At 61.2% G+C, this 113,789-nt stretch carries 107 protein-coding genes, 2 tRNA genes and 3 pseudogenes (1 of these 112 only partly in view); 52 read left to right on the forward strand and 60 right to left on the reverse strand.

The genetic code is table 11. The features are described from left to right. Positions 1-45 precede the first annotated feature (45 nt). Both NKH52_RS06260 and NKH52_RS06265 read right to left on the reverse strand, forming a co-directional pair. Positions 46-1,212: a D-alanyl-D-alanine carboxypeptidase family protein gene (locus tag NKH52_RS06260; protein WP_352728653.1), complete on the reverse strand. Its 1,167-nt coding sequence runs from the start codon at positions 1,210-1,212 to the stop codon at positions 46-48. A 103-nt stretch (positions 1,213-1,315) separates the two neighbouring features. Next, on the reverse strand, positions 1,316-2,548 hold the full coding sequence (locus NKH52_RS06265) for a septal ring lytic transglycosylase RlpA family protein (protein WP_352728651.1): 1,233 nt from the start codon (positions 2,546-2,548) through the stop codon (positions 1,316-1,318). 379 nt (positions 2,549-2,927) lie between these two features. Here NKH52_RS06265 and NKH52_RS06270 point away from each other — a divergent pair, with 379 nt between their 5' ends. Continuing rightward, positions 2,928-3,263: a hypothetical protein gene (locus NKH52_RS06270; protein ID WP_352966629.1), complete on the forward strand. Its 336-nt coding sequence runs from the start codon at positions 2,928-2,930 to the stop codon at positions 3,261-3,263. A 467-nt stretch (positions 3,264-3,730) separates the two neighbouring features. Beyond that, positions 3,731-3,820: transfer RNA gene (locus NKH52_RS06275), tRNA-Ser, on the forward strand. A gap of 413 nt (positions 3,821-4,233) precedes the next feature. On the opposite strand, the gene NKH52_RS06280 is transcribed toward NKH52_RS06275, so the two are convergent. Continuing rightward, positions 4,234-4,887, reverse strand: coding sequence for a hydrolase (locus NKH52_RS06280; RefSeq protein ID WP_352728647.1), 654 nt, complete (start codon positions 4,885-4,887; stop codon positions 4,234-4,236). 153 nt (positions 4,888-5,040) lie between these two features. On the opposite strand from NKH52_RS06280, the gene NKH52_RS06285 reads away from it, so the two are divergent. The 7 genes from NKH52_RS06285 (at position 5,041) to NKH52_RS06315 (ending at position 11,672) form a co-directional block, all read left to right on the forward strand. Next, a complete protein-coding gene (locus NKH52_RS06285; protein WP_352728645.1) occupies positions 5,041-5,934 on the forward strand; it encodes a LysR family transcriptional regulator in 894 nt (297 codons plus the stop codon). 188 nt (positions 5,935-6,122) lie between these two features. Next, positions 6,123-6,920: a sterol desaturase family protein gene (locus NKH52_RS06290; RefSeq protein ID WP_352728643.1), complete on the forward strand. Its 798-nt coding sequence runs from the start codon at positions 6,123-6,125 to the stop codon at positions 6,918-6,920. A 98-nt stretch (positions 6,921-7,018) separates the two neighbouring features. Next, the gene (locus NKH52_RS06295; protein ID WP_127297174.1) at positions 7,019-7,717 is read left to right on the forward strand and encodes a DUF2161 domain-containing phosphodiesterase; all 699 of its coding nucleotides are present in this window, start codon (positions 7,019-7,021) and stop codon (positions 7,715-7,717) included. Between the two features lie 56 nt (positions 7,718-7,773). Next, complete coding sequence (locus NKH52_RS06300) at positions 7,774-8,181, forward strand: DUF930 domain-containing protein (RefSeq protein ID WP_032909322.1); 408 nt, start codon at positions 7,774-7,776, stop codon at positions 8,179-8,181. A 173-nt stretch (positions 8,182-8,354) separates the two neighbouring features. Continuing rightward, on the forward strand, positions 8,355-9,017 hold the full coding sequence (locus NKH52_RS06305; protein WP_127297175.1) for a TerC family protein: 663 nt from the start codon (positions 8,355-8,357) through the stop codon (positions 9,015-9,017). A 136-nt stretch (positions 9,018-9,153) separates the two neighbouring features. Continuing rightward, entirely contained in the window at positions 9,154-10,467 is a 1,314-nt protein-coding gene (rimO, locus tag NKH52_RS06310; RefSeq protein ID WP_127297176.1) for a 30S ribosomal protein S12 methylthiotransferase RimO, read from the forward strand. Positions 10,468-10,565: 98 nt separating this feature from the next. Then, positions 10,566-11,672: an acyltransferase family protein gene (locus NKH52_RS06315; RefSeq protein ID WP_352728640.1), complete on the forward strand. Its 1,107-nt coding sequence runs from the start codon at positions 10,566-10,568 to the stop codon at positions 11,670-11,672. A gap of 46 nt (positions 11,673-11,718) precedes the next feature. On the opposite strand, the gene NKH52_RS06320 is transcribed toward NKH52_RS06315, so the two are convergent. The 8 genes from NKH52_RS06320 to NKH52_RS06355 form a co-directional block, all read right to left on the reverse strand. Beyond that, complete coding sequence (locus NKH52_RS06320; protein WP_352728638.1) at positions 11,719-12,786, reverse strand: BMP family ABC transporter substrate-binding protein; 1,068 nt, start codon at positions 12,784-12,786, stop codon at positions 11,719-11,721. Between the two features lie 50 nt (positions 12,787-12,836). Next, a complete protein-coding gene (locus NKH52_RS06325; protein WP_031213469.1) occupies positions 12,837-13,757 on the reverse strand; it encodes an ABC transporter permease in 921 nt (306 codons plus the stop codon). Further along, entirely contained in the window at positions 13,757-14,887 is a 1,131-nt protein-coding gene (locus tag NKH52_RS06330; protein ID WP_352443144.1) for an ABC transporter permease, read from the reverse strand. Before NKH52_RS06330 ends, NKH52_RS06325 begins: the two co-directional genes overlap by 1 nt. After that, entirely contained in the window at positions 14,884-16,461 is a 1,578-nt protein-coding gene (locus tag NKH52_RS06335) for an ABC transporter ATP-binding protein (protein ID WP_352728636.1), read from the reverse strand. The genes NKH52_RS06330 and NKH52_RS06335 overlap by 4 nt, the downstream gene beginning before the upstream one ends. 133 nt (positions 16,462-16,594) lie before the next feature. After that, entirely contained in the window at positions 16,595-17,572 is a 978-nt protein-coding gene (locus NKH52_RS06340) for a quinone oxidoreductase family protein (protein WP_352728634.1), read from the reverse strand. A 59-nt stretch (positions 17,573-17,631) separates the two neighbouring features. Beyond that, entirely contained in the window at positions 17,632-18,450 is an 819-nt protein-coding gene (gene pcsA, locus NKH52_RS06345; RefSeq protein WP_023811884.1) for a phosphatidylcholine synthase, read from the reverse strand. After that, complete coding sequence (locus tag NKH52_RS06350; RefSeq protein WP_352728633.1) at positions 18,447-19,061, reverse strand: DUF1326 domain-containing protein; 615 nt, start codon at positions 19,059-19,061, stop codon at positions 18,447-18,449. The genes pcsA and NKH52_RS06350 overlap by 4 nt, the downstream gene beginning before the upstream one ends. Positions 19,062-19,075: 14 nt before the next feature. Next, positions 19,076-20,014: a DUF2182 domain-containing protein gene (locus NKH52_RS06355; protein WP_352728631.1), complete on the reverse strand. Its 939-nt coding sequence runs from the start codon at positions 20,012-20,014 to the stop codon at positions 19,076-19,078. 71 nt (positions 20,015-20,085) lie between these two features. Here NKH52_RS06355 and NKH52_RS06360 point away from each other — a divergent pair, with 71 nt between their 5' ends. Next, positions 20,086-21,297: a UbiH/UbiF family hydroxylase gene (locus tag NKH52_RS06360; RefSeq protein ID WP_352728629.1), complete on the forward strand. Its 1,212-nt coding sequence runs from the start codon at positions 20,086-20,088 to the stop codon at positions 21,295-21,297. Here the strand turns inward: NKH52_RS06360 and NKH52_RS06365 are convergent. Next, complete coding sequence (locus tag NKH52_RS06365) at positions 21,274-22,236, reverse strand: AEC family transporter (RefSeq protein ID WP_013531656.1); 963 nt, start codon at positions 22,234-22,236, stop codon at positions 21,274-21,276. The genes NKH52_RS06360 and NKH52_RS06365 overlap by 24 nt on opposite strands. Positions 22,237-22,361: 125 nt before the next feature. On the opposite strand from NKH52_RS06365, the gene hspQ reads away from it, so the two are divergent. Beyond that, positions 22,362-22,685 (forward strand): heat shock protein HspQ, encoded by a 324-nt coding sequence (gene hspQ / locus NKH52_RS06370; RefSeq protein WP_023811879.1) that lies wholly within the window; start codon positions 22,362-22,364, stop codon positions 22,683-22,685. 71 nt (positions 22,686-22,756) lie between these two features. On the opposite strand, the gene NKH52_RS06375 is transcribed toward hspQ, so the two are convergent. Next, positions 22,757-23,386 carry an invasion associated locus B family protein gene (locus NKH52_RS06375; RefSeq protein WP_027036590.1) on the reverse strand — a complete coding sequence of 210 codons (630 nt, stop codon included), beginning with the start codon at positions 23,384-23,386 and terminating at the stop codon, positions 22,757-22,759. Between the two features lie 232 nt (positions 23,387-23,618). On the opposite strand from NKH52_RS06375, the gene NKH52_RS06380 reads away from it, so the two are divergent. Then, entirely contained in the window at positions 23,619-25,439 is a 1,821-nt protein-coding gene (locus tag NKH52_RS06380; RefSeq protein WP_352728627.1) for an extracellular solute-binding protein, read from the forward strand. A gap of 17 nt (positions 25,440-25,456) precedes the next feature. After that, entirely contained in the window at positions 25,457-26,137 is a 681-nt protein-coding gene (locus tag NKH52_RS06385; RefSeq protein WP_352728625.1) for a DsbA family oxidoreductase, read from the forward strand. A gap of 33 nt (positions 26,138-26,170) precedes the next feature. Here NKH52_RS06385 and NKH52_RS06390 read toward each other — a convergent pair whose 3' ends face one another. Continuing rightward, complete coding sequence (locus NKH52_RS06390) at positions 26,171-26,608, reverse strand: hypothetical protein (protein WP_352728623.1); 438 nt, start codon at positions 26,606-26,608, stop codon at positions 26,171-26,173. A 599-nt stretch (positions 26,609-27,207) separates the two neighbouring features. Between NKH52_RS06390 and NKH52_RS06395 the strand changes: the two genes are divergently transcribed. Both NKH52_RS06395 and mgtE read left to right on the forward strand, forming a co-directional pair. Then, positions 27,208-29,106, forward strand: coding sequence for an ABC transporter ATP-binding protein/permease (locus tag NKH52_RS06395; RefSeq protein WP_352728621.1), 1,899 nt, complete (start codon positions 27,208-27,210; stop codon positions 29,104-29,106). Positions 29,107-29,599: 493 nt separating this feature from the next. Next, on the forward strand, positions 29,600-30,964 hold the full coding sequence (mgtE, locus tag NKH52_RS06400) for a magnesium transporter (protein WP_352728619.1): 1,365 nt from the start codon (positions 29,600-29,602) through the stop codon (positions 30,962-30,964). Positions 30,965-31,024: 60 nt separating this feature from the next. Here the strand turns inward: mgtE and gor are convergent, their stop codons facing one another. From gor to rpiA, 3 genes are all read right to left on the reverse strand, one after another. Beyond that, positions 31,025-32,416 carry a glutathione-disulfide reductase gene (gene gor, locus NKH52_RS06405; RefSeq protein WP_352728617.1) on the reverse strand — a complete coding sequence of 464 codons (1,392 nt, stop codon included), beginning with the start codon at positions 32,414-32,416 and terminating at the stop codon, positions 31,025-31,027. 142 nt (positions 32,417-32,558) lie between these two features. Further along, a complete protein-coding gene (locus NKH52_RS06410) occupies positions 32,559-33,161 on the reverse strand; it encodes a DUF2059 domain-containing protein (protein WP_352728615.1) in 603 nt (200 codons plus the stop codon). Beyond that, positions 33,148-33,879, reverse strand: coding sequence for a ribose-5-phosphate isomerase RpiA (rpiA, locus tag NKH52_RS06415; RefSeq protein WP_352728613.1), 732 nt, complete (start codon positions 33,877-33,879; stop codon positions 33,148-33,150). Before rpiA ends, NKH52_RS06410 begins: the two co-directional genes overlap by 14 nt. 320 nt (positions 33,880-34,199) lie before the next feature. On the opposite strand from rpiA, the gene NKH52_RS06420 reads away from it, so the two are divergent. Together NKH52_RS06420 and NKH52_RS06425 are read left to right on the forward strand one after the other, a co-directional pair. Next, on the forward strand, positions 34,200-34,883 hold the full coding sequence (locus NKH52_RS06420) for a phosphoglycolate phosphatase (protein WP_127369243.1): 684 nt from the start codon (positions 34,200-34,202) through the stop codon (positions 34,881-34,883). Between the two features lie 139 nt (positions 34,884-35,022). Continuing rightward, positions 35,023-35,097: transfer RNA gene (locus NKH52_RS06425), tRNA-Val, on the forward strand. Between the two features lie 130 nt (positions 35,098-35,227). On the opposite strand, the gene NKH52_RS06430 is transcribed toward NKH52_RS06425, so the two are convergent. The 5 genes from NKH52_RS06430 to NKH52_RS06450 all read right to left on the reverse strand — a co-directional run bounded on the left by NKH52_RS06430 (position 35,228) and on the right by NKH52_RS06450 (position 39,703). Further along, a complete protein-coding gene (locus tag NKH52_RS06430) occupies positions 35,228-35,734 on the reverse strand; it encodes a hypothetical protein (RefSeq protein WP_352728611.1) in 507 nt (168 codons plus the stop codon). A 148-nt stretch (positions 35,735-35,882) separates the two neighbouring features. Beyond that, positions 35,883-36,902 carry a DUF4062 domain-containing protein gene (locus NKH52_RS06435; RefSeq protein ID WP_352728609.1) on the reverse strand — a complete coding sequence of 340 codons (1,020 nt, stop codon included), beginning with the start codon at positions 36,900-36,902 and terminating at the stop codon, positions 35,883-35,885. 41 nt (positions 36,903-36,943) lie between these two features. Next, positions 36,944-38,659, reverse strand: coding sequence for a hypothetical protein (locus tag NKH52_RS06440; protein ID WP_352728607.1), 1,716 nt, complete (start codon positions 38,657-38,659; stop codon positions 36,944-36,946). 334 nt (positions 38,660-38,993) lie between these two features. After that, positions 38,994-39,299 (reverse strand): hypothetical protein, encoded by a 306-nt coding sequence (locus tag NKH52_RS06445; RefSeq protein ID WP_352728605.1) that lies wholly within the window; start codon positions 39,297-39,299, stop codon positions 38,994-38,996. A gap of 50 nt (positions 39,300-39,349) precedes the next feature. Continuing rightward, positions 39,350-39,703, reverse strand: a complete 354-nt coding sequence (locus NKH52_RS06450) for a hypothetical protein (RefSeq protein ID WP_352728603.1) — start codon at positions 39,701-39,703, stop codon at positions 39,350-39,352. A 674-nt stretch (positions 39,704-40,377) separates the two neighbouring features. On the opposite strand from NKH52_RS06450, the gene NKH52_RS06460 reads away from it, so the two are divergent. Both NKH52_RS06460 and NKH52_RS06465 read left to right on the forward strand, forming a co-directional pair. After that, a complete protein-coding gene (locus tag NKH52_RS06460; RefSeq protein ID WP_128303661.1) occupies positions 40,378-40,635 on the forward strand; it encodes a PepSY domain-containing protein in 258 nt (85 codons plus the stop codon). 383 nt (positions 40,636-41,018) lie between these two features. After that, a complete protein-coding gene (locus NKH52_RS06465) occupies positions 41,019-41,501 on the forward strand; it encodes a hypothetical protein (RefSeq protein WP_352728601.1) in 483 nt (160 codons plus the stop codon). A gap of 1 nt (position 41,502) precedes the next feature. Here NKH52_RS06465 and NKH52_RS06470 read toward each other — a convergent pair whose 3' ends face one another. Continuing rightward, positions 41,503-43,392, reverse strand: coding sequence for a L,D-transpeptidase family protein (locus NKH52_RS06470; RefSeq protein ID WP_352728600.1), 1,890 nt, complete (start codon positions 43,390-43,392; stop codon positions 41,503-41,505). 209 nt (positions 43,393-43,601) lie between these two features. Continuing rightward, a complete protein-coding gene (locus NKH52_RS06475) occupies positions 43,602-44,348 on the reverse strand; it encodes a 3-oxoacyl-ACP reductase family protein (protein ID WP_352728598.1) in 747 nt (248 codons plus the stop codon). 98 nt (positions 44,349-44,446) lie between these two features. On the opposite strand from NKH52_RS06475, the gene NKH52_RS06480 reads away from it, so the two are divergent. Both NKH52_RS06480 and NKH52_RS06485 read left to right on the forward strand, forming a co-directional pair. Then, entirely contained in the window at positions 44,447-45,061 is a 615-nt protein-coding gene (locus NKH52_RS06480) for a TetR/AcrR family transcriptional regulator (protein WP_352728596.1), read from the forward strand. A 55-nt stretch (positions 45,062-45,116) separates the two neighbouring features. Continuing rightward, positions 45,117-45,512: a rhodanese-like domain-containing protein gene (locus tag NKH52_RS06485; protein ID WP_352728594.1), complete on the forward strand. Its 396-nt coding sequence runs from the start codon at positions 45,117-45,119 to the stop codon at positions 45,510-45,512. A 13-nt stretch (positions 45,513-45,525) separates the two neighbouring features. Here the strand turns inward: NKH52_RS06485 and NKH52_RS06490 are convergent, their stop codons facing one another. Further along, entirely contained in the window at positions 45,526-46,434 is a 909-nt protein-coding gene (locus tag NKH52_RS06490; RefSeq protein WP_352728592.1) for an alpha/beta hydrolase, read from the reverse strand. A 47-nt stretch (positions 46,435-46,481) separates the two neighbouring features. On the opposite strand from NKH52_RS06490, the gene NKH52_RS06495 reads away from it, so the two are divergent. After that, positions 46,482-46,934: a MarR family winged helix-turn-helix transcriptional regulator gene (locus tag NKH52_RS06495; protein ID WP_352728590.1), complete on the forward strand. Its 453-nt coding sequence runs from the start codon at positions 46,482-46,484 to the stop codon at positions 46,932-46,934. Positions 46,935-46,951: 17 nt separating this feature from the next. Here NKH52_RS06495 and NKH52_RS06500 read toward each other — a convergent pair whose 3' ends face one another. Together NKH52_RS06500 and NKH52_RS06505 are read right to left on the reverse strand one after the other, a co-directional pair. Then, positions 46,952-47,563, reverse strand: a complete 612-nt coding sequence (locus tag NKH52_RS06500; RefSeq protein ID WP_352728588.1) for a pyridoxamine 5'-phosphate oxidase family protein — start codon at positions 47,561-47,563, stop codon at positions 46,952-46,954. Between the two features lie 73 nt (positions 47,564-47,636). After that, positions 47,637-47,990 carry a gamma-butyrobetaine hydroxylase family protein gene (locus tag NKH52_RS06505; protein WP_023813958.1) on the reverse strand — a complete coding sequence of 118 codons (354 nt, stop codon included), beginning with the start codon at positions 47,988-47,990 and terminating at the stop codon, positions 47,637-47,639. A 199-nt stretch (positions 47,991-48,189) separates the two neighbouring features. Between NKH52_RS06505 and moaA the strand changes: the two genes are divergently transcribed. From moaA to NKH52_RS06565, 12 genes are all read left to right on the forward strand, one after another. Continuing rightward, positions 48,190-49,185 (forward strand): GTP 3',8-cyclase MoaA, encoded by a 996-nt coding sequence (gene moaA / locus NKH52_RS06510; RefSeq protein ID WP_031213805.1) that lies wholly within the window; start codon positions 48,190-48,192, stop codon positions 49,183-49,185. 90 nt (positions 49,186-49,275) lie between these two features. Next, positions 49,276-49,710 carry a hypothetical protein gene (locus tag NKH52_RS06515; protein ID WP_352728586.1) on the forward strand — a complete coding sequence of 145 codons (435 nt, stop codon included), beginning with the start codon at positions 49,276-49,278 and terminating at the stop codon, positions 49,708-49,710. Positions 49,711-49,829: 119 nt separating this feature from the next. Further along, complete coding sequence (locus NKH52_RS06520; RefSeq protein ID WP_023813955.1) at positions 49,830-50,189, forward strand: hypothetical protein; 360 nt, start codon at positions 49,830-49,832, stop codon at positions 50,187-50,189. 224 nt (positions 50,190-50,413) lie between these two features. Continuing rightward, on the forward strand, positions 50,414-51,334 hold the full coding sequence (locus NKH52_RS06525; RefSeq protein ID WP_352728584.1) for a DMT family transporter: 921 nt from the start codon (positions 50,414-50,416) through the stop codon (positions 51,332-51,334). 54 nt (positions 51,335-51,388) lie between these two features. Beyond that, entirely contained in the window at positions 51,389-52,015 is a 627-nt protein-coding gene (gene mobA, locus NKH52_RS06530; RefSeq protein WP_352728582.1) for a molybdenum cofactor guanylyltransferase MobA, read from the forward strand. Beyond that, positions 52,012-52,521, forward strand: coding sequence for a molybdopterin-guanine dinucleotide biosynthesis protein B (gene mobB, locus NKH52_RS06535; RefSeq protein ID WP_352728580.1), 510 nt, complete (start codon positions 52,012-52,014; stop codon positions 52,519-52,521). The genes mobA and mobB overlap by 4 nt, the downstream gene beginning before the upstream one ends. A gap of 157 nt (positions 52,522-52,678) precedes the next feature. Beyond that, a complete protein-coding gene (locus NKH52_RS06540; RefSeq protein WP_027036615.1) occupies positions 52,679-53,464 on the forward strand; it encodes an ABC transporter substrate-binding protein in 786 nt (261 codons plus the stop codon). Between the two features lie 80 nt (positions 53,465-53,544). Further along, entirely contained in the window at positions 53,545-54,264 is a 720-nt protein-coding gene (locus NKH52_RS06545; RefSeq protein ID WP_127297297.1) for an ABC transporter permease, read from the forward strand. After that, complete coding sequence (locus NKH52_RS06550) at positions 54,261-55,082, forward strand: ABC transporter permease (RefSeq protein WP_352728577.1); 822 nt, start codon at positions 54,261-54,263, stop codon at positions 55,080-55,082. Before NKH52_RS06545 ends, NKH52_RS06550 begins: the two co-directional genes overlap by 4 nt. A gap of 106 nt (positions 55,083-55,188) precedes the next feature. Further along, complete coding sequence (locus tag NKH52_RS06555; protein ID WP_352728575.1) at positions 55,189-56,058, forward strand: NAD(P)-dependent oxidoreductase; 870 nt, start codon at positions 55,189-55,191, stop codon at positions 56,056-56,058. 9 nt (positions 56,059-56,067) lie between these two features. Further along, positions 56,068-56,772 carry a DNA alkylation repair protein gene (locus tag NKH52_RS06560; RefSeq protein ID WP_352728573.1) on the forward strand — a complete coding sequence of 235 codons (705 nt, stop codon included), beginning with the start codon at positions 56,068-56,070 and terminating at the stop codon, positions 56,770-56,772. 132 nt (positions 56,773-56,904) lie between these two features. Further along, entirely contained in the window at positions 56,905-57,474 is a 570-nt protein-coding gene (locus NKH52_RS06565) for a DUF3299 domain-containing protein (protein ID WP_352728571.1), read from the forward strand. A 20-nt stretch (positions 57,475-57,494) separates the two neighbouring features. Here NKH52_RS06565 and NKH52_RS06570 read toward each other — a convergent pair whose 3' ends face one another. The 4 genes from NKH52_RS06570 to NKH52_RS06585 all read right to left on the reverse strand — a co-directional run bounded on the left by NKH52_RS06570 (position 57,495) and on the right by NKH52_RS06585 (position 59,991). Continuing rightward, positions 57,495-57,986 (reverse strand): Lrp/AsnC family transcriptional regulator, encoded by a 492-nt coding sequence (locus NKH52_RS06570; RefSeq protein ID WP_006205209.1) that lies wholly within the window; start codon positions 57,984-57,986, stop codon positions 57,495-57,497. A 109-nt stretch (positions 57,987-58,095) separates the two neighbouring features. After that, a complete protein-coding gene (locus NKH52_RS06575) occupies positions 58,096-58,776 on the reverse strand; it encodes a uracil-DNA glycosylase family protein (protein ID WP_128303649.1) in 681 nt (226 codons plus the stop codon). Further along, complete coding sequence (locus NKH52_RS06580; RefSeq protein ID WP_128303648.1) at positions 58,716-59,327, reverse strand: glutathione S-transferase; 612 nt, start codon at positions 59,325-59,327, stop codon at positions 58,716-58,718. The genes NKH52_RS06575 and NKH52_RS06580 overlap by 61 nt, the downstream gene beginning before the upstream one ends. A gap of 43 nt (positions 59,328-59,370) precedes the next feature. Then, on the reverse strand, positions 59,371-59,991 hold the full coding sequence (locus tag NKH52_RS06585; RefSeq protein WP_352728569.1) for a thermonuclease family protein: 621 nt from the start codon (positions 59,989-59,991) through the stop codon (positions 59,371-59,373). Positions 59,992-60,066: 75 nt separating this feature from the next. Here NKH52_RS06585 and NKH52_RS06590 point away from each other — a divergent pair, with 75 nt between their 5' ends. Both NKH52_RS06590 and NKH52_RS06595 read left to right on the forward strand, forming a co-directional pair. After that, complete coding sequence (locus tag NKH52_RS06590) at positions 60,067-61,587, forward strand: sensor histidine kinase (protein WP_352728567.1); 1,521 nt, start codon at positions 60,067-60,069, stop codon at positions 61,585-61,587. 175 nt (positions 61,588-61,762) lie between these two features. Further along, a complete protein-coding gene (locus NKH52_RS06595; protein WP_352728565.1) occupies positions 61,763-62,182 on the forward strand; it encodes a GNAT family N-acetyltransferase in 420 nt (139 codons plus the stop codon). On the opposite strand, the gene NKH52_RS06600 is transcribed toward NKH52_RS06595, so the two are convergent. Further along, positions 62,179-63,177, reverse strand: coding sequence for a nicotinate-nucleotide--dimethylbenzimidazole phosphoribosyltransferase (locus tag NKH52_RS06600; protein WP_352728850.1), 999 nt, complete (start codon positions 63,175-63,177; stop codon positions 62,179-62,181). The genes NKH52_RS06595 and NKH52_RS06600 overlap by 4 nt on opposite strands. A gap of 195 nt (positions 63,178-63,372) precedes the next feature. Between NKH52_RS06600 and NKH52_RS06605 the strand changes: the two genes are divergently transcribed. Together NKH52_RS06605 and NKH52_RS06610 are read left to right on the forward strand one after the other, a co-directional pair. Further along, positions 63,373-63,606, forward strand: coding sequence for a DUF1289 domain-containing protein (locus NKH52_RS06605; protein WP_352728563.1), 234 nt, complete (start codon positions 63,373-63,375; stop codon positions 63,604-63,606). Between the two features lie 7 nt (positions 63,607-63,613). Next, a complete protein-coding gene (locus NKH52_RS06610) occupies positions 63,614-64,318 on the forward strand; it encodes a TIGR02281 family clan AA aspartic protease (protein ID WP_352728561.1) in 705 nt (234 codons plus the stop codon). A gap of 10 nt (positions 64,319-64,328) precedes the next feature. On the opposite strand, the gene dusA is transcribed toward NKH52_RS06610, so the two are convergent. Next, positions 64,329-65,327 (reverse strand): tRNA dihydrouridine(20/20a) synthase DusA, encoded by a 999-nt coding sequence (gene dusA, locus NKH52_RS06615; protein ID WP_352728559.1) that lies wholly within the window; start codon positions 65,325-65,327, stop codon positions 64,329-64,331. A gap of 114 nt (positions 65,328-65,441) precedes the next feature. On the opposite strand from dusA, the gene NKH52_RS06620 reads away from it, so the two are divergent. Both NKH52_RS06620 and NKH52_RS06625 read left to right on the forward strand, forming a co-directional pair. After that, positions 65,442-65,615 (forward strand): hypothetical protein, encoded by a 174-nt coding sequence (locus tag NKH52_RS06620; RefSeq protein ID WP_352728557.1) that lies wholly within the window; start codon positions 65,442-65,444, stop codon positions 65,613-65,615. A gap of 188 nt (positions 65,616-65,803) precedes the next feature. Beyond that, positions 65,804-66,502, forward strand: a complete 699-nt coding sequence (locus NKH52_RS06625; RefSeq protein WP_352728555.1) for a site-specific integrase — start codon at positions 65,804-65,806, stop codon at positions 66,500-66,502. A 149-nt stretch (positions 66,503-66,651) separates the two neighbouring features. On the opposite strand, the gene NKH52_RS06630 is transcribed toward NKH52_RS06625, so the two are convergent. The 3 genes from NKH52_RS06630 to NKH52_RS06640 all read right to left on the reverse strand — a co-directional run bounded on the left by NKH52_RS06630 (position 66,652) and on the right by NKH52_RS06640 (position 70,263). After that, a complete protein-coding gene (locus tag NKH52_RS06630; RefSeq protein WP_352728553.1) occupies positions 66,652-67,776 on the reverse strand; it encodes an NAD(P)/FAD-dependent oxidoreductase in 1,125 nt (374 codons plus the stop codon). A gap of 60 nt (positions 67,777-67,836) precedes the next feature. Next, the gene (locus NKH52_RS06635; RefSeq protein ID WP_352728551.1) at positions 67,837-69,378 is read right to left on the reverse strand and encodes an amino acid ABC transporter permease/ATP-binding protein; all 1,542 of its coding nucleotides are present in this window, start codon (positions 69,376-69,378) and stop codon (positions 67,837-67,839) included. A 96-nt stretch (positions 69,379-69,474) separates the two neighbouring features. Then, on the reverse strand, positions 69,475-70,263 hold the full coding sequence (locus tag NKH52_RS06640; RefSeq protein WP_502908009.1) for an ABC transporter substrate-binding protein: 789 nt from the start codon (positions 70,261-70,263) through the stop codon (positions 69,475-69,477). Positions 70,264-70,533: 270 nt separating this feature from the next. Between NKH52_RS06640 and NKH52_RS06645 the strand changes: the two genes are divergently transcribed. Continuing rightward, complete coding sequence (locus NKH52_RS06645; RefSeq protein WP_352728547.1) at positions 70,534-71,634, forward strand: LacI family DNA-binding transcriptional regulator; 1,101 nt, start codon at positions 70,534-70,536, stop codon at positions 71,632-71,634. A 149-nt stretch (positions 71,635-71,783) separates the two neighbouring features. Here the strand turns inward: NKH52_RS06645 and NKH52_RS06650 are convergent. The 10 genes and pseudogenes from NKH52_RS06650 to NKH52_RS06695 all read right to left on the reverse strand — a co-directional run bounded on the left by NKH52_RS06650 (position 71,784) and on the right by NKH52_RS06695 (position 83,510). Next, positions 71,784-72,876: pseudogene (locus NKH52_RS06650) on the reverse strand (ABC transporter ATP-binding protein). A gap of 41 nt (positions 72,877-72,917) precedes the next feature. After that, entirely contained in the window at positions 72,918-74,336 is a 1,419-nt protein-coding gene (locus NKH52_RS06655) for an NAD(P)/FAD-dependent oxidoreductase (RefSeq protein ID WP_352728545.1), read from the reverse strand. Next, entirely contained in the window at positions 74,333-75,196 is an 864-nt protein-coding gene (locus tag NKH52_RS06660; RefSeq protein WP_352728543.1) for a PfkB family carbohydrate kinase, read from the reverse strand. Before NKH52_RS06660 ends, NKH52_RS06655 begins: the two co-directional genes overlap by 4 nt. Beyond that, the gene (locus NKH52_RS06665; RefSeq protein WP_352728541.1) at positions 75,193-76,047 is read right to left on the reverse strand and encodes a sugar phosphate isomerase/epimerase family protein; all 855 of its coding nucleotides are present in this window, start codon (positions 76,045-76,047) and stop codon (positions 75,193-75,195) included. Before NKH52_RS06665 ends, NKH52_RS06660 begins: the two co-directional genes overlap by 4 nt. Before the next feature lie 21 nt (positions 76,048-76,068). Continuing rightward, positions 76,069-76,929: a carbohydrate ABC transporter permease gene (locus tag NKH52_RS06670; protein WP_352728540.1), complete on the reverse strand. Its 861-nt coding sequence runs from the start codon at positions 76,927-76,929 to the stop codon at positions 76,069-76,071. Continuing rightward, positions 76,926-77,888 (reverse strand): carbohydrate ABC transporter permease, encoded by a 963-nt coding sequence (locus NKH52_RS06675; RefSeq protein ID WP_352728538.1) that lies wholly within the window; start codon positions 77,886-77,888, stop codon positions 76,926-76,928. Before NKH52_RS06675 ends, NKH52_RS06670 begins: the two co-directional genes overlap by 4 nt. A gap of 8 nt (positions 77,889-77,896) precedes the next feature. Continuing rightward, entirely contained in the window at positions 77,897-79,219 is a 1,323-nt protein-coding gene (locus tag NKH52_RS06680; RefSeq protein WP_352728536.1) for an ABC transporter substrate-binding protein, read from the reverse strand. A gap of 27 nt (positions 79,220-79,246) precedes the next feature. Next, complete coding sequence (locus tag NKH52_RS06685) at positions 79,247-80,260, reverse strand: SIS domain-containing protein (protein WP_352728534.1); 1,014 nt, start codon at positions 80,258-80,260, stop codon at positions 79,247-79,249. Positions 80,261-80,431: 171 nt separating this feature from the next. After that, the gene (locus NKH52_RS06690) at positions 80,432-81,454 is read right to left on the reverse strand and encodes a LacI family DNA-binding transcriptional regulator (RefSeq protein ID WP_352728532.1); all 1,023 of its coding nucleotides are present in this window, start codon (positions 81,452-81,454) and stop codon (positions 80,432-80,434) included. Between the two features lie 988 nt (positions 81,455-82,442). After that, positions 82,443-83,510, reverse strand: a complete 1,068-nt coding sequence (locus NKH52_RS06695; RefSeq protein WP_352728530.1) for a helix-turn-helix domain-containing protein — start codon at positions 83,508-83,510, stop codon at positions 82,443-82,445. A 459-nt stretch (positions 83,511-83,969) separates the two neighbouring features. Here NKH52_RS06695 and NKH52_RS06700 point away from each other — a divergent pair, with 459 nt between their 5' ends. Together NKH52_RS06700 and NKH52_RS06705 are read left to right on the forward strand one after the other, a co-directional pair. Then, the gene (locus NKH52_RS06700; RefSeq protein WP_352728528.1) at positions 83,970-85,712 is read left to right on the forward strand and encodes a tetratricopeptide repeat protein; all 1,743 of its coding nucleotides are present in this window, start codon (positions 83,970-83,972) and stop codon (positions 85,710-85,712) included. 1,346 nt (positions 85,713-87,058) lie between these two features. Further along, a complete protein-coding gene (locus NKH52_RS06705; RefSeq protein ID WP_352728526.1) occupies positions 87,059-87,928 on the forward strand; it encodes a DUF6065 family protein in 870 nt (289 codons plus the stop codon). A gap of 119 nt (positions 87,929-88,047) precedes the next feature. On the opposite strand, the gene NKH52_RS06710 is transcribed toward NKH52_RS06705, so the two are convergent. From NKH52_RS06710 to NKH52_RS06750, 9 genes and pseudogenes are all read right to left on the reverse strand, one after another. Continuing rightward, positions 88,048-88,434 (reverse strand): DUF1622 domain-containing protein, encoded by a 387-nt coding sequence (locus NKH52_RS06710; RefSeq protein ID WP_352728524.1) that lies wholly within the window; start codon positions 88,432-88,434, stop codon positions 88,048-88,050. Next, complete coding sequence (locus tag NKH52_RS06715) at positions 88,431-89,387, reverse strand: formylglycine-generating enzyme family protein (RefSeq protein WP_502908013.1); 957 nt, start codon at positions 89,385-89,387, stop codon at positions 88,431-88,433. Before NKH52_RS06715 ends, NKH52_RS06710 begins: the two co-directional genes overlap by 4 nt. 293 nt (positions 89,388-89,680) lie before the next feature. Beyond that, complete coding sequence (locus tag NKH52_RS06720; protein ID WP_352728522.1) at positions 89,681-90,553, reverse strand: bile acid:sodium symporter family protein; 873 nt, start codon at positions 90,551-90,553, stop codon at positions 89,681-89,683. A gap of 127 nt (positions 90,554-90,680) precedes the next feature. Beyond that, a pseudogene (locus NKH52_RS06725) lies at positions 90,681-90,797 on the reverse strand (DUF1214 domain-containing protein); the annotation flags it as partial. Positions 90,798-90,913: 116 nt separating this feature from the next. Next, the gene (locus tag NKH52_RS06730; protein ID WP_352728520.1) at positions 90,914-92,512 is read right to left on the reverse strand and encodes an arylsulfatase; all 1,599 of its coding nucleotides are present in this window, start codon (positions 92,510-92,512) and stop codon (positions 90,914-90,916) included. Between the two features lie 32 nt (positions 92,513-92,544). Continuing rightward, positions 92,545-93,024, reverse strand: coding sequence for a YidH family protein (locus NKH52_RS06735; protein ID WP_352728519.1), 480 nt, complete (start codon positions 93,022-93,024; stop codon positions 92,545-92,547). Positions 93,025-93,380: 356 nt separating this feature from the next. Beyond that, positions 93,381-94,172: a hypothetical protein gene (locus NKH52_RS06740; RefSeq protein WP_352728517.1), complete on the reverse strand. Its 792-nt coding sequence runs from the start codon at positions 94,170-94,172 to the stop codon at positions 93,381-93,383. Between the two features lie 154 nt (positions 94,173-94,326). Beyond that, positions 94,327-95,259, reverse strand: coding sequence for a SphA family protein (locus tag NKH52_RS06745; RefSeq protein WP_352728515.1), 933 nt, complete (start codon positions 95,257-95,259; stop codon positions 94,327-94,329). A 156-nt stretch (positions 95,260-95,415) separates the two neighbouring features. Next, positions 95,416-95,676 carry a hypothetical protein gene (locus NKH52_RS06750; RefSeq protein WP_352728513.1) on the reverse strand — a complete coding sequence of 87 codons (261 nt, stop codon included), beginning with the start codon at positions 95,674-95,676 and terminating at the stop codon, positions 95,416-95,418. 521 nt (positions 95,677-96,197) lie between these two features. On the opposite strand from NKH52_RS06750, the gene NKH52_RS06755 reads away from it, so the two are divergent. From NKH52_RS06755 to NKH52_RS06795, 9 genes and pseudogenes are all read left to right on the forward strand, one after another. Further along, entirely contained in the window at positions 96,198-96,986 is a 789-nt protein-coding gene (locus tag NKH52_RS06755) for a DUF2092 domain-containing protein (RefSeq protein WP_502908010.1), read from the forward strand. Beyond that, positions 96,983-97,313 (forward strand): annotated as a pseudogene (locus tag NKH52_RS06760) (hypothetical protein). The gene NKH52_RS06755 and the pseudogene NKH52_RS06760 overlap by 4 nt, the downstream one beginning before the upstream one ends. Before the next feature lie 50 nt (positions 97,314-97,363). Then, positions 97,364-98,332, forward strand: a complete 969-nt coding sequence (locus tag NKH52_RS06765) for an HAD family hydrolase (protein ID WP_352728844.1) — start codon at positions 97,364-97,366, stop codon at positions 98,330-98,332. A gap of 89 nt (positions 98,333-98,421) precedes the next feature. Continuing rightward, entirely contained in the window at positions 98,422-99,768 is a 1,347-nt protein-coding gene (locus NKH52_RS06770) for a DUF1214 domain-containing protein (protein ID WP_352728512.1), read from the forward strand. A 90-nt stretch (positions 99,769-99,858) separates the two neighbouring features. Further along, positions 99,859-100,839, forward strand: a complete 981-nt coding sequence (locus tag NKH52_RS06775; protein ID WP_352728842.1) for a DUF1254 domain-containing protein — start codon at positions 99,859-99,861, stop codon at positions 100,837-100,839. A 137-nt stretch (positions 100,840-100,976) separates the two neighbouring features. Continuing rightward, positions 100,977-103,469 (forward strand): SH3 domain-containing protein, encoded by a 2,493-nt coding sequence (locus NKH52_RS06780; protein WP_352728510.1) that lies wholly within the window; start codon positions 100,977-100,979, stop codon positions 103,467-103,469. A 99-nt stretch (positions 103,470-103,568) separates the two neighbouring features. Next, complete coding sequence (locus NKH52_RS06785; RefSeq protein WP_352728508.1) at positions 103,569-103,985, forward strand: hypothetical protein; 417 nt, start codon at positions 103,569-103,571, stop codon at positions 103,983-103,985. 288 nt (positions 103,986-104,273) lie between these two features. Next, a complete protein-coding gene (locus NKH52_RS06790) occupies positions 104,274-105,362 on the forward strand; it encodes an alpha/beta hydrolase (RefSeq protein ID WP_502908011.1) in 1,089 nt (362 codons plus the stop codon). A gap of 391 nt (positions 105,363-105,753) precedes the next feature. Next, positions 105,754-107,967: a mechanosensitive ion channel family protein gene (locus NKH52_RS06795; protein WP_352728506.1), complete on the forward strand. Its 2,214-nt coding sequence runs from the start codon at positions 105,754-105,756 to the stop codon at positions 107,965-107,967. Positions 107,968-108,209: 242 nt separating this feature from the next. Here NKH52_RS06795 and NKH52_RS06800 read toward each other — a convergent pair whose 3' ends face one another. From NKH52_RS06800 to NKH52_RS06820, 5 genes are all read right to left on the reverse strand, one after another. Beyond that, the gene (locus NKH52_RS06800) at positions 108,210-108,428 is read right to left on the reverse strand and encodes a hypothetical protein (protein ID WP_352966664.1); all 219 of its coding nucleotides are present in this window, start codon (positions 108,426-108,428) and stop codon (positions 108,210-108,212) included. A 142-nt stretch (positions 108,429-108,570) separates the two neighbouring features. After that, positions 108,571-109,200, reverse strand: coding sequence for a L,D-transpeptidase (locus tag NKH52_RS06805; protein ID WP_352728840.1), 630 nt, complete (start codon positions 109,198-109,200; stop codon positions 108,571-108,573). 80 nt (positions 109,201-109,280) lie between these two features. Continuing rightward, positions 109,281-110,246 carry an ABC transporter substrate-binding protein gene (locus NKH52_RS06810; protein ID WP_352728502.1) on the reverse strand — a complete coding sequence of 322 codons (966 nt, stop codon included), beginning with the start codon at positions 110,244-110,246 and terminating at the stop codon, positions 109,281-109,283. Between the two features lie 998 nt (positions 110,247-111,244). Next, on the reverse strand, positions 111,245-111,670 hold the full coding sequence (locus NKH52_RS06815; protein WP_352728501.1) for a response regulator: 426 nt from the start codon (positions 111,668-111,670) through the stop codon (positions 111,245-111,247). A 4-nt stretch (positions 111,671-111,674) separates the two neighbouring features. Continuing rightward, on the reverse strand, positions 111,675-113,789 hold the 3' portion of the coding sequence (locus NKH52_RS06820) for a PAS domain S-box protein (protein WP_352728499.1). Its footprint extends 288 nt past the window's final position; 2,115 of the gene's 2,403 nt are visible here — the last part of the coding sequence; its start codon lies off the right edge, out of view — the gene reads right to left on this strand; it ends in the stop codon at positions 111,675-111,677.

Below are 113,789 nucleotides of genomic sequence, written 5' to 3' on the forward strand. Positions count from 1 at the left end.
TGTGCAGTCGCCCCCAAAACCATGGCTGGTTTTGAGTGATATGCGTTAGCGCAGCCAGCCGACCGCCAGTTCCTTGACGGCATCGAGTGCGCGCTGCGGCAGCGTGCCGACGCCGATCGATTCGGCGGCGAAAAGCGGTGTCTCCTGGCTGAGCGTATCGCCGATCCAGACGCGCAGCGCACCCACCGGCTGCCCCTCCTCCACCGGTGCAGCAACCGGGCCGTTGTAGACGATCCTGGCCGTCAGCTTGTCGCGGTTGGTGATCGGCAGGAAAATGTCGATCGGACCCTTGGCCTTCAGCGTTACCCCGGATTTCGCTCCGCCGAAAACCTGGGCTTCTCCAACCACCTCGTCCTTGGCGAAAATTTCAGTCTTCTCGAACGAGCGGACACCCCAGTCGAGCAGCTTTCGCGCTTCCTCGGCGCGCTCCTTGTCCGAGGCCAGCCCGCTCATCGCCGCGATCACGCGGGTACCATTGTGGCTGAGCGAACCGACGATGCCGAAACCGGCTGCCTCGCTCGCACCGACCGCCAGGCCGTCGGCGCCGATGTCCATCGCCAGCAGCGGATTGCGGTTCCTCTGTGAGATCTTGTTCCAGGTGAAATCCTTCTGGCTGTAATAGCGATAGAAATCAGGATAATCGCGCCACAGGTGCAGGGCGAGCTGCGCCAGCTCGCGCATGGTCGTCTGTTGGCCATCCGCCGGCAGGCCGGTCGAATTGACGAAAGTCGACGTCTTGAGGCCGATCTGGCGGGCCCGTTCGGTCATCTGCGCGGCAAAATTGTCCTCGGATCCCGACATGCCTTCGGCGATGATGATGCAGCCGTCATTGGCCGCCTGCACGGTCACGCCCTGAATCAGGTCTTCGAGCCGGATCGACGACTTGAGCTTGGCGAACATCGTCGATGTTCCCGAAGGCGCGCCACCCTTGCGCCAGGCGTTTTCGCTGACAACGAACGTATCGTCGAGCTTCAGGCGACCGGACTTGATGGCGTTGAAAACCACTTCCATGGTCATCAGCTTGGCCATCGAGGCCGGCGGTATCGGCTTGTCGGCATCCTTGGAAAACAGCACCGTCCCGGTCTCGGCGTCGATCATGAAGGCCTGTGCGGCCTTGGTCTCGAACAGCTGCGCACGGGCTGGAGCCTGGGAAAACAGCAGCAAGCCAAAAACCAGAAGCCCGGCGAGAGGCGGGAGCAAGCGAAATTGCATGATGTTCGACCCATTGGCCGGCACCACCGGCAAGCCCGCGAAAAGTATCGGGCTTTTTGCACGGCGGATCAACCGCGCTGCGGAAATCCGAGCAGGCTTGCGCTCAGTTGCGCACAGCCAGTGCATCGGGCGCGCCATGCGACCAGGCTGCCTGCAGCAAATCATCCAGATTGCGGTGGCCATCGGGATAGAGATTGACCGAATACCAATCCTCGCCATCGAGTTCCGAGCGCTGGATCTCAATCTTGCCGAATGCGGCAAGCTGGGCGGCAATGCGCTTGGCCTGCGCTGCATCCTCGAACGAACCGGCGGCGACGTAGTCGGTGGACGGACCGGCCGGTGGCGGCTGCCGCTTCCACGATTGGAGCACGTCGGCCGGCGACATGCCGTCGCCACCCATCGCGGCGAAGGCATTTGAGGCGCGTTCGACCCGCTCGTCGGCATAGGACAGCGAGGCCACGGCAAACGGCGATTGCGGCGGCAGATTGATCTGCGGGCGCTCCGGCACGATCGGCCCGAAATCGGGCAGCGCCAGATCGCCGTAGGCCGGCGCCTGCGCCGACATGACCGGCTGGACAGCCCCGGAATCGGTCAACTGGCCCGGAAACGGCACGGCGGCAGTGCCGGCAGGCAGGCTTGGGGACGGCCCGTTCATGGCGACCATGACGCCGGTCGGCAGCCCGTCCGACGGGTCGGGCGCCCTGTTGCCGGGATGGTAGGAAGCCATCAGATATTGGTCGTCATCGCCGTCGAGCGGCGCGCGGCCGACATATTCGACCTTCACCTGAGCGGTGCCGGTGTTGGCATAGTCAAGCATCTGGGCAGCGCGCTCAGAGACATCGATGATGCGGCCTTCGTGATATGGGCCGCGATCGTTGACGCGAACGATGACCGAACTGCCGGTCTTGAGATTGGTGACGCGGGCATAGCTCGGCAGCGGCATGGTCGGGTGCGCCGCCGTCAGATGGGTCATGTCGTAGACTTCGCCATTGGCGGTAAGCCGGCCATGGAAGGCATCGCCATACCAGGAGGCCAGGCCGACCTTGGCGTAGCGCTTGTCTTCCCGGGGGTAATACCACTTGCCGCGGACCTGATAGGGTTTGCCAAGCTGATCCCTGCCGCCGCCACGCTGGATGCGCCCATTCTGGGAGATCACACGCGGGCTTGCCTTCACGCCATATTCAGATTCGGAGAAATATTCCTTGGAGCGGGTCTTCTTGTGGACCATCGCTTTCGGCTCAGGCTGCGACGCGCAGGCAGCCAGCAAGGCGGCCGACATGGCAAGCAACGCGACTGTAGCAGCGCGACGAAGGCGCGGTTGCGTCACAGTCTGCATTTTCCCGATATCCCCTTCGTCTTGACCTAGACGGCGTATCCAACTGTCGGAGAAGCCGAAACACTCACCCGACAAATACCAACGACGCCTTTGAACCCCGATCCTTTGTGCGCAGGAATTGCTTATCACGGTATTAACCGATTGTGGCTGCAACCGGGCAAGATTGTGGCGTCTCCACCGTGAAAGCCCTCTGAAAAGTAACGGTTTTCGTGCTTCCACGCGATAGATGTGATGCCCTCTGCCACAGAGAGCCTGGCTTCGCTCCTGCCGGCCCATACCTGCCGGTTGACTGGGCTTTGTCGGGCAGCGGAGCGACCGTCCGGAACAAAGAAATGCGCCGCTAGTTTCATCCGCAGGGCACTCGAACAGAAGGACGAGTATGATGAAAATGGCTTCATTGACAATCGCGATCGCAATGTCACTCTCTGCCGGGTCTGCGATCGCCGCATGCCCGGACAAGTCGGCTTCCAATGCAAGGACGGATGCCGAGCAGACCGCCGGTATTTCGAAAGATGGAACTCACGCGCCTTTAGAGACCCCGAAAGCATCGGACAGCACGGGCAAGCCAGCCGCCAAGGACGGCGCCACAATGCCATTGGCGGGCGCCGAAGGCGGCGGCGACAAAAATCTTGCGACCTCGCAGCAGGACATTGAGGCGCAGCAGCATGGTGATAAGGCCGCAGCAGCAAAGGCGGACGAAAGCTGCAAAGACTGAGGAACACGCAGGCCGGAGCCGATTGCAGCTTCGGCCTTCCTCACGAGCAGCTGTTCCCTTGGCGAACTGAATTTTTTGGAGAAATGCCGCAGCTGTCCCAAGAGGTTGACCTGTAAGGATTAACCCGCCCCGCCCGGTTGCAAGGATGGTTCTGGTCGATAGCCGGACTGCGCCCTTGCCTGGGCCCCTGCATGGAAGCACTGCAGCGCCTCACAATCTCGAGCAACGCCCGCGGCGGGCTTCTTCTTCATGCACCATTGGACCGCGATGGTCCCGGTGCTCGATCCCCACAAGCTCAGAGTCCGCCCAGGACAGCAGGAAGCGACGCAGCGGTGGTTGACGCAGCCCTCAATGCCGCTCTACAGGAATGAAGCGCGAACCAGCCGGGAACGCCTTCGGTACCAATCCGGTGCCAACAGGCCAAACGGGTTGGCCCCGCGCTACCCAAGTGGTTGAAGAATCACCATGGAGGAATGGCCGAGCGGTTTAAGGCACCGGTCTTGAAAACCGGCGTGGGTGCAAGCTCACCGTGGGTTCGAATCCCACTTCCTCCGCCATCCCGCTCAGGTCCATTCCGGACACATAGGTTACGGTTTGTACCTAAGACATGATGACAACCTCATGCCCAGCGGGTTGTCAATTTGTTGCAAGGTCCTCTGTTCCAAGTCGATATATCCGAGCTGCGAGGTCATCGATCACGAGCGCCCTGTTGCGTCAGGCTGACTTTGAAGTTCGGATAGATGACGTCCATTTCCGCTCGGAAGCGCTCCGCCGAACATCTCCATGGTCCTTTCAATGAGGCGATAGATAGCCAGGCTGCGCCGACTGTAGTCGCGGCCAATGGATGGAGGAAGTGATCGTTGATGACGGCCGGCCGCCCTGCATTCAGGCGGCTCGTCTTGTGGGCGGGGGTGACCCGGCTCAGCATGTTGGCGCTGGATCGCTCAACGCTTTCGTCACCCCACCCAGTTCAGCCGGCGGTGCTCGGCACAGGCGTGTTGAGCAGTTGCTGCTCCCAGAGGTACGCGATGCCGCTGCCAGCGGCGTGCTGCTTGAGCACTTCCGTCAGCTCGCCGACGTGCTCGGTACGCGCCCAGTCGCGCTGCCACTCCGATGCCAGCGCCAGCCAGGTCATCATGTTTGCGCCGGCCGCGATCATGCGTTGGATGGCGACCTCGTGCGCTTCGACCGACGTGCCGCCCGAGGCGTCGGCGATGACCGTGACGTCCCAGCCTTCGCCCAACGCCTGGATAACCGGCATGGCGACGCAGATCTCGGTCCACAGGCCGGCGATGATGAGCTGCTTGCGGCCGGTCGCCTTGACCGCGTTCACGACCTTCCTGTCTTCCCAGGTGTTGATGAACGTCCGGTCGATGACCTCCTGGCCGGGAAATACGTCGGTGATGTGGGGGAAGATCAGGCCGCCCCGATCGGCAACGACGCTGGTCAGGATGGTGGGGACGCCGAAGGCCTTTGCGACCTTTGCCAAGGCCGTCGAGTTGTTGACCACTGCATGCGGATCGTGGCTGTTCAGGTTCGAGAGCTGGTAGGGCTGGTGGTCGATCAGAACGAGGACCGAATCCTCGGGGCGAAGAAGTGAATCAAGGCCGTTACGAAAGGTCATAAGAACTTCCTCTCTCTGCCGCCTGGACGGCGTGGGTTTTTCGGGAGACATGCGCCAGCGGGCGACGTTGCCTGAACGCAATTTGCTGTTCCTTTTGGTGATGCGATAGTGCCATAATCAGGCAAGCTGTGTCGCGAAACGAGGAACGCCGAATTGGACATCGAAGATCTACAGACATTCGTCGTAGTGGCCGATGCCGGGGGCGTATCGGCCGCCGCGCGCCAGCTCGGCGTCTCCAAATCAATCGTCAGTCGCAGGCTCTTTCGGGTTGAGGCGGAGCTTGGCGTCCAGCTTCTTGCACGAACGACCCGCGGTGCCGCGCTCACAGAAGCGGGAATCACGTTCAGAGACCATGCGGCCCGAGCCAGCGCGGAGATTGATACGGCCAGGGAAACGATCCTCCCCACCGGTGAGCTGCGCGGCCGCCTGAGGGTTGCCATGCCGCTTACTTTCGGCGCGACCCATTTCGCCTCCGTGCTCGCGGAAATGGCGCGCCTGCACCCGAAGCTTCACATCCATACTTCTTACAGCGATCGCTTCGTCGATCTCATCGCAGAGGGTTTCGATTGCGCGATCAGGGGCGCCTACCTTCAGGACTCCAACCTGATCGCGAAGCGCGTCGGGCCGATCCATGGAAAGCTTGTCGCGAGCCCGGATTACATCAAAGCGCACGCGTCACCCGAGACTCCGGACGAACTCGTCACCCATCAGGCCATCATGCAGGGAACGGAAGCCTGGCAGTTCATGGATGGCGACAAGATTGTTACAGTCCAGCCGCAGGGCAGGTTCAAGGCCGACAGCGCCACGGCGCTTGCCGCGGCGGCGGTGGCAGGTCTCGGCATCGCCTGGCTCCCCGATTGCATTACACATGAATATGTGGCCTCCGGCGCGCTGATCCCGATCATGACCCGCTATCCGGTACCTCCGGGAGCTGCGTATGTCGTCCGCCCGCCAGGGCAGCATCCTGCGCGGAAAGTGCGTGTGCTCACCGAGATGCTGGTTGAGTATTTCAAACGCAACCCGGATCTTTGGGGTCTTGACGGCTAGGACACGAACGGTTCGAAGCCTTGTCAAGGAACCGCGTTCGACGGTCCCATTACTCCGAGCCGTCGCTTTCGGCGACATTGCTCGCACGTTCCGCGCGTCAGCGCTCTTTCAGAGCCTTCAGCCTTTGGAAAGGGAGATGTGTTTCTTCTTGAGGGAGCAGGCGGCGCGCCGGCAGCAGAGGCGAATCGATGGATATCTTCGGCATCAAGGCACTGTTGATCTGCGCGCTGATCTTCATTCCGTTCGAACATCTGTTTGCCGAGCGGCCGCAGAAGATCTTCCGCAAGGGTTTCGCTGTCGATCTGATCTATCTGCTGTTCAACGGCTTCATCATAAAGCTGGCCATCGTCATGATGGCGGCAGGCGCGCTCGGTGCCGCGGCACTCCTGGTCCCGCAAGCGATAACGCAGGCCGTCAGCGGCCAGCCCGTCTGGTTGCAGGTTGCCGAAATCATCGTGATCACCGATGTCGGCGTCTACTGGACACATCGGGCCTTCCACAAAATCCCCGCGCTTTGGAAGTTTCATGCCGTTCACCACGGCATTGAGGAACTCGACTGGCTTGGGGCCTTCCACAATCATCCCGTCGACGCCATCGTCACAAAGGCAATATCGCTGACGCCGATCTTTTTCCTCGGCTTCTCGGAAGCGTCGATCGCCGTCTTTTCGACTATCTACCTTGGACATACGCTGCTTGTGCATTCAAACATGCGGATACCCTTCGGCCCCTTGAAGTGGCTGATCGCCAGCCCGCAGTTCCATCGCTGGCACCATGCCAACCAGCGCGAAGCCTATGACAAGAACTTCGCCGGGCAGTTGCCTTTCCTCGACATGCTGTTCGGCACCTACAATCCCACCGGTGACAAGGTGCCGGACAAGTACGGCGTCGACGATCCGATCCCTTCCACCTATTTCGGTCAGATCGGCTATCCGCTCCTGCGCCGCAGGAGGCTGCCGAGCCGGGCGGTGCCGAACACCGAAGCCTGACGGCTGGCCCGACGGTGGCATCCACGCCGGTCCCCTTTCGAGCCGTAGAACGCCGAACGGGAAGGCTTTTCGCCTCGAATCGGCTAAACCTTCGAGGCATGAACGAGACCTCACTCTATGCGCCGGTGAAGCGGTTCCTCGAAAGCCTCGACTTTGTCGTCAAAGGCGAGATCGACGGCTGCGATGTTGTTGCATTGCGCGAGGGGGAGCCGCCGGTTGTCGTCATCTGCGAGTTGAAGCTGCAGTTCAATCTTGAACTGGTGCTGCAAGGTGTCGATCGCGCGGCGGCCTGCGACGAGGTGTGGCTGGCCGCACGCATGTCGGCTCGCGGCAAGGGACGCGAAAGCGATGCCAGGTTCCGCAATCTCTGCCGCCGGCTTGGTTTCGGCCTGCTTGGCGTGACCGCGACGGACAGGGTCGAGGTGCTTCTCAGCCCGATCGCGCTGGCGCCGCGCAAGAATGCCCGCCGGCGCTCTCGCCTGGTCGACGAGCACCAGCGCCGTCGCGGCGATCCCGTTGCCGGAGGAGGATCGCGCAATCCGATCATGACGGCCTATCGTCAAAGCGCCCTCGCCTGCGCTGCCGCCATGGTGGACGGACCCAGGCGACCGCGTGATCTCAAGGCGGTGACGCCGATCGCGTCCAAGATACTGCAGCACAATGTCTATGGCTGGTTCGCGCGCGTCGACCGCGGCCTGTACGATCTTACGGATGCCGGCCGTGCCTCTTTGGTCCGTTGGCCGCAGGCATCGCACGACGAATCCCGACACGCAATTTTGAACGCACCGGCCATATGATTGAAGATTCCGGCGGTGCTCGCGGCGGTCCGCTCGGTTGATTTCTCCGACAAAATATGTTGCTTGTCCCGCCCATGAAGAAGCTCTGCATGACCGCCTTGGCGTCAGTGACACTGAGTTTTCCAGCCAGCGCAATGGACAATGCATTGCGCGCCGGTCTGATGAAACTCGATCCCCAAACCCGTCTTGAACAGCGTTGCGACGCCGAAGTGCTCGACCGCATCACCCATGACGATCGCAAGTTCAAAGCCGATCGCGTCGTCGCCTACGCCTTCGCCACGCCCGAGATGGGTGCCGATGCCATCAAGAGCCCGGGTGCTGCGTTTCGCAGCAAGGGGCAGTGGTACCGGCTGAAATTCAAGTGCCAGACCGCACCGGACCATATGGAAGTTTTGCAGCTCCGCTACCGGATCGGGGACGAGATTCCGGAAGCCGACTGGGCAAAGTATAATCTCTACGATTGATTTGCGATCGGCCACTGGTTTTGCCTGGCTGTCGGCGAGTGCCGCGAGCCTTGGATCGTGACGATGCTTCGGTGACGGCGCCACGCGTGATCCCTTGACGCCAAGGGACCACCAAGTTAGGGCCTCTGGATAATCGACGAACACTCGGCAAAATCAGCAAGGGCTTCCGGTCGATGGACATTTTTTTCAGCGCTGCCAGCCTGACCGCCCTGCTCCAGGTCATCGCCATCGACCTCGTGCTGGCCGGCGACAATGCGATCGTCATCGGCCTTGCCGCTGCCGGCCTGCCGGCTGACCAACGCAAGAAGGCGATCCTCATCGGCGTGATTGCGGCAACGGTGCTGCGCATTGGTTTTGCCGCAATTACCGTCAAGCTGCTGGCGATCGTCGGCCTGCTGCTGGCCGGCGGCATCCTGCTGCTGTGGGTCTGCTGGAAGATGTATCGCGAGCTGCGCACGTCGCATGCCGATGAGCTGGAAGCGACCGAGGCGCTGTCGAATTCGGACCTCAACAGCGACCAGGCGGTCGCCGGCAAGTCGAAGCGCAAGACCCTTGGCCAGGCTGCCTTGCAGATTGTCGTCGCCGATGTGTCGATGTCGCTCGACAACGTGCTGGCGGTGGCTGGAGCGGCGCGCGATCATTTTCCGGTGCTGGTCATCGGCCTCGTGTTGTCGATCGCGCTGATGGGGCTGGCCGCGACTTTCATTGCCAAGCTGCTGCATCGCCACCGCTGGATCGCCTATGTCGGCCTGCTGATCATACTCTATGTCGCGCTGGACATGGTCTATCGTGGCGCGGTGGAAGTCTGGCCACATGTAAACGGTGCGGTCGGCTGAGGCTGGCGGACATCCGCGTCTTCACTCAGTGGAAGCAAGATCGCCGTGCGTTTTGCCGCATCGCGGCCCTGCCCATACCAATGCCGCGATAAGTGTGGTACTGCGCCGGCAATCCTGAAAAGCCCGGAAAGCCCTTATGTCCGCTCCTCGCGTGAGTTTTGTCAGTCTTGGATGCCCGAAGGCCCTTGTGGATTCGGAGCGCATCATCACGCGCCTGCGCGCCGAAGGTTACGAAATCGCGCGCAAACATGACGGCGCCGACCTCGTCGTCGTCAACACCTGCGGCTTTCTCGATTCCGCTCGCGACGAGTCGCTCAACGCCATCGGCTCCGCGCTTTCGGAAAACGGCCGGGTCATCGTCACCGGTTGCCTCGGCGCCGAGCCGGACGTCATTCGTGAAAAGCACCCCAATGTGCTGGCGATCACCGGGCCGCAGGCCTATGAGAGCGTGATGGCCGCCGTGCATGAGGCCGCACCGCCTTCGCACGACCCTTATGTCGATCTTTTGCCCCCGCAGGGCGTCAAGCTGACGCCGCGCCACTACGCCTATCTTAAGATTTCCGAAGGCTGCAACAACCGCTGTACCTTCTGCATCATTCCGGCACTGCGTGGCGACCTCGTCTCGCGGCCGGCGGCCGATGTGCTGCGCGAGGCCGAGAAACTGGCCAAGGCCGGGGTCAAGGAACTCCTGGTGATCTCACAGGACACCAGCGCCTACGGCATCGACATCAAGTACCAGACGTCGATGTTCGGCGACCGTGAGGTGCGCGCAAAATTCCTCGATCTGTCCGAGGAACTGGGCAAGCTCGGCATCTGGGTGCGCATGCACTATGTCTACCCCTACCCGCATGTCGCCGACGTCATCCCGCTGATGGCAGAGGGCAAGATCCTCCCTTACCTGGATATCCCCTTCCAGCACGCTTCGCCGCAGGTGTTGAAGAACATGCGCCGGCCGGCACACGGCGAAAAGACGCTCGAGCGCATTCGCGGCTGGCGCGAGGTCTGCCCTGATCTGGCCATCCGCTCCACCTTCATCGTCGGCTTCCCCGGCGAGACGGATGACGATTTCGAGATGCTGCTCGACTGGCTCGACGAAGCCAAGATCGACCGCGCCGGCTGCTTCAAATATGAGCCGGTCCGGGGCGCCCGCTCCAACGATCTCGGTCTCGAACAGGTTCCCCAAGAGGTCAAGGAGGCGCGCTGGCACCGCTTCATGCAGCGCCAGCAGAAGATTTCGGCGACACAGCTGGCCAGGAAGGTCGGCAAGCGCCTGCCGGTGCTGATCGACGAGGCGCGCGGCACGTCGGCAAAGGGCCGCACCAAATACGACGCGCCCGAGATCGACGGCTCGGTGCACATCCAGTCGCGCCGCCCGCTGCGCCAAGGCGACATCGTCACCGTCAAGATCGACCGCGCCGACGCTTATGACCTTTATGGTTCGGCGGTCTGACGCGCGTATTTACTACATCTGGCGATAGTTCAGCCGTCTTAACCCGCTCAGCCGCGATACGCTCTATGGTCTGCTGACCGTAGATGCGGAAAATGCGGATGAACACCAGACCTGCGGAACAAAATTACATCGCGACGCTGGACCTGCTCAGGCTGGCGGCAGCACTTGCCGTCGTGTTCTTCCACTATTTCTTTCGCGGCGCTGCCGCCGAAGGCTACCTTGCGCAAGGCTATCCGCTTGCCGCACCATTCGCCCTCTACGGCTATCTCGGCGTCAATCTGTTCTTCCTGATCAGCGGTTTCGTTATTGCCTGGTCGGCGGAAAACCGCAGTTGGGACCAGTTTGCGGTCGCGCGGTTCGTTCGCCTCTATCCGGGCTTCCTGCTCTGCATGACGATCACCTTCGCGATCGTCTTCCTCGTCGGGTCACCGCTGCTTTCGGCCTCTTTCGTTCAGTATGCCGCCAATCTGTCGATGTTCGCGCCGGCGTTCGGCCAGCCCTTCATGGACGGCGTCTACTGGTCGATCGTTCTTGAACTGGTGTTCTACGGCTGGGTAACGCTGGCGCTGCTCACCGGGCTGTTTCAGAGACGCAAGCTAGAGCTGATCTTCATCTGGCTGGCGATCTCGGCCTTGAACGAGTTCTTCATCGGCAGCGGCGCTGCCAGGCTGCTGTTCATCACCGAGTTCGGACCGTTCTTCGCCGCCGGCGTGCTGGTCCACCAGCTGCATGCTCATGGCCGTTCACTGCCTGCGATGCTGCTGCTTGCCGCCGCGTTCCTGATCTCCTGCGGCACGCTGTCGGTGACGCAGCGCTGGATGCTCGGCCACTACGGCATTGCCGTCTCCTCGGCCAATCTCGTCGTCGCCAACGTCGTCATGCACGCGGCCTTGATCGGCGCGGTGCTGCTGCGCGACCGTGTCAGGGCATCGGGGCTCACTCTGGCGCTGGGCGGGCTGACCTATCCGCTCTATTTGCTGCACCAGGACATCGGCTATCTGGCCATCAATGCCGCTGCCCCCCTGATCGGCAAATGGCTTGCCGCCTTCGGCTGCGTCGGGGTGATGATCTTCGTTTCGTGGGCGATCTGGCGCAGCTGCGAACGACCCGCGCAGCGGCTGCTCAGGGTTTGGCTCGGCCGCGCGGTTGATGCCGGCCTGGCGCGATTTCGCCGCGTCTCTGCCGGGGCACAGCCCGCCGAATGAAAAGGGCGCCTCGCGGCGCCCTCCTCATTTCGATCTCTTGCGCTGCTTACTGCGGCAGCTTGTCGTCGACACCCTTCACATAAAAATTCATGCCGAGCAGCGTGCCGTCGTCAGCGACTTCGCCGTCCTTCAGCCATGGCGTGCCGTCCTGCTTGGCGATCGGCCCGGTGAAGGGGTTCCAGCCGCCGGCGATCTTCTTCTCGGTGGCTTCGGCAAGCGCCTTCACGTCGTCGGGCATGTTGGTGTAGGGGGCGAGCTTGACCGCGCCGTCCTTGATGCCGAGCCAGACATTGTCCGGCTTCCAGGTGCCGTCGAGGGCGGCCTGGACACGGCTGATGTAATAGGGCCCCCATTCGTCGGTGAGCGAGGTCAGCTGCGCGTTCGGCGCGAACTTGATCATATCGGAGGATTGGCCGAAGCCGTGCAGCTTGCGCTCCTCGGCCACCTGCAGGGCAGCGGTCGAATCGGTGTGCTGGACGATGATGTCGGCGCCTTGGTCGAACAGCGCCTTGGCGGCGTCGGCTTCCTTGCCCGGATCGAACCAGGAGTTCACCCAGACGATCTTGGCCTTGAAGTTCGGGTTGATCGACTGTGCGCCGAGCATGAAGGAGTTGATGCCCATCACCACTTCGGGGATCGGGAAGGAAACGATGTAGCCGGCAACGCCGGCCTTCGATTCCTTGGCGGCGATCTGGCCGAGCACATAGCGGCCTTCATAGAAACGCGCATTGTAGATGCCGAGATTGTCAGCGGTCTTGTAGCCGGTGGCGTGCTCGAACATCACCTTCGGGAATTTCTTGGCGACCTTCACTTCCGGGTCCATGAAGCCGAACGAGGTGCCGAAGATGATCTTGCAGCCTTCGCGAGCCAGGCGCTCGAAAGCGCGGTCGGCGTCGGGGCCTTCCGAGACGTTTTCGAGATAGGCGGTCTCGACCTTGTCACCGAGCGCCTTCTCCACCTCGAGACGGCCCTGGTCGTGCTGGTAGGAGTAGCCGAAGTCGCCGATCGGGCCGGTGTAGACCCAGCAAGCCTTTAGCTTGTCCGCCGCCTCGGCCGTCGCTGCCAGCGATAGGGCGGCGGTCGTGGTCATCAGGGCAATAAGCAGTTTTTTCATTGTGTTACCTCTCTGAGTTAAGCCTTGGAGCTTCCCGTTTGTTTTTATTGTCAACGATCCGGAACGAATGGCTGCCCCAAGGAAGCCGGCGTGTTCATCATCGTCAGACGCTTGTTGCGCGAGATTAGAACGAGAACCACGACGGTTGCCAGATAGGGCAGCGAAGAAAGGAACTGCGAGGGCACTGGAATGCCAAAAGCCTGTGCATGAAGCTGGCCGATCCACACCGCGCCGAAGATGTAGGCGCCGGCCAGCACCCGCCATGGCCGCCAGGAGGCGAACACCACCAGCGCCAGCGCGATCCAGCCGCGGCCGGCACTCATGTTCTCGACCCATTGCGGCGTGTAGACCAGTGAGAGATGGCCGCCGGCGAGACCGGCACAGGCGCCGCCGAAGATGACCGCGAGGTAGCGATAGCGGATCACCTTGATGCCAAGCGCATGCGCCGAGGTGTGGCTGTCGCCGATCGAACGCAGCGTCAGTCCGGTCCGGGTCTTGAACAGGAACCACATGACGGCCGCGGTGAGCGCAATCGAGATGTAGAAGATCGGATCCTGCCCGAACAGCAGCCTGCCGACCACAGGGATTTCCGTCAGGCCGGGAATGTAGAGGTTGGGCAGCCTTTCGCCGGGCTGGCCGACAAAGCTGGTGCCCATCATGCCGGACAGGCCAAGGCCGAGCAGCGTCAGCGACAGTCCGGTCGCCACCTGGTTGGTGGCCAGCGACAGCGTCATGACGGCAAACAGCAGCGAGAACACCGCGCCCATGGCGATGGCCGCCAGAAGGCCGATCCAGGGTGATCCGGTGAGATAGGTTGCGCCGAAGCCGCCGACGGCGCCCATGATCATCATACCTTCGACGCCGAGATTGAGCACGCCGGAGCGCTCGACCACCAGTTCGCCGATTGCCGCGATCAGCAGCGGCGTTGCCGCGGTGGCGATGGTCAGAAGGATGTTTACGGTGATGTCCATCAACGGGCTTCCTTCAGCTTCGGTGCGGCTTCGAGTTTGGCCACGCCTTCCGGTTTGGTCAGCGCCAGGCCGATCACGCGGATGCGGTAGTGAATGAGCGTGTCGCAGCCGAGCACGAAGAACAGCAGCATGCCCTGGAACACCCGCGCCACCTTGTCGGAAATGCCGAGCGCGCTCTGCACCGCCTCGCCGCCGAGATAGGTCAGCGCCAGTACCAGGCCGGCGGCAACGATGCCGAGCGGGTTGAGACGGCCAAGGAACGCCACGATGATGGCGGTGAAGCCGTAGCCGGGCGAGATGACAGGCTGCAACTGGCCGATGGCGCCGGAGACCTCCGAGATGCCGGCGAGTCCCGCCAGCGCGCCTGACAGCAGGAAAGCAAAAAAGACCATGCGGTTGAGGCCGAAGCCGGCGAAGCGCCCTGCCCGCGGGCTCGAGCCCAGCACGCGCACCTCAAAACCTTTCAGCATGCGGCTCATCAGGATCCAGACCAGCACCGCAGCGATCAGCGCGAAGACAAAACCCCAGTTTGCCCGCCCGGCATCCGGCATCAGCTCCGGCAACACCGCCGAATCGTTGAACTGGATGGTCTGCGGGAAACCATGGCCCTGCGGATCGCGCCAGGGTCCGCGCACCAGCCAATCAAGGAAGAGCTGCGCGACATAGACCAGCATCAGGCTGGTCAGGATCTCGTTGGTGCCGAAGCGCGTCTTGAGCAGAGCCGGGATCGCGGCATAGGCCGCGCCGCCGACCATGCCGAGCAAAAGCATCAGCGGCAGCACCAGCGGACCTTCGAACTGCGGAAACAGCACCGGAATCATCGAACCGGCAATGCCGCCGAGGATGAACTGGCCTTCGGCGCCGATGTTCCAAATGTTGGCCTTGTAGCAGACCGACAGGCCGACGGCGATCAGGATGAGCGGCGCTGCCTTGATCGCCAGCTCATGCAACTGCCAGACCTGGCTGATCGGCTCGATGAAATAGATATTGAACGCGGTCAGCGGATTGACGCCGAGCAGCGCGAACATGACGGCGCCGGCAATGATGGTCAGCGCAAAGGCAATGAACGGCGACAGAGCCGAAAACAGCATGGAACGCTGCGGGCGTTTGACGAGTTCGAGGCGCATCATGCCGTCTCCAGCGTGTGTTCGGCGTGGCCTGGTTCGGCGCCGCCCATCAGCAAGCCGACCTTCTCGAAGGTCGCCTCGGCGATCGGCATCGGCTTCGACAGCTCGCCATTGTGCATGACCGCGATCGCATCCGATATCTCGAACAGCTCGTCGAGATCCTGGCTGATCACCAGCACCGCCGATCCGTTGCGCGACAACTCGATCAAGGCCTGGCGGATGTGAGCGGCGGCGCCTGCGTCGACGCCCCAGGTCGGCTGGTTCACGACCATGACGCTCGGCCGGCGGTCGAGCTCGCGGCCGACGATGAATTTCTGCAGATTGCCGCCCGAAAGGGCCGCGGCCTCCGGATCCGGCGCGCTCTTGCGCACATCCATCGCCTCGATGATGCGCTGGGAGGCGGCTTGGATGGCACCGCTCTTCACCATCCCGCCGGAACCGACGAACGCCTTGCCGTCGGTGGCATGGCGCGACAGCAGCAGGTTTTCGGAAAGCTTCATGCGCGGTGCCGCACCGTGGCCGAGGCGCTCCTCCGGCACGAAGGCGGCGCCCAGCAGTCGGCGTCCGGTGATGCTAAGGCCTCCCGCATCCTTGCCACGAATGCGCACCGAGGCGGCATTCTGCTGCAGCACTTCGCCTGAAACGGATTCGAAGAACTCTCCCTGGCCGTTGCCGGCGACGCCGGCGATGCCGATCACCTCGCCAGCGCGGACGTTCAGGTTGATGCCCTTGAGCGGTATCGAGAACGGCGTTGCCGGTTTGCGATTGAGATTGCGGATTTCGAGCAGCGGTGGCGCCTTGTCGATGCCCTCGACCGGCGCGCGCACCACGGCCTGCACCTCGTTGCCGACCATCATGCGAGCCAGCGAAGAGGCTGTTTCCTCACGCGGATTGCAGTGGCCGACCACCTTGCCGTGGCGCAGCACCGTGGCGCGGTCGCAGATGCGTTTGACCTCTTCGAGCCGGTGCGAGATGTAGAGGATGGATTTGCCTTCCGAACGCAGGCGCTCCAGCGTCTCGAACAGCTTGTCGGCTTCCTGCGGCGTCAGCACCGAGGTCGGCTCGTCCAGGATGATGAGCTGCGGGGTCTGCAGCAGGCAGCGGATGATCTCGATGCGCTGGCGTTCCCCCACCGACAGGTCGCCGACCAGCGATTCAGGATCGAGCGGCAGGCCATAGCTGAAGGAAAGCGCCCTCGCCTTCGCCGCGATGCTGCTGATCGGCGAGCCGTCGTCCAGCGACAGGGCAATATTTTCGGCCGCGGTCAGCGCTTCGAACAGCGAAAAATGCTGGAACACCATGCCGATGCCGAGTTTCTTGGCGACGCCGGGGCTGGAGATCCTGACCGCCTGGCCGTTCCAGAAGATCTCGCCGGCATTGGGCTCCAGCGAGCCGAACAGCATCTTGACCAGCGTCGACTTGCCGGCGCCGTTTTCGCCGAGCAAAGCGTGGATCTCACCCTTGGCGATGTCGAGATCGATATGATCGCACGCCGTCAGCGTGCCGAATATCTTGGTGAGGCCACGCACCTCGAGCAGGTTCGTGCCGTCGTGATTTGCACTCACAGTGCCTCCCATCTGGTTAGCCAGACATGTTCTGTGTTCCCGCAAGCATGGTAGGCGCGGCCGGCTCTCATCGGAAAGCGGCACGCGTCTTGAAAGAGCTTCAAGAATTTCAGCGGAAATTCAAGGGATAGCAAGGCAGAACGAACTAAGGGATGAGAATGGTCGTCCCTGTTGTCCTGCGGCCCTCGAGGTCGGAATGCGCCTTGCCGGCGTCCTTGAGCGCATAGCGCTGGTTGATCTTGATCTCGACCGCGCCGCTGAGCACGACCTCGAACAGGGCGGCAGCAGAAGCGTCGAGGTCCTCGCGTTTTGCGTTGTAGACGAACAGTGTCGGCCTTGTTGCGAACAGCGAGCCCTTCTGTGCCAGCAACGACATGCTGAACGGCGGTATGGGTCCCGATGACTGGCCGAAGCTGACGAACATGCCAAGCGGCCGCAGGCAGTCGAGCGAAGCCGGAAATGTGTCGTTGCCGACCGAATCGTAGACGACATCGCATTTTTTGCCGCCGGTGATGGCGGCGACGCCGGCGACGAAATCCTGTTCCTTGTAGTTGATGACATGATCGAAACCATGCGCCCTGGCGAGTTCGATCTTGTCGGACGAGCTGGCGGTGCCGATGACGGTCGCGCCGAGATGTTTTGCCCATTGGCCGAGGATAAGCCCAACGCCGCCGGCCGCGGCATGGAACAGGATCGTGTCGCCGGCTTTCACCTTGAACGTCCGGCGCAGCAGATATTCCGCAGTCATACCCTTCAGCATCATCGCTGCGGCCTGTTCGTCGCTGATGCCATCTGGCACCTTAACGACGCGGCTGGCATCGATGACGCGCTCTTGCGCATAAGCCCCCGTCGTCACCGCATAGGCGATGCGATCGCCCGGATTCAGCCAGTCGACGCCCTGGCCGACCTCCAGCACCACGCCGGCGGCTTCGCTGCCTGGCACGAGCGGAAAGCCGCCGGGTGGCGGATAGAGGCCAGAGCGATGATAGACATCGATGAAATTGAGGCCGATCGCGGTGTGCCGGACCAGGATCTGCCCGGATCCCGGCTGGCCGGGGTCGGCGTCCTCATAGGTCAGGACTTCCGGGCCGCCGTTGGCGTGAATGCGGATCGCTTTGGACATTGCTAGGCTTCCTGTGGGCTAGGCTTCCTGTGGGCTAGGCTCTCTGTGGGAGTGGCTGATCAGGCCTTTTTGGCACCGAGATTGGGAAAGAACTGCATGATGCCACCGATGCAGGCAAGGTAAAGCCCGGTAATGGTGATGCCGATCTTGGTGAAGGTGCTGACCTGCTCGCCCAGCACGCCGATCTGATCGTAGAAGGCAGCGAGTGCCGCCTGGGCCAGGGCAAGCGCGCCGAAAGCGCACCACAAGAGAGTCATCCCAAGGTTGATGCGCCGCAGCCGCACCACCCGCACCGGGTGGATGAAGTTGATCGGCACGAACGTCAGGACGCCGGCCACCACCACAACCGCGAACGAAACCCATTGTCCGGGCTCGATGACGAACAGGGTGAACACCACCATGTTCCAGACCACGGGGAACCCCTTGAAGAAATTCTCCTTCGTCTTCATGCCGGTGTCGGCATAGTAGATGGCGCTGGAGACGACGATGATCGCCGCCGACAGGAATGACAGGCCCTCGCCCATGAAGCCGCGCTGATAGAGCGCGAAGGCCGGGATCAGCACGTAGGTCACGTAGTCGATGATGTTGTCGAGCAGTTCGCCCGACCATGTCGGCAGGATTTCCTTGACCTCGAGCTTCCGCGCGATCGGCCCATCGATGCCGTCGACAAACAGGGCCAGCCCGAGCCACCAGAACATTGCGGTCCAGCGCTCTTCGCTTGCCGCTACCAGCGACAGGAAGGCCAGGAACGACCCCGACGCGGTCAAGAGGTGGACGGAGAACGCCCTCGCCTGTGGCCAGGTGACCTTCTTCTTCGGCCTGGGAATCCGGTCCGTGATCTTTTTGGCGGCTTTTCGGGCCGTTGTGTTCTTGCTCACGGGCCCCGCCAATCCAGCTTGCAGATTTCGGCCGAACGGCCGGCGAAATTCCAGTTGCGGCCGAAAGCCCGCATCTTGCTCTTGTCGGACCTGGCCACGATGATCTCGGGCGCGATCCAGTATTCCGAATTGCTGATCACCGTGTCCTTCTCGCGGTCCTTGCCGGGGATGGGTGTCACCGCTCCGTCGATAATCTTCGGTATCTGGAATATACGCGTCTTGTCACGCGTCTCATAGGTGATCGGCACCTGCTCGACGCCGAGGAATTTGCCGACCAGGATGGAGAGCAGCGATGTGGTTCCGCCTGCCTTGCCGGTGAAGATCTTGGTCAGCGCCTTGACCGCGTAGACAGAGGCGCGGCTGTCGATGAACAGGCCCGCGGTCCAGTTGCCGCGGCTCATGTAGCCGGGAATTTCCATGACCAGCCCAAGATTGAGGCCGGACAGATCGACTTCACCGAAATGGCCGGCATCGATGCGAAACCCCGCCCAGGTCTGGCAATAGCCTTCGGTCGGCGGATGATTGCCAAGTGACAGCACGCAGGGGCAAAAAACCGTGCAATTGCAGGAGAGTACGAGCTCTCCCTTCATCGCCCAGCTCTGGTCTGCCATCGATTTTCCCCCACTCACAGCGAGACTACTAGCAGCGCGGCTGCCCAGACAAGCAGTATCGCACCGGCCAGCCGGGTTGGAACCCTGCTGGCGGTTTGTTTTTCGATCAGGGTGAACAGCCCGATCAACGCCATCCAGAAGACGTTCATGACGCCGACGGCGAACATCACCAGCATCAACGCCCAGCAGCAGCCGAAGCACCACAGGCCTTGCGCGACGCCAAGCCGAAAGATGCTGAGGGGCCTTGCACTCCAATTCGCGAAAAGGATCGAAAACGGGTTCTTGCACTTTGTCAGGCAGGCTTCTTTCAAGCCACTGAACTGGTAGAGGCCGGCAATCAGCAGCGCCAGCGCACCGGCAATGCCGACGACCGGGTCGACCATCTCACCTGACGAGGCGAATGCATGGGCGGCCAAGGTCAGCGCCGCGAACATCATTGAAGCGGCGAGCCAGACGCTGAGGTAGCCGGCGACCAGCACCAGCGGGTGAACGACCGGTTCGCCCTTGATGCGAGCCGTGTCAGTGATTTCGCAATAGGTGCGGATCATCGGCGCGGCCGAAGGCAGCATCGTCGCAATCGCCATCAGGAACCACATGAAAACGAGCGCGCCGGCCTGCAAGCCGAGACTTGTGTCCAAAGGCACCGGTGAGAGGCACAGCACAAAGAACCGTTCCAGGAAATCGGGCAGCGGCAGTTGCGGCAGGCTGCGCAGGATCGTGTCGCCAGGGGCATTGATGCCCGCAATCCCAGTTTCAGCCCCGCGGATCGCCATCGACGCGAGAGACAGCCAGGCCAGCAGGATGCAAGCGCCGACAACGACGTTCACCGTGACGCGAGGATTGCGCGCGATGCCGGCCATGGCGCGGCCGGCGCGGTCGAGATGGCTGAAGTCGTCCTGCTGGCCGGTCATGACATCCGAATGGGCCGAATCGCCGCGTTGATCAAGCGGCATGATCTGACCTATATGCTCATTGGACGGCAGGTCGGGTGGACCCGCCTCGCCTTGCAAGCCGGAAGCCGATCTTGGAGCATCAGCAAACTGCGCGGATACTGGTTGCCGGCACGGGGCCGGCAGGACTGATCGCGGCGCTCGGTTTTGCCGCCGAAGGTTTCCCGGTGACGCTGGTCGGGCCGGAGCCCACTGCCCCCGACGGCCGCACGACGGCTCTGATGAACCCTGCCTTGAAAGTGCTCGACCGGCTTGGCGTGCTCGAAGCCGTCAAATCCAAGGCGGCGGCCCTGAAAGTGATGCGCATCGTCGACGCCACCAGCCGGCTGATCCGCAGCCCGGTCGTCACCTTCCGTGCCAGCGAGATCGACGAGGACCAGTTCGGGCTGAACCTTCCCAACAGCGTCCTCAACCCGGCACTCGCCAGCGCCGTTGCCGCGCATGCCGGCATCGACCGGCTGATGTCGATGGTGGCGAACTGGCATCTCGATGCCGAGCGCGCCCGTGCAGTCCTGTCCGACGGCAGCACGGTCGACGCGGCGCTGGCGGTCGCCGCCGATGGGCGGTTGTCACCGGCGCGCCAGGCGGCCGGCATCTCGACCTCGGCCCGGTCCTACCCGCAGGCAGCTCTCGTCCTCAATTTTGGCCATAGCGGCGACCATGCCTTCACCTCGACCGAATTCCACACCGAAACCGGTCCTTTCACGCAGGTCCCCCTGCCCGGCAATCGCTCCAGCCTGGTCTGGGTGGTCAAGCCCGAGACCGCGACCGACCTCGCCGCACTGGACGATGCGACGCTTTCTCAGCGGGTCGAACAGCAGATGCAGTCGATGCTGGGCCGGGTGACGGTCGAGCCGGGCAGGCAGATCTATCCGCTTTCGGCGGTGACGCCACTGCGTTTCGCCCGAGATCGGGTGGCGCTGGTCGGCGAAGCCGCCCATGTGTTTCCCCCGATTGGTGCGCAAGGCCTCAATCTCGGCATCAGGGACGTCGACGATCTAATTGGAATCGCTCGTGAAAATAGAGCCGATCCAGGTGCAGCCAAGGCGCTTGCAGCCTACGATTTCAAGCGCCGCCCCGATATTCTGGCGCGCAGCAGCGCGGTCAACCTGCTCAACATGTCGCTGCTTTCCGACATGCTGCCGGCGCAGATGGCCCGCGTTGCCGGGCTCGGCGTGCTCGGAGGCTTCGCGCCGCTTCGGGCTTTTTTCATGCGCGAGGGACTTCGTCCCGGCAGCGGTTTTGCCGCGCTTGCTGGCGGGTTAGGGAAACAGGTCCGGCGCTAGGATATTGTGCCGGATCAGGTAGAGCAGCCCGGTGACGGTCACGACCGACAGGCAGGTTGTGATCAGCACACTGGCCGACGCGCGCTGTACCCAGACGCCATACTGCTGGGCGATGACGAAGACGTTGGTGGCGGTCGGCAATGCCGCCAGAAGCACCGCCGAGAAGACCCATGTCTCAGAAAAATTGCCGATCCAGCTCAGCACGACATAGCAGAGCAACGGGTGCAGGATCAGTTTCAGCGCCGCAATCGGAACCATCTCGTGCGGGACGCGATTGAGCGGCCTGAGCGCCAGCGTGACGCCCATGGCGAACAGCGCGCAAGGTGCGGCCGCCCGGGAAAGATATTCCAGAAATCGCTCCACCGGCACGGGCGGTCGAAAGCCGATATAGGCGGCGCCGACACCCAGGGCGGTTGCGATGATGAACGGGTGCAGCACGATCTTGCGCACGACACCCAGCGCAAGCCGGAGAGGAGTGGTCTTCTCGTCGCCCGACAGCGCCATCATCATGGGCGCGATGGCGAAATGCATGATGTTCTCGAAACAGAAGATCAGGGCGACCGGCACGGCAGCCTCCTCGCCGAAGGCCAGCAATGCCAGGCCCGGCCCCATATAGCCGATATTGCCATAGGCGGCCGCGAGCGCCTTGATGGTCGATTGCGCTATCTCGCCGCGCGAGGTCAGCACCGACCCCATGAACATCAAGGAAAATATCATGAAGGTCGAGACGACCGAACCGAAGATGAAGCGCCATTCCGTAAGGTCTTCGAACGGCGTCTTGGCAAGCAGTTGGAAGAAAAGTGCAGGCAGCGCGACATAGACGATGAACGTGTTCATCCAGCCGAGCGCCTCCAGCGGCTGCCTGGTGATGCGCGCCACGAGAAACCCGACAAAAATCAAGCCGAAGAACGGAAGAACAAGACCGATGACGTCAGACATTTTTATGCTGGTCCGAAACCTTGGCGCCGGGCTAGCCCGTTGCTTGATAGGGCGTCAAGCGCCTCGGGATTGAATTGATGCGCGGTCTGCGCCAAATAAGCCCAAGGAATTCAGTGGTGAGTACGATGAAAACAGCCAAATTCGCAATCGGACAGGTGGTTCGCCACCGGCTGTTTCCATTCAGGGGCATTATTTTCGACGTCGATCCGCAATTCGCCAACACCGACGAATGGTACGAAGCCATCCCCGCCGACGTTCGGCCGCGCAAGGATCAGCCTTTCTATCATCTGCTCGCCGAGAATTCGGAGACCGAATACATCGCCTACGTCTCCGAGCAGAATCTGCTTGAGGATCAGTCGGGTGAGCCAGTCCGGCATCCGCAGATCAAGGAGATGTTCGACAAGAGGCCGGACGGCGGCTACCAGCCGAAACGGCAGTCAAGGCACTAACCCGCGGAGAGACGGGCACAAAAAAAGCGGGCATGACCCCGCTTCTTTGTTGGCCGGACGATATCGGCCGATCAGTTGGCGGTCTTCGCCTTGTCCTGCTCTTCCTTGAGCTTCTTGGCGAAATCCTGGTTGTTCTTGGCGACGAAGTCCTGAAGCTTCTTCTGCCGGTCCTCGATGTCCGACTGTTGCAGCGCCGGGCCGTCATAGGCGCCGCTGAAGCCCTGCAGGGCGATCTTGATCGGATTGGGCTGGTTCTGGAAATTGACGGAAGTCAGCGTGATCGCCTGGCCTTTCTTGAATGCCGCGACGAGCTGATCGGTCAACGGCACTTCGGCCACGCAACGATCCGGGAAGCAAATCACATAGTCGAGCTTCTGCGCCTTGCCGGTGTCGATCTGCAGGCCGATGCCGGGAGGCACCAGACGGCCGGTCGGAACCGTCACCTGGAACACCTTGCGGTTCACCTTGCCCTTGAGCTCGATCAGGCTGACGCCGGTGACCAGCTGGCCGTTGCCAGCGGTGGTGATGTTCTGGACGTTGCAGATGTCGACGTCTTCCTGCTTGGTGCAGGCCTTGAACCAGCCTTGCGGAATCTGCTGTTGCTGCTGTGCGGAAGCGGCGGGGAGTCCTGCACCCAGAAAGCCGATCACGCCAGCGGCCATGACCGACAGGCGGTACGCGTTGCTGTTCAGGCTCGTCATGTCGTGCACTTCCTCTCAAATGATCCCGGGACCGGCTTCTTCGTGCCGTGTGGTCCAGCTACCTGTTGCCGAAATGAGGCAACAGAATGACTTCGGAGGGCGTGTTACACTGCAAGCGAGGCCGAATCCAGCCCGGCGTCAGCAATTGTTGAACGCGCGGTTGGCCGGCGCGCCGCCGCCTCATGCTAGGGTGCACACCGAATCATCAAGCCGACCCAGTAAGGAGACGGTCATGGGCCGCGTTGTTGTTTGGCTGATCACCGGGATATCGTTTCTCGCCCTTTCGCATCAGCCGGCCGCATCGGAGCCGAAGCACGCTATCGCCATGCAGGGCGAACCGGCGCTGCCGCCCGGCTATACGCATTTCGATTACGTCAATCCCGACGCGCCGAAGGGTGGCTCGATCACCTATTGCGTCGTCGGCGGCTTCGATAATCTGAACCCTTTCATCCTCAAGAGCCTGCGCACGACGGCGCGCGGCATGATGGATACGATCTTCGGCAATCTGGTCTTCGAGCCGTTGATGCAGCGCAATGCCGACGAGGCTTTCACGCTCTACGGTTTGTTGGCCGACAGCGCCGACATGGACCCGGAGCGCAAGAGCATCGAATTCCATCTCAATCCGAAGGCCAAATGGTCGGACGGTCAGCCGGTGACGCCGGAGGACGTGCTGTTCAGCTATGACGTCTACACCGAGAAAGGCCGACCGCCTTACAGCGATCGCATGGCCAGGGTCGCCAAGCTCGAAAAGACGGGCGATCACAGCGTGCGCTTCACCTTCAACGACAAGGCCGATCGCGAATTCCCGCTGATCATCGCGCTGACCCCGATCATCCCGAAGCACGCCTTCGACAAGGAGACTTTCGACAGGACGACGCTCAAGCCGGTGATCGGCAGCGGCCCTTATACGATCGCGCAGGTGCAGCCCGGCCAACGCCTCGTCTTCAAGCGAAACCCGGACTACTGGGGCAAGGACGTCCCGGCCAAGCGCGGTTTCGACAATTACGACCAGATCACCATCGAGTATTTCCTCAACGCCAACGCCAAGCTCGAAGCGTTCAAGAAAGGCCTTTGCGCCACCGACGACGACAGCGATCCGGTGAAGCGCGAGCGCGATCTCGATTTTCCGGCCTTCCACAAGGGCGACGTGGTTGCCGAAACCTTCGACACCGGCATTCCGCCCGTGGTGACCGGTTTCCTGTTCAACACGCGGTTGCCGAAATTCGCCAACCCTGTCGTGCGGCGCGCGCTCGGCATGCTCTACGACTTCGAATGGGCCAACAAGAACCTGTTCGGCGGCAAATACACGCGCACGATGAGTTATTGGCAGAATTCCGAGCTTTCCGCGCTCGGCCATCCGGCCGACGACAGGGAGAAAGCGCTTCTGGCGCCCTACCCCGGCCGCGTTCCGGCCGATGTCATGGACGGTACATGGCGGCCGCCGGTGACCGACGGATCGGGCCAGGACCGCCGCGTGCTGAAGGCAGCCTTCAATCTTTTGAAAAGTGTCGGCTACCACGTGCAGAATGGTACGATGCTCGATCCCGAAGGCAAACCCTTTGGCTTCGAAATCCTGACCGCGTCGCAGGACGAGGAGCGCCTTGCCGGCATCTACCAGCGCACGCTGGAGAAGATCGGCATCGATCTCACCATTCGCAGCCTCGACGGCGACCAGATCCAGTCGCGCAAGCAGCGCTTCGACTTCGAGGTCCTGATCGGATCGAGCGGCTTCAACAATTCGTTGTCACCCGGCATCGAGCAGAGCGGGCGCTGGAGTTCGGCCGCGGCCAGGACGGAAGGCTCGTTCAATCTCGCCGGCGTCGCCGATCCGGCTGTGGACGCGGCAATCGAGGCGATGCTGCGCGCCCGCTCCAAGGAGGACTATGTTGCCGCCGTTCGCGTTCTCGACCGGCTGCTGATCTCCGGCAACTACATGGTGCCGATGCAGTACAACACGCAGCAATGGATCGCCTACTGGAACTACCTGGAACATCCGCAAAAGACGCCCATATTCGGGTATCAGCTGCCAACATGGTGGCGTAAACCCAACTGAGGGATCAGGAGATCGAGATGAGCGAATTGAGGGCCATCACCGTCGATGTGGTGTCCGATGTCGTCTGCCCCTGGTGCTTCATCGGCCAGAAGCGGCTCGACAAGGCGATCGCCGCCGTCAGCGATGTCGACGTGCATGTCCGCTGGCGGCCGTTCCAGCTCGATCCGACCATTCCGCCCGAGGGCAAGGACCGGCGCGAATACATGCTGGCAAAATTCGGCAGTGATGAGCGCATCCGCGAGATTCACGCCCGCATCGAGCCGCTGGGCGAAGCGGAAGACATTTCCTTCGCCTTCGAGGCCATCAAGGTGGCGCCGAACACGCTGGATGCGCACCGGCTGATCCGCTGGGCAGGTGCCGCCGGCGAAGCCATTCAGAACAGGCTTGTGCGCCGCCTGTTCCAGCTGAATTTCGAGGAAGGCGCTGACATTGGCGACCATGCCGTGCTGGTCGAAGCCGCGCGCGAGGCCGGCATGGATGCGTCCGTGGTCGCCACGCTTTTGCCGACTGAGGCCGATGTCGAGGCGGTGCGTACCGAGATCGCCACCGCGTCGCGCATGGGCATTTCTGGCGTGCCGTGCTTCCTGATCGAGGACAAATACGCGGTCATGGGCGCACAGGATGCCGATACGCTGGCCGATGCCATTCGCCAGGTGGCGGCTGCCAAGGCGCGAGGCGAACTGGACAAGGCCGGCTGAGGCCGGCCGGCCTCTCCTCGACAGCGGCAGAGGTTACTTCACCGTCGCCTTGGCCTTGCTGATGAAAAATCCATGGCCGTTCGTGGCCGTGCAGGTCAGTCCCTTGGTTGACGACTGGCACGAGAACGGCCCGGCGCTCCAGCTGTTGCCGTAGCCAAGCTTGTCGACATCGCTGCAGCAGCCCTGCTCGCCTGGGTTCTTGATCAGAGTGGCTGGCCCCTTCGGACCCAGGATAATCGTGACGTAGCTTGGCTCGACGCGCGAGCAGCTCAGCTCCGGGCCGCCATCCCTTGGCTCATAGGTGCCGGTGCCGCCTTTGGGCGTGTAGATGCAGCCGATGTTGCCGGACGGCGTGTTGAACTCGATCTGGCCTTCGGCGCCGGCCGGGATGCTCTGCCCGCCGGCATGCGCCAAAGGTACGAGGGGCAGCCAGGCGAAGAGGGACAGGATTGCGGCCGCGCGTGCAAGCATTGGGAGCTTCCTTGTTGGAGAACCGGATATGCATGAGTGTCGACGATGCCAGGCAAGGTTCAATCCCAAGTGGATGAATTGTCAAACGCAGTTCATCAGCCGATCCGACAAGGAAGCGCCGATCGGCCGATTCTCCGGTCACGTCCTGCCTCCGGCAAGGACGACAACGGCAAGCCTGGCGAGTCGCGAACGGCAAATTTTCGAGCTCTCTGGGCCGTCCGTAGTGAGAAAACTGATCGGTCTATTACAATTTCGAGTTCACGAAACCGTGTGAAAACCTTCCCTAAGGGAAGCCGCACCAGCGTCGCGCGTCTGCAGATCAAGCATTTGAAATCAAACGCAATACCCTGATTTATGCCCACCATTGTCGCTATATTTCAGCGTGTAATCTGTTGCCTCACGGCAACGGCTGCCAGGGCAATCCGGTCGGCCCGGTTTTAAATTAATGGAAAATGATCAATTGGTGTTACCATCCGTAACAAAAGAAAAAAGGTTTGGGCGGGATCGTGATTCGGGTCGGTAGACCATCGCAAGAGTCAGTACCGGAAAAAACACCTCGCGATGCCGCAGGGCGGTCGCTTCTGACGCCGGTGTCGTCGATGCACAGCTTCTGGGGCCTGATGCGGGCCTACTGGTTCTCGAGCCGCTGGAAGGAAGCCTGGACGCTGACGCTGGTGATAGCCTTGCTGACAGCGCTCTCCAGCAAAGCCGACGTCTGGTTTACCGTGGCGGCGGGTGAACTAGCGACCTCAATCGCTTTTTTCCACGACGCCGCGAATACCACCCCACTTGAATCGCTGCTGACCAATGCAGGCCTGCTTGTGCTGTTGGTCGTGCTCAAGGACATGGGCATCACAGGTGCCTCCAAGTTTGTGTCGGCGACATTGCATCGCAAATGGCGCGGCTGGCTAAACAGCCGCTTCAATGAGGCGCTACTCGACACCAACCACACGCACTACCACGCCCAGCATGGCTCGTCCGGCACGGCAGCACCCGACAATATCGACCAGCGCGTGCAGGAATCGATCAAGGATATGACAGGCGGCGCCATAGGGCTTGCTATGGGCGTGTTCGGTGTCTTCACTTCGTTCTACTTTGTTGGCGGCGCATTGCTGAAAAACTCGGTGGAGGTGAAGGGACTTGAGTTTTTAGGAAGCTATGGCAGCGCCGCCCTTGCTCTGCTGGCGGTCGCCATTTACGTCCCCTTCAACACTTGGATCGCGATGAAACTCGGCGGAATGCTGGAGTGGCTAAACATCAGGATGCAGAAGGCTGAAGGCAGCTATCGCGGCGAACTGATCACGTTATTGCGCCGCAGTTTCCATGTCGCGGCCTCGCAAGGCGAAGACGTGCAGAAGACGATACATGGCCGGCTCTATCTCGACATCGATAGCACCTGGTCGAAGTTCAACATCGTCAACACCGTCTATGCGGGATTCGAATCGGTCTATAATTTTGTCGGTGCCAAAGTTGTCGCTTACGGACCGGGTCTGGTGCCGTTCATCCACAACGGCCTTGACCTCAAGGGCTACATAACAGGTTCTGAGCAGGTCAACGCGCTGATCAGCAAGTGCTCGTGGTTCATCCACGTCATGCCTGCCCTTGCCACGTTGCGCGCCAACAGCCAGCGCGTCATCGAATTGGCGCAGGCGATCGAGAATGTTCAGCACCCGCAGGAGTTCTACAGCCAGACAGGCCGCTCCGACTTCCGCTATGCCAGCCAGAACCCGGTCTTCGGCCTGACCATCCAGAAGCTCGAACTGGCGCATCAGGGCGAGGATGCGACGCCGTTCCTCAGCGCCGCCAATCTGCGCTTCCGGCGCGGCGAGTGGACCTTCCTGAAAGGCGAATCCGGTAGCGGCAAAACCTCGCTGATCAAGGCGATCAACGGCCTGTGGCCCTATGGCCGCGGCACCATCGTCTTCCCCGAGGGCGTGAAGAGTTTCTATGCTGCCCAGGAGGTCAAGCTGCAGCAGGTGACGCTGAAGCAACTGGTCTGCCTGCCCGGCTCCGAGCATGACCATGGCGACGCGCAGGTGGCGTCGGCGCTGCACAAGGCGGGGCTCGGCGACTTTATCGAGCACATGGCCGACGAAAGCCGCGAAGGCAAAAGCTGGGACCAGGTGCTGTCGGGCGGCCAGAAACAGAAGCTGGTGGTGGCCCGCATCGTGCTGCAGCAGCCGGGGCTGCTGTTCCTCGACGAGGCGACCGGCGCGCTCGACCCCGATGGCAAGGTCGCCTTCCACCAGGCCATCAAGGACAACTGCCCCGATGTCACGGTGATCAGCGTCATGCACGAGGCGGTTGCGCCGCGATCGATGTCCGGCAGCGAATTCTATCACAGCATCGTCGCGATCGCCGACGGCGTCGCCACCAAGAAGCCGCTGGTTCCAACCCTGCCCGCCGAACTCACCACCATCCTTGCGCAGCCACTGCCGGCCCCAAGGCCGGTCGAGGACAAGTGGCTGCGTTTCTCGCGCCGGCTGAAGCAGAAATAGGGTCCCGGTGGACCGCTGGGCTATCGCACATAGAATTTCTGAGATGTCTGCCCGGCACGGACCCCCACCCCTAACCCCTCCCCACAAGGGGGAGGGAGACTTCCGTTGGCGCTCACCTCAGGCGAATCGCCGGTCTTTTCTATTAAAGGCAGGCGGCAGCGTTCCTTGTGGGGAGGGTTAGGGTGGGGGTCCTTCTTCGTAAGAATCCATATGCGATAGCCCTGCCCGATGACTGGGTTTGCCGCGTGATGCGCGGTCGGCGATCACAGTCTCGCGATCTCGGCCGCGCGCCGGCGTTTTCCCTCCTCACCGCGATTGACACGGCAAGGCGCGCTCCTATGTTGCGCCCGCTTGCAGATAGTAAAAAACGCGAACCCGCAAGCGGAAAGGTCACCGCGCCATGCCTGGCGACAGTCACAGTCGAACGCAACAGCCGTCCGCCCTGACGTGACCTCACATGGTTCATGTCCTGCCGGACGGCAAGGAGTGAGCCATGAACGAATTTACCACGGTGGCAAGCGACGACGCCGTCGCGATTGCCCGTATCCTAGCCAACGATCACGTCGCCGACATTGTCGAGGCCCTGAACAGGGAGCCTCGGGAAACCGCGACGGAACTGCTCTGTGAAGTGACGTTCGAACGTCTGGTCGAGATCTTCGATCAGCCGGAACTCGACGGCGCGCCCGAACTCATGGAGGCGCTGCCGCGCGTCAAGGCGGGCAAGCTGCTCACCGCCATGTCGGTCGACCGGGCCGCGGACATCCTGCGCGAGCTGGAAGAGCCGGCCCGTTCCGAGCTGCTTGGCGGGCTTGCGCCGCCGCTGCGCGCAACGCTGCTTTCCATTCTCGGCTATCCCGAAGGCAGCGCCGCATCGATCATGACGACGGAGTTCGTCAGCGTGCCCTCGGACTGGACCGTCGGGCAAACGCTCGACTACATCCGCAAGGTGGAGCGGACTCGCGAGACCGTCTACGCGATCTATATCGTCGATCCGCAGACGCACCTGCTCGTGCGCTCGACCGGCCTGCGCCGGCTGATCACCGGGGAGGCGGACGATTCGATCATGACGGTGGCGCCGGATCACCTTCCGGTGACGGTCGGCCCGCTGACCGATCGCGAAACCCTGGCGCAGACGATCTCCAAATACGATCTGCTCGCCGTTCCGGTCGTCGACCATGGCAAGATCATCGGCATCGTCACCATCGACGACATCATCGACACGATGGTCGCGGAGACGACCGAGGACGCGCACCGTTTCGGCGGCATGGAGGCGCTGGACGAGCCGTACATGAAGATGAGCTTCCTCGCCATGATCAGGAAACGCGGCGGCTGGCTCTGCGCGCTGTTCATCTCGGAGATGCTGACGGCCAACGCCATGCAGAGCTATGAGGGCGAGCTGGAGAAGGCGATCGTGCTGACGCTGTTCATCCCGCTGATCATGAGTTCCGGCGGCAATTCCGGCTCGCAGGCGACCTCGCTGGTCATCCGCGCGCTGGCGCTGCGCGAGATCGGGCTTGGCGACTGGTGGCGGGTGGCGCTGCGCGAGCTGCCCACCGGCCTGGTGCTGGGCGCCATGCTCGGCGTGGTCGGCGTCTGCCGCATCGCGCTGTGGCAATATATGGGCTTCTACGATTATGGCCCGCACTGGCCGCTGATCGCCACCACGGTGGGGGCTGCACTGGTCGGCATCGTCACCTTCGGTTCGCTGTCGGGGTCGATGCTGCCGTTCGCCTTGAAACGCATCGGCTTCGACCCGGCCAGCGCATCGGCGCCGTTCGTCGCCACGCTGGTCGATGTCACCGGGCTGGTGATCTATTTCTCGGTGGCGCTGGTGATCCTGCGCGGCACGCTGCTGTAGCAACCATCTCCGCCGTGGCATGACCTTGCCGCGGCGGAGTTCCTCAACCCGGATTTGCCGTCAATCGACCCGCGCGCCGTCCTTCACGCGATAGGTCGGCTTGTACATGGTGACCAGTTCTTCCGCCGCTGTCGGATGCACGGCCATCGTACGGTCGAAATCCTCCTTGGTCAGGCCGGCCTTCAGCGGGATGCCGAGCAGCTGCGCCATCTCGCCGGCGTCCGGCCCCAATATGTGGGCGCCAAGCACTTTCTTCGACGCGCCATCGACCACCAGCTTTATCAGCATCTTCTCGTCGCGCCCGGACAGCGTGTGCCGCATCGGCCGGAATGTCGCGCGGTAGATCTCGATGTTGGGGAAGCGCTTGACGGCGTCGTCCTCCGACAGTCCGACAGTGCCGATCTCCGGCTGTGAAAAGACGGCGGTCGCGATCGTCTCGTGATCGGGCGCGGTCGGATTTCCCTTGAAGGCGGTTTCGATGAAGCACATTGCCTCATGGATCGCCACCGGCGTCAGCTGCACGCGGTTGGTGACGTCGCCGATCGCCCAGATGCTGTCGACGTTGGTGCGGGAATATTGGTCGACGGCGATGGCGCCGGTCTTGGTCATCTCCAGTCCGATGCCTTCCAGGCCCATATTCTCGGTGTTGGGAATGCGGCCGATGGCCAGCATCACCTGGTCGACGGTCAGCACCTCGCCGCCGCTGACGAGCGCGTCGAGCCGGCCGTCCGGCCGCTTGCGGATCCATTCGGACACGGAATGGCAGAGGATCCTTATCCCCTTCTTTTCCATCGTCTCGTGCAGCATACGCCGCAGGTCCATGTCGAACCGGCTGAGGATCTCCTTGCCGCGATAGACCAGCGTGGTGTCGACGCCGAGACCGTGAAAAATGTTGGCGAACTCGACGGCGATGTAGCCGCCGCCCTCGATCATGATCGCCTTCGGCAATTCCTTGAGGTCGAAAGCCTCGTTGGAAAAGATGCAATGTTCATGGCCGGGCAGCGCCGGATGCGCCGCCGGGCGGCCGCCGGTGGCAATCAGGATCTGGTCTGCTGTGACGGTGCGATCCTCACCCAGGAGATGCACGACATGCGGATCGACGATCATGGCGCGCGAGTGGAAGGTCTCGCCGCCGGCGCCCTCGACGTTCCTGACGTAGATCGCCTCCAGCCGGCTGATCTCGCGATCCTTGTTGGCGACCAGCGTCTGCCAGTCGAAGCTGGCTTCCGGCACCGTCCAGCCATAGCCGGCGGCGTCGGCAAAATGCTCGGGAAATTGCGAGGCATAGACATAGAGCTTTTTCGGCACGCAGCCGCGGATGACGCAGGTGCCGCCATAGCGGTATTCCTCGGCGATGCCGACACGCTTGCCGAGAGCCGCGGCGACACGCGCCGCCCTCACCCCGCCCGAGCCGCCGCCGATGACGAAAAGATCGTAGTCGTAACCGGCCATGACGCGGCTCCCAGGCTTCAGAAATGTGTCAGACAGGTAGGCCGCAAAACGGCAAAAGAAAAGCCCGGACAGGCCGGGCTTTCGCAGTAGGCCGCAAGGCCATTTGAAGCAGTAGGCCGCAAGGCCATCTGAAAATGCGAGGTCAGTTGTTGTCCGCGGGGGCCGCGCCATCGGCGGGCGCTGCGCCATCGGCCGGAGCGGCGGCTCCGTCGGCGGGCGCGGCAGGTGCTGCCTGCGCCTTTGCCTTGGCGGCCGCGGCCAGCGTTTCGCCGACCTGCTGGGCGAGATCGCGGCCGAGGCCGTTCTGCCAGATATCGGCTGCCTTGACCAATTCGCGGGTCACCGTCGGGCCGCTATCGAGCAGCTTCTTGCCTGAATCGGAATTGTAGAAAGCGGCGATGTCGGTCAGTTCCTTTTCGGAGAACACTTTTGCGTAGGCGAGTGCTGCTTCCTTCTCGAGATCGGCGCGGCGCGAGGCCAGCGCCAGAGCCTTCTCGTTGATGGTCTTGCCGATCAGTTCCTGCATGTCCGGGTTCTTCTGGATCAGCTGCGATTCGAGCGCCGCGGCTGCCTGCGGCAGGATGGCATCGAACGGGTCGGTCGCGTGGATCGCAGCGACCGCCGCGCGGGCGGCCTTCAGGTGCGAATCCGTGACATCCTGCGAAAACGCCGGCGAAGAGAAGGCGAAAATGGCCGACGCCGCCAGAAGGACGGAAAGGCTGCGAACCCGGTTATGCAACATCATGATCGGTAGAACTCCCTGGTTTTCGGGCGGCATGGACGGTTTGGATACCGTCGCCGCCGGCGATGATGGCCGCTGAAGCCAGCCCGATGAAAAGACCATGCTCGACCACGCCCGGAATGGCGTGGAGAGCATTCGAAAGCGCTCTTGTATCCGGAATGCGGCCAAAAGATGCATCGAGGATAAAATGGCCGCCGTCTGTAACAAAAGCCTGTCCCCCCGTCATCCTCAATGTGACCGGCCCGGAAAGACCGAGCTTTTCAGCCGCTGCGGCAACCGCGATTTCAGTGGCGCGCAGGCCGAATGGATTGACTTCGATCGGCAGGGGAAAACGGCCGAGCGTCTCGACCATCTTGGAGCGGTCGGCGATGACGATCATGCGCTGGGACGCCGCGGCGACGATCTTCTCGCGCAGCAGCGCGCCGCCGCCGCCCTTGACCAAGGTCAGTTCCGGGTCGACTTCGTCGGCGCCGTCGACGGTGAGGTCGAGCTCTGGCGTTTCCTCCAGCGTCGACAGCGGCACGCCAAGCTGGCGGCACAGCAATTCGGTGCGCTCCGAAGTCGGCACACCGATAACGGTCATGCCCGTGGCGACCTTTTCGGCAAGCAGCCGCACGAACTCCTCGGCCGTTGTGCCGGTGCCGATGCCGAGCCGCATGCCGTCGCTCACATGGGCAAGTGCGGCGCGCGCGGCTTCGACCTTCAATTGCCTTGCATCCATGTCGGTTATTGTCCCGGAAATTCGCTGCCGGGCTCGTAGCATTTTTGCCGGTCCGGTCAAAGCCCCAGGCGGCTGGTCCCCAGGTGATGCTCGTATAGGAATTATTTCCTTGACCGGTGAGTGCAGCTATGCTACATTTTTGCCCATGGTGCTGATTTGCGCCAGCAACCCGCCGCCGAGGCGGGTTTTTTCATATAGGACGGTCCGCTGCGAATGCCCGGCCCGATGGGCAGGCCCGCCTGAACGAACTGGCCCCGCGCTTGCCTTGACGCGCCGCAGCCGCTATCGCCTGCCCATTGCACACCTGCCCAGGACAGACCATGACCCGACCGATCATCGTGTTCGACCTCGACGGTACGCTGATCGACACAGCGCCGGACCTGCTCGACAGCCTGAACCACAGCCTTGCCGCCAGCGAGATCGCGGCGGTCGACGAAGCCGGCTTCAGGCGTTTCGTCGGCCACGGCGGCCGGGTGATGATCGAGCGGGCGCACGCCGCCCACCAGCGATCGCTTGCCGTCGAGGAGCACGACCGGTTGCTGAAACTTTTCCTCGACCACTACACGCTCAACATCCCCGGCAAGTCGCGCCCCTACCCCGGTGTCGTCGAGGCGATCGCGCGCTTCGAGGAGGCCGGCTATATCCTCGCCATCTGCACCAACAAATACGAAGCCAACTCGCTGGCGCTGATCGAGGCGCTCGGCCTGACCAAACATTTCGCCGCGATCGCCGGCCAGGACACGTTCGCCTTCCGCAAGCCCGACCCGCGCCATCTGATCGAGACCATCAAGCTGGCCGGCGGCGACCCGCACCGCGCGCTGATGGTCGGCGATTCGCAAACCGATATCGACACGGCGAAAGCCGCCGGCATTCCGGTGGTGGCAGTCGATTTCGGCTACACCGACCGCCATGTGCGCGAGTTCGAACCCTCGGCGGTGATCTCGCATTTCGACGCGCTGACGCTCGACTTGGCGCAAAGGCTGATTGCCGCTGCCGGAAACTGACCGGAAGGCGGCCGGCGTCGGTCCGAGACAGGGCTGTGAGGGCAGCAAATCCGATCCTCGTCAGAACACTGGACACTGCCTTGACTTCCCGCACCCGCCTCCCTTATATCGCGGCTCGCTTGGCCTTCGGGCAACGAGCGGGCGATTAGCTCAGCGGGAGAGCACACCCTTCACACGGGTGGGGTCGCAGGTTCAATCCCTGCATCGCCCACCATCCAATCTCTCGAAATGGTTGGATGATTTGGCCCTACTCACTTTCATCAAGAATGTTACTGGCGCGTAAACGAAATCGTGCGCGATTGCGGCAGTTTGGCTTAAGGGCGGCCTTATCTGCGCACGGCTTTTTAGGGCGGAGGTGGCGGCAGAGGCGGAGGGGGGCTTGCGTCAACCACACCGGCCCCATCCTCCGATCTGAATAGGTAGATAGACGGCCCTGCGACATCCAGCTTCAGCGCTCGGTATAAATCGAGGCTCTTATGACCAATGTGAACGAACAGCAGTTGTCCTGCGTCGATGTGGGGATACGACAGGCGGAGGTATATAGGCGGTGTGAGGGTGAACGTGGCTCCCACGTCTGGGGTTACGTCGTAGTCAACAAAGTCGGGCGAAGTGAAGAGCACTTCGATGTTTCGCGCGGTTCCACCACCCGCATTGAATATGAAGAACATGGCGTCCGTATCGCCCTGATATTTTTTGCTGATTATCAGGCGCGGGGAAAAATACCATCCAGAGATCGGTGGCAGAATCCATTGGCTGATGCTCACAATCAAAGCGACGACGGCGATTGCGGTGGCGCGGTCGAAAGGCTTCTTCCCTTCTTTGGGAGGCCGCTTCACACTTCTGAGTGCCACCTAGAACCCCGCCGATAAACCCATCGGCACATTACTTCGGGCTAGCGCAGAATCTAGCCGGAAAAGCAGAGGCGCTCCCAGGTTCTCCACTGCCGCACCCACTTTGGGCGGGTTGCTGTCGGGGATAGCGTAGCCATCGGGAACCGGATCAGGGTTGTATTTGGGCTGGTGGATCTGAATCAGGGGTTGTGGAATGTTCTTGCCGTTTCGCGGCGGACTTCCGGGATCGCCATTCAGTTGCATACATCAAAAACTGCTTGCCCCTGTCGGTTAGGTGATATGTCGACACCGGCTCGGCATGGCCATTGAAGATGGTGTTCGCGTCCAGAAGTCCGTGTTTCACATATTCGTTCATCACCGATTCCAGCTCGTAGACCTCAAGCTCGTAATTTACAAAATCACGAAAATGCTCCTTAAGATCGTCTGTGTCCGGGCTTCTTACGAGGACAAAATCGAGTTCCAAGAAGAGATCCAGTAGCGGCTTGGTGCCTTGATCTTCTTTCCAGGCAAGCACGCTCTCGATGCTCTCCTCCTCCAATCGCCGAATGCGCCACATATAATCGCCGGGAATAGTAAGCACGTCCTCGCCGGTGAGGCGCTCGACCTGTTGTTGAAGGGAGCGCTTCTCCTCAGATAACAGTGCCAACTCTGCTAAGACTTGGGCAGACGGGAGGTTGTCAGCTCTGACCCAGCCCGTTCGAGGTTTTTGGCGGGTTAGCTCGTTCAAAGCCATCGCGACCTTACCGGCCAGATCGTCCTTGTTGCGCCAGTATTTGACCAATTTCTTCTCGCACAGCCGGCGAAATCGCTCCAGCTTGGCTTTCTTCTCAAATTCTACCTTCTCCGCAGGCCAGATATTGCGAGCCATGCTTTCAAGCAAGAAAGCCGCAGTAGGGACATTCTGGCAGACGGCATACTCATACTCCATCTGCGTGTAACTCTTCCCTTTCAGCTCAGAGCCGTACCGCTCCGCGACAATCAGGACGTAGTAGTCGCTGTCGTCGATGCGGCGTTTGATGTAATCCCACTGGCTATCATCGCTAGCCTGAAAAGCCTCCATCCCGACCGGTATATGGCCCATATTTAAGATAGATTCGATGACAGAGCGGCGCTCGTCGATCAGGTCAGCATAGGTTGAGCTGACGAACACCTGATATTTGACGTCCATAGACGTTCTCCCTGCTCGGTTGCGGAGACCGTGGCACACTATCACGCTGCGATACGTGCTTCGCTCTCTTCCCACGACACGAGGCAGAGCGACTTAGACGGCTTATTCCAGTCGCCACCGTAGGCGACAAGAAAACGCCCTGCGACAGCAAGCCCTCTCACTGGCATCGACAGGTCAATCTCACCAGTTTCACCGCCAGACCGAAGGTTGATTGACCGAAGGATTCCGGTGCTAGTCGCTACAGCGATCAACCCTTCTCCAAGTTTGGCCACACTGCTGTAGTCGACAAATGCGGGAACACTAAGCACGCGAGAGAAAACACCAACGCTGAAGTCGACTACAGCAACTAATCCTTCTCCGACGGCGACCACCTCATGTTCGCTCAGTACGCACATAGCATTAATGCGCTGCCCAAGGTCGATATCCCTTTCGGTATCAAAATCTTGGTCTAGCACCACGATGCGGTTACCGGTTGCGACGAGTACATGGTTGCCCCTCGTTTCGAGCGCCTGAATGGATCGTCCCACCCGGTTCACGACGTCGCGCGGAACCATGTCACTATCACGGACTTGGTCCAAACCTTCTGCCGGCGTCCACCAGCGCCTAATGCCGCCATCGCTGGTGGCTGAGACAATCGTCTCGACGCTCTTGCGGCGCTGCCGCCGAGATATCGCGACGACTTTCTCGTAAAAGCTCGACCTCTCACCCCGGAACCCCGTGTGAGAAGGCGACCATATTTGGAACCCGTCATGAGTCCCCAAGGCATAGCGCCCAGACGCCATTTCCGAGATGGCTAGTATCGTCTGATTGCCTTCGATGACCTGCGGCGTCGCCTTTCCAGAAGGTTCTACGGTAACCAATATACTGTTGCGGCCACCAATGGCGATGCCCCCATCAGCCAAAGGCGTCGAGCATATGAGCCCCCTGCTCTGTAGGATACGGGCAACCTTGAATGTAACCTCTTTCTGGGCCGGTTCATCATCCAAGGCACCAGTAATCAAGCTGCCGACCACTTTTACGAAGCGGGTGCCTGCCGCGATTACAGGTTCGAGACTCTTTACGAGATCCGCCGCCGAGGTAAAGCTCGCCTTCAGCGCTTCTGCAATTGCCCTGATGTCTGAGAGGACTTTGTCAGCGCCTGCGGTGAGGAATTTTATCGTCCCCTCGTAAATGACCTTAGCATTGAGGTGAACCTTCACAGCGAATGCGCTCGCGCTTAGCCGCTGGATCCTCACCTTTAGATTTCTAAGGGTATCAATGCTGACGCCGTTCAGGATGTTAATCTGAATGGTCCGCTGGCTGATGGTAACGTTGTTGATAACCTCGTTCGAGACATTGATGATATTTTGGGCGATATTCCCAGCTTTGGAAATCTGTATCTCGCTAGTTTCGCTCTGTTCGGCGACCGTAGCCTTAGCGCTGTCGACCATCGCATTCTTAGATTTGAGAAGCGCTTCTAGGTCCACGTAGAGCCGGCTTAGGGCGTTCGACAACTGCTCGATTGAGTGCTCAGCATCTTCCTCAAGGTCCTTGGTGTTTTCGATGACGGCATACAATCCGTCTCGGATAAGGATGATGCGTTCCAAGTCCTCAAAGGTGACTTGGTCCACCTCGATGCCAAGTGCATCGTGAAGGCCCCGTACGTCGGTAAAATCGACGTATTGCTCCAACGGTATGTTGCTGGAAGGGCCAAGTAACTGCCCAAGATTCTCGGCGCTCTCCCGAACCCTCTTGAGCAACTTTTCATGTCCAGACATCGCCACCGCCCCTAGCGTGAACTTAACAAGAACATGACTACTTTTTGCACTAAATCAACGGCGATTTGGCCGCTAGCCACGGGAGTAACAGTTTTTTCGAAGATAAGTGGCTGCACCGGTAAAAATGGGAACATCAAAACGGGTTGTGGCCGACGATCTAAAAGATGTGAGTATTTTCTATCATGCCCTCCTCACCCTACAAAGACGCTAGCGCACTCTGGACCGCGGGCCGGATGAATTCTTCACTGCGTGTTTCCCATTAGCTTAATCGCCTTCCCAAAAGCACATCGCCTTGCAGAAGGAGGATCCAACGCGCTCCAAGCCATAACCAGCTTCAACAACTACACCCCTCCCCTTCCCCGCCAAAATTCTTCTGCGCGAAATTCAAGGCGCTGCTGTAACTGGTATAGCTCTGGAACTGACAGACATTGGAGCTGCGCCGCACCTTCATCTGCTCGAGATTCCAGAGCGAAACCTCGATGCGGTTGTCGGCGCAATAGACGGTGTAGCGTTCCGGTTCCAGCTGCACGGACGGGGATTCATCGGGCCGCCATTTGCCCGACAGGTTGCTGACCGCTTCGTCCATTAGCCACTGATGCGTGGTCGCAGCAATGGAAACGGCGAGATAGTCGCCGTGCATGGACTCCTGTTGATGCGTCCAAGCTTTGCCCTACGCCGGTCGAGCCGCGATCAGCGCTTCATCGCGTGCAGGATGGCCTGCATGTGCTCTTCCAGGTCGAGTTCCCCCCGAGCCTCGGCGGTCAACAGGTAATCGGCCTTGGCCTGGCGGTCACCTCGGCTGATTGCGGGATAGGAGCAGATGGCCAGCAATGCTTCCTGTTCAATCCGGTCTGCCGTCTTGCGTTCGTGGCTGCTGCTGCCCGCTCGATGAACAATCCTGTGAAGCCCGGCATAGCTGGCTTCATGGGCTCCGATCAGCGCCCGCAATTCGGGTGAGGCACCTTCCGCTTCAGCAAATTTCGGTTCAATGACCGAGGCCACGGCGGTGAACGCAAGAAGTGTACGGCGGGTGATTTCGGGCATGCCTCATATCCCTGCTGTTTGGTGAGTGCAGGCACACTTTAGCACCGGCGCAACGGTTCGCAGAGACGCTCCGGGGCGCGACCACATTGTCTGCTGACAAAATGTATTCGCTTCCGCAGCCCGCCCTCCCAGCAGCAAGTGTGGCCTTAAGTCGCAATGATTGGCCTCCGAAAAGCAGGGTTTCGGGCTTCATTGACGCCGCGACCAACACCATATGGTGATGCACAGCCCTCCAAAACGAGAGAAGCTCGCCTTGACACGGTCGCATTGCGGCCATCGGCCGGCAATGGCTATGAACCAGGAACCTGAAAAACCATGCCTGAAAATATCAGACCGATTTCGAAAGACGTCCCCCTCATTCAGCTAGGCGTCTATCAGTGCCGCTTCCCGGTGAGCGAAGACCGGTCGGTACCCGGCGGTTATCGTTTCTGTGCCGGGCCAACTTCGGCGGATCGCGTCTATTGCGATCACCACCACAGCATCGTGACCGCCGTCGACCCTCGCCGCACCCGTTCAGGTCTCCACCCCGCTCAACGACGCGCTGCGTAGGCAAGCGGGCGGCGGCCCCTCGTTCGGGCAGCTGCAAATCGGCGGACCAAATCATCATCTGTTCCAGCTGCGGAACAAACCGGCGCGCCAGCGAGTTTCTGTCCGACGAAACTTGAGGGAAAGCCATGTCCAGATTTCTGCTGGCGACCAGCATCGCCGTTCTTCTCGCCGGTGGGCCGGCCTTGGCCGCGGACGACAAGCCGTTGCCGCCGCCCAATGCCAAGAAGCTGTCGGAGATCATCGCCAAGGTCGAGCAGCGCGACGGCTTTCGCTATGTGGACGAGGTCGACTGGGACAGCGGCGCCTACACCGTCACCTATTACACGGCAGACAAGGCGAAGGTCGAAATCACCTATGATCCTGTGACGGCGGAGCCGAAATAGGGGACGTTCCGACGCGAATTCACTGGCCCTTTCTTGGCTGTGTCATCGGCCTTTCCGCGCTAGCGCCGCCCCTCACCTGCCTGCCGGCATCCTCTCCCCGTATAGTGACGGGGAGAGGGACGCTCTCATCGCCGGTTTCGCCAATCATCAACGTTGAAAGATGAGCACCAGCGGTACAAACCGCCTTTTCTCCCCGTCACTATACGGGGAGAAATGTCCGGCAGGACAATGAGGGGCAGCGCTGACTTTGGGGCGATTGGCGTTCTCCGCTGCAAGTCGGACTTGTCGTTGGCCTAAAGCGATTGCCCTGGCACAAAGGCCGCCTCCCCTTGCGTCAGCCCCGCTTTGATGGCTGACTGTCGCGACGCGGGCCGCATTGGGGGATGGGGATGGCGACGGCAAAGCACGTGATGAAGCGCATATTGATGATGTTGGCCGGCTACTTCGTGTCGGTGCTGGTCGGCCTGATCGCCATCGCGGTGATCTATGGCGTGCTCAGCTCCTTGCCCGACGCGCCCAGCTATTTCGACGTCATGGGCGTTTCGCCGATCGCGGTGCTGCTGGTGCCGCCGCTCGGCATGTTCGTCTATTTCCTGACCATCGTGGTGACCGCGCTGCAGACGCTGATCTTCGCGCTGATCGCCGAGTTCTTCTCGTTGCGCAATGTCCTGCTGCACATGGTTTTCGGCGCCGGCGCCGCGGTCGGCGGCTTCGCCCTGATCTGGCCGAGTGCACCGGAGGATATGGACCCGGAGCGTTGGGTCGACATCGGCATCATTGCCGCTGCCGGCCTTGTCGCCGGGTTGCTCTATTGGCTGATCGCCGGGCGCGACGCCGGCTTCCGGCGGCCACTGTTCGAGCGCTAGATCAACTCGAAGGCGAGCGAACCGCCTCCGTAGCGTCCAGAGCCTGCTTCAGGCGCGAATCGCGGTCGTAGACGTCACCGAAGTACTCGACCTTGCCGGACAGATCAGGCCAGGCGGTGAAATAGGCCACATAGACCGGGATCGTGCGTGTCACGTTCTCGGTCGAGTGGCCGTGCTTCAGCTTCTCGGCGATATAGTCCACTGAGGTGCCAAGCACCGCCGCCGCCATGCCGCGCGGGTCCTGCAGCCGCACGCAGCCATGGCTGAGCGCGCGCATATCCCGCTGGAAGAATGACTTCTGCGGGGTGTCGTGCATGTAGATCGCGTGCTTGTTGGGGAACAGGATCTTCAACTCGCCCAGCGCGTTGGCCTCGCTCGGCTGCTGGCGCACGCTGTAGGGGATGTTCGAGCCATAGGCGCCCCAATTGACCGCAGACGAAGGAATGCGCTTGCCGCGCGAATCCGTCACCTCGTAGCCGGCCCGGTCGAGATAGCCCGGATCGCTGCGCAATCTCGGCAGCATCTCGTTGACGATGATCGACTGCGGCACGCCCCAATAGGGATGGAAATCGACCTGCTTGATCTGGTCGTAGAAGAAAGAGGTCTGGTTGGTGGTCCGGCCAACGACGACACGCGTCTTGAGCTTCTCCTCGCCATTGTCGATGTAGCTTGCGGTGAAGGCCGGCTGGTTGATGAAGACGCGCGGGCTGCCGAGATCGGAGGGCAGCCAGCGCAATTCCTCCAGCGCCACTTCCACCTTCAGCAGCTTGTCGGCCTTGGATGTTCCGGCCAGCGTCGCGACGGTGCGCGGGCCGATGACGCCGTCGCCCTTCATGCCCGCCTTTTGCTGCACGGCCTTGATGACCGGGACCAGTTCCGGAACATAGACGTCGCTGGTGGCCAGCCTGGACAGGATCTCGCCATAGGCGCCGCCCATCTCGTCATCGAGATTGCGCGCGATCAGGGTCAGCAGCTTCGGCAGCTCGGGGCTGGTTTCGCCCGGCTTCAGCAACAGTTTGGGGTCGACGACGATTTCGTTTTCCGCACTGGCCTGCAGCGATTCCAGCTCGACGCGCAGTGCCTGGTATTCCGCATTCTGCGGATGCCGCGATTCGAGATAGGTGCGCACTTGCTGGGTATGCGCCAGCGTCCTCAGCACGCCTTGCAAGTCGAGCGGCTTGGCCGGGAAATCATAGTAGCCGGTCATGCGGTTGGGATCGACGCGGCCGTTCTGGGCGTCGTGGGCATAGCGCAGCACACGCGCGGAAAGCGCCATCTCGAAACGGACGAGCTCTTTCAGTTGCGCATTGGCATCGGCCGACGATGCGCCGGCAGCGGGCACTTCGACCGTATAGTCGGCGGGCGTGAGGCCATAGCTTGAAGCCTCGCCAAGCACCCGCACCGCATCCTGCGCACGGCTGTTGAGGCTGGTTCCGCTTATCCAGATGAAATCCGGATTGGCCGAGTAGTAGGCGATCACCGCCTTGGCGATGTCGGGCTCGGCCAAGAGTTCGTAGTCGCCCAAGCTGGCAACCGCTTCACGAAACGCAGCGCCCGTAGCCAACGGAACGAAGGCGGCGTCCTGCGGTGTCGCCGGCTCCGGCGTCGCGGCCAATGCCGAGAAGTCGACGCGAACCAGCCGGTCGGCCTTGTAGGTGTAGTAGGATGGGCTGCTGATCTTCACATTGCCGCCGCCACCACCGGACACTTTCGGCTTTGGCTTGTTCTTCGGTGGCGGGGGCGGAAACTCGCCTTTCGGCGCATGCTTGACGCCGCCGCCGAAAAGCATGTCGAACAGCCCCTGCGCGCCTGCCTGGGGTACACCGAAAGCCAGCGTTGCCGTGATCGCCATCAGCGGCATCACGGTTGCCTTGTTTCCGAGGAATTTCATGAATCACCCGCTCCGGCCGCAACCGGTTCCCGTTCCGCACGCTAGATCGTCCCGCTCACCGCATGGCGGATGTAAGGCGCGACTATACTGATTCATACCGATTTCGTTAAGCTTTCATAAATTTTGGAAAGCCTGTTGCAGAACGGTTTCACAAGATCGTGACGGCTGGAGCGGAGGGTGGTTCCGCCCCAGCCGGAAATCTCTGCGGATCAGGCGTTGGCGCCACCATCGATGGTCAGGGCAGCGCCGGTGACGAAGCGGCCTTCAGGGCCTGCAAGCCAGGCGACCATTCCGGCAATGTCATCGGCCTTGCCGAAACGCGGTGTTGCCATCTTCCGGCGCTGATGCTCGGCATGCGGGCCGTCGGCCGGGTTCATGTCGGTGTCGGTCGAACCGGGGTGGACGACATTGGCGGTGATGCCGTGCGGGCCGAGGTCGCGCGCCAGCGCCTTGGTCAGGCCGACCAGCGCCGCCTTGCTGGCTGAATAGGCCGTGAGGCTGCCGTCGGTCGCCCTCTCGGCAAGGTTGCTGCCAATCGAGATGATCCTGCCGCCCTCACCCATATGCACGGCCGCCGCCTTCGAGGCGATGAATGGAGCCCGGAGATTGACCTCCATGGTCTCGTCGAAATCGGCGAGCGACAGCGTGTCGATGGGGGCGGCCCGCCAGATGCCGGCGCTGTTGACCAGGATGTCGAGCCGGCCGAAGGCGGTCACTACGTCGTCGACGGCCTTGTCTATGGCGACCGCATCGCGGTTGTCGGCCCTGATTGCGATGGCGTGGCCGCCCTTGGCCTCGATTTCGGCGACAACCGAGCGAGCCTGCTCCTCGCCATGCACATAAGTCAGCGCGACACTGGCGCCGTCGGCCGCGAGCCGTCGCGCAATCGCCGCACCGATGCCGCGACTGCCGCCGGTGACGAGCGCGGCCTTGCCGCCCAGTTGGTTGGATGACATCGATTTCTCCTTTTGTAACGATCGATACATAAATATCTGTCAGCCTTGCCCACCGGCGTCAACTTAATTATGTATCGATCAACACAGAAAAGATCATCATGTCGGAACGAGGCCGCCCCCGCACCTTCGATCGACCCGCAGCCCTGCGCCGCGCTATGCAGGTGTTCTGGGCGCGTGGCTACGAAGGCGCATCGATGAGCGACCTGACCGCCGCCATGGGCATCAACTCGCCCAGCCTCTACGCCGCCTTCGGCAGCAAGCAGGCGCTGTTCCTCGAGGCGACGGATTTTTACTCGCACACCGAGGGTGCCGACATCTGGCTGGCGCTGGAGGAAGCCCCGACCGCGCGGCAGGCGATCGAACAATTTTTATGCCTGACGGCGAAAGCCTATGCGCAGACCGATCGCCCGCAGGGCTGCCTAATCACGCTCGGCGCGCTGCATCAGGATTCGAGCCGAGGCGCCATCTGCGATGATCTGCGTCGTCGTCGCGCCGAAAACCACACCGCCCTGCAGAAGCGTCTCGAGCGCGGCGTTGCCGAAGGTGAACTGCCGGCGAATTTCGATGCGAGCGCCGCCGCGACCTTCTTCGCCACGGTCCAGCACGGCATGTCGATCCAGGCGCGCGACGGCGCCTCACACGATGCCCTGCTGGCGACGGTTGCCGGAGCCATGGCAGCCTGGAAGACGATGGCCGGCGGCAGCGCGGCGTGACAAACGCCGGCTGGTGTGCTCGAAATCCGCCAGCAAGGCCGGGAGGGATGAGAGCGTGAAAAAGGGTTATCGCGAGCTGCTGGACGAGGCGAACGCCGTGATCGAGGTGGTTTCGCCGGAGGAAGCGGCCGGGCTGCTCGACGATGAAGACACGATCTTCGTCGATCTGCGCGATCCGCGCGAAGTGGAACGCGACGGCCGGATTCCGGGCGCCAAACATGTCACGCGCGGCATGCTGGAATTCTGGATCGACGCCGAAAGCCCTTACCACAAGCCGTTCTTCGCCTCGGGAAAGAGCTTCGTGTTCTTCTGCGCCGGCGGCTGGCGCTCGGCCCTGGCCACAAAGACGGCGCAGGACATGGGGCTTTCGCCGGTCAAGCACATCCTTGGCGGCTACACCGCCTGGAAGGCCGCCGGACTGCCGGTCGAACCCGGCGAGAAGAAGAAATAATCTCGACCGCCGCTCAGTGCAGCAGCAATGGCTCGCGATGCGTCACGAAGCCGACCGCGCGTTCAACCACGCCCTTGTCGGCGAGAATGCGGCGGTGGCCGAGCCCATCGGCCCAGTAGAGCCGCACATGGCCGCCGGCGCCGGCATAGCGCCGTGCATGATCGGCCGAGACTTCGCGGTCGTCTTGCGCGTGGATGACCAGGGTCGGCACCGGGGCCTGGGCAAGTTGGCGGTCACCGGTGAATTCATGCAGCGGCCGGCCGGAAAGATGCTCGACCCGGTCCGCCATGGCGGCTTGCGAGCGCGGGCCGACATTCAACATATGACTGAAGTCGGCAAAGATCGCCGGCAAGGAACTGGGCGCCGCGATCAGCACCAGGCGTCCGGCGGTCAGCGGCGGGATGTTCTTGACCGAACCGGCGATGGCGTTGGCGGCGACGGCGCCGCCGAAGGAATGGCCGACGGCCGCCACGAAGGGACCGAACCATTCGCCGGCAACCCGCACCGCATCCACCGCATTGACCATGTTGAGGCGCCGGCCCTGCGACTGGCCGTGGCCGGGCAGGTCAAGCGAAACGACCCTGTAGCCGGCGGCGCGATAGCCTTCGATCAAGGCGCGCATATATTCGGTGCGCGAGCGCCAGCCATGGACGACGAGCACCGTGCCGGCGGCCGCCCTGCCCGGCTCGGGCCGGAACTCGTGCACCATGACGCAGCCGGTCGCGGTCTTCAGCCGGTGATGACGCGCCTCGGTCATGAACCCGGCCGCACGCTCGACAGCGCGGCGCTCGCCATCGCTGAGCGCCTTGACATTCGGGGTGCGGCAGAACAATTCGAACGCCGCGCGTCCGCTAAGCCGCGGCGCGACACGCTCTGCCGCACCGAACACGCCCCGGATGACCTTCAGCCCGAATGATGCCATAGTGAAAATCCATCCATACGTTCAAGCATGAACATAATAGTTCAAAGATGAACAATAAACAAGAGCTGCCTTGGGACAACCCGCGTTTCCGCAACTGGGTCGCGGTGGCGCGCGCATGCCATTTGCTGGAGCGCACGCTGGCGGTGAAGCTTGCGCCGCTCGATTTGAAGCCGGCGCAGCTCGACGTGCTGATGAACCTCTATCGCCACCCCGGCATGTCGCAGCACGATCTTGCCCGCAAGCTGCTCGTCGGCCGCTCCAACATCACCATGCTTTTGCCGCAGCTGGAAGCGCGTGGCCTGCTGCGCCGCGAAGGTGATGAGAAGGACAAGCGCATCCTGCGGCTCGCGCTCACCGAGGCCGGCGAGGCGCTGCTGATGCAGGCGCTGAAAGTGCATATGGCGCTGATCGAGAAGGCGATGAGCCAGTCGACGCCGGAACAATGCGACATGATCGGCGAGCAGATGCGCAAGATCTATGATGTGCTAAAAGAGGCGTGACGGCCTTTCAGCCAGACCTACCACATCGTCTTCTTCGCCCGCTCCGGCCATTCCTTGTCGTAGGTTTCGCCGTCGATGTTGCTGCGGCTGGTGATTTCCAGGATTTGTCCGGGCGTCGGCAGCGACTTCGGGTCGACGTGCCTTGCCGCGTTCCAGAGCTCGGAACGGACGATGGCCCGGGCGCATTGGAAATAGACCGAATCGATGTCGACGACGGTTACCGATCGCGCCGCCTTGCCGTCCACCGTGAATGATGCGCACAGCACTGTATCCGTGGTGATATGAGCGCGGCCGTTGACACGCAGCGTCGTGCCGGAGCCCGGCACCAGGAACAGCAGGCCGACGCGTGGGTCGCGGATGACGTTTCGCAGCGAATCGGCGCGGTTGTTGCCGCGACGATCCGGCATCATCAGGGTTTTCGGATCATGGATGCGCACAAAGCCGGCGAGATCGCCGCGCGGCGAACAGTCCAGTCCCTCCGGGCCACTGGTCGCCAGCGCGACGAACGGCGAGGCTTCGATGAAGGCGGCATATTCGGGAATGATTTGGTCGAGTTCCTTGACCAGCGAGGCCTCGCCTGGAACGCCATAGAGCGCCTCGAGCTGCTCGACCGTGGTGATGACGGACATGTTTTCGCCTCCAAACCTTTGCCGGCGCTACGCCATCTCGATGACGTTTTGACGACGGCGAGGGGAATCAATTTTAGCGGTCCCGGCTCAGGCCCTTTTCCGCAAGCTCCGCGAGATAGGCTTCCCAGCGCGCATCCTTCTCGTGGCCGAGCGTATGCAGGTAATTCCAGGTGAAGATGCCGGTGTCGTGGAAATCGTCGAAGGTGATGCGCACGGCGTAGTTGCCGACTGGCTCGATCTTGAGGATTGCGACATTGCGCTTGCCGGGAACCGTCACCCGCTGATCCGGCGAATGGCCCTGCACTTCGGCCGATGGCGAGGCGACGCGCAGCAGTTCCGCCGGCAGTTCGAACGGCCGATGGTCGGGAAAGGTGACGGACAAAAGTTTGCGGTCCTTGGAGACCCTGAGCTCTTTCGGTGCGGTCATGCTGTTCGATCCCGTCTCATCCGCCCTTCCCTACGCCGCTTCGCTAAACGGGAAAAGACCTGATGAGACCGACCGACATGCGATGTCGGCGCAGGGATGTTACCAAAGATCGAGAGGCGGTATCTTGAATGAATGGCCGGATCGTATCACATAGCGGTATATAACGAAGCCGTTCACGGCCACGGGAAGCGCTTGAAGCATGGACATGATTGATCCTTTCGGCCGCACGATCAGCTATCTCCGCGTGTCAGTCACCGACCGCTGCGATTTCCGCTGCACCTATTGCATGGCCGAGGACATGGCCTTCCTGCCGAAGAAGGACCTGCTGTCGCTGGAAGAGCTCGACCGGCTGTGCACGGTTTTCATCGAAAAGGGCGTCAGGCGATTGCGCCTCACCGGCGGCGAGCCGCTGGTGCGCAAGAACATCATGCATCTCGTGCGCCAGCTGTCGCGGCATCTCGCCAGCGGCGCGCTGGAAGAACTGACGCTGACCACCAACGGCTCGCAGCTGTCGCGCTTTGCCGCCGAACTCGCCGATTGCGGCGTGAAGCGCATCAACGTGTCGCTCGATACGCTCGATGCCGACAAGTTCCACAAGATCACCCGCTGGGGCCATCTCGACAAGGTCATGCAAGGCATCGATGCCGCGCAGGCGGCGGGGCTGAAGGTCAAGCTCAACGCGGTGGCGCTGAAGGATTTCAACGACGCCGAGCTGCCCGAGATGATGCGCTGGGCGCATGGCCGCGGCATGGACCTGACGGTCATCGAAACCATGCCGATGGGCGAGATCGATGCCGACCGCACCGACCAGTATTTGCCGCTGTCGCTGCTGCGTGCTTCTCTGGAACGCCAGTTCACGCTGACCGACATTCCCTTCAAGACCGGCGGCCCCGCGCGCTACGTCCAGGTCGCCGAGACCGGCGGACGGCTCGGCTTCATCACGCCGATGACGCATAATTTCTGCGAAAGCTGCAACCGCGTCCGGCTGACCTGCACCGGCACCCTCTATATGTGCCTGGGCCAGGAAGATGCCGCCGACCTGCGCGCGCCCTTGCGCGCCTCCGAAGGCAACGAGCTGGTCGCCGAAGCAATAGACGAAGCCATCGGCCGCAAGCCCAAGGGCCACGACTTCATCATCGACCGCCGCACCAGCCGCCCATCGGTGTCGCGCCATATGAGCGTCACCGGCGGCTGATCTTTTCGCAAAATTCATGCAAGATCGCTTCGGGATCATGACTTCGAGGCGAGCATGCGGCTGCACTCTTCATTCCTGGCGATTGCGACAATGGCAGCAACCAGTGCGGTCGCCGCGCCGTTCACTTATGTGAATGAGCGTTACGGCACCGTCTGCACCTTTCCCGACGAGATCTTCACCGATCGCCAGCCGGAGCCCGACAATGGCGACGGACAGCAATGGCTGAGTGCCGACGGTGCCAGCCTGATCTGCTCGGGCATCCTCAACATCGACGACGATACGCCGAAAGGCTTTGTCGCGGCGGAGAAGGCGAGCAACGAGCCGGGCTACAAGGTGACCTACAGCAGGGCCGGAAAGGACTGGGCAGTGCTGTCGGGCTTGAAGGAAGGAAAGATCTTTTACGAGCGGCGCCTGTTTGGTGGAGATGGCGTCATCCGCACGGTATGGGTCGATTACCCTCCGGCCCTGAAGTCGAAATACGACCCGCTGGTCGGCGCCATTGCCGGCAGTCTCAAGGGACCATGAACGTTTCGGACCACACCCCAGAAAAAGTCTTGTTCGCGAACCGCAGCCGGATTTACGGCCAGTCTGTTCCAGCCTAGCCTTCCCTGGAAGCGGCTCTTCGCTCACAGGGGGAATACATCATGCGCAAACTCATTCTTTCTCTCGCCTTGCTCGGTCTCGCGGCCGCGCCAGCCGCGGCGCAGTCGATCGGCGGCACCTATACGGTCGCCGGCACCAACTTCGACGGTTCGGCCTATGGCGGCGAAGCCACCATCACGCTGACCAGCGGGACGACCTGCGCGATCCATTGGGAAACCGGTGGCTCATCTTCCGACGGCATCTGCATGCGCAACGATGATGCCTTCTCGGCCGGCTATGTCATGGGCAAGGATATCGGCCTCGTCGTCTACAAGATGACGGACGACGGCTCGCTGCATGGTCTGTGGACCATCGCCGGCAAAGAAGGCAATGGCACCGAGGTGCTGACGCCGAAGAAGTAAGTTCTGCCGCCATTGCAGGTGATCTTCTGGGCCACAAACAAGGCTGTGGCCCAGCCCTTTGCTGTTGCTGTTTCATGCTCGCCTGTTACAGGCTTGCTGCCTAAATCGCGTCGCGTTTGAACGGATTCAGGCGACGCGCTTTAGGTCTTTGTTTCTTATGCATGCCGTTTCCCAAAAATCGAGGTCACTTTGGGCGACATGCATTAGCAGAACCGGTAGCCGTCTTGCCCCTGTCACCAAATCTTCGCGGCGCGTTGTTCATGATGGTGGCGATGGCCGGCTTCTGCCTCAACGACGCCATCACCAAATACTCGTCACAATCGATGAACATGGCGCAGGTCATGTTGATCCGTGGGGCTTTCGCTTCGCTTTTCGTTGGCTTGCTCGCCTGGCAGCGCGGCGCGCTCGCCCGCCCGGGCTCGATGCTGCAGCCTCTGGTGGCCCTGCGCGTGATCAGCGAGGCCGGTGCCACGGTGAGTTTTCTCGTCGCCCTCGCCCATTTGCCGATCGCCAATGTTTCGGCGGTGCTGCAGGCGCTGCCGCTGGCGGTGACGATGGGAGCGGCACTTGTCTTCGGCGAGGCTGTCGGCTGGCGGCGCTGGCTGGCCATCGCCATCGGATTTGCCGGTGTGCTGATCATCGTGCGGCCTGGCTTCGAAGGATTCAGCATCTACTCGCTGGCGGCGCTGGCCAGCGTCGCCTGTTGTGCGGTGCGCGATCTCGCCACCAAGCGGATCCCCAAGGCCATTCCGACATTGCTGGTGTCGACGGCAACCGCGCTTGCCATGACCATCGTCGGTGCCGCGCTGTTGCCGGCCATGGGCGGCTGGACGCCGATGACGGGCAACAGCACAGCCCTGCTGGCCCTGGCGGCGGTGCTGGTGATTATCGGTTACCAATTCATCATCATGGCGATGCGGGCGGGCGACATCTCCTTCATCGCGCCGTTCCGCTATACGGCCCTGATCTGGTCGATCCTGCTTGGCCTGTTCATCTTCGCCGATATCCCCGATCCGCCGATGATCGTCGGCGCCACCATCATCATCGGTTCGGGCCTCTATGCGCTCTACCGCGAGCGGGTCGCCGGCCGGCGCAAGATCGTCGCCGAAAGCACGGGGCCGAGCATGGTTCCGGACGGAATCTAGCCAGATCATTGAAGGTTCTTGTATTTCCGACGGCTGGCGTACAGGCTTCGTGGCATGAAGCGAGACATTGCGGGGATCATCCTGGCCGGTGGCCAGTCGAGACGGATGGGCGGCGGCGACAAGAGCCTGTTGCCGCTTGGCGATGGCTGCCTGCTTGACCAGGTCGTGTCGCGCTTCACTCCGCAGATCGAATCGCTGGCGCTCAGCGCCAATGGCGATCCTGCGCGTTTCCTGCGCTTTGGACTGCCGGTGCTTGCCGACAGCGTGCCCGGCTTTGCCGGGCCGCTCGCCGGAATCCTGACCGGCCTCGAATGGGCCGCGGCCAATACGTCTTGCAAGGCGATTGTCAGCGCTGCCGGCGACACACCCTTCCTGCCGTTGAACCTTGTCGAGCGTCTGGCAGCGGCCGTCGCTCAAAGTCCCGGTTCGATTGCCGTTGCCCGCTCGGCCGGCAAGCGGCACCCGACCTTCGCGCTCTGGCCGCTCGGCTGCCGCGATGCATTGCGGCACTTTCTGGTCGATGAGGACAACAGGCGGGTTTCGGCTTTCATCGACCGGCACGGTTTTGTCGAGGTGGAATTCCCGGTTCTGCAATCGGCGGGGGGCGATCCTTTCTTCAACATCAACGAGCCGGACGATCTTGTGTCTGCCGAGCGTCTGTTGCAGAGCATCAAGCCATGAACAGACGCGTCTTCGGCATCACCGGCTGGAAGAATTCCGGCAAGACGACTTTGACCGAAAGGCTGGTCACCGAACTTGTCAGGCGCGGCTGGAAGGTGTCGACGGTGAAACACGCCCATCATGATTTCGACATCGACAAACCGGGTGCCGACAGTTTTCGCCACCGGCAGGCCGGCGCCACCGAAGTCGCGATCGTCTCCGGCGTTCGCTGGGCACTGATGCACGAGCTGCGCGGCGAGGATGAGCCGACATTGGAGACTGTACTGTCGCGGCTTGCCCCTTGCGACCTGGTGCTGGTCGAAGGCTACAAGCGCGAAGCCCACAGCAAGATCGAAACCCGCCGGCTGGATGCGAAGGACCGTACGCCGCTTTCGGCGGAGGATCCCAACATCGTCGCTGTCGCCGCCGATTTTGCGATTGAAGGCGAGCTGCTGCCAGTATTCGATCTCGACGATGCAAAATCGATAGCCGACTTCATCGAGCGCACCACTGGGCTCGTTGCTTGAGCGCTGACGCAACGGCAGAATAGCCTTGCCCATTTTTATGGTTTTGCAGTTGCTTTTTTCTTGGAAAGAGTGGGAGTATCGCGCCAGCGGGCGGTCAAAAGCACCGCCCCACAGAGCCGTTCGGAACGACGGCCGGGACCATAAAGAGAGGACCATAATGCGTATTTCACTGCGTATCGCGCTTGCCGCATCGGCCGCGCTGCTGACGCTCGGCGTCGCCCAGGCCCAGGAAAAGACCCTGAGGATCGGCACCGAAGGCGCCTACCCACCCTTCAACAACCTTACCGCCGATGGCCAGCTCGTGGGTTTCGACATCGACATCGCCAAGGCGCTTTGTGATGAGATGAAGGTCAAGTGCACCTTCGTCGCCCAGGATTGGGACGGCATCATTCCCGCCCTTCAGGCCGGCAAGTTCGACGCCATCGTCGCCTCGATGTCGATCACGCCGGAGCGGATGGAAAAGGTCGACTTCTCGCACAAATACTACAACACGCCGTCGGCGCTCGCCGTGCCGAAGGACAGCACGCTGAAAGGCGTGACCAAGGAAGATCTCGCCGGCAAGACCATCGGCGTCGCCACCACCACGACGCATTTCAACTATGCCTCAAAGACCTACACCGACAGCACCGTGAAGGGCTATCCGAGCAGCCCCGAGGAGCAGGCAGATCTTGCCAATGGCCGTCTCGACGCCATCGAGGACGATATTGTCGTGCTGCAGCAGTTTCTGGATTCGCCTGACGGCGCCTGCTGCAAGATCCTCGGCCAACCTTCGCCGCAGCCGGTCGAGATCTTCGGGCCTGGCGCCGGCATTGCCGTGCGCAAGGGCGAAACCGACCTGGTCAACAAGCTCAACTCGGCCATCGACGCCATTCGCGCCAATGGAAAATACAAGGAAATCAACGACAAGTACTTCAAGTTCGACGTCTACGGCGCCGAGTCCTGATAAATACGGTCAAGACGGCGGGGAATTTCCCCGCCGTCTTTCTATTCGTCTCGGGAATGCCGTGGAGATAAGACCGGTCGATGCCAGCCCAGAGCATATGGACACTTCTCAGTTGGGGACCCGAAGGCTGGCTTGACGATATTGCCTATGGCGCACTGATCACCATTGCGCTTGCGCTTGCCACGCTGCCCATCGGATTGACGATCGGCTTTTTCATTGCACTCGCCAAGCAGTCCGAAGAACCCTCGTTGCGCCTTGCCGCCAACATCTACACCACCGTCTTTCGCGGCCTGCCGGAACTGGTGACGCTTTTCCTGTTCTTCTTCGGCATGCCGATCCTGCTGCAGCATCTCGTCAGGTATTTCCGGCCGGACACCACCATCGACGTCAACAGCTTCGTCGCCGGCATGATCGTGCTTGCGCTGATCTTCTCGTCCTATGCCAGCGAGGTTTTCCTGTCGGCCTTCCGCGCCATTCCCAAAGGTCAATACGAAGGCGGCTATGCCATCGGTCTTTCGAACTGGCTGACCATGCGCAAGGTGATCGTGCCGCAGCTGCTGCGCATCGCGTTCCCCGGCCTGGAGAACTGCTGGCTCAGCCTGCTCAAGGACACGTCCCTGGTATCGGTTGTCGGCCTGGCCGAAACGCTGCGCAATGCCAGCATTGCCGCCCGCGTCACCAAGCACGCTTTCCTGTTCTTCGGCGTCGCCTCGCTGGTGTTTCTTGGCCTGGCCGTCCTGTCGTCCTTCGCCACCAGCGCGATCCTGCGTTCGCTTGGCCGGCGGGAGGCGCAGCGATGAGCGCCACGGCCACAATGGTCGAACGTCCGCCGCCACGTGCGCGCGGTTGGCCGCGCAGGCGTATCGTCGGCTACGCGCTGGTCTGCCTATGGATCTTATTCGGCCTCGGCATCGTCAGCTATCTCTTCCTTGCCTGGAATCCCGATTTCTTCGCCAAATATGCGCCGGCCTATTTGCGAGGGCTTGGGGTAACGCTTTCGCTGGTTTCCATATCGATGGTGCTCGGCGCGATCCTGTCGGTGCCCGTCGCTTACGGGCGCATGTCCAAGAACCGGATCCTGTCCGGCCTCGCCTATTGCTACGTCTATTTCTTCCGCGGCACGCCGCTGCTGGTCCAGACTTATCTCGTCTATTACGGATTGGGCTCGTTCAGGGTCGAGCTCCAGTCGATCGGCCTCTGGGACTTTTTCAAGGACGCGTTCAATTGCGGCGTCTTTGCCTTTGCGCTCAACACCGCCGCCTATCAGGCCGAGATTCTGCGCGGCGCCATCGAGAGCGTGCCTCGTGGGCAGTGGGAAGGCGCTGCCTCGCTTGGCCTGCACAAATTGCAGACCTTGCGCAAGATCATCCTGCCGCAAGCACTGATCGTCGCCTTGCGGCCCTATGGCAACGAACTGATCCTGATGGTCAAGGCTTCCGCGATCGTCGCCATCATCACGGTTTATGATCTGATGGGCAATGCCAAGCTCGCCTTCGCCAACTCGTTCGATATCCAGGCCTATATCTGGGTCGCGCTCGTCTATCTGGTGATGGTCGAGATATTGCGCCATGGCGTCGAATGGATCGAGCGCCGGATCACCGTTCACCTGAAACGCTGACTATTTCAATTCAGCTGCACCAGTCGATCCTGCCCTACGCGTCTTGACGAATTGAGCGCAGAGCCTAGAGCTTTCGCAGCAAATTCCGTTTCTGAAGGGCAAGCTCATGGCATCTGTTGCATTTCTCGGTCTTGGCGTGATGGGCTATCCGATGGCCGGGCACTTGAAGAACAAGGGCGGCCATGATGTCACCGTCTACAACCGCACCAAGGCCAAGGCCGAGCAATGGGTTGGCCAGCATGGCGGTAGCTTTGCGGCGACGCCGGCACAGGCCGCCGAGGGCAAGGATTTTGTCTTCTCCTGTGTCGGCAATGACGACGATCTGCGTTCGGTGACGACGGGTCCGGAAGGCGCCTTCAAATCGATGAAGAAGGGTTCGGTCTTCATCGACAACACCACGGCCTCGGCCGAGGTCGCTCGCGAGCTGGCGGCGGCGGCGGAAGCCGGCGGGTTTTCGTTTCTCGATGCGCCAGTCTCGGGCGGCCAGGCCGGCGCCGAGAATGGTGTGCTGACCGTCATGGTCGGCGGCGAGCAGGACGCTTTCGACAGAGCGAAGCCTGTTATCGACGCTTTTGCCCGCATGGTCGGCTTGATGGGGTCGGCCGGTGCCGGCCAGCTCACCAAGATGATCAACCAGATCACCATAGCCGGGCTCGTCCAAGGCCTGGCCGAAGGCATCCATTTCGGCAAGAAGGCCGGACTCGACATCGAGAAGGTGATCGAGGTGATTTCCAAGGGCGCTGCGGGCTCCTGGCAGATGGAGAACCGTCACAAAACGATGAACGCCGGCAAATATGATTTCGGCTTCGCCGTCGACTGGATGCGCAAGGATCTCGGCATCTGTCTGGCCGAGGCCGATCGCAATGGCGCCAGACTGCCGGTGACAGCACTTGTCGACCAGTTCTACAAGGATGTGCAGGCGATGGGCGGCAAGCGCTGGGACACGTCCTCGCTGCTGGCGCGCCTGGAGAAGTAGGTTTCCGCGGTGGCAGAGCTCTCACCTCAATCCACAGCCGCGGAAGTCGTCGCCCATCTTCGCGCTATCGGGTCGGAGGAGAACCGCCTCGGCATGTTGCGCTACGGCATCAAGATCGACCGTGCGCTTGGTATCTCGCACGGCATGCAGCGGCAGATCGCCAGGAAGATCAGACGCAACCACGAGCGCGCCTTGGAGCTATGGGACACCGGCATCATGGAGGCGCAGTTCATCGCCTCCGTCACGGCTGACCCGAAACGGTTTTCTGCTGAAGATACAAGACGATGGGCGGCCAGCTTCGACTCCTGGGACATCGTCGACGGCGTCTCCGACCTCTTTGTCGATACGGACGCCTGGAAAGAACTGATCGCCGAGTTCGCGGCGGACGAGCGGGAATTCGTTCGGCGCACGGCCTTTGCCATGATGGCCTGGTCTGTCGTTCACCGGAAGAAGGAGCCGGAGACGACCTTCCTCGCCTTCCTGCCGATCATCGAAACGCATGCCAACGACAGCCGCAATTTCGTGAAGAAAGCCGTGAACTGGGCGCTTCGGTCGATCGGCAAACGATCAATGGACATGCACGGCGCTGCCCTGGCTGTCGCCGAACGATTGGCGCAGTCGGCAGACAAGACGGCGCGCTGGATCGGCAAGGACGCCGTAAGGGAGCTGTCCAATGCCAAGACGCTCGCGCGGATCGTCGCCAGGAAAGGCTGACGGCGCGGAAATCCGCTTTCCGGCATGTCTGGATCTCGCCGACATGTGAAGTGGCTGCCGACATGTGATGCGGCGGGAGCGTTGACGTCGTTGACAGCGGCGTCTTTACTTGAGCTTCAAAGGGACGCGGCAATGAGCAATCCTCCCAAATCAAGCCTGGCCTTCGCAGCGGCATTGTTTGTGTCCGCGGCCACCGATGCCTCGGCCGAGACCGCGCACATATTCTGGAAGGATCTGCGTCCGGCTACGCAATCCGCCGCCGAAAACGTCGGGCTGCCGATGATCGCGGCAAAATTGCCCGACCATGGCGAGACGCTGTCCCTCAACCTGCAGGACAAAAGCATTCAGCTAGCCGGCTACGCATTGCCGGTCGATCGCGACGGCGATCTTGTCTATCAGTTCCTGCTGGTGCCGTGGACGGGTGCGTGCAGCCACATGCCAACGCCGCCCCCCAACCAGATCGTGCTGGTCACGCCGGCACGTCCCTACAAAATGTCCGAGGCCTATCAGCCGGTCGCGGTCACCGGCGCGCTGAAGCCGGACATGGAGAAGAGCCAGCTGTTCATCCTCGACGGCGTCAGCGTCATCCAGTCTGGCTACAGCGTCCGCAAGGCAGACGTGGTCGCCGTCGGCAGCGTACCGGACACCGTCACCCTGCCGGTCAACTCGCCCTGGAGTTTCCTCAACAAAAAGAAGAACTAAGCAGGACAACCTGCTGCAGCTCAGGCGGCGTTGGCACCCGATTCCTTGTCCAGCACCATGTAGTCGAGCGGGATTTCGGTCGTGTACTTGATCTGCTCCATGGCGAAGGACGACGACACGTCACGGATTTCGATCTTGGCGATCAGCCGCTTGTAGAAGGCGTCATAGGCGGCGATGTCTGGAACCACGACCCGCAGCAGATAATCGACGTCACCGCTCATGCGGTAGAACTCGACCACCTCGGGAAACTCCTGGATGACTTCCGAGAAACGCCGCAGCCATTCATGGCTGTGCGAATTGGTGCGGATCGACACGAAGACGGTGACGCGCACATTGACCTTTTCATGGTCGAGAATGGCAACGCGCCGCTTGATGACGCCTTCCTCCTCGAGCTTCTGGATGCGCCGCCAGCAAGGTGTTGTCGACAGCCCGACTTTCTTGGCGACGTCGGCGACCGCGAGTGTCGCGTCCTCCTGCAAAAGGCGGAGAATTTTTCTATCGAGGCGGTCCATATTTTGCTCCCCAGGGGAATAGATTGGCTATACTCCCCCTTATTCCGGCCTTTCACAAGAAAGAAATTCTGCCAATTGACGGAAAAGCGAGTGATTTCTTGCTGCAAGGTCAGCCGAGGCGATATCGGATTTCCGAACGCAGAAAAGGCAGCAAATCCATTTCAAACCATGGATTCTTCTTCAGCCAGCCGGTGTTGCGCCACGAGGGATGCGGCAGCGGCAGCACTTTCGGACCGACGGAATTCTCCCAGATGGAGCGCCAGTCCATGACCGTTTCGGTCAGGGAGGGCCGGCGCGCCGCACCCATGTGCCAGGACTGCGCATAGATGCCGATCGTCAGCACCAGATCGATCCGTGGCATCGAGGCCATCAAAGGTGCGCGCCATGCCGCCGCGCATTCGCGCCTCGGCGGTAGATCTCCCCCCTTGGCATCCTGGCCGGGAAAGCAGAAGCCCATCGGGACGATGGCGAATTTTTCGATGTCGTAGAATTCGTCGCTCGTCACGCCAAGCCAACTGCGCAGGCGGTCGCCGGAGGCGTCGGTGAACGGCATGCCCGACAAATGCACCTTGGTGCCGGGCGCCTGGCTGGCGATCAGGATACGGGCGCTGGACGATGGGCGCAGCACTGGTCGTGGCTCATGCGGCAACGGCTTGCCGGCCGGATTTTCCACGCAGATACGGCAGGCGCGGACCCTGGCGACGAGGTTTTCGAGTTCAACAGTCATTCTCAGGCTGATGCGCTCGGCCGGCTGGAGACGGCCTGATGCCAGCGCAACACATTCGCGCAGTCATCCGGCACCTTGATGCGTGCCGGCTTCATGAAGTCGACGGCGATCAGGCCGGTGATATCGGCAATCGAATAGCTGTCGCCGGCGATGAACTCCCGGCTGCCCAGTTCGCCGTCCAGCAGCCTGAGGAACGCCACGGCCTTCGGCTTGTTGGCCTCACCCCATTCGGGGACCTGCGGGATTTCCCATTCCTTCATGGCCGGATGGGTGTGCCGGAAGGCCTGCGTGACGCAACTGAGCAAATTGAATTCCATCCGCCTCTGCCACATCTCGACCTGCGCCTTGCCGAGTGCGCCGCGCCCGAACAGGGCCGGTTCGGGATGCAGTTCCTCGAAATAGCGGCAGATGGCGACGGATTCGGTGATGACGGTGCCGTCGTCGAGTTCCAGCACCGGCAGGCGCTGCAAGGGATTGCGCGAGCTGACCGCCTGTTGCCTGTGTTCAAGCGCCCCCATGTCGATGGGCACCTGCGGAACCTCGATGCCTTTCTCGGCCAGGAAAACGCGGACCCGCCGTGGATTGGGCGCCCGGCCTCCGTCGAAGAGTTTCATTCCATCCTCCTGTTCGTTCTCGGTTCCAGTTCCAGGACGCGCATCACCAGAAGCGAAAAATCTCGCGCACGGCATCGCCGATCGAGGCCAGTGTGCCGTGCTTCTTCTCGACGACTTCGCCGTGATGGCTGTCGCGCCAGTCCTGCGGCCGATCGAACGTTCCCGCCCAGATGCCGGCCTTTCCCGCCCGCGCGACGGCCTCCTCGCTCTCGAAGTCGCCGAAAGCAACCGCCCAGCCTGCTTCGACCTGCGCCCGATTGAGATCCTTGCCGCCGGCGGTGCAGTCGCCGAGCAGCCGGCCATAACGATCACGCTGCCAGCCGGTACAGGAGACGGGCTTGCCGGCGATCAGGCGAACGAGCGACTGACGCGCAAGCGTGCCGCAGGAATAGTCCGCGCCGTTCCTGAGGCAGGTCTGCGTATATTCCGGAGCATCGATGCCGCGCATGCGGATACGCTCGGTGCCAAGCGTGATCGAATCGCCGTCGTTGATGATTGCCACGCCTTGCGTCTTGCGTGTCTCCACCCGGTCGAGGCGGGCCGCCAGCAGGATCAGCAGTCCGAGGATGATGACGGCAAGCCCGTAATCCACCAGCCGGCGCCACAGGCTTCTGGGGCGCGCAACGTATCGCCGGCGCGATCTTGGCGACCATGAGCGGCTCATATGGCAAACGGTTGGTTAATCATTCGAACGTAGCTTAACACTTGGAAACCGCTGCTCGCATAAATTGAAGTTTTGATGCCCTTGCAACGCTCGAACACAGCGGACAAGTTCATTGTGGACCGCAGGAAACCTCATCGCAACAGCGATGTGGCGCGCGCGGTGCGCAAGACGCGTGACCGTCTTTCGCAGCAGGCCGGCAATCCCGATTTCGATCGCGAACTGTTGAAGCTGCATGCCCGCGCGATGACCAGCGGCGCCATCGCCATCCCGCTTCTTGTCCTGTCGATCGCGGCGGCCGGCCGGCTGGCCGGAATCGGCAACGAGATCGGGCTCTGGGCGCTGTTCACCCTGACCTGCTACACCATCGTTGCCTTCATGGCGCGGCGCATCGAGCGCACGGAAGCTTCCGAGCTCAACCCTTCGCAAGCACGACGGGAATTCCTGATCGGCCATTTCCTGTGCGGTCTCGGCTGGGCATGGTTTGTGTGGCTTGGCTGCAGCGTCTGCGAGGTCGATCCGTTCCACATCGTCAAGGCCGTGGTGCTGTTGTTCGCCATGGCGGCGACCGCGGTGATGACCTCGTCTCTGCGCGGGGCGCTGTTGGCCACCTTTGCCGTTCCCGTGGCGCTCTACGCTTATGCCGGCGCCAAGCTATGGATGCCGGTCGAGGCAATCATGGCCGCGCTGCTGGTCATGTCGCTGCCGTTCTTCGCCTATGTGGCCCGGCATCTCAACCACTCGTCCCTGATGATGTTGTCGTTCCGCTCCGAAAAGGATGCGCTGATCGCCGAACTGGAGACGGCGAAATCGATGTCGGACGAGGCGCGGCGGCGGGCCGAAGACGCCAATCTGGCGAAATCGCGGTTCCTCGCTTCGATGAGCCACGAATTGCGCACGCCGCTCAACGCCATTCTCGGTTTTTCCGAGGTGATGTCGAACGAGGTGCTGGGGCCGATGAGCAATCCCACCTATCGCGACTACGCCCATGACGTGCACGAATCCGGCCAGCATCTGCTCGACCTGATCAACGAGATCCTCGACCTCTCGCGCATCGAGGCCGGGCGCTACCAGCTCAACGAAGAGCCGGTGATGCTGCTTGGTATCGTCGAGGACTGCTGTCACATGATGGAGTTGAGGGCGCGCAACAAGGACATCCGGGTCGTCCAGGATTTCGAACACGAACTGCCGCGCCTTTTCGCTGATGAGCGTGCGGTGCGACAGATCACGCTCAACCTTCTGTCGAATGCCATCAAGTTCACCGCCACCGGCGGTGAAATCCGTGTCCGCGTTGGGTGGACGGCGGGCGGCGGACAATACATTTCGATCAAGGACAACGGTCCGGGCATACCGGAAGACGAGATCCCGATCGTGCTTTCCGCCTTCGGCCAGGGCTCGATCGCGATCAAGAGCGCCGAGCAAGGCACCGGGCTTGGCCTGCCGATCGTGCAAGGGCTGCTCGCCATGCATGGCGGCGAGTTCGAACTTCATTCCAAGCTGCGCGAAGGGACCGAGGCGATCGCCATCTTCCCGCTGAGCCGGGTGATGGAGGAACTGCCAGCACTGCCGACCGCGGCGGTGGCGGCTCGACGACGGTAAGCGTCGCGGCGAACTGTGTCGATGGCCAGCAAGAAGGACGGCGCCCCACGATGGCAAAAGGTGATTGGCACGTCGTGGGCATAGAGATCCACTCGGACCGCCTTCGCTTGAGGCTGTTTACAGCCGACGACGCTGAAGACTATTTTTCGCCATCACTCCCGCCATCACCCGTTTCATGCAGTGGGAACCACCTCGATCACTGGCGGCCTTTGCCGAAGTATGGCGATCCTGGCTGACGCCAATCCAGGACGGATCGGATTTGCACTTTGTTGTGCGTGCATTGGCGGACGATCGCTGTCTGGGACTTGTCGGCCTTCATGCAGCGAAGACCGTGTGTCCCGAACTCGGGATCTGGATCAGGGAAGACGCTCAAGGAAACGGCATTGGCCAAGAGGCAATTGCTGCTGTCGCGGAGTGGGCCTCCGAGGCACTCGAACCGGACTGTTTCGAATATCCGGTTGCCGAAAGGAACGTGGCCAGCAGAAGAATAGCGGAACACCTTGGAGGCGTAATAGTCGGCGGCCGCTCCAACCCAAAATACAACGCTGTCGTCTATCGCATTCCCAATTCCGGCGCTAATACCTCAAGACTCTAGCCGCGTACTGCCGCAGCCATGCCCGAACTGGTCAGCGCGGCGGCCTTGACCAGACCCGCGGCAAGGGCGGCCCCTGCCCCTTCGCCATGGCTGATGCCCAGATCAAGCAACGGGCGCAGGCCGAGCCTTTGGGCGGCGCGAGCATGCGCGGGCTCTGGCGACAGACTGGCCAGAAGGCAATGATCGAGCGCGGTGGGATTGACGCCATGCAGTACCGCTGCGGCTGCCGTGGCGGCCAATCCGTCGAGCAGCAGCGGGATCTTCTGCATGCGCGCGGCAAGGATGGCGCCGGCGATCGCCGCGAATTCACGGCCGCCGACCCGGCGCAGCGCCTCGAGCGGGTCGCCGAGATGGCCGTCATGAAAAGCCAGCGCCGCATCGACCACGTCGGCCTTGCGTGCCTGCATGGCCGCATCGGCGCCCGACCCCGCGCCGACCCAGTCGGCGCCCCTGCCCCTGAACAGCGCCGCAAACAGGGTGGCGGCGACGGTGGAATTGCCGACGCCGAGATCGCCGAGACACAAAAGGTCGGTGCCGCCGGCGATCGCTTCCATGCCGAAGGCCATGGTGGCGGCACAGCCACGCTCGTCGAGCGCGGCATCCTCGGTGATGTCGGCGGTCGGGATGTGCAGGGCGAGATCGAAGACCTTCAGTCCGAGGTCGTTGGCGATGCAGATCTGGTTGATCGCGGCACCTCCGGCGGCGCAAAGCTCGACCGCATTGGCGGTCGCCGCCACCGGCCGTGGCGAAATGCCGTGGCGCGTGACGCCGTGATTGCCGGCAAAGACCGCCATCAGCGGTCTTGTCACCGCGGGTGGGGCCCGCCCGCTCCAGGCTGCCAGCCAGGCGGCGATGTCCTCGATACGGCCAAGCGAATTGCCTGGTTTGTCGGCCTTGGCAAACAGCATGCGCACGCGGGTCTCGGCTGCCGTGTCGGCCGCCGGCAGATTGGCCAACAGGTTGCGAAAATCGTCGAAGGGCAGTGCGCTGGTCATCTTGTTGTCGATCATTCCCTAGAGTTGGTGAGCGGCATAACCGCCTTGCGAGGTTGGCACAACCTCCGGGATGATGCGCCTGCTTTGACGCAAAGCCGCCCCCAAGGGCGCAATCGCGAGGGCTTGCATTGGCTTTGCCGTTGCACCATGTGGAGGTGGAACAAGGGATTCCGGATGGAAGCCCAAGAGAAAGTCATGACGGCCATCGAATCCCCGTGCATCCTGGTCTGTTCGATCGACATGAAAACCGGCTTCTGTTTCGGTTGCGGCCGCACGCGCGAGGAAATCGGCGCCTGGATCGGGATGACGACGGAAACGCGCCGCAGCGTCATGGCGCAATTGCCGGCCCGGCTGGAAACGGTCGAGCGCCGGCCGCGCCGGGAAACGCGCCGCACCCGCATCGCGCGCGAACGCGACGCGCTATCGTGAGGTGCGGATGAGCCGGTTGTTCTGGGTCTTGATGGCCGCGATCGGAGTGGGAGCAGTCCTGCTCATGCTCAACGATTCCGCCGGCAGCACGCTCGGCGTGGAGAACAACGATTTCAGCCGGCTGATCTGGCTCGGCGCCTTTGGCGCCCTTGTCGGCGCCGGCCTGCTTCGCTCGGGCCGGCCCCTGGGCGCCATGGCCCGCAACCTCGGCGCCTGGGCGGCCATCGCGCTCGCGCTGATCGCCGGTTACCAATATCGCTATGAGTTGCAGGATGTCGCGAGCCGGGTGACCGCGGGCCTTGTTCCCGGCAGCCCGCTTGCGCTTGGCGTCGAAGACGGCCACGCCACAGTGACGCTCGACAAGGCGGACAACGGCCATTTCGAAGCGCGCATCCTGGTCAACGGCAACCCGGTCCGGGCCGTGGTGGATACCGGCGCGACCAGCACCGTGCTGACGTCGCAGGATGCGCAGGCCGCCGGATTCAATCCGGCCGCGCTCAACTACACCATACCGGTTTCGACCGCTAACGGCATGGCACGCGCCGCGGCCGTGAAAACCGATCAGATTGCGATCGGCGGCATCACGCGCAAGGATATGTCGGTGATGATCGCCGCACCCGGCATGCTCAGCCAGAGCCTGCTCGGCATGAACTTCATCGGTTCATTGTCGGGTTTTGACGTGCGCGGCGACCGCATGATCCTCAGGGATTGATCCCCGAAGCTCAAGCCGCTTCGGCTGCTGCTCCACCGAACTCGATGGCCGCGAAAGCCGTCTTCAGAACGTCGGGGCCGGCGCCGGGTTTTGTCGCGTCGGTGGACAGGATCTGCCGGTAGCGGCGCGCGCCGGGCAGGCCATGGAACAGTCCGACCATATGGCGAGTGACATGGCCAAGCCGGCCACCCTGCTCGATATGGCGTGCCGCATAGTCCGCCATGGTATCGATCAGCGCGGCAAAATCGAACGGCTCGGACTGGACGCCGTAGAAAGCGGCATCGACGCCGGCCAGAATGCCGGGCGTGTGGTAGGCGGCGCGGCCAAGCATGGCGCCATCGACATGGTCGAGATGCGCCAACGCCTCTTCGATCGTCTGAATTCCGCCATTGATGCCAATGAATTCGTTATGTTTTCTGGCCTTCAGCCGATAGACCCTGTTGTAATCTAGCGGCGGGATGTCTCGGTTTTCCTTGGGGCTCAGTCCTTCCAGCCACGCCTTGCGTGCATGCACCCACAACGCGTCGGCGCCGGCATCGAAAACACCATCCGCCAGCGCATCCAGGGCCGGCTCCGGATCCTGCTCGTCGACGCCGATGCGGCATTTGACGGTCACGGGGATCTTCACCGCCGCTTTCATCGCCGCGACGCAGCCGGCGACGAGGTCCGGCACCTTCATCAGGCAGGCGCCGAACGTGCCCGACTGAACGCGGTCTGACGGACAGCCGACATTGAGGTTGATCTCGTCATAGCCAAAAGCCTCGCCGATGCGGGCAGCCTCGGCGAGCTTTTCACGATCAGAGCCGCCGAGCTGCAGCGCGACCGGATGTTCCGTCTCATCGAAGCCGAGCAGCCGCTCGCGCGCGCCGTGAATGACCGCGTCGGCCACCACCATCTCGGTGTAAAGCAGTGCATGGCTCGTCAACTGGCGGTGGAAGAACCGGCAATGCCGGTCCGTCCAGTCCATCATCGGCGCCACGGCCACTCTATGGTTTTGATTTTTCAGCATTTTTTTCTTTAACATCAAATCGTTAGAACCTGCCGAGTGCACACGAATTTACGCCAGAATACGACCCTTTCGCCACGTTTCGATCTCTCAATGCACACGGAGCGCACACGAAAAATGGCCACCTACACTAAACTCTCATCCGGTTCCTGGCGTGTCCAAGTCCGTCGCAAAGGTCGCTACGTCAGCGAGACCTTCCTGCGCAGAGACGACGCACGGCGCTGGGCGACCGAAGCGGAGCGCCAAGTCGATCGCGGCGAGACGCCGACCAAGTCCGCACGGCGCGCCTAAAAACCTTCGGCGAATTCATCGACCTTCATATCGACGACATGTGCGATGTAGGCAAGTCCCCTCGCCGCTCCAAGGCCGCAGCCCTCGATTTGCTGCAGAGGCATCTTGGCAAATGCAACATTTCTGCACTCGACCGCGAACGGCTCATTCGCTTCGGTTGAGATAGAGCCACCCAAGGTGCCGGACCAATGACTCTCGGTATCGACATCGGCTTTGTAAAACTCATTCTGGCTCACGCCGCTGCTGTGCACGGGCTGCCCGTCAAGGTCGAACCGGTTGATCTCCCGCGTATCGCCCTAAAGAGGCTTGGCCTCATTGGGAAAGGAAATCAGCGTGACAGGCGACCGACCCAGGATGAGCTCGACAGACTGATCGCTCACTTCGATTCAAATCCTCGTCAGATGGCGCCAGTTAGCCAGATCATACGTTTCGCGGTCGCAACCGCGATGCGCCAGGAGGAAATCTGCAAGGCACGTTGGTCCGATTTGGAAACTCGCACGCGGATGCTTCTCATCCGTGACCGGAAAGACCCGCGGAACAAGAGCGGCAACAACCAGCGTATACCGCTGTTCGCAGCGACCGGTTACGACGCCTGGACCATTGTTGAGGAGCAGCGCGCCAAGCGCAGCAATGAAGATGATCGAATTTTCCCCTTCAATCATAGGTCAGTCGGCACCGCCTTCCGTCGAGGGTGCGCTGACCTGGACATCCACAACCTTCATTTTCATGACTTGCGGCACGAAGGCACAAGCCGCCTTTTCGAGGCCGGGTTCACGATCGAACAAGTTGCACTGGTAACTGGGCACAAGGACTGGAAAATGTTGAAGCGCTACACCCATCTAAAGCCGGAGGCTCTCCACGCGGTATTGGCAGCGCGCGCGGCATAGATGTGAGTGTCAAAGGTTTCACGACAGAAGAAGGAGGATGCAACCTTGTTGTTCACGTAGCTGTCCTCCTGGCAAGCTGTTGCCGGTGCGCGCCATTGAAGGGTTCCAGGGTTTAGGTGGCCACCGTCATTGAGAGGTCGCTGCGCTCCTCAAGAAAATCGAGCCGGTCGAAAGCCTGCGAGGAGTGGGTGCTCTGTCCCGGTGGCGATCTCGCTTGCAAGCAGTTCGCCGGCAATCAGGCCAAGTGTTGCGCCGCTGTGGCTGAAGGCGACGTAGTATCCCTTGATCTCCCGCAACTGGCCGAAGACCGGTTCACCGTCTCCGGGGATTGGCTTCGGCCCGACACCGTAGCTGTCCAGTTCCAATTTCGGATGACCCTCGAGAACATTCGACGCTTCGGCGAGAAGTCCCTGGATGGTCGATGCGTTTACGCGATAAGTGCCATCCGGATTGACCACCACCTCTTCTTCCGACCAGGCGGAATCGAGCGCGAGCGCGCCATCTGGCGTTGGCCGGACGGCGACGCGCGGCGTGTTGAGCACGGCGCGGAGCGGCAAGTCGACTGGCTTGGTCCTGACCAGCAGCGCGATCGGTGTCCCGTCGGCGATACGCTGACCGGAGTCGGCAACCATTCGCGGCACATCCGCACCGGTCGCTAGAAGCACCGCGTCGGCGGCGAAGCTGATGCCGCTGGTCGTCGTGACGCCGGTTGCGCGGCCGTTGGCGACCGTGACGGTAGCGCTTCCGGCGCCGGTGAGAAGCCGCCCGCCACGCTCCACGAATTCCGCGATCAATATTTCTATCAGCGACGGCAGGTCGACCCAGCCCTCGCCCGGGTTGAAGATCGCGCCTTGCGGTGTGACAGCGCTTGCGCAGACACCCGGCGTGACCAACGCTATGTCGCCCGCGGACAGATGTTGCGCATCATAGCCGAGGCCTTTTTCATGGGCGAAGACATCGGCGATTTCGTTTGAGGCATCGTCCGCATCCCATGTCAGGCCGCCGTCGAAACGCAGCCAGGCGGCATCCGGATATCTCGCCGACAGCGTGCGGTAGCGGTCGATACCGATCATGCGCAGGCGATGATACTCAGCCGAGCGCTTGCGCGCCGAATTGATCCAGGCGAGCGAGCGGCCGGAAGCCCCCTTGGCGAGCGGTCCATCATTGACCAGAACGGTCTCGATGCCGAGCCTTGCAAGATGAACGGCCGAGGAGACGCCAAAAATGCCGCCCCCGACAATAACGACCTTGGAGACCTGATGAGATGCAGCCATGAGATATCTTTCACTGGTGGAGGTTGGATTGGGCGGCCGACTTGAAGGGCTCATGCGTAATCAAAGCACTTCGGCAAGGAAGTGCTTTAGACGCGGGCTTTTCGGCGTATCGAAAATCGCTGCAGGTGTGCCGGCCTCGATGATGCGGCCTTCATCCATGAAGACGACCTGATCGGCAACTTTCCGGGCAAAGCCCATTTCATGCGTCACCACGACCATTGTCATGCCGCGCCGGCCGAGGTCCGCCATGAGGTTGAGCACGCCCTTCACCAGTTCGGGATCGAGTGCGCTCGTTACCTCATCGAACAAGATGACCTCCGGGTCCATTGCCAATGCACGAGCGATCGCTACGCGCTGCTGCTGACCCCCGGATAGGCTGCCGGGACGATGGTGTTTGCGGGCGGCAAGGCCGACATCGGCAAGGCGCGCCTCGGCGACGCGCTCAGCTTCCTGTACCGGGAGGCCCTTGACCTTGGTCAGCGACAGCATGACGTTTTCGAGCGCCGTGTGGTCGGGAAACAGGTTGAACTGCTGGAAAACCATGCCGACACGTCGGCGCAGTCTCTCGGGCTTCATCGCCAGGATGCTCGCGCCATCGAGCAACACCTCCCCACCCTTGGGCTCGACCAGGCGATTGAGACAGCGCAGCAGGGTCGACTTGCCCGAACCTGATGGGCCAATCACGCATGTGACCGTGCCAGGCTTGACTGCCAGGCTGACGCCTTTGAGAACATCAAGATCGCCGTAGGCCATATCGAGATCGGTGATGGCAAGACTGCCGCCCTTGAAGCGGGGCGGCGCGGAGCCGGCATCAGGGCCGGCCTGCGAAGGTGCACTGCCGGTGGCGCCCTCCAGTTCGCTCACTTCGGCAAGGCCGCTGATGACGAGGGCGGCCTTTTGCTTTCCGGCTCGCAGCGAGTTGTCGATGTAGTTGACCACATGGGTCAACGGCACAGTGATGACGAGATAGAAAACGCCGGCCAGAAGCAATGGCGAGAGGTTTCCCGTGACCACCGCCTGGTCCTGACCGACACGGAAAATCTCGCGCTCCGAGGCGAGCAGACCGAGGAAGTAGACAAGGCTTGAATCCTTGACGTTGCCGATGAACTGGTTGACCAGGGCCGGCAAGACGCGGCGGATGCCTTGCGGTATCACGATCAGGCGCATGCCTTGGCCATAGCTCATGCTGAGCGCCCTGCAGGCCTCCATCTGCCCGCGCTCGACGCTCTGGATGCCCGAGCGAAAGATTTCGCCGATGTAGGCGCCGGCGATCAGGCTCAGCGCAAGAATGCCGAGCGGAAAGGGCGAAGGCCCGAAGATTTCACGGCCGATGCGGGCAAAGCCCTGGCCGATCAGCAGGATGGTGACGATCGCCGGCAGGCCACGGAAAATATCCGTGTAGACCCGGGCGGGAATGCGCAGCCAGCGCGATTGCGAGATGCCCATGACCGCCAGGATCATGCCGAGAATGACACCCAGCACCGTCGACGCGGCGGCGAGGATCAAGGTGTTCTTCAATCCGATCGTGATCATGCTGGGCAGCACGTCCGCCATGGCCTGCCAGTCGAGGAAACTGCGCCGCAGGTTTTCGAGCCAGTTCATTCGCCCCCCTTTCGGTTGCGCTATCCGCATCGTCCGCATCAAGGACGGTAGCCCGGGTTCGGCCGCCGGCATTAAATGCCAGCAGCCGGGTGCGGTTTACTTCTTGGGGAGATACTGGTCGGGCATCGGCGAGCCGGGGAACCACTTCTCGTAAAGCGTCTTCCAGGTTCCGTCCTGCATGGCCGCGTGAAGAGCGGTGTTCAGCGCATTGCGGAGCTTGTCGTTGCCCTTGCGCAGGACGAAGCCAGCCGGCGCGTCAAAGGAAGGTATATTGACCGCGACCTTCAGGTTCGGATAGCGAACGCCATAGTCCTTGGCGGCCTCGTAATCGAGGAAATGAGCAGCCACGGTTCCGTTGTTGAGTGCTGAAACGGCGGAGTTGTTGTCGGGGAACTTGACGAGATCGGTTCCGACGAAGTTCTTCGCCGCGTAAATTTCCTGGAGCGTGCCTTGCACCACGCCGAGGCGTTTGCCCTTGAGCCCCTCCGCCGACGTGATGGCCTTGTCGGCGGTAAGCACAGAGAGATAGCCTGCAAGATACCCGTCGGAGAAGTCGACGGTCTTCTTGCGTGCTTCCGTCGTGCCGATTGCCGCGACCGCGACATCAAAGCGCTCGTTAGCAACAGAAGGCATCAGCGCCGAGAATTCCTGGCCGGTGAAGATCACCTGGTCCGGCTTGAATCCAAGGCGGCTCGCGACGTTGCGGAACAATTCGATGTCGAAGCCAGTGAACGTGCCATCGGCCTGGGTGAAGGCGTAGGGTTTGGCATCGCCCATGGTCCCGACGCTGATTACTTTCGCATCAATAAGACCATAGGGATTGTCATTCGCGGCGGCCGCTCCCGAAACCAACCTGGCGCCGACGCACACCGCCATGAGCGCCATTGCGCCGGTCCTGACCGGCGACATCAACGATTTGAGAATTTCTGTCCTGCTCATGTCTTTTCTCCACTCTGAAGGTCTGTTCTTATTGATATTTACGTAGGGCTCGCCATCTGGCGCCTGACCGCACCTGTCGCAGCATCCGCCGCGTCGTCATGACTCTTGGTCTGCCTTTTAAAAGAGACCGGTCTCTTATTGCGTGAGACCGGTCTCTTTGGTAATCGTTATCGTCAGATTGACCTTCCGTCAACAACTCTTGTAGTCGTTCATCCCATGAAAAAAACCGCGCCCAAGACCCAGTCGATAACGGTCAGCGATGTCGCTCGCGCAGCGAACGTGTCGAAAGCGACAGCTGCGCGCGTGCTCGGCGGATACGGCGTCGTCAGCGACATGATCCGGGCCGATGTCATGGCTGCGGCCAAGGCTCTGGACTACCGTGCGAACGAGCTCGCCCGCAGCATGACGACCGGCCGCTCCGGCATCATCGGGGTGGTTGTCGGCGATATCGAGAACCCGTTCTTCAGCCTCGCGGTACGCGGCATCAGCGACGCGGCAAAAGCAGCCGGGTTCAATGTCATCCTGGCCAACTCCGGCGAAAAGATCGAGGCGGAAAAGGCAGCCGTGAAGTTGCTGATCGGCAAGCGTGTCGACGGGCTGATCGTCACGCCATCGGAATCGCGCGACATTGCGCATCTGCGCGATATCCACCGCTCAGGCCGACCGCTTGCCCTGCTGGATAGGGCGCTGCCGGATCTGGATGTCGATACCGTCACGATCGACGATCGCGGTATTGCCATACAGGCGACCCGCTGTCTGGCGGATGCGGGCCACCGCAACATCGCCTATGTGACCGCGGTCGATGCCGAAGGCCATGACTACCGCGATCTCGGGCAGATCTACACCTCGTCGGTCCGCGAGCGCATCGACGGTTTCCTCACCGTGTGCCGAGAGGCCGGACTTGATCGGCTAGAACGCTATGTTCGCCTTGGCGCAACAAGCCCCGCCGAAACGCGCAGGATTGCAGGCGAGATGCTGTCGGCGCCGGATCGGCCGACGGCGATCCTTGCCTCGGACAGCGTCATTGCGCTGGAAATCTTTAAGGTGATCCGCGAGCGCGGCCTGCGGGTTCCCGACGACATTTCGCTCATCACCTTCCATGATGCGGACTGGACGAGCGTCACCACTCCGCCCATTACCGTCATCGACCAGCCGGTTTACGCGCTTGGCAAGAGCGTCGCGGAATTGCTTATCCGGCGATTGAAGGGCGAAGTTCGACCGCCCGAACGGCTCATCTTGCCGACCGCCATCATTGAACGCGGATCCGTCGGCCCGCCCGCAAATGAAAGGCCGCAAGGGCGCCAGGCAAAGGTCTGACGGCGACACGACCCCATTGAAATACGCGAACGCAACAAGGCGAAGCTGGACGCACTCCCGCTTTCACACTTATGGGATCGATCAAGCCCAGCAAACACCCTGTTCGCAATGCTGCGTCCACCGTCATGGCGACCGGCACGCGTGCCGGCTCATGGTTTGAAGAGCGAACGCCCAGCCGCATCGAAGATGTGGAGATCGGCCGGGTTTGCATTCAGCCGCAGCTTTGCCCCGCGCTTGACCTCGACATTGCCGGGCAACTTGGTCACCAGCGGCAGGTCGGCGCGACCGATGTCGACATAGACCAGCTGAACCTCGCCGAGCTGCTCGAGATAGTCGACCGTCCCCTCGAACAGATAGTCAGCGCCGCTGGCGATGATCAGGTCTTCCGGCCGCACGCCGAAGCTCACCGCGGCACCCTTTGCCGAAGCAGGCGTTGCGATCGGCACGGTTGCCTTGCGTCCGCCGACATGGCTGACGACGGTCGAATTGCCTGACTTGTCGATGGTCGCGGGCAGGATGTTCATGGCCGGCGAGCCGATGAATTGGGCAACGAACAGATTGCCTGGCTTCTTGTAGAGATCCATCGGCGTGCCGACCTGCTCGATATGGCCGTCCTTGAGCACCACGATGCGGTCGGCCAGCGTCATCGCCTCGACCTGATCGTGGGTGACGTAGATCATGGTCGTGTTGGGCATCGATTCCTTGAGCTTGGCGATTTCGATGCGGGTGGCGACGCGTAGCGCGGCGTCGAGGTTCGAAAGCGGCTCGTCGAACAGGAACACCTTCGGATTGCGCACGATGGCGCGGCCGATGGCGACGCGCTGGCGCTGGCCCGCCCGACATCGCCTTGGGCAGGCAGTCGAGATATTTGGTCAGCTGCAGGATCTCGGCGGCCTGACGCACGCGGCGGTCGATCTCGGCCTTGTTCTCTTTGCCGATCTTCATCGAGAACGCCATGTTGTCGTAGACGGTCATGTGCGGGTAGAGCGCGTAGGACTGGAACACCATGGCGATGCCGCGCTTCGACGGCGGCACGTCGTTCACCACCTCCCCCGCGATTTTCAGCTCGCCGGAGGTGATCTCCTCAAGCCCGGCGATCGATCTCAGCAATGTCGACTTGCCGCAGCCCGACGGGCCGACGAAGACGATGAACTCGCCCGACTTAATATCGAGGTCGATGCCGTGCGGAATGTTCAGATTGCCGTAGGATTTCCTGATTTGCCGGAGGCTCAGATCAGCCATTGTGCTCCCCTCGATTGCGTGACGATGAGCCAGATGCCCGGCTACTTCTTGCGCCTGCCTGGCTTCAGTGCCGCCAAAAGATTGGTGATCCTGCCCGCCTTGCGGTTGCCGATCTCGGCGTCGTTTTTGTGGCGCACCGCGGCGCGGACAAGTCTGGCGCCGAGATAACGCAAAGGCTCGGGCGGCAGCGACATGCGCCGCTCGATGCCGACCAGACCGCTTGCGCTCCAGCGATCCTTTCGCTCGAGCACGAGGCTGGCCAGAATGCGTCCGGCGATCGGCGTCTGCGCGATGCCGGTGCCGTTGAATCCCATGCCGTAGAAAATGTTGGGATGATCGCGCAGGTGATCGAAGACAGGAACGTGTTCAGGCACGCAGTCGATCGGCCCCGACCAGTCATATTCGATCGCCACACCGCGCAGCGACGGGTAGACCCGATGCAGCTCTCGCATATTGTCGCGGCCGTGCTCGGGGCTGCGGTTGAAGCTGGCGCCGAAATTTCCACTGAAGGCGACGTTGCCGCTGCCACGACCGAAGACCACCCTGCCCCCGATGGTGCGCTGGTAGTAGAGCACCTGGGCCTGGGAATCGCAGATCGAGGCACCGTCGCGCCAGCCGATGCTGTCGAGCAGTTCGGGGACGGCGGCAGTGGCAATGACCTCGCTGCCGACGACATAAAGATGTCGCCGCAGTTCCGGCAGCGCCGAAAGCCAGGCGTTGGCGGCAAGCACGATTTTGTCAGCCCGTACCGCGCCATGCGCCGTGCGCACCGTGCATGTCGTGCCGGGTTCGATGGCGAGGACCGGGCTGCGCTCGTGGATGATGACGCCGCGTGCCAGTGCCAGCTTGCGCAATCCGATGGCAAGTTTGGCGGGATGGACCGTGCCGGCAGTGGTCTCGACGACGCCGACATAGGAGGCCGATGAACCGGTGCGGCGTCGAATGTCCTCGGCTGTCAGCGGCCTGAAACGGTCTTCTCCAACAGCTGCCGTCAAGGCCACGGCGGTCTCCCAGGCGCCTTCCTGCGCAATGGAGCTTGCGGTCCACAGCCATCCATCCAGCCTCAGGTCCATGTCTATGGTGCCGTTTTGCTGCAGCGCCTTCAGCTCCGCGATCGATGCCATCGTGTCGGCGCACAGCAGGCGCGCTTCCTCGAGACCGACGACCGCACTGATCTGGTCGATTTCGGCGAACCAGGAATGGACCTGACCGCCGTTGCGCCCCGAGGCCCCCGATCCGCAGAGATCGGCTTCAAGGATGATCACCCGCGTTTGCGGCGCCAGTTCAAGGATCCGCAGCGCCGTCCACAGACCGGTATAGCCGCCACCGACGATCACCACGTCGGCGCGCTCGTCGCCTCGCAATGGCTCGGTCGCAGGGGCGACGGCAATGTCCTGCAGCCAAAACGACCGGTCAGATGCAAGCGCGACCGCAGGCTGCCGCAAACGAAGTGTACTCACGCTTGGGCTCCCTGCGCATCGACAATGAAGCTGGCATATTTGGCTGGCAGCCAATTGGGTATCGGACGCGGTCTCTGGGGAAACCCGCCAAGATGGGTGCAGGTCTGGGCCGCGGCGATCGACGCGCTGTGCAGTGCCTCCAGGGCGCCAAGGCCGCCGAAATGGAAGCCGGCGAGGAAACTGGCAATGAAACTGTCGCCGGCGCCACACGTATCCACGACATCGATAAGCGTTGCCGGCGCATGCACGACATTCGTGCCGTCGTCGAAGTAGGAGCCGCGGCGGCCACAGGTCAAAACCACCTGCCTTGCACCGGCAGCCCTGAGCGCCCCGAGCGATGGCTCTATGGAAACATCGACATCGTCCGAGCCGGACGCAAACAAAAGCGGGACACCGTTGAGGGGCAGCGCCAGATGGGCGGTCGATAGATCAATGCTGAACGGCACATGGTCCGCCACCAGTCGCTGGACAAGGTGCTTGTTGGCGTTGGTGCCGAGATGCACCCAGTCGGCCGCGGCGATGACCGCATAGTGCGCGGGCGTCGGCATGTAGTTTTCGCCGACACCGAAGGATTCGTGCAGGAACTTCCGGTCGCCGTATTCATCGCGCAGCAAGGTGACGGCCGTATCGCCGGGACGCCGTTCGACATCGTCCTGGGATAGGCCGGCACCTGCCAGCTCGGCAAGCACCACGTCGCCTTCGGAATCGTTCCCGACGGCGCCGAAATAACGCGCGGACCAGCCGTTGCGCCGCCATTGCGCCGCAACATTCAAGGCGTTGCCGCCCACCGTCATCAAGTTGTTGGTCAGATAGACATCGAGGCAATTGTCCCCGACGGCGACAAGCTTGTTCGACGTCATGCCGGCACCGTTGCGCGATCGAGATAAGGCGCGATGGCGCCAAGGCAGCGTGTCCAGGCTTTTGTCGGATCGAGCGCGTAGGAGCCGTTGCCGAACGGCTCGAAGGTAAACTTTCCGGCATAGCCGAGGCGCGCGAGTTCGCTGACATAATGGCCGAGCGGCAGCGTGCCCTCCCCCCACACCAGATGCCCGCCTGGTGTGCCATCGACCAGATGAACATGCGCCAGCCGCGAGCCGAACAGGTCAATATAGCCGGCCACGGTGTCGCCGGCCGTGGCCATGGCGACAGTGTCCAGCACGACATCGACGTTGCCGGCGCTCACCTCGTCCAGCATTTGGCGCAGGCCTGCCGCATCATTGACGAGGTTGCTCTCGAACCGCTGCAACGGCTCGAGCAGGCAGCGCACCCCGTTTGCGGCGGCATGCCGGGTGATCTCGCCGATCGCGTCGACGGCGCGGTCCCATGCCGGTTGCCGGGGTTGGCTCTCGTAGCCCCGGCCAGGCGTCAGGAAGAGATAGCGGGCGCCAAGCGCCGCGCAGATTTCGGCTGCACGGCAAAACCGCTCGATGCTGTCCTGGCGCAGTGCGGCGTCGCCGGAGGCGATGTTGATTGGGTACAACACCTGCTCTGGGGTGAAGCACCAGGCCGACAGCTCGTTGTCTGCAAGCACCCGGCGAACGGATTCGACACGCGCGTCCGTAGCATGGAACAGGTCCAGATGCGGGGCAATCCCCCACAGCTCGATCTCGTGCATGCCAAAGTCGCGGATCGTCCTGGCGACCTCATCGAAGGGGATGTGCTGAAAGCTGAAATTGGCTCCGATCAGCTGGTGGGCAGCGAGCTGCGGCATGAAGGCTCCTTTCGGGAATTGTTATTTGCCGATGCCTTCGGCCAGGCCACGGATGAAGTAGCGTTGCGCGGCAAAGAACACGATCACGATAGGCAGGGCCGAGATGGTCATGGCCGCGAACACCACGGCGTAGTTGGTCCCGTGGGTTGCCATGATCGACGTCAGTCCAACCGGCAGCGTCTGCACATCCGAGCCGCTCGTGAAGATCATGGCGAAGAGATATTCATTCCAGGCGAACAGGACGTGCAGGATGACGCAGGAGATGATGATCGGCCGGCACAGCGGCAAGGTGATGCGCCAGAAGATCTGACCCTCGCTGGCGCCATCCATCGTCGCCGCCTCGTCGATGTCTTCAGGCAGATCCAGCATGTAGGCGCGGATGAGGAAGGTGGTGAACGGCACCCGGAACGCCGTGTAGAGAATGATCAGCGCCCAGTAGGTGTTGTAGAGACCGAGGGCCTGCAACATCTTCACCAGTGGAATGATCGCCACCGTGGGGCTCAGCATCAGCCCGCCAAGAACGATGGCGATAACCAGCGGCTTTGCCGGCATCTTCGTGCGGGTCAGGCCGAAGGCCGTCCAGGCGCTGATCAGCACGGTGCATATGGCCGAAGCGATGGTCACCAGCACCGAGACTGTCACGTAGCCGCGCACGCCCTGGTTCCACGCCTGCACGTAGTTGTTCCACGCCCAATGGGTGGGCAGGGCGAAGGGATCGCCAAAGATCTGCGCATTGTCCTTGAAGCCGCTCAGCGCCATCCAGATCAGCGGATAGATGACGACGACACCGAGGCAGACCAGGAACGAATAGAGCAATGTCCTTGCGATGACCGACCACACATTGACGTGCCGGCCGCGACCGGCCGCGATCGTTGCGCTCATAGCTGCACCCGGCGGCGCTTGGTGTACCAGAGCTGTGCCGCACCTGTGAGCATGGTCAACATGAAGATGACGGCGGCAATCGCGGCGCCATAGCCAAAATTGTCTTCAATAAAGGCCTTCTGGTAGAGCCATGTGCCCAGCACCTGGCTGCTGTTGTTTGGCCCGCCCGCGGTCATGACCATGACCTCGTTGAACACCTGGAACGCGCCGGTGATCGTGACAATGATCATCAGCCCCGTCATTTCCCGGGTCAGCGGAAAGGTGATGCTCCACAGGCGGCGAAGCGGACCGGCGCCGTCGATCGTCGCGGCGTCGTAAAGGTCGCGCGGGATCTTCTGGATGGCAATGGCAAACAGCAGCGTCGAATAGCCAAAACCCTGCCATTGGCTCATGGCAATGATGGCATAGATGGCGGTGTGCTCATTGCCGAGCCAGGGCATGACGAGCTGGCTGAGACCAACACGGCTGAGGGCTGCATCCAGCAAGCCGATCTGCGGCTGGTAGATGAAATAAAACAGCAGGCCGGTCACAGTGATCGAGATGGCCGACGGCACGAAATACACCGCGCGCCACAGGCGGCGCCAGCGATCGCTTTTCAGGTCCTCGATGATGGCCGCCAGCAGGAACGCGCCGAAGACCTGGAAGATGACGGAGATGATGGCGTAGAGGCAGTTGTTCCACAGCGCCAGCAACACGACCGGGTCATGCAGCAGCCGGTCGTAATTGGCGAGGCCGACACTGGTGACCTCGCCGGTGTAGATGTCCTGGTCGGAGGTGCTGACGATGAAATTGTCGACGATGGGATAGTAGACGAACCAGCCGATGAGGATGAGCGCAATCGCGGCCCACCGCAACGACAACAGATTGGCGAAGCGCGCCCGCCGGCTCTTTGGCCGTTGCGGCCTGGCGACGCCGCGAATATCGGCGCCGCTGTCCACTGTGTCCGAGGCCCTTGCCATGGTCTGCTTTATTTGGCCGCGGATGCGGCTTTGCGCACCTCGTCCATCACTTGCTCGGGCGTCATCGAGCCGCCCGCCAGCGCCTGCAGGCTGGACAGCCAGACGGCGGCGACGCGCGGTGGGTTGGCCGTATCCAGCCAGGGCATGAGGTATGAAGCGGCGTTGATATCCTTGAGGCCGTCGACCACAGCCGCGCTCATGTTCGATTCCGAGGCGCCGCCGATGGTGGCGCTCGGCTGGCCATAGGGTGGCGCGGACAGCACCTGCGCGTTTTCCTTCGAGGTCACGAACTTCATGAATTCGATCGCCAGCGGGATGTTCTTCGACGCCGCATTGATCATGTAGCCCTCCGGCGCGCCCTCGATCGACTTGGGGTCACCGTTGGCGCCGGCGAGCACCGGCAGCCGGAAGAATCCGAAATCGGCGGGCTTTAACGCTGACTCCGGCGTGGCGGCCTGATCGAACTCGATGATCTCCTGGTAGTACATGGCCGACTGCGCGTTGGTGAAGGCCTGGAGAGCCGAGGCATAGGATGTGCCGTTGACGCCGGCGCCATCGGTGCAGCGCTCGACAAGCTGGCTGAACTGCTTGAGTGCTGCGATATAGCCCGGATCGCTGTATTGGGCGGTGGCCGGATCGAAGTCGCGTTCCAGCGTTGCCTGCGGCACGTTGTAGGCGAGTAGCTGGCCTGCAAAGTGTATTGCCGGCCAAGCCTCCTTGTTGCCGAAGGAGATCGGTGTCGCGCCGGATTTGCGGATGGCGTCGCAGTTGGTAAGCAATTCCTCGAAAGTGGCGGGTGCCTTGAGGCCTAGCTTGGCGAAGATCTGCTTGTTGTAGCCCATGAACTTGGCGTCCTGGTAAAGCGGAATGCCATAGAACCTGCCGTTGTATTCGAACGCCTTGACGGCGGCCGGAGACAGCGACTTGCCCCACTCGGTATCGGGACCAATGACGGGCGTGAGATCAACGGCGCGATTGCCGCGCACGAAATTGCCGCCCCAGCTGCCTGTCCAGGAGAAATAGATATCGGGCAGCGAGTTGGAAGCGACCAGCGTCTTGGTCTTGCCCTTCACGCTGTCGTCGCTCTCCTGGATAAGTTCGACCTTCACATCCGGATGGAGCTTTTGAAAGGCCTGCGCCAGGTTGACGAAATAGGGTGACAGCTGTTGAAGCCCGAACTTGGTCAGGACCGACAGCGTGCCGGTGTATTCCACCTTGGCGGTGGGGTCGGCCGCGACAACCGGCGAAGCGGCGGAACTGCCGCCTATCGACAATCCCAATGATGATACAGCGGCCACCGTGACCGCCACGACTTGCAGGGAACGTTTCATAGATAGCTCCTTCAGAGGTGAGAGGGATCAATATTCAACGCGTTTGTAGTAGCGACGGGTGGTCAGCGGGTGGTTGCGCAGCACCTCGAGATGGGCGCTCAGCCGCTCGAGCAAGGTGGCGAGCAGAACCGGCGAGATCATGCCGCGGACTTTTGCGGAGATGCCCGGCAACTTGACCGAGGCCGCATCCAGCGTGCGAACGCGGTCCGTGTAACGCCTGGCGAAGTTCTCGACCCGGTCGGTCAAGGGCCGAAGGGCATCCTCGCCCTTGAACACGAAAACGCTGACGCCCGGCTCGACCAGCTCGAGCGTACCGTGGAAGAAGTCGGCGGCGTGCACCGGGCGGGTGCGAATCCACTGCATCTCTTCGAGGATGCACATGCCGTAATAGTGTGCCTGCGGCCACACCGAGCCGGCGCCGGTGAAGATGTGATAGGTGTCGTCCTTGATCGTCTGGGCCAGTTCGGCCGCCTTGTCCTCAAAGGCAGCCTTGGCGTCGGCAAGCAGGTCCGGCAGCAGTTTGAGTTCGGCGACAGTGCCATCAAAATCATCGTATTCGCCGCGCTCTTCCAGCAGGGCCAGGACGATCAGCAGCGTCTGAAGGTAGAAGGATTCCGACGAGGTGTCGTCTTCGGCGAAGTTCGTGAAATTGTGGTCAGCCTCCCGCGCGATCGGCGTATCCGAATGGCCGGTGAGCGAGATCGTGCGCACACCGCGTTTTTTCAGGAAGGCCATGAGCTCGACGCCTTCCTTGGTCGTGCCCGACAAGGACGGGATGACCACCACGGCCTTGCTGTCGAGACCGGCGGGCGGATCGATCACGACCTGCGCCGGATAGGCACCGCTCACCGGGAAGGTGGAACAGCGCTGCGCCAGCTCGATCGCTGGCAAGGTTAGAAGCTGCACGCCGCCGGTGCCCATGAAAAACAGTCGCTCGACGCCGTCGGCCAGCAGTGTGCGCATCAGTGAGCGGACCTCACCTGCGACGGCGACGGCCCCACATTGGATCTTTATGAAGCGGTCCCTATCGAAGTTCAGCATGACGTTTTCCTTGTATTCGCATGCGACAGGCCTCTGCCTCGCGTCAGGCATCGGTGTGCCGTCCAATTCGTTTTCCGATGTGAGATCGATCTCACAAGCAATAATGGGCACGCAATTTCGCCAAAGGCAAGTCCTTGAGACGAAATTTTCCGGAAAATGAGGAATCGTCGATTAGCGCATGGTGCGCCGGGCAACCGATCCGCGCACGATCAAGCGAGTCTGAAATCGGGTACGCCGCGGTGAAATCTTTTTGCCGGCCAGCCGCTCCAGCAGGTATCTGGCAGCGAGCGGTCCGATCTCTGAGATGGGTTGCGCCACGACTGTTATCTGCGGATCGGTGAAGGTGGCGAGATTGAAGTCATCGAATCCAACCACCGACACATCATGGGGAATCGAGAGCCCCATTGAACGCAGGCCAAGAAGCGCGCCTTGCGTCATGAGGCTGTCCACTGTGAACAGTGCGGTTGGACGATTGCGCCGGCTGAACAGGCGGATCGTGGCTTCGATGGCATGCTCGACGGTCGAGCGCGATATGCCGATGAGCGCTTCATCGATTGCGATCCCATGCGACTGGAGTGAGTTTTGGTAGCCAGCCAGGCGCTCCTGTGCCGTGAAGATGCGTGACTCGTCGCGCAGAAGACCGATTCGGTCGTGACCATTGCTAACGAGATAGTCCACTGCCTCGCGCGCCCCGCCCTCGTTGTCGACGACGACGCTGTCGCATTGCAGATCCTTTACCACGCGGTCGATGAGCACGATCGGTGCGCCTTCGCGTGCCAGTTGCACGATGTGCTCGCTGTCGGTCGCAGACGTTGGGGCAAGGATGAAGCCACGAATGCTGAGCGAGCGCAGGCTCTCAAGCAATTCTTTTTCCTGTTCTACATTCTCCTCGCTGCTGGCGATAAGGAGATTATGGCGGTGCTTGCGCAGTTCCACCTCGATGTCGTGAGCGATTCGGGCGAAGAAAGGGTTCTGTATGTCGCCCGGCACGAAGCCGACGATCGGCAACTGTCCACTGCGCAGGGCCTGGGCAACGAGGTTCGCCCGATAGCCCAGTCTTTCTGCCGCCGCCAACACGCGCAGCGCCGTCTCGTCACCAACGTAGCCATAGCTGTTGAGCGCCCGAGCAGCTGTCGCGCGCGATACGTTGGCTGCGGCAGCCACGTCTTTGAGAGTGATCCCCTTCTGCGTCACGGCTCATCCTCTTGCGACCTGCACATTGCGTCAGATCACCATCCCGGCTCGTATTGGCTGGCATCTTTGTGCGGCATATCGGCTGATTCGCAAACTGCGAACATAGCAGGCGCGATTTCTTGCGATCCTGTTCGACGCCTCGCATCTCTTCAATCCGTGTTGACGAGTGACGGGTTGGCGCAAGAGCCGCAGTTAGTCGCTGCCCTGTCGTACGGTCTCTACCGCGAACGACGGGCCGGCAGGGCCTGCAAAAAGCTCTGTCTCGGATTTGGTGAGGTAAATCCATGCGGCCCTGTTGAGCGCTGCGTCCGAGGGCATCCGCTGCAGAGCGTATCGCTTCACCATCTCCAGCCGTGCTGCCTCGTCGAACCCCATGACAACCCTACTGAATGTGGCCTGAGGATCAAAAACAAATGAGCTAACAGAGTGTTCCTTGAAATCGGTGGGAAATCGACGTTACATGCAAATCATCGTGCCGGTCGAGTATGGGCGCTGGTCAGCGGTAGGTGTTTAGACTTGGCGATCGTTTCTGCAGGGGGGAGAAATGTCGATTTCGCGGGCTGCCAGCAGATTTGGTATGCTCGAGCCGGAGGAAATCTCCCAACTTCAGCAGATTTTCGAGGATGCGTGCAGCTTGCTCGGCCACGAGCCTCGCTCGTTGGAAGCGGAACACATTGCCCATAAGATCATAGCGTCTTATCAAGCTGGCACGCTTTCCTGGATTCGTTGAAGGCTACAACCGCGGCCATCAACAGCGCTCAACCTACAAAAGGTCCCGAGGCCGGATTCTTAACCGCGGTTCGGAACTGCGGATGGGGCTCGCTGCACCCGGCCTTCGCTGCACAGTCAGTGGACCGCTTACTCGTCTTTCGCAACATCGTTTGTGACAAGTAGTACCTGCGCGGCGTTCGCCACGGAAGGAGCATCCCGATCCCCTTCCCGCCAAGAACATTGACGCGGTTGGCTCGTACGGCCTCTAAATGCACTGCTATACACACGTAAGGCTCGTCCTGTGGCGCGTTTGCGAAGGGAATTCGCCAAAGATTCGCTGGTAGAAGGCGGCAAATCTGCCCAGATCGGCAAAGCCGTAGTCGAGGGCCGCCTGCGTGACGCTGATGTTTGCTGGCTTCGCTGTGTTAAGCGCACGATGAACAGCTGACAGGCGCCTCAAGCGCAGGTAGGCCACGGGGCCGATCCCCAGCGTATGCTGAAAGGCCCGATGAAGGGTGCGCCGCGACACGATCAGGGATGAGCACAATTCCGATATGTGCACCGGCCGATCGATTTCGACGCTGTCGACATAGTCTTCCACATCACGGACCAATTTAGCGCCACCGTTGACCCGTTCCTCGCGTTCGTCGGATACTTCGTCCACGATGCCCGCAATGAAGGCTTCCACCAGCGACCGCTGGAAATAGAGTATTCCCGCGCCTGTGGCTGGGACTATTCCATTGCGCAATTGCGAAATCTTTTCCGCGATCTCCCGGCTGGCAAATGCCCGCAGCGCAGGCGCAGGACGAAACCGGTCGATTTTGGTCCAAATTTCCCGATCCTGCAGAATCTGTTCACCCGTTGTATAGGCGGCAAGCGCCTCTTCGCTAAGCGTGATCGTCGCATATCGGGATTGGCCTGTATAACGGCCCTCCTGCTCGACGGATTTCGGAAACACAACCACGTCTCCAGGAACAACGTCGTAATCCCATTGAGAGACCTCGCCGCTGCTCTCCAGCATCATGCCGATCGTGACTAATCTCGGGTTCATGACACCGCGTGCTCGAATATCAGGCCCGAAATCGCCGGCGCTCACAGCGAGCTCGCCGATTTGAGCATGCGTCAACTGGCCCTCGAATCTGCCCGGCGCCAATTGCACCACCTTTAGATCCGCGCCATGCACCGCTTCCCGAAGATCTTCTGTATTGCGCAACTTTAACGTGCATGATTTAAGTTCGATGCCATCGACTGAGCCAATTTGGCCAACAGGCAAACGCTGATCGCTACTTCTAACCGGCTCTGAACGCTGCTTCTCCGCCGAAGCGCCGCTCGAAGTAATTGACATAGGATAACCTCGTCGGATTTGCTCCCCGCGCCCCGGGACTGTAGCATTTCTTGGCGCAAGCTGCCTAGCGCAGAATTGTTGCGATGGTTAAGTGCGGCAGCAGATACCTCCACCAGTCAGAAGCTGGATTCTTGGTCCTTCAGATGAAGCGCGACAACGCCAAGACGTTCTGTCTACTGCCGGTTGCGATACGGCACAAACTGCGTAGCGCCACAATTATCCGCGTCATAGCCTGCTGCTGAACCTGAGATGCGATTTGCGGCTCACCGAACACCGCGCGGCAGGTTTGCAGGCTGTCGGTGAAGATGCGAGCGATGTTGGTCGATTATCGATCCCTGCAGATGCCGAGCGAGATCTCGGCTCAGCTGAAATCGGGTAATAAAGGGAAGCACTCTTCAACGTAAAGAGGCGTTGGTAATTGTAGCGCGCGGGTCTGTGCAAAAGACGAGGAAGCGTGTCGTGGACGAGGGCCGGGAAGACTGCCTGAAGCCGGGCGAATATTTGGGCGTTTCGTATTCGCAGGCCCGGGAAGAGCTTGAAGCACTTCTTTCGGCGCCCCTGTTTCAATGCTCGGAACGCAACAAGAAGTTTTTGCGCTTTATCTCCGAAGAGCTTTTTGCCGGGCGAGAGGGCGCCCTCAAGGCATACTCCATCGCTGTCGACGTTTTCGGCCGTCCGGCATCTTTTGACGCTTCGACCGACCCCATTGTCCGGATCGAAGCCACACGTCTTCGGTCGGCCCTTGCCCGCTACTATGAATTATACGGCGTGGATCGGAAGGTCAGCATCGAGCTCCCGAAAGGCAGGTACGTGCCGATGTTTTCCCGCCATTGTCGAGAACCTGGCGACTGGACGGATCATCCAGAGGGCACGCAATCTGGTTCCGAAGCCCTCACTGTGCTCAAACCGATGCCGATGCCAGCGATCGGTCGAAGCGCCGGGACCGTCCTAAAAAGGATGGGCCTGGCGGGCGTCGCCTTGCTTGGTGTTGCGCTGTTTGCCGGGTTGAACCTGCTGAGCGGGTTAAACAGCATGCCTATCTCGGAAAGGCCTTCCCTTTCGGTCGACCTCACGCGCGACGGCTCGGACGACGGCGAGGCCGTCGCGTTGCGGGATTCGCTCATGGCGGCGCTTTCCGATTTCAGCACGCTGCGGCTTTCAGCACCGGACCTCTATACGGCAAGCACAAGCGAAGGCGCTTCCGCCGCGCCGAGCCGGAGTAATTACCGCCTGGTTCTGAAATACAGCTCGGATGCAATCCAGAAGACGGTCTGGTGGCAACTAATCGACCAGCGGACAGGGGAGGCTCTCCAGTCGGACGATGAGCGTGTCCGTATCGATGCCATTTCGTTCGTCGATCCGGCCGAACTTCTTGTCTCACGGCTGGCCGCGCGTATCGCCTCGGCCCAAGGCGTGATCAACAGCATCGAAACCGCACGCGATCTCGAACATCCAACGCTGGGCAACGGTTGCGTGCTGCGGGCCAGCCTTGCCCTGAACGTGAACACACCACAGCTCCTCGAGCAAGCCAGACGCTGTCTCGAGCGCACGCTTGAGCTGCGGCCCTACGATGCCGATGCCCATGCGATGCTAGCGCCGATACTCTTGTCAATCGACACCCCAGGTGCGGCGACAGCATTGGCCATGGCGGCTCATGAACACGCCAATCGGGCGGTCGCGCTGACGCCGGAGTCATCCCGTGCCTTCATGGCGAAGATGATGGTGGAGGCTCAGGCCGGCCATCTGGAAGCGGCGATATCCGCGGGCCGGCGGGCGCTGGCGCTCAACCCGTATAACACATTGATGGAAGCGAAATTCGCCAGGATTCTCTTTACGGCCGGAGAACATGACGAGGCGGTAAAGCTTGCCAGCGAAGCGCTGGACTCCGATGGATTGCCGCTGGCGGATGCGGAATGGACGCTAGCGTTCGATGCCTATCGCCGCAGCCAGTTTGGAGACGTGATACCGCGCCTGCAACATATGGCCGATGGGCGGTGCTATCTCACTGACCTATTGGTGGCGGCAACGCTCGGCAACTTGGGGCGCAGACAAGAAGCATCTGCGGTTATTTCCGGCATCCGACAAACTCGTCCCGATTTCGAGCGAAGTTTCCATTCCGATATGTCCAGCCGCCGCCTGGACCCGCGGTTGATCGCGGCTCTTGCGAAGGGCCTGGAGTCCGCAGGCATCCGTCTTCAGTAGAACACGAAAGCGCGTCGCGCCGAAACTGATCATGCGCCGCGCTTAAGAGTCGCTGTTTTATGCATGTCGTTCTTCCAAAGCTAGGTGCGCACCCCAAACGCTTTCGGCCGCGGAGCGCCTTTCAGAGCCCCTTTAGAACTCCGTTCCAGAACCTGCTTGCCCACCAGCCGCTCAGGCGTGGCGACCAGAGCCTAATGTTTCGTGATCAGAGCGGCCGAAGCAGTATCGTCATCGAAACCGCCTGCCTCATACTTGCCAATCCAGACGCGGATCAGAGTGCGCCTGATCGAGAACGGGAAAACAGACATTGGCACAAACTGCATAGTCGACAGGTGATCGTTGGTCTGGCGTTGAGTTTGCCTGAGCGGCTAGCGATAGTTCGCAATCGACGTGGTGAAACTGGGGCATTGTCAATAGAGACACCCCCGAGACTACCTAGCTACATCCCGGACTGGTTCAAACAATGTTCACGCAATGCACCTTTGACCGGTGGAGAAATAGTGAGCCGAGTAATCGCATCTAGGCCTGCCCAGCAATTGATGCAGAGCTTTCTAGACGACCGCTAGGAGCAAAAGATTTAGCTTTTACTAATACGCCGGTTCGCAAAGGACTTGTGTCGGTTCTTTCGGATCCACAGTCCCAATGTCCAGAACGCAAAAGTAATTTTTGCGCTCTGTCTCTGAGTTGCTCGTCGCTGAGTGCGCGGGTAGCCTGGACCCACACTGCATGGCTGTCGATAGGTTGGAACGGCCGCCATCTTTCTATTCTTTAACCGTCCGAATTGCTCAGACCGATGCAGCCGCCCTCGGGTCGACCCTGACCCACTATCGTGAACCGTGTGGGACCGAGCAGAGCGTCCTTATCGAGCCGCGGAAAGATCCATGTTTGGCACTTGTTGGACACAGCGGCGCTCGCCGCCAAGCAAAGCGGTGGATACTCTCTTGCCAAGGCGGCCAATTCTCGCGTGAAGGTCACTGTTACAGTTACGTACTTCAGCTTGGCGCCTTCGCCTGCGAGGCTTCGAATTGCGTTTGCCGCGGTCGGTGTATGTGCGGCGGCATGTCGGCGTCTGAACATGCTCTGCTGATAGATATCGATTAGTGGGGCTTGCCAGCATCACCACGAAACTCCTGTGGCGGGGGATTCCGGGGGAATGCAATGCGGTCACATCTAGATGTTCGCCCGGGCGGAAGGTCCCAACCGCCAGCAAAACCTGTGGAAACGGGGGGGCAATCGCGTTTTGGAATTTCATTCACATTAAGCCCACATCGCCCTTGTCTGGTCGGGCTGGGACCCTGAAGTCGACGCTTTTTGCTTCGACGTCGCGGGGCTCGCTGCTGGCTGGCATGGTGTTCACGGCGACGTTGATTCCTCAGCCAGTGGAGGCACAGACAGTCGGCCCCGGCACAGTCAACACGACCGTCAGCACCGGTTCGGGCATGACCACCGTGGTCGGCAACACCACGATCTCAACAACGGCTTCTACGGCCGCAACAAATGTCACGGGTGGGACACTTATTTTCGATGCGACCAAAGGCCCGATCGCTGGGCGCATCATCGTTCAGTCCGTCAACGGCAATGCCGTCCAGGCCAACGGCGGAGCGATCACCGTAACAAATGGGATCAACGTCAGGACTCAAGGCGGCCATGCATTCCTCGCGAATGGCGCTGCCAGCAGCATCGATATCTCCGGTGCGGCTATCTCGACCTCAGGGGTGGGCGCGGGCCTCGCAGCCATTGGAGGGACCATCACGGCGCTGGGAGTCGATATCAACAACACCGCGACCTCCGCGCCAAATGTCTATCTCTTCCGCACCAACGCCGGATGGGCGCTCTGGGTGCGTGGATCACCCAACAGCGCCAAACGCAATATTGTGCCGCTCGATGGCCTGGTCGAGACCGAATGGCTGGAGTTCCCGTTCACCATGAACTGGCGTTTCACCCGACCGGGCACGGTGCAGTTCGAAAAGGGCGAACCCTTCTGCTTTCTGACGCTCGTCCCCCATGCACTTCTGGGCCAGGTGCAGCCCGAGATCCGTTCTCTCGACGAAGACCAGGCACTCAAGACGCGTTATGAGGCCAGCAAGCTTGCCGCACATGATGGCAATGCCGTCCCGCAAGGATGGCAGCGTCATTACGTGCGGGGCGAGGATGCCACCGGACGCTCAGCCGGATTTCACCTTTCAAAAAGGAAGCTTAAGCCGGTCAAATACTGAACACTTTTCCCGGCTTGAGAAATGCGGCTGTCGTGTAGCTGGTCGAGTTGCCCGCCATCGGGGCGAGTTGGTTTTCCGATAAGGGGTCAGAAAACTAGGGGGCGCACTCCAAACTGAGGTCACTTTTGGGCGACATGCACTAGCTTGCTGGCTTCGGTTTCGCGCTGGAGATCGCGGGCCTCGCGCTGGTCCCGCTCCAGGAAGAAGTTCAGAAAGGTGCGGATCACGGCAATGGCCCCCAGTCGGCCGACGTCATCCCAGCTCGGCGCCACGGAAGTCTCGATAATGTCGGCAGCAAGCTGGAATGTGAGGCCCGCAATCAGCCATCTTGCATGACGCATCCAGACCGAGCGAATGGCGTAGTGACCTTCCGGATGGCTGAGCATCACCCTGATCCCGTTCACGAACGCCTCGAGGGTACCTGCAAGGATCATGACCAGGGCCAGCAGGTCGATGATTGGCGCGCTGATTTCCGTCAGGCGGCTCAGCCATTCGGCGAGGATCATGAACGGCCTCCCCCTGGACGGACAATGCAGCGAAAGCCAAGATGGGAGATCGAGGTGTCGACCGGTTGTGCCATGCGTGCCGCGGGGCGGTAGCGCCGGCAATAATTGGGCGCGCAGAGATGCGAACCGCCCTTGGTCACTTTGCGCGGGATTCCCACGTCCGGCTGGTGTGGGTCGTAGCTCGCTTCGCGCGCGGCGCCCCGGGGGTTTTCAACCGTACAGCACGGACTGTTGATCAGGCTGTGCTCCTGATACCAGTCCGTCGTCCATTGCCAGACGTTGCCGGCCATGTCGAAGAGGCCGTAGCCATTGGCCGGAAACGAGCCGACCGGGGCGGTGTACTCGTATCCATCGTCTAGCGTGTTGCGGTGAGGAAATTCGCCCTGCCAAGTGTTAGCCATGTGCCGGCCACCTGGCGTGAGTTCGTCGCCCCAGACGTAATCGGCGCCGTCAAGGCCGCCACGGGCAGCAAACTCCCATTCGGCCTCCGTTGGCAACTCCTTGCCGGCCCATCGCGCATAGGCCTCGACATCCTCATACGCGACATGCACCACAGGGTGACCGGTCAGCTTCTTGATCGAACTGGCGGGGCCTCTCGGACGGCGCCAGTTGGCGCCGCGCACGTAAACCCACCAGTTGTAGTGGTTGCGCATGTCGATCGGGCCGGCCGGCTTCTTGAACATAGTCGAGGATGGCGAGAGCATTTCCGGCAAGGCGCCGGGATAGTTGTCCGGATTGGCGGGCTTTTCAGCCATCGTCACATAGCCGGTCGCGGCGACGAAGCGTTCGAAATCGGTATTGGTCACGGCAAATCGGTCCATCCAGAAACCATCCACGATGACGCGATGAACCGGCGCTTCCTCAGGATAGAATGTGTCGGAGCCCATCAAAAACGAGCCGCCCGGAATCCAGACCATGCCGTCTGGTGGGGAACTAATGGACTGTGGGAGCATCTCCGGTTTTTCGACGAACACGTCGTCGGACCTGGTGAATTTGTCCATCCGTCAGCCTCCTTGCGCCCTGGTCACGGACAGGCCGCGGCCGTCGATAGTGCCAGCAATCGGGCTGCCGGATTCTGGCCTTTCCGCAACCCGCGTCGTTTGTCCCCAAAATAGCGAAGACAGAAACATTGCTGCCATTCCCACAATGGCCAGCAGATGGATCCAAGCGTCGATCCTGGATAGCCGCGTATTCTTGCGAGGCATCGAGATCATCCATCCATTCCAGGAGGTTCCCGCGGGCTCCCTCATCGTCCGCTCTTCGACAGCGCTGAAGCGTGGGCGCGTTTGCGCCAGTTCACATAGGGAATGCAGACGACCGCGCCGACGATCAGGTGCCACAGCACGACGGCGATCACGGCCTTCTCGTCGGGAAAGGTGGCGCTGGCGATCGCCATGGCGACACCTGGATGGCGGGTGCCGCTGGCCAGCGCAAGCACGGTCCGGTTGTCCGGCTCGGGTCCACCGAGAAAATGGCCTACTGTCACGCCGATCAGCGTGAAGATGGCCAGAGCGAGCAACGTACCATTGCCGACCATTGTCATCAGCACCGGCAATAGCTTGATCAGCACAGGTATGAACGAGACGACGAGAAGCACCGTCGCGAAGATGGACAGTGGTCGCGCGAGCCGGCTCGCAAACGCCGGAGCGATTTGGCGGATCACCAGGCCGATGACCAGTGGCGCGACCACGCTCATCAGGACCACCGAAGCAATCCTGGCGGCGGGCACTCCGATGCTCAGATCGAACCACCGGCTGATCGCGCCGATCCCCAGCGGAACGACGACGATGGAAAGCGCGGCGATCGTCACAAGCAACCCGACGACGTAGGAGGTCGAGCCGCCCGCTTTCGTCTGCTTGCCGGGCAGTATCGGCGGCACGGGCGAGAGCGCCAGCGCAACGAGGGCAAGCTTCACCGCCGGATGCAGGTTGAACAGCACAGCCACCAGCACGGCGAGGACGGTCATGACGACGTTCATCGAGAGGAACGAGCGGACGAGCAGTGCCGGTTGGCGCAATAGCGAAATCGCGTCGCTCCAGCTGGCATGAAGGCCAAGCGCCAGCACCATCAGTCCCATGCTGAGGTTAATGGCCACCGGAATGAGTTGCGCGATCGTCATACTATTGCACTCGCTTCATTGACATCTCTGGAGGCCTGAGCCGGGCACAAGCAGCCAATTCACCTTCTGCACCGCCGGGCTTCCACGAGCCTTCGGTGATGGCGAGTTTCGGCCAATACGAGCGAATTCAGAGCGAAGAGTCCCCGTCCTTTGGCGACGGAAGCCAGTTCGCCTCCGGTCCGGGCGATTCCGCTTGCACGTAAATCGACAGCGATCCACCGTAAGTGTATCTCGGCGCCTTGTTCTTGGTGCCGAGACAGCAGCGTTAAGGTTTGCCTACGGTTCAAGTCCATGATCGTGCTCTAGATTCCTGCCACGGCAGAAGGCGGCGGGGATGCCCGCCGCCTTCTCTTTGGCTTGCTAGTGAGCCGCGCCGCTGCTGGCTTCGGCCATCTTCGCCATCGCGTCGTCGAGGCTGAAGCTCCCGGGCGCCTGGGCGCGCGGGAATTCCTTGAATGTTTCCACGAACTTGGCGGCGGCTGTCTGCGCGACAAAGATGAAGTACATGTTGTGCAGCAACCAGTCGTAGTAGGTGTTCGAGGTGATATCCGCACGCTCGTAAGGGTCGGTGCGCAGGTTGAAGATCTTGGGCAAACGCAGCGGCGTGAATGGCTCCGCCCAGATGCGCAAGAGTCCCTGGGCACGCTGTTCCATGAAAACGATCTTCCAGTTGTCGTAGCGAATGGCCAGCACGTCGCCGTCGTCGCTGAAGTAGAAGAACAGCTTGCGTGGGCTTTCCGCAACCTCCCCGGTCAAATACGGCACGAGATTGAAGCCGTCGATATGGTTCTTGAAGGTCTTGCCGTTAGCTTGATAGCCGCCCTTCTTGAGCTTTTCGCTGACATCAGGGTCGCCCGCGATTGCAAGAAACGTCGGCAACCAGTCGTGATGCTGCACGATGCCCGTGGCAATCGAGCCGGCCTTGATATTGTTGGGCCAGCGCACAAGCATCGGCACACGAAAGGCACCTTCCCAGTTCGTGTTCTTCTCCGAACGGAACGGCGTCATACCGGCATCCGGCCATGAATTCATGTGCGGGCCGTTGTCGGTTGAGTACATGACAATCGTGTTGTCTGAGAGGCCAAGTTCGTCGAGGTAGCTGAGGACCTCGCCCACATTGTTGTCGTGGTCGACCATGGTGTCGTGATAGGGCGACTGCCAGCGGCCGGCCTGGCCCAGACTTTCCTTTTTGGTGTGTGTGAACAGGTGCATATGGGTGAAATTGACCCAGATGAAGAACGGCTTGTCGGCATCTTTTTGGCGCTTCATGAAATCCTTGGTGGCGGCGACAAATTCCTCGTCGACGGTCTCCATCCGCTTGGCCGTGAGCGGTCCGACCTCAGTGATCTTCTGTTTGCCGACGCGGCCCCAGCGCGGTTGCTCGGTCGCATCGTCAATCTCGGTCGCGTAGGAATGCACTATGTCGCGCGGTCCAAACATTTCGGCGAAATGGGGGAGATCCTCCTTCTTCGGATAGTCGTACATCTCAGGCTCTTCCTGGGCGTTGAGATGGTAAAGGTTGCCGAAGAACTCATCGAAGCCATGCACGGTCGGCAGAAACTTGTTCAGGTCGCCGAGGTGGTTCTTGCCAAACTGGCCAGTGGCGTAGCCCTGGTTTTTCAGCAGTTCAGCGATCGTCACGCTCTCGGGCTGCAGCCCCTGTGGTGCCGCCGGAATACCAACCTTGGAGAGGCCGGTGCGATAACAGCTTTGGCCGGTGATGAACGAGGAGCGTCCGGCGGTGCAGCTTTGCTCGCCATAGCTGTCTGTGAACATCATGCCTTCCTTGGCCAGCCGATCAATATGTGGGGTCCGGTAGCCCATCACGCCATGTGAGTAGCAGCTCAGGTTCGACTGGCCGATATCGTCGCCCCATATGACAAGGATATTCGGCTTGCCGCTATTCGGTGATTTCGCCATCTTTTCTGCCTCCTGTTGTTGATCCTGCCCGGCCAGCATCGATCGGGAAGTTCGCTTCAGTTCGAAGTCATTCAGCCAGCGGCCGCGTCGTTGAACGGGCCAATACCGAACACCATGCTGGCGATGGCGAAGAGGCCAACCACCAGCAGAATCACCGCCGTTATCAGCGTGAAAGAAATGGGATACCCACTCTGTGCATGGATCAGCTCGGCATCGCGCATGGCGTCGCGTTCCTGACGAAGGCCGATCATGAATTGCACGTGGTAGACGATGCCGACCACCAGCATGACGATGCCGAGCAGCACCAGCGTCACCCCGAAATTGCGCGGCGCCGCGGCATGGGTGAGCGTGCCGGCGTCCCTGAGCTTCTGGAAAACCTGATAGATGGTGAAGCCAAAACTGATCAGCGACAGCGCTGTGCGAATGACCGACATCAGCGTGCGGTCGGCGCTCATGCGGGTGCGCTGGAATGACATGCCGGTACGGCGCGATGACAGCTCGGTGTTGATGCTGTCGGATGCGGATTTTCCGGTGACGGGTTCAACGCTCATTGCAGGATCCTGCGAACGGGGCGGTGTCTAGATCGACCAGCACTCTCGGATTCGATTGGGGGATTTCGAAGTACGTTACGGTAACGATACGTGCCGGAGTGACCGATGTGGTGGAATTAAGCCATCGAGCCGCTGATCTGAAAGCTCATAGCCTGATCGCCGATCTTGGAGACTGCGACCCTGACTTTGATAGACACGGTCCACCCGTGCGCCATGCATCATAGCTCGTCGTGGCATTGAGCGTGGAGGGATCCTGCCCGCCCAGGCTGTAGGCAACGAGGGCCGTGGAAAAGATCGGCTCAAATCCTCGCGATCGCTTGGTCCCGCGACGGGCAAAGACCAACGCGCGTGTACCGCTACTTCCCGATGGCGAACTGGAGGTTGACTCCCGCGAAAACCTGCCATTGCGGTTGCCCCGCCCCGTGGCTGAAAAGGGTATATTGCGGTTCGATGAAGGCGTTCATCGTGACCTTGTCGTTAATTGGGATGACCTTGCCGGCGCCGAAACCGACAGGGATCGAGTAGTCGCCGCTTTCCAGATCGAAATTCCAGGTCGCCGACGATCGCAAGTAGAAGCCGTCAGGGAGATTGTAGTTGACGATTGGCTGGAAGGTCGCCAGCGAAACATCCTCGCGCTCGCTCTGACCGGCAACAGAAGCCTGATAGGTCGCCAGGCCGCCCACAAGGCCCCAACTCTGCGGCGCGATTGCCATTCCTACGGCGCCGAGCTGCCATTTTCCAGTGCCCAGTGCCTCGTCGGTAGCTGTCGGCAAAACGACGAGCGGACCGGCACCAAACGACACCTCTTTTCCGGGGAACACGAAGATGTCCATAAGCGTAAGGTCGCCCAGCCCGGTAACATATCCATCAGGAAATTCGGGTGCGGTGGCGACAGGCAGGGTGAAACGGACCAACTGCGGCATGCCGAAGAGGTCCGACGGGATCAAACCGCGTAGAAGGAACTGGTTGGCGTAGCGATCGGGAAGATCGGTCAGCTCGGGAACATAGTAGTCATGAAAATTGATTGTGATCTTCGGCGTCAGCGGGTTGTTGGCAGCGTTGACGTCATCATGCTCTTGGGCGGCGGCTAATCCAGTCCAGAGCAGGGGTATGCCAAGGAGGGCTAACCGGCGGGCCAACATGTTCATATCCTTAGCCTCTCACTGCTGATGTCAGGGTCTATTCGACGAAACATATGCCCGATCTTCACGCGCTGCGCCTGTTCGAAGGCCGCGTGCCGAGGCGCCGGAACGCGAAGCCGCGACCAGTGTGCGGCTCGATCTCATAGGCCCTCTCTTCTCCCTAAAATGCGCCGGAAACGCTGAAATAAACGGCATTGCCCTTCAAACGGTTCTTTGTCCCGAATTCGGGGGCCCAGCTCAGCGATATATTGACCGGCTTTGTGTCGGTACCAGCGTTGTATTTTAAGATCGGCCCGATGGCGAAGGAACGGCCTTTGAATCCATCGAGCTGATCGGCCAACGGCCCCTTGTCATTCTCAAACTGATAAAGTACCGAGCCGAAAACACCGATCGCTAGTTCCTTGCTCAGATATTGCATCAGCGAGGCATCGAGGTGCGCCATGGCCCCACTGGTATAATCGGTGTCGGGATTTCTTGTGTTGATATCGATGCCGCCGACCATCGAGAAATCAAGACCCCTGGACATGTCGAAATATGTGTAGGAAAGCGTCGGCGAGAAGGTCCAATAGTTCATGCCGATGTTTGCGATCCGGCCGGCTTCATAAGGTCCTGTCGGCGCAAAAATGCGCAGGCTGGCCGACAAGAAATTTTTGCCGGAATGCCAGCCGAGCGTCGGCGCGAACATGATATCGCCAAGAGCCGTGTCATGATCCTTGCTCTCAATCGCGCCCAGCGAGGCAGTGGCCTCCATATACTGGACAGGAATTGAAATGCTGAGGGCAAGTGTCGTATCAGGTGCTATCTCTACACTGGGTACCCAGAGGCCGGTGAACGTCGTGCCGACGATTGTGGCATCGAGGCCAAAGCTAACCTGATTGCCTATTGGAATGTGCAAGTCAGCACCAGCGCTGGCGCTGTAGTACATGTTTGCGCTGCTCCAGTAGAAACCTGGCGCCGGAGGAACAATGCCGGCAAGCGGTGTCGTGAAGACGCCTGTAACATAACGGCCCATGGCAGCTTCCGTCGCGTGGGCAGCGGCCCGCACCCAAAGAACGGCCGCCGCCGTCGCGACCGTCAGACCAACGCGTTTCATGAATATCCCCACCGACGGCCCCTCTCCTGTGCTCCGACTTTCTGAGCATTATAGAATTGGACCAGAACGCCGGGATGCGAAGTACGTAACAGTTACAATGGCCGGGTCGGCTCGCGAAGGGTAGACAACCCTGCCGACAATCAGAACAAGCTGCTCTCATTGGCACATGCGGATAATGTCGTTTTCCAGCTCGACGCAAAGCTCTTCGTATTCAGCTAGAACGGCGCGGTTCAAGTTTCCCTTTTCCCTTCTCAGGCGCTCCAGCATCGCGCTGGCATCCTCGAAGGCGCCACACAGGCTGAGCAGATCAGGATTCGTGGAGCTCAGGATTTGCAGCCGGCCGCGCAACGCCGGCATCTTCAGCATGAGCTTGATCAAGCCGAGATGGTCACGGTCGTTTTGCGCACTCATGGCCATTGGACTTCAAGCCACGTTAAAGAACCAGGTTAAAGAGCGATAACGATTCCAGCCACATGTGACACTGGAGCCGATGAGACATGGTCCAGAAACATCACTCCAGCGGGGGCGCGAGCGCCAGCACTTTACTGTTACATCAGGAATATCTTGGGTGGCTTGCGCCCAGCAGGCTCGATCTCTCGAGCACGGCGTAGGCGCGGAATTTTCTGCAGCCGGCCAGACATTCGAGACATCCGATGCCTGGTCGCCGGTTCGGGCCTCAAACCGAGACCGCATCGGTTCAAGCTGTGGGCAGATGCGGCTGTTACCGTTTCGTAGCGGTATGTGCAGCCTATCAACCTTGTGCCGCTATCAGCAATTTCTACACTGCCGAAGATGCCCTGTCCGCCCTGAGGCGGCCCTGTTGGAACCCGACATGGCCTGAGAGGGACTGCGTCGGCGGAGCGACCAAGAGCAGCCAGGGCCTGGCACTCGGATGCTTGTACGACCACGGTCCCAACCATGTGCTTCGGAGGAACATCATGTCACATCGGCAATATCCCAAGCGACTAGCGGGCATGCGCGGCGGGCTTCTCGCCGCGACCTTTCTTTTCGTGCCGCTCGGCGACGCGTTCGCGGATGACGCGCGCGACCTGCTGAAGGCGATGTCCGATTACATGGGTGCGCAGCAGAATTTCTCCTTCTCCTACCAATCCTCGGTCGAAGCCGTCTCAGCCGATTTCGAGAAACTGCAATTCGTCAGTTCCGGCACGGTCAATGTGAGCCGTCCCGACAAGATCAGGGTCACGCGCACCGGCGGCTTTGCCGACGTCGAGATGGTCTACGACGGAAAAATGCTGACGGTGTTCGGCAAAAATCTCGATGCCTACGCGCAGGTAGAAGCCAAGGGCACGCTTGAGGACCTCGCCGACCGGCTCGCCGACGCCGGAGTGGAACCTCCCGGAGCGGACCTGCTGTCCCCGAACATCGCCGACTCCTTGTTGGACGGCATTACCGACGCCAAGCACATTTCCAGCGCCAATATCGACGGCGTGCCCTGCGAGTATCTGGCGTTCCGCACGCCGGACGTGGATTGGCAAATTTGGATCGAGGACGGCCCGAAGCCGATCCCGAGACGCTATGTCATCACCAGCAAGAACACCTCCCAGGCGCCGCAATACACGCTCGAAATCCGCGACTTCAAGAGCGGCGGCGAAGCGGCAGCCGCCACCTTCGATTTCCACGATGCGGGCAGCGCCAAGAAGGTCGACCTCAGCCAATTGGAGATGATCGACGAACTGCCGGCGCCGAAAGAGGAGGATGTGCAATGACAATCCGATCAAGATATGTGGCGCTCGGCCTGGCCGTAGCGTTTCCTGTTCGGCGACCTCCGGATCGACATGGATCAGCCAATGTCGGCCAGCATCAGCCTTGGCACTCCGGCCGAAGCCAGGATCGGCCGTCCGCTGACGCCCCTCTCCTACGCGGGCGTCGCCCGGAGGACCGCCCGCCGCACCGCCCGCCGGACGGTCCGGCGGCTCGCCGTTCTACCCGCAGGTTGCGTTTACGGTCCGTATTACGGCGCCTATTACTACAATTGCGGTGGCGTCTACTACGTCCGGAGCAGCGGGGTCTATGTGGAAGTCATCGTACAATGACCATGAAGACAGGTTCTGCCATGGTCGACAGACGCGCCGTGATCGTCGGCATGTTGGCAGCCGGTCTGGCGGTGGCCACCCGCGCGACGGCACAGGCACAGGCTGATCCGCTGCCGTCTTGGAACGAGGGTGCGGCGAAAGCTGCGATCCTCGACTTCGTCAGACGTACGACGGTCCCCGGGGGGCCGGGATTCGTCCCGGCCTCGGAGCGCATCGCCACCTTCGACAATGACGGAACCCTGTGGACCGAACAGCCATTTTATTTTCAGCTGGCGTTTGCGCTCGACCAGGTGAAGGCGCTGGCGCCGGAGCATCCGGAATGGAAAAACACGCTGCCGTTCAGCGCCGTCATTTCAGGCGATATGCAAGCCCTAATGGGTTCGGGCGAGCAGGGATTGCTCGAAATCGTCGAGGTTACGCATGCCGGCATGACGACGGACGAGTTCGCCCAACAAGTCATCGACTGGACGCGTAGCGCTCGGCACCCTCGGTTCAACCGTCCTTACACCGAATTGGTGTTCAAACCCATGCTGGAACTTCTGGCGTATCTGCGACAGAACGGGTTCAAGACCTTCGTCGTGTCCGGTGGCGGGGTCGAATTCATGCGCCCGTGGATGGAAGAGGTGTACGGCATCCCGCCGGAACAGATCGTCGGCTCGTCAGGAGTCACCCATTACAAGATGCAGCCCGACGGGACGCCCATGCTGGTCAAGCAGGCTAAGATCGAGTTCGTCGACGACGGTCCCGGCAAGCCGGCGGGGATCAACCGCTTCATTGGCCGCAGGCCTATCTTCGCCTTCGGCAATTCGGACGGTGACCAGCAGATGCTGGAATGGACGGCGTCGGGAACAGGTCTGCGCTTCATGGGGCTGGTGCACCACACCGACGCTGAGCGCGAGTATGCATACGATCGCAATTCGTCCGTCGGCAAGCTGGACAAGGCATTGGACGAGGCCGCGAAGAAAGGCTGGACCGTAGCCGATATGAAACGGGACTGGAAAGTGGTCTTTCCTTCCTGAAGCGAAACGGACGCCAAGGTTTTTCAAGTCCCGCTTGGTATGACAGCGGGCAAGACACACCTTTGCATCGAGCCAACTAGGAACCGACAATGGCAATAAATCGACGAGAAATCCTGTCCCTGTTGTCTTCCGCGTCCCTAGTGGCGTTATATACCTTATCCAGTGCTCGGTCCGCTTCCGCGTCTCCGACACCCGACAATCAGACTTTGTCGGATGCCTATGCATATCTTCTCAGCCGCATGCTGGTGATCCGCCAGGAGCACATGGATGCCCACGCGCCCGCCTTTGCGTACAACACGATCAAGTACAATCCGCTCGGTTCTGCAGACTTCGTCAATCCCAATTTCGACGTTGCCTACCTCGAAGGCTGGATCGCCGTGAGCGACGACACCGCTGTCCTGCTTGAAGTGCCCGAGGTGCAGGGGCGCTACTACACAGCGCAGATTCTTGATGAGTGGGCCGAGGTCGTCGCCAACATCAACGAGCGAACTTTTCCGTCAAAGCCCTACGGCAAGTTCGCCCTTGTCGCCCCCGGTTCCAAAGCGAAAATACCGGCCGATGCCGCCCGCATCGAGTTGCATTCAATGAAAGCCAAGATACTTGGTCGCGTCGAACTGAAAGGCGATCCCGATGGAGCGGTGAAGCTGCAGAAGGCGTTCAAAACAACGCCGCTCGGCAAGATCGAAGTGAAATCGCCGCCGAAGATCCCCGACTTTGACAACAAGTCGCTACTCGGCGCCGAAATATTCGATCACGCCGACGCCGCCTTCTTGAGCGCGCTCGACGTATCGCCGGTTGCGGCAGAGATGCAGCAGACCGTCAGAGCGGTGGCGGCCTATGTGGCGAGCAGCGCCGACGCCCGCTCCGAGGTGGACAAGCGCCTTAAGGAAAAAATCATACCCGAGTTCAAGGTGTTCGCCTTTACCAAGAGCGCGCCATACCGAAATCATTGGGTGGGCGGCGCTAGGACAGGCAATTACGGTTCGGACTTCCGGCTTCGGGCCGTGGTGAATTATGCCGGCATCTGGGCCAACACTACCGAAGAAGTCATCTACTTCGTCGCGACGCGCGATGCCGAGGAGAAGGAACTGGACGGCAGCAAGAGCTATGTCATGCATTTTCTGGCCGATGGCCTCCCCGACGACGTCGTCAACGCCTATTGGTCGGTGATTCTCGTCGGTGTGCCCGATTATCGCGTCATGCAGAATCCGTTGAAGCGCTACAACTTCAACAATCATTCCGGTCTTCAGAAGGGAGCCGACGGCTCGCTCAAGATCGGCATCGGACCGAAAGCCATCGCCGGTATCCCCGAGTCGAACTGGTTGCCGTCGACAGCGGGCAAACCCTTCTCGTTGACGTTTCGGACCTACGTTCCCAAGGACGTGGTTGGAAAGGGACAATGGGCGCCACCCGCGGTGACAGCGGTCGCCAATTAGACGCAAGCAGCATCTTCATTCAATCGGAGACATGTCATCGTGAGAAATACGCTTCGCCCCCGCCTCCTTCTTGCGACTACCCTTGTGGCCATGTCGTGGGTTCAAGCCTTCGCCGCCGACGCTGTGCCGGTCACGCCCGACAATTTCGTCCGCGCCGAGTCGGACCTCTATTTCAGTAATATCGTCAAGGACGGCGGCCTCGGCAAATTTGTGCATCGCCGCGAGCCGGCGGAGGTCGACAATCAGACTGTGGTCCGGCTCAACCGCGACACATTGTATTCCGCAGCCATATTCGATCTCGATGCAGGCCCAGCGACAGTCACGATACCCGAGGTCGGCAAACGCTTCGTGTCGATGCAAATCATCAACGAGGATCAGTACACGCCGGCCGTTTATTACGGCAAGGGCAAACACACGCTGACTAGGAAGCAGATCGGCACGCGCTACGCTGTCGTGGCTGTCCGCACGCTGGTCGATCCGGCGGATGCCAAGGACGTGGAGCAGGTTCACACGCTGCAAGATGCGATCAAAATCGAGCAGAAAGATGCCGGTAAATTCGAGGTTCCGAATTGGAATCCAGCGAGCCAGAAAAAAGTCCGCGAGGCGCTCCTCGTGCTAGCTTCGACGCTGCCGGACGCGAACCGGATGTTCGGTACGAAAGCGCAAGTCGACCCGGTACGGCGGCTGATAGGAGCGGCCTCGGCCTGGGGCGGCAACCCCGACAAGGAGGCGATGTACCTCAATGTCACGCCGCCCAAGAATGACGGCAAAACCGTCTACAAGTTGACAGCGAAGAACGTCCCCGTCGACGGCTTCTGGTCAGTTAGTCTCTACGATGCCAAGGGGTACTATGAGAAGAACCCTTTCGAGGCTTATAGCTTCAACAGCATCACGGCTCAAAAAGGCTCCGACGGTTCGGTGACTATCCAGTTCGGCGGCTGTGACGGCAAAATCCCGAATTGCCTGCCTATCATGGCGGACTGGAACTACATGGTCCGCCTGTACAGGCCGCGAGCCGAGGTTCTGAGCGGCAAATGGAAGTTCCCCACGGCGCAGCCGTCGCCGACATGAGGCGGGACTGGAAAGTGGTCTTTCCTTCCTGAAACCTGAAGTGGAGCGAGGCTCTCCAGAGGAAAGCTTCCTGCTCAAATCAATCATGGCAGCGCATTTCAGTTCTGCGCGATTGCCCTAAGCCAAAGGAACGGCAGATGCGCAAATTTCTTCTGGCCCTCATCCTGCAAGGCGCGGTGCTGTCGCCCGTCGTCGCCGGCCCGGCGACCACCACGGCAAAAATCAGTTTCCGCGCAGGACCGGGCACGGGCTACAACAGCATCGGAACGATACCGCAGGGAGCCAGGATCGACCTCGCCGAATGCGACGGCTCGGGCGGCTGGTGCGCGGCCACCTACAAGGGCAAGACAGGGTTCGTCAGCGGCAAATATGTCATCGAAGCGGATTCAGGCCGCCCCGGTTGGCCACGCTCCTACACCACGGACCAGGGCGCCGAGATCGTTCTTTATCAACCCCAGGTGACGAGCTGGGACAATTTCACCGACCTGAAGGCGCTGGTTGCCACGGAATACAAGGCGTCCAAGGACGCCAAGCCGATCTTCGGCGTGATCGGCCTTTCTGGAACCACGATAGCCGACCAGGACACGGGCGAAGTCGTTGTCGGCGACATCAAGGCGACCGAACTCGATTTCTCGGGTCTCGACCGAAAGGCGCTTGCCGACCTGGCGCTCGAAGTCGGCAAATTGCTTCCCACCGGCACGGTGACGCTGGCGGAGGAAAAACTGACCGCCAGCCTGGCCGGCTACCAGAGGATGGATGACGTGAAGGACTTGAAGTCCGATCCGCCACCGATCTTCGTCAGCAAGGTTCCGGCGATCCTCCTGCAGACCAACGGAAAGGAAGTCGACGCGCCGTTGAAAGGCGTGAACGGACTGTCGTTCGTCGTGAACACCAACTGGGATCTCTTCAAGGTCGACGCCGGCGGTGCTTACTATCTGCGCGACGAGAAATCCTGGCTCACCGCCACCAGCCTTTCGGGCGACTGGCAGCCAGCGTCTAACCTGCCCGATCAACTCTCGAAGCTCCCTGACGAGGAGAACTGGAAGGAAGCTCGTGCCGCAATCCCGCCCGCAGGGTTTGCCGAAGGCAAGGCGCCGAAGGTAGTCTACTCGGCAGAGCCGGCCGAGCTGATCCAGTTCGAAGGCGAGCCGGCGCTCGAGGCCGTTCCGGGCACAGGACTTCGGTGGGCATCCAACAGCGACAACGAGGTTTTCTTCCACAAGCAGACAGGCGCCTGGTACGTTCTGTTGTCGGGGAGGTGGTTTTCGGCGAAGTCGCTCGACGGTGCCTGGACCTTTGCCACCCCAAGCCTGCCGACGGATTTCCAGGAAATTCCAATCGACGCGCCCTATGCATCGGTTCGCGCGTCCGTGCCCGGCACATCCGAGAACGCGGAAGCGCGGCTGAAGGCGAACATCCCTCAGATGGCGAGGGTTTCGACGGACGGCTCCGTGACCGTCGACGTCGCCTATAGCGGTGAGCCCAAATTCGAACCGATCGACGGCACGTTGGTGACCTATGCCGTGAACACCAACGAGACCGTTATCCATGCGGGCAGGAAATATTTCGTGCTCAAGGATGGCGTCTGGTTCGTTGGCGACAGTCCCACTGGACCGTTCAGCGTCGCCAAGGCGGTGCCGGACGAGATCTACAAAATCCCGCCGTCCTCGCCCGTCTACAATGCCACATATGTGAGGATCTACCGGACTGAAGGCGATGCCGTTTGGTTCGGCTATACGCTCGGCTATCTCGGCGCCTATCTGGCCTGGGATGCGGTGGTCTATGGCACGGGATGGTACTACCCGGCCTACTGGGATTACGGCTGGCAGGGCGGCTATTGGCCGTACTATGCCCGCCCGGTCACTTATGGCGTGGGCGCATTCTACAATCCTGCGCGCGGGGCGTTCGGCCGCTATGGCTACGCCTACGGCCCTTATCGCGGCATCATTGGCGGCGCGAGCTTTAACCCTCGGACGGGCACCTATGCGCGCGGCGCGGCGATCGCCGGCCCGGCAGGTGAACGAGGCTTCGTCGCGGCGTACAACCCGCGAACCGACACCGGCGCGTTCGCCCGTGGCGGCGCCAACGTATACGGCTCCTGGGGAACCGCAGGCGTGAAGCGCGGCTCGGACTGGGCCCGCATCAGCGGGGGGTCGACGGCCGCCGGCGGCGAAGCGGCCCGCTGGCGCACGTCCAACGGCAATCATGGCTTTGTAGCCGAAGGCAGAGGTGGCGACGTCTATGCCGGCCGTGACGGCAATGTCTACCGCAAGGAGAACGGCCAGTGGCAGAAGCATACCGATGGCGGTTGGCAGCCCGTCCGCAGGCCGGACACCGATATCGGCGGAAAATCCGCCCAGCAGATTGCCGCCAATCATCCGAACGCTGCCGACGCCGTCAAAAACCGGCCCCGGGGCGAAGGCAATGCACCGCGGGCGCAGCGACATGCCCGCCCTGCAGCGCCTGCAAGCCTCGGCATCGACCGTGCAGGCAGATTGGCCGGCAATCAGCGGTCGCTTGCCCGCCGCACGGAGTTCCATCCGGAATTCAACAGAAGCCGTTTCTCAGGCGGCGGCTTCCATGGCGGCGGCGGCTTTCGCGGCGGCGGAATGCATCGGTTCCGGCGCTAAGAGCCCCGGAGCACCAACGCTTTCGAGCAGGGGGCATTAAAACCCTCAGCGTTGACAACTCTATTAGAGAGGACCTGAAATGCCGAGGTTGGTGAGAGCATGATCGAGAGACCTTTTCTTAGCGCAGTCGCCTTTGTCGCCTTGCTGACCGGAGGCGTAGGCCATGCTGCCGCCGCTTCCATGGAAGCCTTGCAAGGCGCATGGACAATGAACGGGACAGGATGCGCCGACACCTTCAAGAAGACCGGCAAGCGTTATGAATACAAGGATCGAGGTTCTTCGCAGACGACCGGAATCATCGTTTCCGGAAGCAAGATCCTCGGGCCCAACACCACATGCACGGCCGAGAAAATCCTGCAGAAGGACGACCATTTCTCCGTGCGGTTGAGTTGTTCGGATGCCGTCCTGTTCAGCAGCTTTTCGGCATCTTTCCGTGTCATCGACAAGACGCATTTCGAGCGCTTCGATCCCCAGTTCCCCGAGATGTCGGTCATCTACTACAAGTGCGAACCCTGAATGTCGCACTTAGCGAAAGGCCTGGGCCAAGGCGCGGAAGATTGCCGCTCGCCAATCAGGAAGTTGGCCGCTGTTCCTGGTCGTGGGCGGGGCTCGGTCGCTGCCCATTCCGATCAAGTCACTGGTTCCCTTCGTCAGGCCGCGACGAGTCCCTTTTCGTGGATGGCCTTCGGGCGGCGAGCCTGCTTGCTTCTGTTGTCATGTTCGCTGCCTGCCTGCGCGGGGGTGCATGAGGGCATTATGAAGCCTGTAACCGCGGCTGCGCCTGCCAGCGCTTCGACGGTCACGATGCTGGTCGCCACCACTCGCAAACCCTCGGGAAATCCGGGCACACTGTTTTCAGGCGAACGCAGCCCCAACGTCTCCCTCGACAGGATCGCTATCTCCATCCCGCCGGACAACATCCGCAAAGCCGGGGACGTGCAGTGGCCAGCGAGGCTTCCTGCTGATCCGGGGAAGAACTTTGCGGTTCTTTCAGTTGAGCCCCAGTCGATCGGCGACGCAGGCAACTGGCTTCGAACCAGCCGGCACAACGGTCACGTGCTGGTATTCGTGCACGGCTTCAACAACCAGTATTCGGACGCCGTGTTCCGTTTCGCCCAGATAATTCACGACTCCGGTGCGGATGTCGCGCCGATCCTGTTCACCTGGCCCTCTCGCGGCAGCCTGTTTGACTACGAATACGATCGGGAAAGCACCAATTTTTCGCGCACGGCACTGGAACGGACGCTGCAGGCGCTCGTCGCCGACCCCGCCGTGAAGGATGTTACCCTCATGGCCCATTCGATGGGAACCTGGCTGGCTGTCGAGTCGCTCAGGCAAATGGCGATCCGCGAAGGGAAACTGCCTTCCAAGATCCACAACGTAATCCTCGCTTCGCCCGATCTCGACGTCAACGTCTTCGCGCGGCAATGGACCGAGATGGGAAGCAGCCATCCCAAGTTCACGATCTTCGTTTCCCAGGACGACAGGGCGCTTGCCGCGTCTAGCCTCATCTCCGGCGGCGTGACGCGGGTTGGCGCGATAAATCCGGGACAAGAACCCTATCGTAGCGCCCTGCAGCGAGCCGGCATCACCGTCATCGACCTGACCAAGCTTAAGACGGGCGACAGCCTGAACCATGGCAAATTCGCCGAAAGCCCCGCGATTGTCCAATTGATTGGTCAACGCCTCGTTACGGGCCAGACGTTGACGGCGTCGGACGTAAGTCTCGGCGAAGGCGTGGGTGCGGTCCTTCTGGGAACCGTCAACACAGCCAACAATGTTGTCGCAACCGTTGTGACCGCGCCGGTCAAGGCCTTCCAGCCGAGAGCTGTGCCTGTCCAACCGACGCCGATCAACGATATCTTCAGCAGCGACCCTAACGTACAGCCATGAGGCGGGAGGGCACGGATCGCCGCACGCAATAGTCGGGAGCAAGCCCGGGTCCATCGCGAGGAGGAAAGAAGCGATGATGAGAATTGCTCAGGTAACTCCGTTGGGCGAGTCGGTCCCGCCGCGCGTAGAACGCTGGAGGCCTGGGCCGAGGTCGGAATGCCCTGCCCCGGCGGCCAAATAAACATCGCCAGATACCCTGCCCGACGGTCCAGCTAGGAACGATGAGACTTGCACCCCAACATGGCTTGTTCAAGGTAGGAGCAACGACGGACATAGCTGTCCTTGCTGGCCGATCTGACCGGAGGGTTACCGCACGATGTTGCTCATGAATCGACGATTGGGAGCCAGCAACCTGGCGCGCCCGGCACGGCGTCTCGGAGGCCTGACAACGATGTTTGCCCTGATTGCCGGGCCGCTCGTCATTGGGATCGCCCTCCTGCTGGCTGGCCCGGCACAGGCGCAGTCGCCGGCTGCCGTCGCGCCCGACAAGGTCAAACAGCTGTTCGAGCTTCTCGACGATCCATCGGTGAAGGCTTGGGTGGCCGAGCAACGAAATCCGGCCGCTGGATCAACGGAAGCGCCTGCTGCGGCTGGCGCTCCGCCGGCCGACGCCGTGGCCGCACCGGGCCAGATGAATACAATGGCATCCTCGACGCTCGATCGGATCAAGCGTCACATCGAGAAAATCGTGCGAACCGTGCCCACACTGCCGGGCCAGTTCGCGCGCGTCCGGGCCCAGACAATGGACGATATGTCCAGCAAGGGTCCCGTCAGCATATTGGTGCTGATTGCTATCTTTATCGCCGCCGGCCTGGCGCTCACCTGGGCAATATACAAGCTCACCCGTCCATTTCGTCTTTGGATCATTGCGCAACCCAGAGATACGCCCATCGGGCGGGCCAAGAAGATCGGCGGCCGCACGCTTTATTCCAGCATGCTGATTGTCTCGTTCGCACTGGGCAGCGCCGGCGCGTTCATGCTGTTCGACTGGCCGATGCTGATCCGCGAGATTGTGCTGACATTTCTGATCGCGGCGGTCGTTACATGGGGTGTGCGCCTGTACGTGATGGCCATGCTCGTCCCTTCCTTCATGAACGTCGAGAACGCCGTTGAGATTCGTGCCCTGCCAATCACCAACGAAACGGCTGACTACTGGTCCTATTGGCTGCCCCGGATCGTCGGCGTTTTCGCTTTCTTCGGCGCCGCGTTTGTCCTCTTGCCGGGTCTCGGCATAGACCAGGACGGAATGGTGGTCCTGTCCGTCGGCGCCGATTTCATCCTGCTGTTGCTATTCCTGCTGGCCATTTGGCGTCGGCCAAGAACGCAGCGCGACGGTGCGCGCCACAACGGTCGCACGGCAGCGACATGGCTATTGACTGCTTATTTCGTCGTTTTGTTCCTGCAGCGCAATGCCGGCCTTTATATACTCTTCTGGTTTACCTTCGCCGCTTTCTTCTTGCCTTTGGCAATCGTGCTGACGCAGCGCGGGGTTAATTTCGTCCTGCGGCCCGGTTCGGAAGATGCTGGCCGGCCGACGATCCCGGCGGTGACGATCGCCGTCATCGATCGCGCAATCCGAATGATTTTCATCCTGGCGGCGGCTTACTTTCTCGCGCGTGTCTGGGGCCTGAACATGCAATCCATGCACGACAGCGATACGACGACGATGTTCATATTGCGCGGCTTGATCAATGTCGTGGTCATTGCCCTCGCAGCCGATTTCGGCTGGTCGATCATCAAGGCTTTGATCGAGCGAAAGCTGGGCATCCAAACATCGCACGAGGTGATCGGCGACGAGGACGTTCCACCTCCCGACTCGCATCAGGCGCGGCTGCACACCCTCTTGCCGGTCATCCAGAACATTCTGCTCGCAGTGATCATCGTGATGGCGGTGCTGATGATGCTCGCCTCAGTAGGCATCCAGATCGGCCCGTTGATCGCCGGCGCCGGCGTCGTCGGCGTCGCCGTGGGATTTGGGGCACAAACAATCGTCAAGGACGTGATCTCAGGCGTGTTCTATCTGCTCGATGATGCGTTTCGTGTCGGCGAATATATTTCATCGGGCAGCTACAGGGGTACGGTGGAGAGCTTTTCGCTGCGCTCGGTGAAGCTGCGCCACCACCGTGGCCCGCTGTTCACGATACCTTTCGGTGAACTCGGCGCTGTGCAGAACCAGAGCCGTGACTGGGTTACCGACAAGTTCAACATCACTGTCGGCTATGACACCGATATCGACTTCGCCCGCAAGCTGATCAAGCGCATCGGCCTCGAACTGGCGGAAGATCCCGAATTCAAACACTGGGTGATCGAACCGATCAAGATGCAGGGCGTACAGGAGTTCGGCGAGTACGGCATCGTCTTGAGGGTCAAGGTCACGACCAGACCGGGAGGTGCCTTCAGCATGAAAGGCAGATTCTTTTTGCGCCTCCGCCAGGCTTTCAAGGAGCAGGGCATCGAACTCCCGTTTCCGACCGTCCACGTCCAGGGGCTGCAGGACCCACATGGGGCAGAGAATGCGCCGTTGGGAATCACACCCGAGTTGCAAATGGCCGTCGCGCAGTCGCACACCAATCGGCGCAGAAAAAAAGCCAGCACAACGGAATAGGAAAGCTGTGACACCTGCCGGTCACAGCACGACTTCCCGCGCATCGCCTGCGGCAGGGATACTCTTTCATGTTCAAATGTTTGAGACAAATGTTTAAGACAAAAAAGTACCGTCACGAGCCTCGCCGACCTTGACGGTACCTTGAAAATTCGGCCGGCAGTATGCCGGAGCGTCGCTCACATTCTCATGTCCCATTTGCCGCCCGCCATGCTGGACCGGAACTCGGTGCCCGACCGAGCCGATCAAACTGGCTGAATGGATTTGACATTACCTTCCGCGTCGACGAGGCAGCTTGTTTTCTTGCCGCCGGCATCGAGTTCGACCTGATAGGTGTTCGAATCGAGCTTGCTGGACGAGACGGGAAGGACCTTGGTGGTATCGATGCGGTCCGCCTTGGCGACCGCGTTGGAGCAAAGCAGCTGAAGGTCCGCTGGAGCGGTCTCCACCTTGGTCCTAGACATCTGATCTGGCGTGGGCGGAGGCGTGCTGACGCAGGCGCTCAATATCGCCGCCAGCGACCCAAGGGCGGTCGCCGAAATCGATCTTTTCAGTGCATGCTGTCTCGTCGACATTGCTTTCCCTCTCCGATGCCGCCTTGTCGCTTCACACGCCCTTGTAAAGGGCCGCTCCCTGCATCAACACAATGACCTTCGCCCCAACCTTGATGCGGGAATGGAGATCGACGATGTCGTCATTGTTCATCCGGATGCATCCAGAAGACACATCAAGTCCGATGGTCCAGGGTTCGGGCGTGCCGTGGATGCGATAGATTGTGTCGTTGTCACCCTCGTAGAGGTAGAGCGCCCGCGCGCCGAGCGGATTATCGGGGCCTCCCGGCATGCCGTTGGCCCATTTGGCCGCTTTGGTGTCGCGAGCGACCATTTCCGCCGGGGGTGTCCATGTCGGCCATTCCGCGGTGCGGCCGACACGCACGATCCCCGCCCACCCAAACCCGTCCCTGCCAACGCCGATGCCGTAGCGGATTGCCTGCTGCCCAGGCTGGACGAGATAGAGAAAATGCTGATTGCCGTCGATGATGATCGTGCCCGGCAGCTCGGCGGTCCGGAACTTGACGACTTGCTCGCGAAACGATTCCGGCACCTGCTTGTGAAGCTTGTAATATTTGTACGCCTTGGTGCGATCGTAGTCGGTCCACTGCCTCGTCTGCGGATTGTAGACCTGCGTTCCCGCGGCAAACGCGAACGACACAGAAACGGCGAAACCCGCGGCCATCAGCAGCGCGATCCGCGAGGACCGTCCGCGCGCTGCGAAGCCTGAAGGCCTTACGCGATCCACTTCCTTCGAGCGTGCAGTCATGGCTTTGCCCACCCGTTTACGCGATCCTCGTGCTTCTTCACCCATTGTTCGGCAAATTCGTAAGGATCCTGTCTTTCAACCTGAAGAGCATAGCTCATTTGGATCGCCTCCTCTGGTTTGAAATCAACGCGATCCAGGAAACGAGCAACCTCGGGATGCTTCTTGCGCAAAGCGGTCGCGTAGGCGATGTGGTACTGCGCCGTATCCCACCCCACCGCAGCACTCGACTTCGACAGCCATGATGGATCCTCCGATGGCAGGACGATCTTCCACTTGGCGGCGTCGAAGGGCGGTTCGGTCAGGCGAACGATATCGTGCAGCTTGAAAACCGCATGCGGAGCATAGCAGCCGAAAACCATCGGGCGATCCGTGGCCTCGGCGGCATCCACTGCCGCCATGCCGACATCCTCGGGCATTTCCAGCAGCGTCATCGTCTTGGCATAGCCATAGCTGTTGGCGCGGATGCGCTCGATGGTGGTCGACGACCATGTCTCCGCGCCGATCCACATCTCGCCCTTGCCGTCGCCATCGGTGTCGAGCGATGCAGTCTTCTTCGGATCGCTGAGGTCCGAGATGTCCTTGATGCCGTATTTGTCGGCAGCCGCTCGCGTCGCGCAAATGCCCTGCCATGCCGGCACACCGATCGGGCTGATCGCGACAGTGCCTGCATCGGTTGCGTATTTCTTGACCAGGTTGTCCAGGTTGGGCAACCAGACTTCGGGATGGATGTCGACCTCGCCCGTATTGAGCCCCGCGAAAGCGATCAGGGTACCCATCGGAACGGCATCCGCATCCAGCCCGAACTCCTTCTTCAGGCTGACTTTCAGGATGTTCGCCGTCGCCTCTCCCGACGACCAGTTGGGCGTCGCGATGACAAGATCGGCGGCGTGAGCGCCGATGCTCAACATGGCCGTGGTCGCCGCCAGAATTAATGTACGGAACGACCGAACCAACGCCATCATGCCGATCTCCTGTCTACCGCAACGCATCGACCTGGAGGTCAATTCCCGACTGAGATGTCATTAACGATCTGCTTTCGGTATTTGGCAGGCGTCCGTTCTCGGCGAGAAGAAGCTACAAATAGAGAAAAAATCGGTGTCTTGCTCTTGGTGGGGCTATTTTTCTTCTGTCGCTGTCTGACCGCGCTGCAATCCTTTCTGATCCTGAGGCTGGTGGCAATTCTGTAACTGTTACGTATCGAGTACGCGCCCGCCTTTGCTGCCGCTGTGCGAGCCTCGCCGTTGACGCCTCGCCTTCCCAGGTTGGAATGGCGGCCAGCGAGGACTGTCGCGCATGGCTTGGCCGGCTCTCCGGGCGAACTGGTGTTCCGTCACAGTGATTGTGACTCGTTGAGCGAGGGTGTTGGCGCGGGCCTGCTCTGTGGAGAACATCCATCGGATTCGCGCGCCGTTGGCGGTTCGGCGGCTTTGCCAAGCGCGGACCTCGGTTTCGAGCATTGTGCGGCTTTCGATGCGGCGGTCGAGGCATTGAGCGATCGGGAACCGAGAACCGAATGGTGCGCGTACAGCAACGCTGCCGTGATCAGATCGAGGAGAAACAGTACGGCATCAAGAAGGGGAACGAATATATCCCAGCCCTGGGAGTTGCACACGGGTGAAAGGCACGGAAACATGTAGAAAAAGACATGAGGACGACGGCAATCAGCGCCAGTCGCCTTTGTGTACGACTGGGTGGCATGCTCGAGATCAGTAAGGCCGTTCCTCCACTGATCCCCTCGCTTCGATTCCGCCAGTCGACGGGTTTGGAAGTGACGGCCATTTTATCGAGCATGGAGGAGGAAGCACCCGTAGCGGCCCGGGAATTCGTCCGCTCAAGTTGGGAAGATCAAGTTCGGCAGTTCCTCGACAGCTAAGCCGCTGGGGGCATGGTTTCATATGCTCGCGATCTCGTGGCCAATGCGTCCGTCGCGGATACGCGGGCCACGTCGCCAACGCTCGATTCACCCAGGAGCACCATCGGTGCGCGATACCAGGCCAGCCCTGAGCGCTCGTTCGAGGTCGCCTTGTTCGAAGGGCTTCCCGAGGACGGGAACGTTGCGGAAGCTCTGCGGAATACCCCCAGCGCCGTAGCCAGTAGCGAATATGAACGGGATTGATCTTTCAGTGAGGGCATCAGCGACGGGGTAGGTGTCGGCACCATCGAGGTTCACGTCCAGGATCACGGCGTCAAACTCCAATGTGGCAACTTTGTCCATCGCATCGTCAACGCGTGAGGCCATACCTGCAAGGGCGCAGCCCAGGTCAGCAAGGACGTCTTCAATGAGCATCGCCACCAGCGACTCGTCCTCGACAACAAGGACGCGCAGGCCCTTCAGCGCCGGAACCTCGCGGCCCGGATCGTGCCCATTGCCCGCCGATCGCCCCATGCCACTACCCTTCCGCTCTCCCACGAGCACGTTCAAGCGGTGCCTTGATTGTGCATATGACACCCGCCGGGTCGAAGTCGATCCGCACCTCGCCACCAAGATCCTGCTTGAGGCCACGCTCGATCAATCTGGAGCCAAATCCCTGCCGAGAGGGTGGTTTGACCGAAGGGCCACCCGCTTCGCTCCAGCGAATGCTCAACTCCCGAGTGCCGTTCAAACCCGCCACGGTCCACTCTATCCTGACCTTGCCTGCATCATTCGACAGGCCCCCATACTTGACCGCATTGGTGCAGAGCTCGTGCATTCCCATGGCAAGCGCCAGAGCGAATTTCGGCGACACCCACACGCCTGGTCCTTCGACTTCGAACCGATCGCGCAACTGACCCCGATAGGGTGCGATCGCCTTCTCGATGATCTGGTGCAGGAACGCGCCTTCCCAGTTTTCCTGCGTAAGCATGTCGTGGGCCTTCGACAACGCGATCAGCCGCGCTTCGATCAGCTTTTGCGCCTGCATTTTATCCGGGCTGTTGCGAAGCGTCTGCATCGCCATCGACTGCACCGTCACCAAGGTGTTTTTGACACGGTGGTTCAATTCGTTCAGCAACAGCTTCTGGTGGTCTTCGCGACGCTTGCGCTCCGTAATGTCGAGTGCCGTGCCTATGACGCGGATACACGTCCCGCCGGCGTTGAACACGCCGCGCCCCTTGGCTGCCACCCAGCGCGTCACGCCATCCTCTTTGCCGATAGTGCGATACTCAACATCGTAAAGCGCCCGCCTTGCGGGATCGAGCGCAGCCGCAAACGCCGCCTTGGTGCGTTCGCGGTCTTCCGGGTGCAGGCCCGCATAAAAGTCCGCCATGGACACGGCGGCCTCGGCGGAAATGCCGAACATGGCCTTGACCCGGGCCGGCCAGAAGAGCCTGTCGTTGACGGGATCCACATCCCAAAGTCCGACATCAGCGGCTTCGGTGGCAAGGCGCAACTGTTCCTCGCTATCGCGCAGGCGCTCCTCGGCGCTAGCGCGCTCGAGGAGATCCGCAGCCTGGCGGGCAAGCAGGTCAAGCAGCCGCAATTCGCTGTCGGCCGGTCTGTGCGGCCTGTTCCAGTGGGTGGAAACCATCCCGAGCAGCTGTCCGCTGCGGGACAACAAGGGCGTCGTTTGTACCGCGTGGATGCCGGTCTGTAGATACGTCTCCAGGTCCTCGGTGCCGGCCATGTAGTCCGATCGGGAAACATCCTCCACGACCACCCGCTTTCTGGTGCGCAGGGCAACACCGCACGTGCTTTCGGATTCGATCCGCACCCATTCCCAGAACTCCGCAGCCTGGGCATTGAAGCCACGAAAGGCCAGCAGGCGGAGCTCGCCTTCGCTACCCCGGTCCGGATAAAACATCTGCATGCTGGCATACTCGGAGCGCATGATCATCGCCGCCGCATCGACGAGCTTTTGATACAGCGCGTGAATATCCTGTTCGTGAATCAGTTCCGCACCGATTTCCTGTAATTTCCTGGTCGCCTCCAACTCGGCCGAGAGGTTGGCATCGGATTGTGCGAGTTCCTCTTGAAGCCTTTCCGTCCGCTTGCGATCGGTGATATCGACGAGCACATTGACCGCGCCGGTGAGCCTGCCTGAAGCATCGAACAAGGGGGTCGGGTAAGGCAGGAACGGCACCCGTGTCCCGTCTGGCCGTTCCGCAACCGCCTCCATGCCGCTGTTGGGCTGCTGCTCTTTCAGCGCCAACGCCATCGGACATTGATCGTGCGGCAATGGCGTTCCATCGGGCCAATAGAGCTTCCACGTCACGCACCATTCATCGCTGCCAAGCGAAGGCTCGCGGCCGGCGAGCTTGGCCGCGGCCTCGTTGTAATAGGTGATCCGGCCAACCGCGTCCGTGGTATAGACGGCGGTCGGCATGGCTTCCAGGATCCCGCGTACGCGTTCCTCGCCTTCCATGGTCTTCGCTCTCGCCTGGTGCAATTCCGTCGTGTCGTGGAAGCAGTTGATTGCGCCAAGCACCGCGCCCGTCGTATCCTTCACCGGTTCGATGTGGACCGTCGCCCAGATTTGCGAGCCGTCGGGACGTTCGACCATCCCTTCCGCCCCCTGGATGGCCTCCCC

Origin of the sequence: Mesorhizobium sp. M1066 (assembly GCF_040318635.1) — a bacterium.
GTDB lineage: Bacteria > Pseudomonadota > Alphaproteobacteria > Rhizobiales > Rhizobiaceae > Mesorhizobium.

Bases quoted from the DNA above. Each gene is read 5' to 3' on its own strand.
- NKH52_RS06260 (WP_352728653.1), bottom strand. From the start codon at position 1,212: ATGCAATTTCGCTTGCTCCCGCCTCTCGCCGGGCTTCTGGTTTTTGGC.
- NKH52_RS06265 (WP_352728651.1), bottom strand. From the start codon at position 2,548: ATGCAGACTGTGACGCAACCGCGCCTTCGTCGCGCTGCTACAGTCGCG.
- NKH52_RS06270 (WP_352966629.1), top strand. From the start codon at position 2,928: ATGATGAAAATGGCTTCATTGACAATCGCGATCGCAATGTCACTCTCT.
- NKH52_RS06280 (WP_352728647.1), bottom strand. From the start codon at position 4,887: ATGACCTTTCGTAACGGCCTTGATTCACTTCTTCGCCCCGAGGATTCG.
- NKH52_RS06290 (WP_352728643.1), top strand. From the start codon at position 6,123: ATGGATATCTTCGGCATCAAGGCACTGTTGATCTGCGCGCTGATCTTC.
- NKH52_RS06295 (WP_127297174.1), top strand. From the start codon at position 7,019: ATGAACGAGACCTCACTCTATGCGCCGGTGAAGCGGTTCCTCGAAAGC.
- NKH52_RS06300 (WP_032909322.1), top strand. From the start codon at position 7,774: ATGTTGCTTGTCCCGCCCATGAAGAAGCTCTGCATGACCGCCTTGGCG.
- NKH52_RS06305 (WP_127297175.1), top strand. From the start codon at position 8,355: ATGGACATTTTTTTCAGCGCTGCCAGCCTGACCGCCCTGCTCCAGGTC.
- rimO (WP_127297176.1), top strand. From the start codon at position 9,154: ATGTCCGCTCCTCGCGTGAGTTTTGTCAGTCTTGGATGCCCGAAGGCC.
- NKH52_RS06315 (WP_352728640.1), top strand. From the start codon at position 10,566: ATGAACACCAGACCTGCGGAACAAAATTACATCGCGACGCTGGACCTG.
- NKH52_RS06320 (WP_352728638.1), bottom strand. From the start codon at position 12,786: ATGAAAAAACTGCTTATTGCCCTGATGACCACGACCGCCGCCCTATCG.
- NKH52_RS06325 (WP_031213469.1), bottom strand. From the start codon at position 13,757: ATGGACATCACCGTAAACATCCTTCTGACCATCGCCACCGCGGCAACG.
- NKH52_RS06330 (WP_352443144.1), bottom strand. From the start codon at position 14,887: ATGATGCGCCTCGAACTCGTCAAACGCCCGCAGCGTTCCATGCTGTTT.
- NKH52_RS06335 (WP_352728636.1), bottom strand. From the start codon at position 16,461: ATGGGAGGCACTGTGAGTGCAAATCACGACGGCACGAACCTGCTCGAG.
- NKH52_RS06340 (WP_352728634.1), bottom strand. From the start codon at position 17,572: ATGTCCAAAGCGATCCGCATTCACGCCAACGGCGGCCCGGAAGTCCTG.
- NKH52_RS06350 (WP_352728633.1), bottom strand. From the start codon at position 19,061: ATGGCAGACCAGAGCTGGGCGATGAAGGGAGAGCTCGTACTCTCCTGC.
- NKH52_RS06355 (WP_352728631.1), bottom strand. From the start codon at position 20,014: ATGCCGCTTGATCAACGCGGCGATTCGGCCCATTCGGATGTCATGACC.
- NKH52_RS06365 (WP_013531656.1), bottom strand. From the start codon at position 22,236: ATGTCTGACGTCATCGGTCTTGTTCTTCCGTTCTTCGGCTTGATTTTT.
- hspQ (WP_023811879.1), top strand. From the start codon at position 22,362: ATGAAAACAGCCAAATTCGCAATCGGACAGGTGGTTCGCCACCGGCTG.
- NKH52_RS06375 (WP_027036590.1), bottom strand. From the start codon at position 23,386: ATGACGAGCCTGAACAGCAACGCGTACCGCCTGTCGGTCATGGCCGCT.
- NKH52_RS06380 (WP_352728627.1), top strand. From the start codon at position 23,619: ATGGGCCGCGTTGTTGTTTGGCTGATCACCGGGATATCGTTTCTCGCC.
- NKH52_RS06385 (WP_352728625.1), top strand. From the start codon at position 25,457: ATGAGCGAATTGAGGGCCATCACCGTCGATGTGGTGTCCGATGTCGTC.
- NKH52_RS06390 (WP_352728623.1), bottom strand. From the start codon at position 26,608: ATGCTTGCACGCGCGGCCGCAATCCTGTCCCTCTTCGCCTGGCTGCCC.
- NKH52_RS06395 (WP_352728621.1), top strand. From the start codon at position 27,208: ATGCACAGCTTCTGGGGCCTGATGCGGGCCTACTGGTTCTCGAGCCGC.
- mgtE (WP_352728619.1), top strand. From the start codon at position 29,600: ATGAACGAATTTACCACGGTGGCAAGCGACGACGCCGTCGCGATTGCC.
- gor (WP_352728617.1), bottom strand. From the start codon at position 32,416: ATGGCCGGTTACGACTACGATCTTTTCGTCATCGGCGGCGGCTCGGGC.
- NKH52_RS06410 (WP_352728615.1), bottom strand. From the start codon at position 33,161: ATGATGTTGCATAACCGGGTTCGCAGCCTTTCCGTCCTTCTGGCGGCG.
- rpiA (WP_352728613.1), bottom strand. From the start codon at position 33,879: ATGGATGCAAGGCAATTGAAGGTCGAAGCCGCGCGCGCCGCACTTGCC.
- NKH52_RS06420 (WP_127369243.1), top strand. From the start codon at position 34,200: ATGACCCGACCGATCATCGTGTTCGACCTCGACGGTACGCTGATCGAC.
- NKH52_RS06435 (WP_352728609.1), bottom strand. From the start codon at position 36,902: ATGGACGTCAAATATCAGGTGTTCGTCAGCTCAACCTATGCTGACCTG.
- NKH52_RS06440 (WP_352728607.1), bottom strand. From the start codon at position 38,659: ATGTCTGGACATGAAAAGTTGCTCAAGAGGGTTCGGGAGAGCGCCGAG.
- NKH52_RS06445 (WP_352728605.1), bottom strand. From the start codon at position 39,299: ATGCACGGCGACTATCTCGCCGTTTCCATTGCTGCGACCACGCATCAG.
- NKH52_RS06450 (WP_352728603.1), bottom strand. From the start codon at position 39,703: ATGCCCGAAATCACCCGCCGTACACTTCTTGCGTTCACCGCCGTGGCC.
- NKH52_RS06460 (WP_128303661.1), top strand. From the start codon at position 40,378: ATGTCCAGATTTCTGCTGGCGACCAGCATCGCCGTTCTTCTCGCCGGT.
- NKH52_RS06465 (WP_352728601.1), top strand. From the start codon at position 41,019: ATGGGGATGGCGACGGCAAAGCACGTGATGAAGCGCATATTGATGATG.
- NKH52_RS06470 (WP_352728600.1), bottom strand. From the start codon at position 43,392: ATGAAATTCCTCGGAAACAAGGCAACCGTGATGCCGCTGATGGCGATC.
- NKH52_RS06475 (WP_352728598.1), bottom strand. From the start codon at position 44,348: ATGTCATCCAACCAACTGGGCGGCAAGGCCGCGCTCGTCACCGGCGGC.
- NKH52_RS06480 (WP_352728596.1), top strand. From the start codon at position 44,447: ATGTCGGAACGAGGCCGCCCCCGCACCTTCGATCGACCCGCAGCCCTG.
- NKH52_RS06490 (WP_352728592.1), bottom strand. From the start codon at position 46,434: ATGGCATCATTCGGGCTGAAGGTCATCCGGGGCGTGTTCGGTGCGGCA.
- NKH52_RS06495 (WP_352728590.1), top strand. From the start codon at position 46,482: ATGAACAATAAACAAGAGCTGCCTTGGGACAACCCGCGTTTCCGCAAC.
- NKH52_RS06500 (WP_352728588.1), bottom strand. From the start codon at position 47,563: ATGTCCGTCATCACCACGGTCGAGCAGCTCGAGGCGCTCTATGGCGTT.
- NKH52_RS06505 (WP_023813958.1), bottom strand. From the start codon at position 47,990: ATGACCGCACCGAAAGAGCTCAGGGTCTCCAAGGACCGCAAACTTTTG.
- moaA (WP_031213805.1), top strand. From the start codon at position 48,190: ATGGACATGATTGATCCTTTCGGCCGCACGATCAGCTATCTCCGCGTG.
- NKH52_RS06515 (WP_352728586.1), top strand. From the start codon at position 49,276: ATGGCAGCAACCAGTGCGGTCGCCGCGCCGTTCACTTATGTGAATGAG.
- NKH52_RS06520 (WP_023813955.1), top strand. From the start codon at position 49,830: ATGCGCAAACTCATTCTTTCTCTCGCCTTGCTCGGTCTCGCGGCCGCG.
- mobA (WP_352728582.1), top strand. From the start codon at position 51,389: ATGAAGCGAGACATTGCGGGGATCATCCTGGCCGGTGGCCAGTCGAGA.
- mobB (WP_352728580.1), top strand. From the start codon at position 52,012: ATGAACAGACGCGTCTTCGGCATCACCGGCTGGAAGAATTCCGGCAAG.
- NKH52_RS06540 (WP_027036615.1), top strand. From the start codon at position 52,679: ATGCGTATTTCACTGCGTATCGCGCTTGCCGCATCGGCCGCGCTGCTG.
- NKH52_RS06545 (WP_127297297.1), top strand. From the start codon at position 53,545: ATGCCAGCCCAGAGCATATGGACACTTCTCAGTTGGGGACCCGAAGGC.
- NKH52_RS06550 (WP_352728577.1), top strand. From the start codon at position 54,261: ATGAGCGCCACGGCCACAATGGTCGAACGTCCGCCGCCACGTGCGCGC.
- NKH52_RS06555 (WP_352728575.1), top strand. From the start codon at position 55,189: ATGGCATCTGTTGCATTTCTCGGTCTTGGCGTGATGGGCTATCCGATG.
- NKH52_RS06565 (WP_352728571.1), top strand. From the start codon at position 56,905: ATGAGCAATCCTCCCAAATCAAGCCTGGCCTTCGCAGCGGCATTGTTT.
- NKH52_RS06570 (WP_006205209.1), bottom strand. From the start codon at position 57,986: ATGGACCGCCTCGATAGAAAAATTCTCCGCCTTTTGCAGGAGGACGCG.
- NKH52_RS06580 (WP_128303648.1), bottom strand. From the start codon at position 59,327: ATGAAACTCTTCGACGGAGGCCGGGCGCCCAATCCACGGCGGGTCCGC.
- NKH52_RS06585 (WP_352728569.1), bottom strand. From the start codon at position 59,991: ATGAGCCGCTCATGGTCGCCAAGATCGCGCCGGCGATACGTTGCGCGC.
- NKH52_RS06590 (WP_352728567.1), top strand. From the start codon at position 60,067: ATGCCCTTGCAACGCTCGAACACAGCGGACAAGTTCATTGTGGACCGC.
- NKH52_RS06595 (WP_352728565.1), top strand. From the start codon at position 61,763: ATGCAGTGGGAACCACCTCGATCACTGGCGGCCTTTGCCGAAGTATGG.
- NKH52_RS06600 (WP_352728850.1), bottom strand. From the start codon at position 63,177: ATGACCAGCGCACTGCCCTTCGACGATTTTCGCAACCTGTTGGCCAAT.
- NKH52_RS06605 (WP_352728563.1), top strand. From the start codon at position 63,373: ATGACGGCCATCGAATCCCCGTGCATCCTGGTCTGTTCGATCGACATG.
- NKH52_RS06610 (WP_352728561.1), top strand. From the start codon at position 63,614: ATGAGCCGGTTGTTCTGGGTCTTGATGGCCGCGATCGGAGTGGGAGCA.
- dusA (WP_352728559.1), bottom strand. From the start codon at position 65,327: ATGCTGAAAAATCAAAACCATAGAGTGGCCGTGGCGCCGATGATGGAC.
- NKH52_RS06620 (WP_352728557.1), top strand. From the start codon at position 65,442: ATGGCCACCTACACTAAACTCTCATCCGGTTCCTGGCGTGTCCAAGTC.
- NKH52_RS06625 (WP_352728555.1), top strand. From the start codon at position 65,804: ATGACTCTCGGTATCGACATCGGCTTTGTAAAACTCATTCTGGCTCAC.
- NKH52_RS06630 (WP_352728553.1), bottom strand. From the start codon at position 67,776: ATGGCTGCATCTCATCAGGTCTCCAAGGTCGTTATTGTCGGGGGCGGC.
- NKH52_RS06635 (WP_352728551.1), bottom strand. From the start codon at position 69,378: ATGAACTGGCTCGAAAACCTGCGGCGCAGTTTCCTCGACTGGCAGGCC.
- NKH52_RS06640 (WP_502908009.1), bottom strand. From the start codon at position 70,263: ATGGCGCTCATGGCGGTGTGCGTCGGCGCCAGGTTGGTTTCGGGAGCG.
- NKH52_RS06645 (WP_352728547.1), top strand. From the start codon at position 70,534: ATGAAAAAAACCGCGCCCAAGACCCAGTCGATAACGGTCAGCGATGTC.
- NKH52_RS06660 (WP_352728543.1), bottom strand. From the start codon at position 75,196: ATGACGTCGAACAAGCTTGTCGCCGTCGGGGACAATTGCCTCGATGTC.
- NKH52_RS06665 (WP_352728541.1), bottom strand. From the start codon at position 76,047: ATGCCGCAGCTCGCTGCCCACCAGCTGATCGGAGCCAATTTCAGCTTT.
- NKH52_RS06670 (WP_352728540.1), bottom strand. From the start codon at position 76,929: ATGAGCGCAACGATCGCGGCCGGTCGCGGCCGGCACGTCAATGTGTGG.
- NKH52_RS06675 (WP_352728538.1), bottom strand. From the start codon at position 77,888: ATGGCAAGGGCCTCGGACACAGTGGACAGCGGCGCCGATATTCGCGGC.
- NKH52_RS06680 (WP_352728536.1), bottom strand. From the start codon at position 79,219: ATGAAACGTTCCCTGCAAGTCGTGGCGGTCACGGTGGCCGCTGTATCA.
- NKH52_RS06685 (WP_352728534.1), bottom strand. From the start codon at position 80,260: ATGCTGAACTTCGATAGGGACCGCTTCATAAAGATCCAATGTGGGGCC.
- NKH52_RS06695 (WP_352728530.1), bottom strand. From the start codon at position 83,510: ATGTCAATTACTTCGAGCGGCGCTTCGGCGGAGAAGCAGCGTTCAGAG.
- NKH52_RS06705 (WP_352728526.1), top strand. From the start codon at position 87,059: ATGGTGTTCACGGCGACGTTGATTCCTCAGCCAGTGGAGGCACAGACA.
- NKH52_RS06710 (WP_352728524.1), bottom strand. From the start codon at position 88,434: ATGATCCTCGCCGAATGGCTGAGCCGCCTGACGGAAATCAGCGCGCCA.
- NKH52_RS06715 (WP_502908013.1), bottom strand. From the start codon at position 89,387: ATGCTCCCACAGTCCATTAGTTCCCCACCAGACGGCATGGTCTGGATT.
- NKH52_RS06720 (WP_352728522.1), bottom strand. From the start codon at position 90,553: ATGACGATCGCGCAACTCATTCCGGTGGCCATTAACCTCAGCATGGGA.
- NKH52_RS06730 (WP_352728520.1), bottom strand. From the start codon at position 92,512: ATGCTGGCCGGGCAGGATCAACAACAGGAGGCAGAAAAGATGGCGAAA.
- NKH52_RS06735 (WP_352728519.1), bottom strand. From the start codon at position 93,024: ATGAGCGTTGAACCCGTCACCGGAAAATCCGCATCCGACAGCATCAAC.
- NKH52_RS06740 (WP_352728517.1), bottom strand. From the start codon at position 94,172: ATGAACATGTTGGCCCGCCGGTTAGCCCTCCTTGGCATACCCCTGCTC.
- NKH52_RS06745 (WP_352728515.1), bottom strand. From the start codon at position 95,259: ATGAAACGCGTTGGTCTGACGGTCGCGACGGCGGCGGCCGTTCTTTGG.
- NKH52_RS06750 (WP_352728513.1), bottom strand. From the start codon at position 95,676: ATGGCCATGAGTGCGCAAAACGACCGTGACCATCTCGGCTTGATCAAG.
- NKH52_RS06755 (WP_502908010.1), top strand. From the start codon at position 96,198: ATGTCACATCGGCAATATCCCAAGCGACTAGCGGGCATGCGCGGCGGG.
- NKH52_RS06765 (WP_352728844.1), top strand. From the start codon at position 97,364: ATGTTGGCAGCCGGTCTGGCGGTGGCCACCCGCGCGACGGCACAGGCA.
- NKH52_RS06770 (WP_352728512.1), top strand. From the start codon at position 98,422: ATGGCAATAAATCGACGAGAAATCCTGTCCCTGTTGTCTTCCGCGTCC.
- NKH52_RS06775 (WP_352728842.1), top strand. From the start codon at position 99,859: ATGTCGTGGGTTCAAGCCTTCGCCGCCGACGCTGTGCCGGTCACGCCC.
- NKH52_RS06780 (WP_352728510.1), top strand. From the start codon at position 100,977: ATGCGCAAATTTCTTCTGGCCCTCATCCTGCAAGGCGCGGTGCTGTCG.
- NKH52_RS06785 (WP_352728508.1), top strand. From the start codon at position 103,569: ATGATCGAGAGACCTTTTCTTAGCGCAGTCGCCTTTGTCGCCTTGCTG.
- NKH52_RS06790 (WP_502908011.1), top strand. From the start codon at position 104,274: ATGCTGGTCGCCACCACTCGCAAACCCTCGGGAAATCCGGGCACACTG.
- NKH52_RS06795 (WP_352728506.1), top strand. From the start codon at position 105,754: ATGTTTGCCCTGATTGCCGGGCCGCTCGTCATTGGGATCGCCCTCCTG.
- NKH52_RS06800 (WP_352966664.1), bottom strand. From the start codon at position 108,428: ATGTCTAGGACCAAGGTGGAGACCGCTCCAGCGGACCTTCAGCTGCTT.
- NKH52_RS06805 (WP_352728840.1), bottom strand. From the start codon at position 109,200: ATGGCCGCGGGTTTCGCCGTTTCTGTGTCGTTCGCGTTTGCCGCGGGA.
- NKH52_RS06810 (WP_352728502.1), bottom strand. From the start codon at position 110,246: ATGATGGCGTTGGTTCGGTCGTTCCGTACATTAATTCTGGCGGCGACC.
- NKH52_RS06815 (WP_352728501.1), bottom strand. From the start codon at position 111,670: ATGGGGCGATCGGCGGGCAATGGGCACGATCCGGGCCGCGAGGTTCCG.